This is a genomic window from Pontibacter sp. GD13 (assembly GCF_058216355.1).
In genome coordinates this window covers 230,686-346,028 of the sequence record NZ_JBYZMQ010000001.1, presented here as the reverse complement: position 1 = coordinate 346,028, position 115,343 = coordinate 230,686, and the positions used below count along the sequence as shown (strand labels likewise).

General features: G+C 47.6%; 90 protein-coding genes and 1 tRNA gene (2 of these 91 only partly in view). 52 read left to right on the top strand and 39 right to left on the bottom strand.

The window, feature by feature from the left end:
- On the top strand, window positions 1-358 hold the 3' end of the coding sequence (locus AC4BAN_RS01460; protein ID WP_490562584.1) for an ABC transporter permease. The gene continues 749 nt to the left of window position 1, outside the view; the window shows 358 of its 1,107 coding nt (coding positions 750-1,107); the start codon falls outside the window, past its left edge; the stop codon is at window positions 356-358.
- Window positions 355-1,473 (top strand): ABC transporter permease, encoded by a 1,119-nt coding sequence (locus AC4BAN_RS01455; RefSeq protein WP_490562583.1) that lies wholly within the window; start codon window positions 355-357, stop codon window positions 1,471-1,473. The genes AC4BAN_RS01460 and AC4BAN_RS01455 overlap by 4 nt, the downstream gene beginning before the upstream one ends.
- 353 nt (window positions 1,474-1,826) lie before the next feature.
- Here the strand turns inward: AC4BAN_RS01455 and AC4BAN_RS01450 are convergent, their stop codons facing one another.
- Entirely contained in the window at window positions 1,827-3,407 is a 1,581-nt protein-coding gene (locus AC4BAN_RS01450; RefSeq protein ID WP_490562582.1) for a serine hydrolase, read from the bottom strand.
- A gap of 638 nt (window positions 3,408-4,045) precedes the next feature.
- Between AC4BAN_RS01450 and AC4BAN_RS01445 the strand changes: the two genes are divergently transcribed.
- The 9 genes from AC4BAN_RS01445 to AC4BAN_RS01405 all read left to right on the top strand — a co-directional run bounded on the left by AC4BAN_RS01445 (window position 4,046) and on the right by AC4BAN_RS01405 (window position 19,193).
- Window positions 4,046-4,375 (top strand): hypothetical protein, encoded by a 330-nt coding sequence (locus AC4BAN_RS01445; protein ID WP_490562581.1) that lies wholly within the window; start codon window positions 4,046-4,048, stop codon window positions 4,373-4,375.
- 166 nt (window positions 4,376-4,541) lie between these two features.
- A complete protein-coding gene (locus AC4BAN_RS01440) occupies window positions 4,542-5,630 on the top strand; it encodes an efflux RND transporter periplasmic adaptor subunit (protein WP_490562580.1) in 1,089 nt (362 codons plus the stop codon).
- Window positions 5,631-5,655: 25 nt separating this feature from the next.
- Entirely contained in the window at window positions 5,656-8,856 is a 3,201-nt protein-coding gene (locus AC4BAN_RS01435) for an efflux RND transporter permease subunit (RefSeq protein WP_490562579.1), read from the top strand.
- Complete coding sequence (locus AC4BAN_RS01430; RefSeq protein ID WP_490562578.1) at window positions 8,849-10,282, top strand: TolC family protein; 1,434 nt, start codon at window positions 8,849-8,851, stop codon at window positions 10,280-10,282. The genes AC4BAN_RS01435 and AC4BAN_RS01430 overlap by 8 nt, the downstream gene beginning before the upstream one ends.
- A 1,683-nt stretch (window positions 10,283-11,965) precedes the next feature.
- Window positions 11,966-13,318 (top strand): sigma-54-dependent transcriptional regulator, encoded by a 1,353-nt coding sequence (locus AC4BAN_RS01425; RefSeq protein ID WP_490562577.1) that lies wholly within the window; start codon window positions 11,966-11,968, stop codon window positions 13,316-13,318.
- A gap of 230 nt (window positions 13,319-13,548) precedes the next feature.
- Window positions 13,549-13,968, top strand: a complete 420-nt coding sequence (locus tag AC4BAN_RS01420) for an NAD-binding protein (RefSeq protein ID WP_490562576.1) — start codon at window positions 13,549-13,551, stop codon at window positions 13,966-13,968.
- Between the two features lie 206 nt (window positions 13,969-14,174).
- Entirely contained in the window at window positions 14,175-15,254 is a 1,080-nt protein-coding gene (locus AC4BAN_RS01415; RefSeq protein WP_490562575.1) for a porin, read from the top strand.
- A 55-nt stretch (window positions 15,255-15,309) separates the two neighbouring features.
- The gene (locus tag AC4BAN_RS01410) at window positions 15,310-17,169 is read left to right on the top strand and encodes a sensor histidine kinase (protein ID WP_490562574.1); all 1,860 of its coding nucleotides are present in this window, start codon (window positions 15,310-15,312) and stop codon (window positions 17,167-17,169) included.
- Window positions 17,170-17,279: 110 nt separating this feature from the next.
- Window positions 17,280-19,193, top strand: coding sequence for a potassium transporter Kup (locus AC4BAN_RS01405; RefSeq protein WP_490562573.1), 1,914 nt, complete (start codon window positions 17,280-17,282; stop codon window positions 19,191-19,193).
- A gap of 244 nt (window positions 19,194-19,437) precedes the next feature.
- Here the strand turns inward: AC4BAN_RS01405 and AC4BAN_RS01400 are convergent.
- Window positions 19,438-19,509 (bottom strand) — tRNA-Glu (locus AC4BAN_RS01400).
- A 178-nt stretch (window positions 19,510-19,687) separates the two neighbouring features.
- Between AC4BAN_RS01400 and gap the strand changes: the two genes are divergently transcribed.
- The 4 genes from gap (at window position 19,688) to AC4BAN_RS01380 (ending at window position 23,078) form a co-directional block, all read left to right on the top strand.
- Window positions 19,688-20,680 (top strand): type I glyceraldehyde-3-phosphate dehydrogenase, encoded by a 993-nt coding sequence (gene gap, locus AC4BAN_RS01395; RefSeq protein WP_490562572.1) that lies wholly within the window; start codon window positions 19,688-19,690, stop codon window positions 20,678-20,680.
- A 177-nt stretch (window positions 20,681-20,857) separates the two neighbouring features.
- The gene (locus AC4BAN_RS01390) at window positions 20,858-21,727 is read left to right on the top strand and encodes a universal stress protein (RefSeq protein ID WP_490562571.1); all 870 of its coding nucleotides are present in this window, start codon (window positions 20,858-20,860) and stop codon (window positions 21,725-21,727) included.
- Window positions 21,728-21,830: 103 nt separating this feature from the next.
- A complete protein-coding gene (locus AC4BAN_RS01385; protein ID WP_490562570.1) occupies window positions 21,831-22,724 on the top strand; it encodes a diacylglycerol/lipid kinase family protein in 894 nt (297 codons plus the stop codon).
- A 6-nt stretch (window positions 22,725-22,730) separates the two neighbouring features.
- Complete coding sequence (locus AC4BAN_RS01380; protein WP_490562569.1) at window positions 22,731-23,078, top strand: translation initiation factor; 348 nt, start codon at window positions 22,731-22,733, stop codon at window positions 23,076-23,078.
- Window positions 23,079-23,083: 5 nt separating this feature from the next.
- Here the strand turns inward: AC4BAN_RS01380 and kdsB are convergent, their stop codons facing one another.
- From kdsB to AC4BAN_RS01360, 4 genes are all read right to left on the bottom strand, one after another.
- Window positions 23,084-23,809 (bottom strand): 3-deoxy-manno-octulosonate cytidylyltransferase, encoded by a 726-nt coding sequence (gene kdsB / locus AC4BAN_RS01375; RefSeq protein ID WP_490562568.1) that lies wholly within the window; start codon window positions 23,807-23,809, stop codon window positions 23,084-23,086.
- A 97-nt stretch (window positions 23,810-23,906) separates the two neighbouring features.
- Window positions 23,907-24,248 carry a hypothetical protein gene (locus tag AC4BAN_RS01370; protein WP_490562567.1) on the bottom strand — a complete coding sequence of 114 codons (342 nt, stop codon included), beginning with the start codon at window positions 24,246-24,248 and terminating at the stop codon, window positions 23,907-23,909.
- A gap of 68 nt (window positions 24,249-24,316) precedes the next feature.
- Window positions 24,317-24,658 (bottom strand): hypothetical protein, encoded by a 342-nt coding sequence (locus tag AC4BAN_RS01365; protein ID WP_490562566.1) that lies wholly within the window; start codon window positions 24,656-24,658, stop codon window positions 24,317-24,319.
- A 67-nt stretch (window positions 24,659-24,725) separates the two neighbouring features.
- On the bottom strand, window positions 24,726-25,973 hold the full coding sequence (locus tag AC4BAN_RS01360) for an NfeD family protein (protein WP_490562565.1): 1,248 nt from the start codon (window positions 25,971-25,973) through the stop codon (window positions 24,726-24,728).
- Between the two features lie 203 nt (window positions 25,974-26,176).
- On the opposite strand from AC4BAN_RS01360, the gene AC4BAN_RS01355 reads away from it, so the two are divergent.
- Together AC4BAN_RS01355 and AC4BAN_RS01350 are read left to right on the top strand one after the other, a co-directional pair.
- The gene (locus tag AC4BAN_RS01355) at window positions 26,177-26,950 is read left to right on the top strand and encodes a DUF4905 domain-containing protein (protein WP_490562564.1); all 774 of its coding nucleotides are present in this window, start codon (window positions 26,177-26,179) and stop codon (window positions 26,948-26,950) included.
- A 13-nt stretch (window positions 26,951-26,963) separates the two neighbouring features.
- Entirely contained in the window at window positions 26,964-27,914 is a 951-nt protein-coding gene (locus tag AC4BAN_RS01350) for a LysM peptidoglycan-binding domain-containing protein (protein ID WP_490562563.1), read from the top strand.
- Window positions 27,915-28,007: 93 nt separating this feature from the next.
- Here AC4BAN_RS01350 and AC4BAN_RS01345 read toward each other — a convergent pair whose 3' ends face one another.
- Window positions 28,008-29,054: an endonuclease/exonuclease/phosphatase family protein gene (locus tag AC4BAN_RS01345; RefSeq protein WP_490562562.1), complete on the bottom strand. Its 1,047-nt coding sequence runs from the start codon at window positions 29,052-29,054 to the stop codon at window positions 28,008-28,010.
- Window positions 29,055-29,130: 76 nt separating this feature from the next.
- On the opposite strand from AC4BAN_RS01345, the gene gldC reads away from it, so the two are divergent.
- Window positions 29,131-29,475, top strand: a complete 345-nt coding sequence (gldC, locus tag AC4BAN_RS01340; protein ID WP_490562561.1) for a gliding motility protein GldC — start codon at window positions 29,131-29,133, stop codon at window positions 29,473-29,475.
- Between the two features lie 92 nt (window positions 29,476-29,567).
- On the opposite strand, the gene AC4BAN_RS01335 is transcribed toward gldC, so the two are convergent.
- From AC4BAN_RS01335 to AC4BAN_RS01310, 6 genes are all read right to left on the bottom strand, one after another.
- Window positions 29,568-30,053, bottom strand: coding sequence for a DUF4890 domain-containing protein (locus tag AC4BAN_RS01335; protein ID WP_490562560.1), 486 nt, complete (start codon window positions 30,051-30,053; stop codon window positions 29,568-29,570).
- A 179-nt stretch (window positions 30,054-30,232) separates the two neighbouring features.
- Entirely contained in the window at window positions 30,233-30,769 is a 537-nt protein-coding gene (dcd, locus tag AC4BAN_RS01330; RefSeq protein ID WP_490562559.1) for a dCTP deaminase, read from the bottom strand.
- An 87-nt stretch (window positions 30,770-30,856) separates the two neighbouring features.
- Window positions 30,857-32,149 carry a glutamate-1-semialdehyde 2,1-aminomutase gene (gene hemL, locus AC4BAN_RS01325; RefSeq protein WP_490562558.1) on the bottom strand — a complete coding sequence of 431 codons (1,293 nt, stop codon included), beginning with the start codon at window positions 32,147-32,149 and terminating at the stop codon, window positions 30,857-30,859.
- Window positions 32,150-32,180: 31 nt separating this feature from the next.
- Window positions 32,181-33,884, bottom strand: a complete 1,704-nt coding sequence (locus AC4BAN_RS01320; protein WP_490562557.1) for an ABC transporter substrate-binding protein — start codon at window positions 33,882-33,884, stop codon at window positions 32,181-32,183.
- Window positions 33,885-34,060: 176 nt separating this feature from the next.
- The gene (guaA, locus tag AC4BAN_RS01315) at window positions 34,061-35,590 is read right to left on the bottom strand and encodes a glutamine-hydrolyzing GMP synthase (protein WP_490562556.1); all 1,530 of its coding nucleotides are present in this window, start codon (window positions 35,588-35,590) and stop codon (window positions 34,061-34,063) included.
- Between the two features lie 254 nt (window positions 35,591-35,844).
- Window positions 35,845-35,991 (bottom strand): hypothetical protein, encoded by a 147-nt coding sequence (locus AC4BAN_RS01310; protein ID WP_490562555.1) that lies wholly within the window; start codon window positions 35,989-35,991, stop codon window positions 35,845-35,847.
- 173 nt (window positions 35,992-36,164) lie between these two features.
- On the opposite strand from AC4BAN_RS01310, the gene AC4BAN_RS01305 reads away from it, so the two are divergent.
- Window positions 36,165-36,992, top strand: a complete 828-nt coding sequence (locus tag AC4BAN_RS01305) for a transposase (RefSeq protein WP_490562554.1) — start codon at window positions 36,165-36,167, stop codon at window positions 36,990-36,992.
- Between the two features lie 162 nt (window positions 36,993-37,154).
- Here AC4BAN_RS01305 and AC4BAN_RS01300 read toward each other — a convergent pair whose 3' ends face one another.
- The gene (locus AC4BAN_RS01300) at window positions 37,155-40,790 is read right to left on the bottom strand and encodes a T9SS-dependent M36 family metallopeptidase (RefSeq protein WP_490562553.1); all 3,636 of its coding nucleotides are present in this window, start codon (window positions 40,788-40,790) and stop codon (window positions 37,155-37,157) included.
- 828 nt (window positions 40,791-41,618) lie between these two features.
- Here AC4BAN_RS01300 and AC4BAN_RS01295 point away from each other — a divergent pair.
- The 10 genes from AC4BAN_RS01295 to AC4BAN_RS01250 all read left to right on the top strand — a co-directional run bounded on the left by AC4BAN_RS01295 (window position 41,619) and on the right by AC4BAN_RS01250 (window position 52,683).
- Entirely contained in the window at window positions 41,619-43,877 is a 2,259-nt protein-coding gene (locus AC4BAN_RS01295) for a Tex family protein (RefSeq protein WP_490562552.1), read from the top strand.
- A gap of 172 nt (window positions 43,878-44,049) precedes the next feature.
- On the top strand, window positions 44,050-45,480 hold the full coding sequence (locus AC4BAN_RS01290; protein WP_490562551.1) for a PQQ-dependent sugar dehydrogenase: 1,431 nt from the start codon (window positions 44,050-44,052) through the stop codon (window positions 45,478-45,480).
- Window positions 45,481-46,194: 714 nt separating this feature from the next.
- Window positions 46,195-47,106 (top strand): M48 family metalloprotease, encoded by a 912-nt coding sequence (locus AC4BAN_RS01285; RefSeq protein WP_490562550.1) that lies wholly within the window; start codon window positions 46,195-46,197, stop codon window positions 47,104-47,106.
- Between the two features lie 95 nt (window positions 47,107-47,201).
- Window positions 47,202-47,915, top strand: coding sequence for a head GIN domain-containing protein (locus tag AC4BAN_RS01280; RefSeq protein ID WP_490562549.1), 714 nt, complete (start codon window positions 47,202-47,204; stop codon window positions 47,913-47,915).
- A 1-nt stretch (window position 47,916) separates the two neighbouring features.
- Window positions 47,917-48,495 (top strand): hypothetical protein, encoded by a 579-nt coding sequence (locus AC4BAN_RS01275; protein ID WP_490562548.1) that lies wholly within the window; start codon window positions 47,917-47,919, stop codon window positions 48,493-48,495.
- 263 nt (window positions 48,496-48,758) lie between these two features.
- The gene (locus AC4BAN_RS01270; RefSeq protein WP_490562547.1) at window positions 48,759-48,968 is read left to right on the top strand and encodes a hypothetical protein; all 210 of its coding nucleotides are present in this window, start codon (window positions 48,759-48,761) and stop codon (window positions 48,966-48,968) included.
- 61 nt (window positions 48,969-49,029) lie between these two features.
- Window positions 49,030-49,932, top strand: a complete 903-nt coding sequence (locus AC4BAN_RS01265; RefSeq protein WP_490562546.1) for a M28 family peptidase — start codon at window positions 49,030-49,032, stop codon at window positions 49,930-49,932.
- Between the two features lie 316 nt (window positions 49,933-50,248).
- Window positions 50,249-51,001: a hypothetical protein gene (locus tag AC4BAN_RS01260; protein ID WP_490562545.1), complete on the top strand. Its 753-nt coding sequence runs from the start codon at window positions 50,249-50,251 to the stop codon at window positions 50,999-51,001.
- Between the two features lie 86 nt (window positions 51,002-51,087).
- Window positions 51,088-52,110, top strand: a complete 1,023-nt coding sequence (locus AC4BAN_RS01255) for an SDR family NAD(P)-dependent oxidoreductase (RefSeq protein WP_490562544.1) — start codon at window positions 51,088-51,090, stop codon at window positions 52,108-52,110.
- A 57-nt stretch (window positions 52,111-52,167) separates the two neighbouring features.
- A complete protein-coding gene (locus tag AC4BAN_RS01250) occupies window positions 52,168-52,683 on the top strand; it encodes an NUDIX domain-containing protein (RefSeq protein WP_490562543.1) in 516 nt (171 codons plus the stop codon).
- A gap of 69 nt (window positions 52,684-52,752) precedes the next feature.
- Here AC4BAN_RS01250 and AC4BAN_RS01245 read toward each other — a convergent pair whose 3' ends face one another.
- On the bottom strand, window positions 52,753-53,433 hold the full coding sequence (locus AC4BAN_RS01245; protein WP_490562542.1) for a hypothetical protein: 681 nt from the start codon (window positions 53,431-53,433) through the stop codon (window positions 52,753-52,755).
- Between the two features lie 103 nt (window positions 53,434-53,536).
- Window positions 53,537-55,345, bottom strand: coding sequence for a glycoside hydrolase family 3 protein (locus AC4BAN_RS01240; protein WP_490562541.1), 1,809 nt, complete (start codon window positions 55,343-55,345; stop codon window positions 53,537-53,539).
- A gap of 223 nt (window positions 55,346-55,568) precedes the next feature.
- Here AC4BAN_RS01240 and AC4BAN_RS01235 point away from each other — a divergent pair, with 223 nt between their 5' ends.
- The 5 genes from AC4BAN_RS01235 to AC4BAN_RS01215 all read left to right on the top strand — a co-directional run bounded on the left by AC4BAN_RS01235 (window position 55,569) and on the right by AC4BAN_RS01215 (window position 59,448).
- Window positions 55,569-56,369 (top strand): rhomboid family intramembrane serine protease, encoded by an 801-nt coding sequence (locus AC4BAN_RS01235; protein WP_490562540.1) that lies wholly within the window; start codon window positions 55,569-55,571, stop codon window positions 56,367-56,369.
- Window positions 56,370-56,389: 20 nt separating this feature from the next.
- Window positions 56,390-57,145 carry a TVP38/TMEM64 family protein gene (locus AC4BAN_RS01230; RefSeq protein ID WP_490562539.1) on the top strand — a complete coding sequence of 252 codons (756 nt, stop codon included), beginning with the start codon at window positions 56,390-56,392 and terminating at the stop codon, window positions 57,143-57,145.
- A gap of 272 nt (window positions 57,146-57,417) precedes the next feature.
- Window positions 57,418-57,894, top strand: coding sequence for a hypothetical protein (locus AC4BAN_RS01225; RefSeq protein ID WP_490562538.1), 477 nt, complete (start codon window positions 57,418-57,420; stop codon window positions 57,892-57,894).
- Window positions 57,895-57,990: 96 nt separating this feature from the next.
- Complete coding sequence (locus AC4BAN_RS01220; protein ID WP_490562537.1) at window positions 57,991-58,848, top strand: potassium channel family protein; 858 nt, start codon at window positions 57,991-57,993, stop codon at window positions 58,846-58,848.
- 39 nt (window positions 58,849-58,887) lie between these two features.
- The gene (locus AC4BAN_RS01215) at window positions 58,888-59,448 is read left to right on the top strand and encodes an HD domain-containing protein (protein ID WP_490562536.1); all 561 of its coding nucleotides are present in this window, start codon (window positions 58,888-58,890) and stop codon (window positions 59,446-59,448) included.
- Between the two features lie 31 nt (window positions 59,449-59,479).
- Here AC4BAN_RS01215 and AC4BAN_RS01210 read toward each other — a convergent pair whose 3' ends face one another.
- On the bottom strand, window positions 59,480-59,677 hold the full coding sequence (locus AC4BAN_RS01210; RefSeq protein WP_490562535.1) for a hypothetical protein: 198 nt from the start codon (window positions 59,675-59,677) through the stop codon (window positions 59,480-59,482).
- A 197-nt stretch (window positions 59,678-59,874) separates the two neighbouring features.
- Between AC4BAN_RS01210 and AC4BAN_RS01205 the strand changes: the two genes are divergently transcribed.
- Window positions 59,875-60,834 carry a sterol desaturase family protein gene (locus AC4BAN_RS01205; protein WP_490562534.1) on the top strand — a complete coding sequence of 320 codons (960 nt, stop codon included), beginning with the start codon at window positions 59,875-59,877 and terminating at the stop codon, window positions 60,832-60,834.
- A gap of 56 nt (window positions 60,835-60,890) precedes the next feature.
- Here the strand turns inward: AC4BAN_RS01205 and AC4BAN_RS01200 are convergent, their stop codons facing one another.
- Both AC4BAN_RS01200 and AC4BAN_RS01195 read right to left on the bottom strand, forming a co-directional pair.
- Window positions 60,891-61,337, bottom strand: coding sequence for a DUF4890 domain-containing protein (locus AC4BAN_RS01200; RefSeq protein ID WP_490562533.1), 447 nt, complete (start codon window positions 61,335-61,337; stop codon window positions 60,891-60,893).
- Between the two features lie 105 nt (window positions 61,338-61,442).
- Complete coding sequence (locus tag AC4BAN_RS01195; RefSeq protein ID WP_490562532.1) at window positions 61,443-62,492, bottom strand: nucleoid-associated protein; 1,050 nt, start codon at window positions 62,490-62,492, stop codon at window positions 61,443-61,445.
- Window positions 62,493-62,734: 242 nt separating this feature from the next.
- On the opposite strand from AC4BAN_RS01195, the gene AC4BAN_RS01190 reads away from it, so the two are divergent.
- Window positions 62,735-63,412 (top strand): porin family protein, encoded by a 678-nt coding sequence (locus AC4BAN_RS01190; RefSeq protein ID WP_490562531.1) that lies wholly within the window; start codon window positions 62,735-62,737, stop codon window positions 63,410-63,412.
- Between the two features lie 114 nt (window positions 63,413-63,526).
- On the opposite strand, the gene AC4BAN_RS01185 is transcribed toward AC4BAN_RS01190, so the two are convergent.
- Window positions 63,527-63,751 (bottom strand): hypothetical protein, encoded by a 225-nt coding sequence (locus AC4BAN_RS01185; RefSeq protein ID WP_490562530.1) that lies wholly within the window; start codon window positions 63,749-63,751, stop codon window positions 63,527-63,529.
- Window positions 63,752-63,883: 132 nt separating this feature from the next.
- Between AC4BAN_RS01185 and AC4BAN_RS01180 the strand changes: the two genes are divergently transcribed.
- Window positions 63,884-64,651 carry a DUF547 domain-containing protein gene (locus AC4BAN_RS01180; RefSeq protein WP_490562529.1) on the top strand — a complete coding sequence of 256 codons (768 nt, stop codon included), beginning with the start codon at window positions 63,884-63,886 and terminating at the stop codon, window positions 64,649-64,651.
- Window positions 64,652-64,747: 96 nt separating this feature from the next.
- The gene (locus tag AC4BAN_RS01175) at window positions 64,748-65,146 is read left to right on the top strand and encodes a hypothetical protein (RefSeq protein ID WP_490562528.1); all 399 of its coding nucleotides are present in this window, start codon (window positions 64,748-64,750) and stop codon (window positions 65,144-65,146) included.
- Between the two features lie 62 nt (window positions 65,147-65,208).
- Here the strand turns inward: AC4BAN_RS01175 and AC4BAN_RS01170 are convergent, their stop codons facing one another.
- Both AC4BAN_RS01170 and AC4BAN_RS01165 read right to left on the bottom strand, forming a co-directional pair.
- Entirely contained in the window at window positions 65,209-65,616 is a 408-nt protein-coding gene (locus tag AC4BAN_RS01170) for a response regulator (protein ID WP_490562527.1), read from the bottom strand.
- Between the two features lie 8 nt (window positions 65,617-65,624).
- Window positions 65,625-68,960, bottom strand: a complete 3,336-nt coding sequence (locus AC4BAN_RS01165; RefSeq protein ID WP_490562526.1) for a PAS domain S-box protein — start codon at window positions 68,958-68,960, stop codon at window positions 65,625-65,627.
- Between the two features lie 350 nt (window positions 68,961-69,310).
- Here AC4BAN_RS01165 and AC4BAN_RS01160 point away from each other — a divergent pair, with 350 nt between their 5' ends.
- Together AC4BAN_RS01160 and AC4BAN_RS01155 are read left to right on the top strand one after the other, a co-directional pair.
- Window positions 69,311-71,548, top strand: coding sequence for a heavy metal translocating P-type ATPase (locus tag AC4BAN_RS01160; RefSeq protein ID WP_490562525.1), 2,238 nt, complete (start codon window positions 69,311-69,313; stop codon window positions 71,546-71,548).
- A 16-nt stretch (window positions 71,549-71,564) separates the two neighbouring features.
- A complete protein-coding gene (locus tag AC4BAN_RS01155; RefSeq protein ID WP_490562524.1) occupies window positions 71,565-71,792 on the top strand; it encodes a heavy-metal-associated domain-containing protein in 228 nt (75 codons plus the stop codon).
- Between the two features lie 69 nt (window positions 71,793-71,861).
- On the opposite strand, the gene AC4BAN_RS01150 is transcribed toward AC4BAN_RS01155, so the two are convergent.
- Window positions 71,862-72,221: a transmembrane 220 family protein gene (locus tag AC4BAN_RS01150; RefSeq protein ID WP_490562523.1), complete on the bottom strand. Its 360-nt coding sequence runs from the start codon at window positions 72,219-72,221 to the stop codon at window positions 71,862-71,864.
- Window positions 72,222-73,216: 995 nt separating this feature from the next.
- Between AC4BAN_RS01150 and AC4BAN_RS01145 the strand changes: the two genes are divergently transcribed.
- The 8 genes from AC4BAN_RS01145 (at window position 73,217) to AC4BAN_RS01110 (ending at window position 81,694) form a co-directional block, all read left to right on the top strand.
- Window positions 73,217-74,611, top strand: a complete 1,395-nt coding sequence (locus AC4BAN_RS01145) for an undecaprenyl-phosphate glucose phosphotransferase (RefSeq protein ID WP_490562522.1) — start codon at window positions 73,217-73,219, stop codon at window positions 74,609-74,611.
- Entirely contained in the window at window positions 74,601-75,428 is an 828-nt protein-coding gene (locus AC4BAN_RS01140; RefSeq protein ID WP_490562521.1) for a WecB/TagA/CpsF family glycosyltransferase, read from the top strand. Before AC4BAN_RS01145 ends, AC4BAN_RS01140 begins: the two co-directional genes overlap by 11 nt.
- Window positions 75,429-75,696: 268 nt before the next feature.
- Entirely contained in the window at window positions 75,697-76,500 is an 804-nt protein-coding gene (gene rfbF / locus AC4BAN_RS01135; protein WP_490562520.1) for a glucose-1-phosphate cytidylyltransferase, read from the top strand.
- Window positions 76,501-76,544: 44 nt separating this feature from the next.
- On the top strand, window positions 76,545-77,630 hold the full coding sequence (locus tag AC4BAN_RS01130) for an NAD-dependent epimerase/dehydratase family protein (RefSeq protein WP_490562519.1): 1,086 nt from the start codon (window positions 76,545-76,547) through the stop codon (window positions 77,628-77,630).
- A 5-nt stretch (window positions 77,631-77,635) separates the two neighbouring features.
- On the top strand, window positions 77,636-78,181 hold the full coding sequence (rfbC, locus tag AC4BAN_RS01125) for a dTDP-4-dehydrorhamnose 3,5-epimerase (protein WP_490562518.1): 546 nt from the start codon (window positions 77,636-77,638) through the stop codon (window positions 78,179-78,181).
- A 66-nt stretch (window positions 78,182-78,247) separates the two neighbouring features.
- Window positions 78,248-79,600, top strand: a complete 1,353-nt coding sequence (locus AC4BAN_RS01120; RefSeq protein WP_490562517.1) for an NAD(P)H-dependent oxidoreductase — start codon at window positions 78,248-78,250, stop codon at window positions 79,598-79,600.
- A gap of 74 nt (window positions 79,601-79,674) precedes the next feature.
- Window positions 79,675-80,457, top strand: a complete 783-nt coding sequence (locus AC4BAN_RS01115; protein ID WP_490562516.1) for a nucleotidyltransferase family protein — start codon at window positions 79,675-79,677, stop codon at window positions 80,455-80,457.
- 25 nt (window positions 80,458-80,482) lie between these two features.
- Window positions 80,483-81,694 (top strand): glycosyltransferase family 4 protein, encoded by a 1,212-nt coding sequence (locus tag AC4BAN_RS01110; RefSeq protein WP_490562515.1) that lies wholly within the window; start codon window positions 80,483-80,485, stop codon window positions 81,692-81,694.
- Between the two features lie 17 nt (window positions 81,695-81,711).
- Here AC4BAN_RS01110 and AC4BAN_RS01105 read toward each other — a convergent pair whose 3' ends face one another.
- From AC4BAN_RS01105 to AC4BAN_RS01095, 3 genes are read right to left on the bottom strand one after another with little or no spacing between them, the layout of a single operon-like run.
- Complete coding sequence (locus AC4BAN_RS01105) at window positions 81,712-82,956, bottom strand: glycosyltransferase family 61 protein (RefSeq protein ID WP_490562514.1); 1,245 nt, start codon at window positions 82,954-82,956, stop codon at window positions 81,712-81,714.
- Between the two features lie 49 nt (window positions 82,957-83,005).
- Window positions 83,006-84,145 carry an alginate O-acetyltransferase AlgX-related protein gene (locus AC4BAN_RS01100; RefSeq protein ID WP_490562513.1) on the bottom strand — a complete coding sequence of 380 codons (1,140 nt, stop codon included), beginning with the start codon at window positions 84,143-84,145 and terminating at the stop codon, window positions 83,006-83,008.
- Between the two features lie 4 nt (window positions 84,146-84,149).
- Window positions 84,150-85,625: an MBOAT family O-acyltransferase gene (locus AC4BAN_RS01095; protein WP_490562512.1), complete on the bottom strand. Its 1,476-nt coding sequence runs from the start codon at window positions 85,623-85,625 to the stop codon at window positions 84,150-84,152.
- 346 nt (window positions 85,626-85,971) lie between these two features.
- Between AC4BAN_RS01095 and AC4BAN_RS01090 the strand changes: the two genes are divergently transcribed.
- The 4 genes from AC4BAN_RS01090 to AC4BAN_RS01075 all read left to right on the top strand — a co-directional run bounded on the left by AC4BAN_RS01090 (window position 85,972) and on the right by AC4BAN_RS01075 (window position 97,913).
- A complete protein-coding gene (locus tag AC4BAN_RS01090; RefSeq protein ID WP_490562511.1) occupies window positions 85,972-90,516 on the top strand; it encodes an Ig-like domain-containing protein in 4,545 nt (1,514 codons plus the stop codon).
- A gap of 3 nt (window positions 90,517-90,519) precedes the next feature.
- Complete coding sequence (locus tag AC4BAN_RS01085) at window positions 90,520-91,518, top strand: PorP/SprF family type IX secretion system membrane protein (RefSeq protein WP_490562510.1); 999 nt, start codon at window positions 90,520-90,522, stop codon at window positions 91,516-91,518.
- 262 nt (window positions 91,519-91,780) lie between these two features.
- Window positions 91,781-94,117 carry a LamG-like jellyroll fold domain-containing protein gene (locus AC4BAN_RS01080; RefSeq protein ID WP_490562509.1) on the top strand — a complete coding sequence of 779 codons (2,337 nt, stop codon included), beginning with the start codon at window positions 91,781-91,783 and terminating at the stop codon, window positions 94,115-94,117.
- 256 nt (window positions 94,118-94,373) lie between these two features.
- Window positions 94,374-97,913, top strand: coding sequence for a PQQ-dependent sugar dehydrogenase (locus AC4BAN_RS01075; RefSeq protein ID WP_490562508.1), 3,540 nt, complete (start codon window positions 94,374-94,376; stop codon window positions 97,911-97,913).
- A 79-nt stretch (window positions 97,914-97,992) separates the two neighbouring features.
- On the opposite strand, the gene AC4BAN_RS01070 is transcribed toward AC4BAN_RS01075, so the two are convergent.
- From AC4BAN_RS01070 to AC4BAN_RS01010, 13 genes are all read right to left on the bottom strand, one after another.
- Window positions 97,993-100,560: a PA14 domain-containing protein gene (locus AC4BAN_RS01070; protein WP_490562507.1), complete on the bottom strand. Its 2,568-nt coding sequence runs from the start codon at window positions 100,558-100,560 to the stop codon at window positions 97,993-97,995.
- A gap of 543 nt (window positions 100,561-101,103) precedes the next feature.
- Window positions 101,104-102,342, bottom strand: a complete 1,239-nt coding sequence (locus AC4BAN_RS01065) for a glycosyl hydrolase (protein ID WP_490562506.1) — start codon at window positions 102,340-102,342, stop codon at window positions 101,104-101,106.
- 1 nt (window position 102,343) lies between these two features.
- A complete protein-coding gene (locus AC4BAN_RS01060; RefSeq protein ID WP_490562505.1) occupies window positions 102,344-103,183 on the bottom strand; it encodes a glycosyltransferase family 2 protein in 840 nt (279 codons plus the stop codon).
- Window positions 103,184-103,194: 11 nt separating this feature from the next.
- Window positions 103,195-104,442 carry a glycosyltransferase family 4 protein gene (locus AC4BAN_RS01055; RefSeq protein ID WP_490562504.1) on the bottom strand — a complete coding sequence of 416 codons (1,248 nt, stop codon included), beginning with the start codon at window positions 104,440-104,442 and terminating at the stop codon, window positions 103,195-103,197.
- 10 nt (window positions 104,443-104,452) lie between these two features.
- The gene (locus AC4BAN_RS01050; protein ID WP_490562503.1) at window positions 104,453-105,388 is read right to left on the bottom strand and encodes a nucleotide-diphospho-sugar transferase; all 936 of its coding nucleotides are present in this window, start codon (window positions 105,386-105,388) and stop codon (window positions 104,453-104,455) included.
- 39 nt (window positions 105,389-105,427) lie between these two features.
- A complete protein-coding gene (locus AC4BAN_RS01045; RefSeq protein WP_490562502.1) occupies window positions 105,428-106,747 on the bottom strand; it encodes an O-antigen ligase family protein in 1,320 nt (439 codons plus the stop codon).
- A 17-nt stretch (window positions 106,748-106,764) separates the two neighbouring features.
- A complete protein-coding gene (locus tag AC4BAN_RS01040; RefSeq protein ID WP_490562501.1) occupies window positions 106,765-107,988 on the bottom strand; it encodes a glycosyltransferase family 4 protein in 1,224 nt (407 codons plus the stop codon).
- A gap of 3 nt (window positions 107,989-107,991) precedes the next feature.
- Window positions 107,992-109,530 carry a lipopolysaccharide biosynthesis protein gene (locus AC4BAN_RS01035; protein ID WP_490562500.1) on the bottom strand — a complete coding sequence of 513 codons (1,539 nt, stop codon included), beginning with the start codon at window positions 109,528-109,530 and terminating at the stop codon, window positions 107,992-107,994.
- A gap of 82 nt (window positions 109,531-109,612) precedes the next feature.
- The gene (locus AC4BAN_RS01030) at window positions 109,613-111,991 is read right to left on the bottom strand and encodes a GumC family protein (RefSeq protein WP_490562499.1); all 2,379 of its coding nucleotides are present in this window, start codon (window positions 111,989-111,991) and stop codon (window positions 109,613-109,615) included.
- A gap of 4 nt (window positions 111,992-111,995) precedes the next feature.
- On the bottom strand, window positions 111,996-112,685 hold the full coding sequence (locus AC4BAN_RS01025) for a polysaccharide biosynthesis/export family protein (RefSeq protein ID WP_490562498.1): 690 nt from the start codon (window positions 112,683-112,685) through the stop codon (window positions 111,996-111,998).
- 412 nt (window positions 112,686-113,097) lie between these two features.
- Window positions 113,098-113,304, bottom strand: a complete 207-nt coding sequence (locus AC4BAN_RS01020) for a hypothetical protein (protein ID WP_490562497.1) — start codon at window positions 113,302-113,304, stop codon at window positions 113,098-113,100.
- Between the two features lie 359 nt (window positions 113,305-113,663).
- Window positions 113,664-115,100 (bottom strand): glycosyltransferase family 2 protein, encoded by a 1,437-nt coding sequence (locus AC4BAN_RS01015; RefSeq protein ID WP_490562496.1) that lies wholly within the window; start codon window positions 115,098-115,100, stop codon window positions 113,664-113,666.
- Window positions 115,097-115,343, bottom strand: partial view of a HEAT repeat domain-containing protein gene (locus AC4BAN_RS01010; RefSeq protein ID WP_490562495.1) — the 3' end only. Its footprint extends 401 nt past the window's final position; 247 of the gene's 648 nt are visible here — the last part of the coding sequence; the start codon falls outside the window, past its right edge; its stop codon occupies window positions 115,097-115,099. Before AC4BAN_RS01010 ends, AC4BAN_RS01015 begins: the two co-directional genes overlap by 4 nt.

The following is a 115,343-nucleotide window of genomic DNA, read 5'->3' as shown; positions in this document are numbered from 1 at the left end:
GAGCCTGACCTTGCTGGTGCTGGAAAGCATTCTTTTCACGCTTACCTCGCTGGCGCTGGGCCTGCTCATCTCCGCTGCCACCGACTCCCAGCAAACCGCCATGTTCATCTCCCTGACCGGCATGTTCCTGCCCACCGTGATGCTCAGTGGCTTCATGTTCCCCATCGAGAACATGCCGCGCGTTTTGCAACTGGTCTCTAACCTGATCCCCGCCAAGTGGTTCTACATTATAGTGCGCTCCGTGATGATCAAGGGCGTGGGGCTGGATGCCGTGTGGAAGGAGACGCTGATTCTGGCGGGCATGCTGGTGGCGTTGCTTTTTCTGAGTATCAAAAAATTTAAGATCAGGCTGGGATGAGGACGCTTCGGTTTTTACTGCAAAAGGAGTTCCGGCAGATATTCCGGGATCCCGCCATTCTGCGCATCATTTTCGTGATGCCCATGATCCAGCTGCTCGTGCTGCCCTGGGCCGCCGATTACGAGATGAAGAACATCCGGCTCAGCGTGGTAGACCACGACCACTCCTCCTATTCGCGGCAGCTGGTGCACAAGATCACCTCCTCGGGCTATTTCCAGCTGGACGCCTACACGGCCTCGTACCCGGAGGCGATGCACGAGGTGGAGGAAGACCGCTCGGACCTGATTCTGGAGATTCCCACTGACTTTGAGAAAACGCTGGTGCGGGAAGACGAGGCCACGCTGTACATGGCCCTGAACGCGATCAACGGCGTAAAAGCCAACCTGGGCGGGGCCTACCTGCGCACCATCATTCAGGACTATAACCGCGAGGTGCGCATGCAGTGGATCCAGCTGCCGCGCTTCAGCCCGGAGACAAGTATAGAGGTTACCTCCGTGAACTGGTTCAACCCGCTGCTCAACTATAAATACTTCATGGTGCCCGGCATCCTGGTGATACTCGTTACCATGGTGGGCTCTTTTCTAGCCACGCTTAACATCGTAAAGGAGAAGGAGGTAGGCACCATCGAGCAGATCAACGTGACGCCCATCAAAAAGTATCACTTTATACTGGGCAAGCTCATTCCGTTCTGGGTGCTGGGGCTGCTGGTGCTAACGGTGGGCTTTTTCCTTTCGTGGGCCATTTACGGCATTGTGCCGCTGGGCAGCTTTTTTACGGTATACGTGTTTGCGGCGGTGTACCTGCTGGCGGTGCTGGGGCTGGGGCTGCTCATCTCCACCTATGCCTATACCCAGCAGCAGGCCATGCTCATTTCCTTTTTTATGATGATGGTGTTCATCCTGCTGAGTGGCCTGTATACCTCCATCGACAGCATGCCGGAGTGGGCCCAATGGATCACGCGCCTGAACCCGGTGGCCTACTTTATAGACGTCATCCGGCTGGTGGTGCTCAAAGGCGCGGGCCTGGCCGACATCAAAAGGCAACTGCTGATCATCCTTGGGTTCGCCGTGGTGCTGAACTCCTGGGCGGTGTTCAGCTACCGGAAGCGGGCGTAGAAAGGTTGTACACCAATATCAACTTGCAACATAGTACAGGATTTCTTTTAGAGTCGAAACCGCTAGCTCACTGCTACATGGCGTGGCTAAATTTTGGGTAAAAGTTTCTATCGATGCTGGGCAAATTTACAGCTATTTGCTTAACTGTAAAGGCATTAAATAAAAGAAGCAGGACCACCTTAGTCCTGCTTCTTTTATAACTAACACAAGTTGCGCTAAATAATATGTTTAAAAGGTGTAAATCCATCCCAGCCTCTTTCAGGAGGGGAAATACTAACTCTGTACGGAAATGTCCTCCCCGGAGGAGCAGGTTTGTCTAAATTTCGGTTACTTACCAAAGTATGTTCCGAGGCTTAATTCTCAACCTTCCGCCCTGGAATTTCCTGACCACCCTGGTATAAGACCAGGCCATTCACTTTTCCATCAGTGCCCTGTTTGAATTCAATCTGCGCGTCAACCACTTTCAGGAAGAAATTGTATTCACTTGTCGGGTAAATCTCAAAAGCCTGCTGCCCTGTGGCCTGTGCCTGTATCTTGCCATTTACTACATTTACCACGATTGCAAAGGTAGGGGCCAGTTCGTATTTGCCTTCCAGTTTTTTGAGCTGTGCATCTGTCAGCGTAATGACTTTGTTTGGGGCCGGAGCTTGTTCGTTAGATTTTGCAAAGTACGTTGCATCGGCTTTATTATCTCCGAAGTACATGCCCACAGCTTTGTCGCCTTCTACTTTAAACATGACCCTGGAGAAAGAGTCCTTGTAGATGAATTCATCCTTTGCCACGTTTATCAATTCAAACGCCGGGCTACCCGTTCTTTGTGAGAGCAGCTTTCCGTTATCTATAAAGATCATGCGGTTGTTTTTCTCATCAACCGGATATACACCAACATATTTTTCCAAATCTGCTGTCGGCACCATGATGGGTTTTTCTTCCATATAAGTACCTGTTGCGAGTAGCAAGGCTTTGGTGGTTACAAATTCTGGTTGTAGGGTTTCGTTATTCGTTAGCAGCACTACAAAAGTATTTTGTTCTGGCGCCATCAGTGCATAGGATTTGAACCCGTTAATGGCACCCCCATGCCCGATCGTTTTCACACCCATCGTGGAGCCCGGCGCTAAGCCATAACCATAGTTTATTAATTTACCTGAAGGCAGCTGATAGTTGTGGAAGGCTTTGTCCATTGATTTCTGGCTGATGATCTTGCCGCTAAACAAGGCTTTATTCCATTTATAAAGATCATCAACTGTAGAGATCAAAGAACCGGCGGCATAGGGTTGCGTCATACTGAGCGGTCTGGCCAGAGTATAGGCATCGCCATCTTTGGTGAACCCTTTTACAGCATTTTTAACAGGAGCGCCGTCCCTGCCATAAAAGCTGTTTTTTAGATTGGCTTTGGCAAATACCTTTTTCTCGATAAAGTCTTCATACTTCTGCCCGGAAACCTTTTCGATCACAGCACCCAGTAAAATATAACCCGAGTTTGAGTAACTATAGTTGGTTCCCGGTTCAAAATCGAGGGGTTCATTCTGAAATGTAGTGATCAGTTCTGCTACAGTTATCGGATTTTGCATCACCTGCTGCCAGGCAGGTATGGAGGTATAACTCTTTACCCCGGATGTATGATTAAGTAATTGCTCAAGCGTAATCTTATCGGCATTCGGAAAGTCTGGCAAGTAGGCGCTCAGTTTGTCAGTCACTTTCAGCTTGCCCTCTTCTTCCAGCATCAGGATAGCCGATGCGGTAAATTGCTTTGTGATCGATCCAATTTTATAGACATCGTCTGGCGAACTCGGCGTCTTTCTATCGACGTCGGCTAAACCATACCCTTTCCGCAAAATAGTTTTCCCATCCCTGACAACCAGCACCACACCTCCGGGCTGGTCGGCGTTAAAGAACGAGTTGAAAGCATTATCCAATTGCTTAACGATAGCCAAGTCATTGGAATTAACTTTCTGGGCATATGCACCCTGCCAGGAAAGCAACGAGCAAAAACAGGCTAGAACGAATAATACTTTTGTGGACACGGTGCGCATAGTTTTCTATTTTTAAAGTTAAAGAGGTTGAAGCTTTTTAAAATTTCCATAAATATAAATTATTTTATAATATATTGTATGAGGCTTTATGTTAATTTTTTAAAAACTTTTGGTGAGCACGATATGACAGTCTTTCATCGGCCTACTGCCGTTGCTGGTATTTGTCCGCATGGGCATGGGAGCAGCTTCCGGTCATATACTGGTAATGGATAGCAGGGGTGGAATGTGCTGAGGTCCAGCCTGGAAGAGATAAAAAGGGCAGTAGGCGATTAAGTTCGTTTTTTATGGGTCAAGTTTATTGAAAGTTGCGCAGCTAACAGGTTGTTATTAATTTGATTTACAGGAAGATAGTATTTTTTTAAGAAGGCAGAAAGTGAAATTTAACAGTTATTTAAGAAAGGCAGCTTGTCTGTAAATTTATCTTGACGTAGTTTTGTGCCCAAATGGCAAAGGCATTTATAAAATATCTACTCACACTGTGTATTCTCTTATTGAGTGGATATAGTCATATAGCTGCGCATACAAACGAAGCGGGTATTTTGCGCTCGCCGGAATACAGTGCTGAATTGATAGAAGTTTCCTCCTTTAGCACCCTGCAACCCAACCAGGCCTTAAGCAGCAATTCCGCCTCGCCCCGCGTTTCCGAAGAAATCCCCAGAAAGGTAGACATTGCGGAAAATGAGATTGAGGAAGACAAGTTACTTGCCTTCAAAAAGTTTTTAGAGCGCAACAGCTTCGTTGCGTACCTGCTGTGTGCCTTTATAGCCGGCTACCTGTTCCTAAACAGTACCCGCTCACCCTATTCTAGTTATTTTTCCCGTTTCTCCTCCTACAGGTGGCATATCGTCATCCAGGTTTTCAGGGTATAGTATTTTTCTAAGCAGGCAAATCGGGATTGCCTGTCCTTCCATTTCATTTTTTTACTGCTGATCTTGTTTTAGCGCTTGGCTAGAAAAGATGCGCATGTGTATTTTCTGATACACACCCATTCATAATTCATCAACATAATCTTACCGTTTTAATACTTAAATCATCATGAAGAGAATTCTCATGCTCGGGGGCGTGTGTGCCATGTTGTGCCATACTAGCTGTACCTCAACTAAAGGAGAAGAAAAAAAGGAGGCTGAAACTGAATTCCTGGTGACCAGCCCGATGAAAATGGATACGACTATCACGGAACAGTACGTGAGTCAGATCAACTCCATACAACATATTGAACTGAGAGCGCAGGAAAAAGGCTACCTGGAAAAGATCTTTGTAGATGAAGGACAGCATGTAAAGAAAGGGCAGTTGTTATTTCAGATCATGCCCAACCTGTACGAGGCCGAATTGCAAAAAGCACAGTCGGAGGCCAATTATGCGCAGATTGAGTTCCAGAACACCAAGTCGCTGGCAGATAGAAACATTGTTTCTCCAAATGAACTGGCACTCGCCAAGGCCACGCTTGACAAGGTTAAAGCAGAAGTAGCCCTGGCAAAGGTGCACCTGCAATTCACCCAGATCAGGGCACCGTTTGATGGCATCATCGACCGTTTCCATGTGCGACTGGGTAGCCTGGTGGATGAAGGTGAACTGCTCACAGAACTATCTGACAACAGCAAAATGTGGGTGTACTACAACGTGCCGGAGGCGGAATACCTGGATTTTAAAACCAAGGAAGCAAAGGAAGAAAAAACCAAGGTAAACCTGTTAATGGCCAATAACGAGCTGTTTAAGTATTCGGGAGTGGTAGAGACCATAGAAGCCAACTTTAACAACGAAACGGGCAATATTCCTTTCAGAGCCACTTTTCCGAACCCTGATGGGCTTTTAAGGCATGGCGAAACAGGTAACGTTCAGATGAGTGTTCCACTCAAGAATGCGTTGCTTATCCCGCAGAAGGCCACCTTCGAGGTGCTTGACAAAAAGTACGTGTATGTGGTGGATAAAGACAATGTGTTAAAGTCGAGAGAGATTACCATTGGTGCTGAACTGCCGCACATTTATGTCGTGCAGAAAGGGCTGACTGAAAAGGACAGGATACTTCTGGAAGGCCTGCGGTTAGTGCGAGAAAACGAAAAGATACACACCAAATTCGTGGCCCCCGGCAAAATGATCTCTCAGTTAGAGTTGTATGCGGAGTAGTCCCTTATCCCCAAAAGTATAAGACATGTTTAGTAAATTTATACACCGGCCCGTATTCGCTATTGTAATATCGGTCGTGATCCTTTTTATAGGTGGCCTGGCTATCAAGCAGCTGCCTATTTCCCAGTTCCCCGACATTGCACCCACCACGGTAAACATCTTTATTGCCTATCCGGGTGCCAGTGCCGATGTACTGGTGAACTCCACCCTCATTACCCTCGAACAGGCCATTAATGGCGTGGAGGGGATGCGCTATATCGCCTCGGATGCCACCAGTGCCGGTGAGGCCACGCTCCGGATTATCTTTGAACCAGGCACGGATCCCAACGATGCGGTCGTCCGGGTGAAAACGAGGGTAGACCAGGTTATGCCGCTCCTGCCAGAACTGGTGCAGCGGGAAGGCGTGGTGATTACCCCCATTCAGCCCAGCATGTTGATGTATGTCAACCTGTATTCGAAGGAAAAGAGCATGGATGAGAAGTTCCTGTTCAACTACGCCACCGTGAAGATGATCCCTGAGATACAACGAATCAAAGGGGTAGCGAGGGCGCAGATATTGGGTAGCCGCAGATATGCTATGCGTGTTTGGCTGAACCCGGACCGTATGCGGGCCTATAAAGTATCTGTAGAGGAAGTAATGGAGGCACTGGCGGAGCAAAGTATCATCGGCCGCCCCGGCAGGATAGGGCAAAGTTCCGGTATAGCCGCTCAGTCGCTTGAATATGTGCTTACCTACAAAGGCCGGTATAACAAACCTGTTGAGTATGAAGGCATTATAATCAGGGCCAATGCAGAAGGTGAAAGTATACGCCTGAAAGACATCGCCACCGTAGAACTGGGTAGTGAATTCTTTGACATTTACTCTAACCTGAACGGTCAGCCATCCGCAGCCATTGTGTTAAAGCAGAACTATGGCAGTAATGCCAGTGATGTGATTGCCGATGTAAAGAGCCAGTTGGAGGAAATGAAAGCTACTTTTCCTCCCGGTATGGACTATAAGATCAGCTACGACGTTTCGCAGTTCCTGGACGCATCCATCGAGCAGGTTTTGCATACTTTAAGGGACGCGTTTATACTGGTTGCCCTGGTGGTTTTCATCTTCCTGGGAGACTGGCGCTCAACCCTGATTCCGATCCTGGCGGTTCCGGTGTCGTTGATAGGAACCTTCTTTGTTATTCAGCTCTTTGGGCTCTCCATTAACCTTATCACCTTGTTCGCGCTTGTACTGGCCATTGGTATTGTGGTGGATAACGCCATTGTGGTGGTAGAGGCAGTGCACGCCAAAATGGAAGAGACAAATCTCTCCCCTTACCGGGCTACTGTAGAAGTGCTGCGTGAGATTGGTGGTGCCATCATTGCCATCACGCTGGTAATGACAGCGGTGTTTATTCCGTTACTGTTTATGACAGGTCCGGTGGGTATTTTCTACCGTCAGTTTTCCATTACCATGGCTAGCTCCATTGTAATTTCTGCCCTGATCGCGCTGACGCTTACCCCGGTGCTGTGTGCCATGCTGTTAAAGAATAACCATGGTAAAAAGCAGAAGAAAAATGTGTTAACCAAAGCACTCGACGGTTTCAACAGCGGCTTTGAAAAACTTACCGGAAGGTATGTAGGCTTGTTAAGATCCATTGCAAACAGAAGGTTGCTTACCTGGGGAATACTGGCAGCATTTTGCGTGGGTATCTTCTTCGAAAACAAAATTCTGCCGGCAGGCTTTATTCCAAACGAAGACCAGGGTACCATATATGCCATTGTCCAGACTCCTCCGGGCTCTACCCTGGAAACCACCAACAAGGTATCTCAAAAACTCCAGAAGATCTGCCAGAAAATTGAAGGGGTGGAATCGGTGTCTTCTTTGGCAGGTTACGAGATCATGACGGAAGGACGGGGTTCGAACGCTGGTACCTGTCTGATCAACCTGAAAAGCTGGTCTGATCGCGAGCATACCGTGAAGGAGATCATGGAAGAGCTGGAAGAGAAATCGAAAGGGCTGGGCGCGGTTGTCGAGTTCTTTGAACCGCCCGCAATTCCGGGTTTCGGTTCCTCCGGCGGTTTTTCGATGCGTTTGCTGGATAAAAACTCCGACACCGATTACCATGAGTTTGATGAGATCAACAAGGAGTTTATGGATAACCTGGGTAAGCGGAAAGAGCTCACGGGCTTGTTTACCTTTTTCGCAGCCAATTACCCGCAGTACGAACTGGAGATAGATAATAATCTGGCCATGCAAAAAGGGGTATCTATCGGCAAGGCCATGGAAAACCTGAACATCATGATCGGTAGTACTTATGAGCAAGGGTTTATTAAGTTCAACCAGTTCTTCAAGGTGTACGTGCAGTCCGACCCTAAATTCAGAAGGCTCCCATCAGATATAATGAACCTTTCTGTTAAAAACGAAGCGGGGGAAATGGTGCCTTACTCGGCCTTTATGAAGCTGAAGAAAACGCAGGGCCCTAACGAAGTTACCCGCTTTAATCTGTACAATTCAGCCGCTATTCAGGGGCTTCCGGCAAAAGGATACACCACAGCAGATGCCATTCAGGCCGTGCAGGAAGTTGCCGCCAGCAGTTTACCGAAAGGGTATGACATCGCCTGGGAAGGCTTGTCTTATGATGAGTCCATTAGGGGAAATGAGTCGCTTTATGTGTTCCTGGTAGTACTGCTGTTTGTGTACTTTGTGCTGGCGGCTCAGTACGAGAGTTTTATCATTCCGTTTGCGGTGGTACTCTCGTTGCCGGTCGGTATTTTTGGCTCTTTTTTGCTGCTGAAGCTGATGGGGCTGGAGAACAACATTTATGCCCAGGTGGGTATGATCATGCTGGTTGGTTTGCTGGGTAAAAATGCCGTGCTGATCGTGGAGTTCGCCGTGCAGAAACGTCTGCAGGGAGCCACCATCCTGGAAGCTGCCATTGAAGGTGCAAGGGTGCGTTTCCGCCCGATCCTGATGACCTCGTTCGCCTTTGTGGCCGGTTTGATTCCGCTTATCGTTGCCACTGGCGCAGGTGCTATTGGAAACCAGACAATCGGTGCTTCTGCCCTGGGCGGTATGCTGTTCGGAACAATTTTCGGGGTGGTGATCATCCCGGGCTTGTACTACATATTTGCTAAAATGGCAGACGGCCGTCACTTGATCCGGGACGAGCATGAATCCCCTTTAACAGAAGACTATGTGTATGCCAGTGACAGTTTTCACCTCATCGAAGAAACTGAAGACCATGTTTAAAAATAGAATCATAAAATGGGTGGGGGTAGCTTTTGTATCCTTCACCTTTACGGCCTGTAGTTTGCCAACCTTGGTGCAAAAATCAGCTAATCCGGCGGTACCTGCGAGTTTCAACAGCTCGCAGGATACTACCAATATAGCAAGACTCAGGTGGCAGGAATACTTTACCGATCCACATTTAAGTGCCCTGATCGACACGGCCCTGCAGAACAATCAGGAACTGAACATTACTTTACAGGAGATACAGATTGCCCAGAGTGAAGTAAGAGCCCGAAAAGGGGAATATTTGCCCTCTGTTGGATTGCGGGGTGCTGCTGGCGTTGACAAGGTAGCGCGGTACACCAACATTGGCGCCATGGAGGCTACAACCAACATTGAAGGCGAAAGAGAAATGCCTGAACCCCTGACTGATTTTATGGTAGGGGCTTACGCCAATTGGGAAGTGGATATCTGGCACAAGCTGCGCAATGCCAAAAAAGCGGCGGTGCTCCGTTACCTGTCTTCTGTGGAAGGGAAGAACTTTATGGTGACGAACCTGGTTGCCGAGATGGCAAACTCTTACTACGAGTTACTGGCCCTGGACAATGAGTTGACTATCGTGAGACAGAACATCGCGCTGCAGACCAATGCCCTGGAGATTGTTAAAGCACAGAAGGAAGCCACCCGGGTTACGGAACTGGCCGTTCGCAAATTTGAAGCGGAGTTGCTTCACACCAAAAGCCTGCAGTTCGACATTCTGCAAAAGGTAACAGAAACGGAGAACAGGATCAACTTTCTGGCGGGTCGATATCCGCAGCCAGTTGCCAGGGACGCACAGGCTTTTAGTAACTTAACGCCCGGTGAAATTGCTGCCGGTATCCCAACCCAGTTGCTGGAGAACCGCCCGGATGTGAAGCAGGCCGAACTGGAGCTGGCGGCAGCCAAGCTGGATGTGAAGGTAGCCAAGGCGAATTTTTACCCTTCATTAGGCATTACGGCAGGCATAGGTTTTCAGGCCTTTGATCCATCATTTCTGATCAAAACGCCTGAGTCGTTGCTCTACACGCTGGCCGGGGACATTGCTGCCCCCCTGATCAACAGAAACGCGATAAAAGCGACGTATTATAGTGCTAACGCGAAGCAGTTACAGGCTGTTTATAGTTATGAGCGCACGGTTTTAAACGCTTATGTGGAAGTAGCCAACCAGTTATCGAAGATCAATAACCTGGAAAAGAGTTATGATCTGAAAGAGAAGCAGGTGCAGGCACTTACCCAGTCTATTGATATTTCAAATGAGCTTTTCAAATCAGCAAGAGCCGATTACATGGAAGTATTGCTGACCCAACGTGATGCGCTGGAATCGAAATTTGAACTGATCGAAACCAAAATGCAGCAATTGAATGCCTGGGTAACGATGTACCAGGCGCTGGGTGGCGGATGGAAGTAGCAGCGTGATGCGAAGAGCCTGGGAAGGCATCCATTAAAAATTGCTAGATCAAGAAGGAGCCATCTTACACTTTGTAGGATGGTTCTTTTTTTGATTGGGTGTGAGTTGCTGGTATTTTCTGAGAGTTTACACAATTTAGTAATGAAGCGGAGCTAGTAAAAGTGATTATTGTGTGTCGCTTTGCTGGCGTGCTAAAAAGTGTTTGAGCTAATGTCGAGCTGTAATTTAAGTAAGTCTGTTACTTTTTGTTAGCAGTATTTGTTAAAAAAGGGAGTAATAAAGTAACACTGAAGGAGGTTTTTCTGTTACTCTGGAAACGAAAAAGCGGCTTAAACTGTAGTCTAATCCCCTTTTTACTGTTTGCTCTATAACTCATAGGATGGAATTATCGAACCTTATCCACGGTGATTTGGAGGCTATGGGAGAGTATTTGCTGTAAAAGGGGAAACCTTACTTGATGATCCATGCCAGGTTTCATCAAGAAAATGCACGGTTTCGGGCACACACTTTTAACAAATTAACGCTTTTCTGAAAAGGTGTATTACTTGCCTTCTCTGGAGCACATGGAGGAGCTGGCTCAGATCCTGCAGCTCATACAGGAGTATGATCCAAGGTAGCCTTTTAATGCCGGATCAGTGAAAAAGGCCCCCTCGCTTTTTGTGTGCAATGCATAGTAGGCGCTGGTGAGGGACATCAAAAGAATGACAGGGGGGACAGCGATTCCCCTCCTCAAGACCATCTTGAGTCTGAAGCTCATCAAAAGGTTCTAAGCTAGCTTATCACAGCATGGTTGAACACGGAAAGAATTCATCCGAAAGGGAGACACATCGAACCAATGAAGCCGCACAAGTTGCCCCAAATGTAGAGCAAGCTGGATCCTGTAGGTTATCAAGAACCTGAAGCCCCGCTGCCTTTTGCAGCTCTTGTACGCGGGCGACTTGTGTATAAGCAAGGAAATTAATCTCAGGCTAACAGAAGTGCAGTCGGAGTGGAACCTGCTGCTGATTCTCGGCGGCAAGTGCAAGTAGGACCATATTACGCTGCTTTACAAGAAGCTGATCCCCAGCTACAGGGGGTCTTACTTTATTTTATGCTAGGGATTAGCTAATATAAATTGGGAAGGGTTTAGGATTGAAAGTGATTTTGTGCAGCCTCACAGCATTAAAGCAGAAGAAATAGAAATGAATAATTGGATGGTAGTATCAGAAAATAAAGTTACATAGTGCTAACCACACACTTGACGTAGCAACTATATTGGGAGTCCTTGACGTGTTCCTTCGGAAGAAGAAGTCAGAATTTAAGGGCATGTCGATTACTAAACCGTTTTACAAGTCACGAGTACATGCAGGAAAGTCAAGAATGATAAGTGATGGGAACGGTACAGAGGCCTTTCATCAAGTTAGCCAGAGCCTAATTTTTACTACCCTTAAAATTATTGCTTTTCGCGCCTCCTGACTTTTTATCTTTGCTGTCTGTCCTGTTTTACCCTGATGCTGCGCTCGGCTGCACTACCCGCGTAGCGGATACTTCGTAAGTGTTTGAGAGGGGAGAGAAACAAGTATTATGATTTGTAGCACCTGGCTTTTGGTTTTAGTCAGTATATTTCCAGCAACGTAAGCTAGCTACTGGTATAAAAAGCTAACTGCACAAAGAGTACCTTGCCCCTTAGAACACGAATTTCCGATGCAAGAAAAACCAACGTTACTGCTCATCGACGATGAGAAAAACCTGCGGCAGGTGCTGGCCCGTGTCCTGGAGCTGGAAGGTTACCGGGTGTTGGCAGCCGCTAATGCGCACGAGGGCCAGGAGCTGCTTGAAGCACATGCTGAGGCGGTGGAGGTCGTACTCTGCGATGTCAAGCTGCCAGACAGTAGTGGACTGAATCTCCTGGATAAGATAAAAGCCAAATACCCTGATACCGAGGTGGTTCTTATGACTGCTTTCGGTACGATAAAAGATGGGGTGAATGCCATGAAGCAGGGGGCGTTCGACTACCTGACAAAAGGCGACAGTGATGACCAGCTTCTGATCGTGGTGGCGCGCGCCACAGAGAATGCCAGGCTGCGGAAACGTGTTGCGGAACTGGAAAAGCAGGTAGAGGCTAGGTGGACGCTGGAGGCTATCGTTGGTGATGCGCCAACGTTCAAGAAAGCAAAGGAGCTAGCCGGAAGGGTCGCCATTACTGATACAACCGTATTGCTGGAAGGCGAGACGGGCGTAGGCAAAGAGCTCTTTGCGCAGGCCATACACAGCGCCAGCACCAGGAACAAGAAGTCCTTCGTTGCCGTGAACTGCAGTGCTTTCCCAAAAGAGTTGCTTGAGTCAGAAATCTTCGGTTTTCGGAAAGGGGCCTTTACGGGTGCTGTTGCCGATAAGAAGGGGCTGTTTGAGGAGGCGAACGGCGGGACTATTTTCCTGGATGAGGTGGGGGAGTTGCCACTCGAGCTGCAGGCTAAGTTTCTGCGTGTGCTGGAGACGCAGACGTTCCTTAAGCTTGGGGATACGCAGCCCGTGCGCGTGAATGTGCGAGTTGTAGCAGCCACCAACAAAGACCTGCAGGCAGAGATAGCGGCGGGCCATTTTCGCGCAGACCTGTATTACCGGCTGTCAGTGTTCAGGATCAGCATCCCGCCGTTGCGTGAGAGGAAAAGTGATATCAGGCAGTTGGCTCTTTACTTTCTGCAGTACTACAACGCAAAGATGAAACGCCACTTTCAGGGCGCCAGCGAGGAGTTCCTGCAGTTGTTGGAGGCATACGCCTGGAGAGGGAATATCCGGGAGTTAAAGAATGTCATGGAGCGCGCCGTCATCCTGGCAGAAGGCCCTTCCTTAGGCCCCTCTCTGTTGCCTGTAGAGTTCCTGATCTCCAGTGACGCGGAGATTGGTCAGCTGGATGAGCAGGCCCTGAGTACTGTCGAGCGCCAGCACATCCTGAAGGTGCTGGAACAGGCTGGTGGCAACAAAACGGAGACAGCGCGGCTCCTGCACATTGGCCTGACAACTCTTTACCGAAAGATACAGGAGTATGGGCTTTAAAATAGGATGATTGTGAAAATGCCACAGCTCAGTATCGAGCGAGCGCCAGCAAAACCTTTTCATTTTAGAAATAGACCCTACCATTTTGGTAGGGTTTCGCATTTTATGTGAAACTAGTTTCTTTAGGATGCAAAATAAGATATTGATATACAGTGACTAATGAAATTGCTTGCTGTAAGCAGCAAAGGTGGCACTGACTTGGCAGAAGTCTTCCAGGAAAATGATGGCCTATGAAAAAATGTCTTTTGATAGGGTTCAACCCGGTTGGGGTTGACGTTGCAAAGCGGTTGCAGACAGCTGGTGTTGATGTAACCGTTGTGGACAAGGCAGGCAGCCACGCGCTGCCTGCTGAACCTGGCGTAAAAATCACGCTGCTGGCAGAGCAGGAGGTGCTTTTGTTTTGGCAGGGACTTTCCAACAAGCAGTTTGACGCAGTGATCCTGGTTATGACAAAGGACATGGAGTTTCCCCTCGCGTGTCTTGTCCAGTTGAGCAAACGCAAGTTGGAGAAGGTGCTCGTTTGTGTGGAAAACGAAAAGCAGGAGAAGTTAGTGGAGCTGTTCGGGCGTTATGCGGTCGTTCGGGCTGACAGGGAGATGGGTCGCCTGTTAAGTGAAAGGCTGCTTCAGGAGTCATTGGCTGGTCTGTAAACATACGCCAGTCTGGTCTCCAATTAGATTGGCTAACGTCTATTAAGAAGCCGCGGGAAATACCAACATGTGTCTCTTCAGGAGCAACGCAGAGCGCCGAGAATGCATCAGGTGCTATTCAGAGCCTGTGAGTTTGACATTGGTGGGAGGTACAGCGTAAGGCAGGAGACAGGAATCATGAATAACGAAAAAGCCATACAAATTAAATGAGTATAAGTGTATTAGCGGTAGTGTTGCCTTTGTTGACCTCTCCGACCTGTTTTGGAGCCGATACGTTGGGTACGGACAAGGAAACCCTGCCGATTAGGTTAAGCGCTGGGGTGGACACCTACTATGCATACGATTTTACAGAACCCCTTTCTAAGGATCGGCTATACACAACCCAAGCCTTCCGGCACAACGAGTTTAACCTGAACTGGGGCTTCCTGCGGGCTGACTACGCAAAAGACAATGTGCGGGCCACACTGGCACTGCAAAGCGGCACCTATGTGCAGGCCAATTACGCCTCTGAGCCAAACGACCTGACCCGGCTGATCGCACAGGCCAATGCCGGGGTGCGGCTGGCAAAGGGAGTGTGGCTGGATGCGGGCATCCTGCCCTCCCATATAGGCTATGAGAGCACCTTCTCCTTTGAAAACGAGGTATATACCCGCGCGTTGATGGCCGAGAACTCTCCCTATTTCGAGACGGGCGCACAGATTACTGCGGCCTTATCCGGCAAAGTGGAGTTGAAGATGCTGGTTTTGAACGGGTGGCAGATCATACAGGAAACCAATGATGCGAAGTCGCTGGGGCTTGGCCTAACCTACACCCCTACTGAGAGCATCGCCATTAGCTACAACAACTACTATGGCAATGAGGCGCCGCAGGGGGAGCCGGCTAAACGGCGCTACTTTCATAACCTATACACCAGCTATGCCCTAACTGATCAGTTTAGCCTGGCGACCAGCCTGGACTATGGGCGGCAGGAGCTGTGGGGAAGCTCTGAGAAGGGAGAATGGTATGCAGGCATGCTGCTGGCGCGCTGGCGCCTGCGGCAGAATTTCGCGGTGGCAGGACGCCTGGAGCGTTACAATGATGAGGATCAGCTCATCGTCGCCACCGGAACACCAAATGGCTTCCAGGCCTCCTCTTTGTCGCTGGACCTGGACTACATACCGGCACCGAACTTCCTGTGGCGGGCGGAGGTACGCGGTTACGATGCAACGGATAAGGTATTTGTGGGAGAGGACGGAGCATTTGATAAGAACCTGTTGCTCGTGACTTCCATCGCGGTCAAGTTTTAGGGCAACAGTAAGTATGGAATGTCGGGGCATGAGGAAATGAAGTAGGTGAGGATTAATGAAACTGAAGACTAAAATAACGTTAGGGTACCTGACCATTCTGCTGATGCTCTTTGTCATCGGGGTCTATGCCATTCAGAATCTGAAGAACCTGGACAGCGCTTCCAGGAACATTCTGAAGGACAACCTGTACACGCTGCAGTTGGGGGAACGCATGATCACGGCACTTGACAGGATGCATCTGGCCAAGCAACAGCTGGTACTGGCCGAGGCGCCGCCGCAGGTGTACAACCGGATCATTCGCGAGAATATCATCTCCTTTGAGCACTACCTCCAGAAAGAAAGGGACAACATCACGGAGACGGGTGAAAGGAAGCTGGTTGCGGACATGGCGGAGCTCTTTGAAAGCTACAAGGCTCTTTTGCTGAGCCAGGGGATACCCTCGTCGGAGTACCCCACAGAGCTGTTACCCCGCTACCAACTGCTGCGCCTACAACTGGACCAGATGCTTAACATTAACATGGACGCCATGGCCAGAAAGAGTGACACGGCGCAGGGTGTCGCGCTGCAAGCCCAGCGCTATACACTTTGGGCACTGGCTGTGACCATTCTGCTTGGCCTTGGGTTTCTTTTGACAGTGCCGGCCGCTATCTCTCACCCAATCAACAGGCTGATCAAGTCTATTCAGGCAGCATCTCAGAAGGACTTCACGCAGCGGCTCCCCGTCCGGGGACATGACGAGTTCAGCAGGGTGGCTAAAGTGTACAACAGCATGCTAAAGAAGCTGAAGGAGTTCGAGTACTCCAACCTCAACGAGCTGTTAACCGAAAAGAAACGGATAGAGCTGGTCCTGCTCAACCTGGACGAGGCCATCCTGCTGCTCGACCAGAACCTGAAGATCATCGAGGCTAACCCAATGGCCTGTAAGCTTCTTGGACTTGAGCGGGGGCAGCTGGTTGGGGAGCAGGCACAGACCATCGAGAACGAGAACGAGCTTTTCCGGAAGATGGTGAGCGACGTGATGGTAGGCAAGACCTCCGATGACCACGTGCTGACTGTACGTATCGCCGGGGAGGAGACATTCTACCACAGGAGCACGATGGAGGTAGTGTTTTACAATGACCTGAAGGATCAGCGGGAGCTGTTCGGGTACGTCATCTCCCTGCGAAACGTGAGTAGTTTTAAGAAAATGGACCAGGCCAAGTCCAGCTTCCTGGCAAACGTATCGCATGAGCTAAGAACACCCCTGGCCTCCATCGGGTACAGCCTGAAGCTACTGCGGGACGAACGGGTGGGGGAAGTAAACAATGAGCAGGCGGATATTCTCTCCAGCATCAAACAGGAAACAAGCAGGCTGCAGCGCATGGTGGCCGAACTGCTGGATGTCTCCCGTCTGGAGTCGGGCCACCTCCAACTTAACCTACAGCGCACCAACATCGGCAAGCTCATCGGCTTTGTGGAGGAGATGATACGGCTACAGCTGCTTAGCAAAGGCCTGCGCCTGGATGTGCGCATCGAGAATCAGCTGACGGATGTGCTGGTGGACGTGGAGCGGACGATCTGGGTGTTTGCCAACCTGTTGAGCAATGCCGTGCGCTATTCCCCTGAAAACGGGGTTATAAGCATAACAACGGAGGACAAAGTGCATGAGGTTTTGGTCAAAGTGCATGACCAGGGACCAGGCATTGCCCCTGCTGACCGCGAGCGGATTTTCCAAAAGTATGTGCAGGTGCCTGATAGCGAAGGAAGTAAAGGAAGCCTGGGCTTGGGGTTATCCATCTCGCAGGAGTTCATGCAGTCGCAGGGTGGGAGCGTGTGGGTGGAGAGCGGGGATGGAGGGGGAAGCACTTTTGTTGTTTCACTCCCTGTTTACACAACTGCTGGTTTAGGGGTGGGTAAATACGCGGGGCTTCTTTGAGTCAAGCTACCTCTATTTCAGGGTAGGCAGCGGTACAAATATCTGACGAAAGATACAAATCGGGGCACCCAGTATAATTTAAATATAATCTGAAAGAGAAATAAAAAAATATGAAAGATCATCAAGTGGCGGCAGCGCCAACAGTCCTCACCCCTCAGAAGCAGAGCAAAAAATACCTGCTGTACCTCTCCCTGAGCGCGTTGGGCGTGGTCTACGGCGACATCGGCACAAGCCCTCTTTATGCGATCCGGGAGTGCTTTTATGGGGAGTACGGTGTGGCACCCGTGCATGACAATATCCTCGGCGTGCTCTCCCTTGTGTTCTGGTCGCTGTTACTTGTCATCTCCTTTAAGTACCTGGTGGTGGTTATGCGTGCTGATAATGAGGGAGAGGGAGGCATACTGGCGCTGATGGAGTTGGTGCTGCCTTCAAAGCGGAAATGGTATCATGGAATGACGCTTGTCATGGGGCTGTTTGGCGCTGCCCTGCTTTATGGAGACGGCATGATCACGCCGGCCATTTCAGTACTGAGCGCAGTGGAGGGTCTGAACATTGCCACCCCATTTTTTGAGCCTTATGTCATACCGATCACCATTGTTATTCTCTTTTTGCTGTTCTTGCTGCAAAGCAGGGGAACCGGCGGGGTCGGGATCATATTCGGACCAATCGTTCTGGTGTGGTTCCTGGTCCTGGCTGTTTTAGGAGTTTCTGCCATCGTGAAAGACCCGATTGTGCTGCAGGCGCTAAACCCATACTTTGCCTTCCGCTTCTTTGCGAGCCACGGCATCCATGGAATCGTGGTGCTGGGGGCTGTGTTCCTGGTGGTGACGGGGGGAGAGGCCCTGTATGCGGACATGGGGCACTTTGGCCGCTTTCCTATCCGCCTGGCCTGGTTCACCATCGTGCTGCCCTCCCTGGTGCTCAACTACTTTGGCCAGGGGGCACTGCTCCTGGATAACCCGGAGCTGGCCGTAAACCCATTCTATCACTTAGCCCCGACCTGGGCCCTGTACCCGCTTGTTGTACTTTCAACCTTTGCCACTGTCATTGCGTCTCAGGCTGTTATCTCGGGCGCTTTCTCTTTAACCTACCAGGCTTTAAACCTGGGTTATTTCCCCCGTGTGTTGGTGAGGCACACCTCTGTCAAGGAAAGAGGGCAGATCTACATCCCTCAAATAAACTGGTTACTGTTCGTGACGACTGTTAGCCTGGTGGTTGGGTTTGGCAGCTCCAGCGCCCTGGCGGCAGCTTACGGGGTTGCTGTCACCACCACCATGGTTATAACAAGCATACTGGCCTTCGTCGCCATGCGGAAGCTGTGGGGCTGGAGCCCTGCTCTTGCGGTGGGGCTTACTGCCTTTTTCCTGGTTGTTGATCTCTCCTTTTTTGGCGCCAACATCATGAAGGTGGCAGAGGGAGGATGGTTCCCGCTGATGATAGGGGCTATTATCTACTTGCTGATGCAGACCTGGATGACAGGGCGCAGCGTGTTGAAAGGAATGCTGCGCACATTAACTCCTCCGCTCACGCACTTCCTAAAGGGGATAGAGCGCATTCCTCCGCTGACAGTGGACGGTACTGCCGTTTACATGACAGGGAACGACAAAATCACACCCCCTGCGCTTGCACTGAACGTGAGGCACAACAAAATAATCCATGAGCAGGTGATCATCTATTCTCTAAAAGTGCAGAAAGTGCCTTATGTGGCTGCCAAAAACAGGCTGAAGGTGGAACAGATCACTCCTCGCTTCTTCAGGGTTACAGAAAGCTACGGTTACATGGATGACATTAATGTGCAGGCGTCGTTGCAGACACTAAAGGAAAGCACACCGGCCCTTCAGTTGAACGATAATGTTACTTTCTTCATTGGCCGTGAAACACTCATTCCTTCCAGGGAGGTTGGGATGAACAAATGGCAGGCAAAGCTGTTTGCGAGTCTGGTGTTGATTTCCCAGCGTGCCACCAAGTACTTCCATATTCCGGAGAAACAAGTGTTTGAGGTTGGAACGCAAGTGAGAATATAAAGAATGAGTTGTCCAGTGGTAGGTTTTACCCCATTTTTCACTACTTTGACACTGTGGCAGTAGGGGTTGTTTACCAGGATAGTTAGCTCGCACATAACTTTCTGTAAACATCCTTGCTGTCATACTCATTCCAACATCATACATTGTAGATAACAGCTAAAATCCTTTTGTTACTTTTCTGTTATGCTAGAAACGAAAAAGCGGCTTAAACTGTAGTCTAAGCCGCTTTTTGCTGTTTACTATGTAGCCCGTAGGGGAATCGAACCCCTGTTACTAGAATGAAAATCTAGCGTCCTAACCCCTAGACGAACGGGCCGTTCTGCCTGATTGTGGTGCAAATATACGGCTCTTTGAGATATTGGCAAACATTAACGAAGATATTTTTTGCTATATAGTGTAAGCTATTCATCCTGAGGGTAGAAAAAAATATTGGATTTGCAATAGGGTAATCGTAACTTTGCACCATAAAATCAAAACTCTCAAACTTAGATAACATGTCTAAAATAAAAGTTGCAATTAACGGTTTTGGCCGAATAGGCAGACTTACATTTAAGGCCCTGCTCCTGAAGGACAATGTAGAGGTAGTTGCCATCAACGACCTGACAGATACCAAAACACTGGCGCACCTGCTTAAATATGATTCTGTACATGGCCGTTTTGATGGCACTGTAGAGGCCACCGAGAATGGGATAAAGGTAAATGGCCAGGAAATAAAAATTACAGCAGAACGCGAGCCAAAGAACTTGCCTTGGGGTAAGCTCGGTGTTGACGTAGTGCTGGAGTCCACTGGCCGATTTGTTGACGAGAAAGGCGCTGGTGGGCACCTGGAAGCCGGAGCACGCAAAGTAGTGATCTCAGCTCCTGCTAAAGGCGATATTACCACGATCGTACTAGGCGTGAATGAGGATGTGCTGACTGGTGACGAAAGAATAGTTTCTAACGCCTCTTGCACAACCAACTGCCTGGCGCCTATGGCAAAAGTGTTGGACGATACTTTCGGCATTGAAAAAGGATACATCACGACTGTTCACGCTTATACCGCCGACCAGAATTTACAGGATGCCCCGCACAGCGATCTGAGAAGAGCGCGTGCTGCAGCTTATTCTATCGTACCTACGTCTACGGGTGCTGCAAAGGCTGTTGGCCTGGTGTTGCCGCACCTAAAAGGCAAACTCGATGGTGTCGCCATGCGCGTGCCTATTCCGGATGGTTCACTTACTGACCTGACTGTGGTATTGAAGAAGCCTGCGACGAAAGAAGAAATTAATGCGGCGATGAAAAAAGCTTCAGAAGGAGCTATGAAAGGCATCCTGGAGTACACAGAAGACCCAATCGTTTCCATCGATATCATCGGAAACACACACTCGTGTATTTTTGATGCAGAAATGACTTCAGCTAACGAAACACTTGTAAAAGTGATAGGCTGGTACGACAATGAAGCCGGCTACTCAAACAGAGCTGCTGACCTGATCACCAGAATCGGCTAGGCATTCCGCTTACTTATAGCACACAGAGCCCATCCCTGACAGGATGGGCTTTTGTTTTGCACCTGTAACAACTGCATGGCTAAAGTATAAGTATAAAGTGATAAAAGATGCCGTTTAGAGTAAATTCTGATTTTCATTGCACTTATTAAATAGATCCATTTACTTATTCCATTTCTCATGATGAAGCGAATTTTAGTGCCGACCGATTTCTCTGAGCAAGCCACGTATGCCTATGAAATTGCCTTAAGCATTGCCCGTAAAACAGGAGCAGCCATTAAGCTGCTACATGTGGTGGAAATGCCTTATTTCAATAACTATGGTATGATGGGCAACTTTAGTGTTACGGGAGATACCAGCCTGCCAGGCAATGGAATGGAGCAGGTGTATGTGCTGCAAATGCTGGAAACAACCAAGCATAACATGGCCAGGCTGATTAATTCAATCAATCATAAAGGGGTGGATGTGGTACAGGAAGTGACTGTGGACAGGCCAATTAGCAAAATAAAGAGAACGATCAGGGAGGATCAGGTTGACCTGGTGGTGATGGGTTCTAAGGGAGTGAGTGGTTTGGATGAGTTTCTGATTGGCTCTAATACCGAGAAAGTGGTGCGTGCGGCCGAATGCCCGGTGTTAACGGTAAAAAAACGCGACACCGATTTTACCGTGAAAGAAATTGTGCTGGCCTCAGATTTTAAAAGGGAAGTGCGCCACGCGATGGATCATTTCAAAAAGTTTCAGGCCATGTTCGGGGCCAGGCTGCATCTGGTTTACATTAACACGCCGGGTGCTTTTGAATCAAGCGGCGACTTACGGCAAAAGCTGGAAAATACAGCTGCCAAGTATAACCTGCAGAATTATACCATCAACATTTACAACGATGTGATGGAGGAGGATGGCATTCTGCACTTCGCAAATGATATTCGGGCCGACCTGATCATGATGGCAACGCATGGCAGAACCGGCCTCTCGCATTTGCTGAGTGGCAGTATAGCCGAGGACCTGGTAAACCATAGCAGTATTCCGGTGCTCACGTTCCAGTTGAAGTAAGTCGGCAACAAAAAATATATAGCCTGATGCCGTATCGGCGTCGGGCTTTTTTATTGTCAGCCGGAAAAAGTAATTTTGTGATCTGCTTTCCAATTCATGCTTTATGAGCTTACGTCCGCACATACGCTTTGTCATCAATCCAACTTCAGGCCCAAAAAGCCGCGTAGATGTGGGCGCACGTATAAAAGCACAGTTCGATAAGCAGGAAACCACTTACGATATTGTTTACACAACGCATGCCGGACACGCGCCCGAGCTGGCCCGGCAGGCCGCTGACCAGGGATGCCAGGTAGTGGTGGCGGTTGGTGGCGACGGCACAGTGAACGAGGTGGCACGGGGATTACTTTACACAGAAACAGCCTTGGGTATTTTACCAAGAGGCTCCGGAAACGGCTTGGCCCGGCACCTTAAAATACCCATGGGCATTGATGGGGCGATGGGGGTGCTGCGGGAGGCGCAGATAATCAGTATCGATAGCGGCAGCATTAATGGCCATGCGTTCTTCACAACAGCCGGCATTGGGTTTGACGCTTACATCAGCTCGGTGTTTGCCGGAAATGAAAAGCGCGGACTGAAGACCTACGTAGAATTGGTCATAAAAGAGGTGCTCCAATACAAGCACCTGCCTGTCAGGGCTGATATAAACGGCAAAAGTATAGAAACCGATTGCTATGTAATGGCTTTTGCGAACGCGGCCCAATACGGCAACAATGCTTACATCGCGCCCTTAGCCGACATTCAGGATGGACTGCTGGATGTATGCCTGGTGCGCAAACTGAATCTGGTAAAAGCGCTGCACATGAGTTATTGCATGCTTACCAAGCAGTTGGCCAACCCGGAGAGTGCGGCTTACTTTAAAACAACGCAAGTGAAAGTAGCAGCTACCGAAGCCATGATGTTTCATGCCGATGGGGAATACGTAGGCAAAGCAAACGATTTTGAAGTACAGATGAAGCCACGCTCGTTGAAAGTAGTGGTACCAGGGGATAAAATTTAACACGCCATGAAAGACAATAATAAGAAAGGCCGACAGGGGGTAGTATACTCTACCAACACGGATTTCAACTACGATTACGAGCACGAAGGTGGGCAGGAGACCCTGCCCCCACAGCAGCAGAACCTAAAGATAATGCTCGACAAAAAGTCGCGGGGGGGTAAACAGGTTACGCTTGTTACCGGTTTTGTTGGCGCCGAAGATGACCTGAAGGAACTAGGGAAGCTGTTAAAGAACAAATGCGGCGTGGGTGGCGCCGTGAAAGAGGGAGAGATCATGATTCAGGGCGACTTCAGAGACAAGGCGCTCCAGGTATTGCAGGCCGCAGGGTACAAAGTGAAGAAAGCTGGCGGCTGACAGGGCTATACAATCCTGTTCAAGTCCTCCGGGGTGTCAATGCCAAATGTTTCAAAGTCGGTTATAGCCGTGGTGATTCGAAAACCATTCTCCAGCCAACGTAACTGCTCCAACGACTCAGCCATTTCCAGAGCCGATGGCGGCAGCTGCGTGATCTGCTCCAGTATATCGGCACGATATCCGTAAATGCCGATGTGCTTGTAATAGGTATGCTGCTTGTGCCAGATGTCGGTTGGGATATTGCGGCAATAGGGAATAGGCTGCCGACTGAAATATAACGCCTCCTGAGCCGTATTAAGCACCACTTTCGGGGTGTTCACATTAAAAAGCGCTTCCGCTGTGTCGATCTTCTTGACCAGTGTTGCCAGTTGGGTTGCGCTGTTCTTAAAACAGGCGGCCACCAGGTCTATTTGCTCAGGTTGTATAAAGGGCTCGTCCCCCTGTATGTTGATGACATACTCAAATGGTTTGTTAAAGCGCTGGAAGGCCTCAAAGCAACGATCTGTTCCGCTCTGGTGATGCCCGGCTGTTAGCACTGCTTCTCCCTCAAATGCCATTACGTGCTCCAGTATGCGTAGATCATCTGTGGCCACCACTACCTCCGTAAGACCGGATTTTCTGGCTTGCTCGTATACCCTTCGGATCATACTTTTACCCTGGATATCAACCAAAGGCTTACCAGGGAAACGGGTGCTGGCATAGCGAGCAGGAATTATTCCGAGTACTTGCATGGGGTTGTGATCGCTTTAAAAATGAAGTAAAGGTGCTGCGCAAAGGTACGGAAGCGGATCTGAATTACCTGCATGCCGGTGCTGTACCGTTTTACAACTACTTGCGGCGTATATCCAGGATCTTTATGCTGTGGAACTCGGCACCTGCCATGCATGCTGTTACCGTCATGTTATAATTGATGATTTTCACCTCCACCTCCGTCGCCGCACTGGTCTGGTAGGTGTCGTTAATAGCCGACTCATTGGATGGCTTATATTGCTTGTTTCCGGCTGAAAGGATATACCCACAGCCATCCAGGGCATAGTCGCCGGTCCAGGATAGGGTTGCATCCATCACTTCAAACGTAGAATTGTCATTCTCATCGTCCTTGCTGCAGGCTGTGCAAATAAGAAGACTACAAAATAAGATCAGGGCGGGTACAATAGGTTTTAAAGGCATGGCAAGTCTGGCTTTTTAAAACAGGACTCACTTTAGCCCGGAACGGTTGCAGGCAGCAGGAAAATAATTTACAGGCTTTTAACGCTAATTACCCGAACAGCATCCATTACCCGGGGCTGTGGCACCATGCCACACCTTCTGTCTATGGGCTCCGGAAGCGGTAAGTAGGTGAGCATCACCTGCGTGCTGTCACTTTCTTTATAAACTGCAGGGATGGCTTCCTCATTTTCCGGAAGGTAATTTTTTCCATCGATCATCACTTCAAAACCACAGCCATCGGCTGCAACTTCGCCGGTCCAGAACAAGGTGGCAGGAGCTGTTATGTTTTCATCTTGCTGAACCGGGCCATTCTGACAAGAGTTCAAAGAAACCATGATCGCTATGACGGGCAAAAAATGTTTTAAGATCATACGGGGTTGTTTTGGGCTGAAGGTTAAGAGGTGTAAAGTAAGCAATATTTTTAAGCTGCATTTAACATTAAACCTCCAAACGCTTAACTCTTAAAGCGAAAGTGCTGTGGTCTATCACCTGTACCCTTTCGCCTTTATCGATAAAACCGTCTCTGGCCTGCGCGTCATATAAAGTGTCATCAATCATTACCCGGCCACTAGGTGTCATGCGGGTATGGGCGATGCCCGTTTTACCCACCAAATGCGTGGCTGAGTTGGAGGAGCGGTAGCCTTCGTTGCTGTTAAAGGTGTTGTGGAGTATTAAGCGCTGCGCCGCCTTGCTGCTAACAATGCGCTGCCAGGTAAGCCCGATGAGCACAGCCGCCCCCACCATGCCCACCACCACTGCAACCAAACTGCGGGTAAGATTTTGAGAAGGAACGAAAGTAAAATCCAGGTTATGGTTGTTTACCATGATCAGGACAAGGGCGGCAAAGGTAAGTACGATGCCGCTAATGCCCGCCACGCCAAAGCCAGGAATCACAAACACTTCCAACCCGATAAGAACTAAACCTACCAGGAAAAGCAAGATTTCCCAGTTCTCAGCAAGCCCGTTCAGGTAATAAGGCACCAGGTAAAATACCCCGGCCACAACAGCAGCAAGCAAAGGGAAACCGATGCCCGGCGTTTGTAACTCGAAGTATAAACCGCCAATAATTATCAGCAACAGGATGCCGCTGATGAAAGGGTTGAGGAAAAAGGATACGATATTATCCGTTGTACTCGGCTGGTAGTAAATTACCTCGGCATTTTGCAGGTTGAGTTCCGCCAGCACCCCAGGTACGTCTACGGCCACCCCATCGCAGAACCCGAGCTTTATGGCCTCGGTGGTGGTTAAGGTAAGCACCTGACCGGCCGAAAGTGTACTGTCCACGCTGGCCTCCACCATGGCCTCGGCTAAATGCGGGTTTCTGTTATTGGCCTCTGCCGTAGACCGCATGATGGAGCGCATGTAACTCTGGTATTTGCCAGGTGCCGCCTCGCCATTTGCGCCGACAACTGTAGCGGCCCCAATGTTTGCCCCGGGGGCCATGTAGATACTATCGCAGGCCAGGGAGATAAGCGCCCCAGCCGAGGCAGCATTTTTATCGATAAAGACATACACAGGTTTGGGATACTCCAGAATGCGCTTCCGTATCTCATCCGCGTCATTTAACGCACCGCCAAAGGTGTCCAGCACCAGCAATACATGGTCTGCCCCAACTTCTGTCGCCTTATTTAATGCCAACTCGGTGTACCTGTTCGTGCGCGGATCGATCTCTGATCCTACTTCCATCACAAAAACTTTGGTCTTTGCGGTTTGGGCAAATGAAAGCAGCGGCAGCAACAGGAAGCAGAGTAAGTAAATATTACACAAATACCAATGCTTTGGATAGGATTTCATAATTTAGGGCAGGTTTTAGGGCTTATGAAGCAATAAGGTAATTAAAAAAGCAAGCTATTCCTATACTACTCTTTAAATACGAATTTCAGGCCCCGGTGTGGCGTATCCGCATCGATACTTCTTCACGTTTCCTGGCAGTAGAGATACGCGACGCTGATTTGCTGCTGGCGAATTTTTATACCCTGCAAACTGCCGGTTTTATACTGGCGCCTTTGGCCATATCCCCGTCCAAAGCCTGGTGGCTGGGGCTGGACGATGCGCAGGGCGGCCTGGTGTTCCTGCATGGGTACGGCGACCGCAGAACAGGGCAACATAAAAGTATAATGGTTTATAATGCTGAAACAGGGAACGAACGCTGGTGCCAGCCTGAGTTTGCTTTTTATGGGGTGGCGGCGGATGGTATCCTCGCTTACCCTGCCGATTCTCCGGAAGCGCCCTTCTGCTTGCTGTATGCCAAAACAGGAAAACTTTTCCGCGACGGACTTAGCCAGCAGCTTGCTTCGGAGGAGCTGGCCGCTAATAATCAGGAAAGATACCAGGGGTGCATTTTTCCAACTGTTTATTTGGAAGGGGAGGATTACTTTGAGCAGGTGAGCGCTTTTCTGAAGCAGCATGCCGATCCTGTGCGTGCCATAGAGTATGCAGAAACAGATCAGGCGGTGATCGTAAGTTATTATGAACGCTCCTCGGATGAGCAAAGCCTGATAAATTTTGTGGCTGTATTTGACCTGGAAGGGAATTTACGCCTAAAAGAAATACTTGGCAGCAATTTGAGTGGCATTGGATCAGATACTTTTTTTATCTTTAACCTAAATTTATACTTCCTCCAGGAAAAGCAGGTCCTGAAAGTATACCAACTTTTAGCTTAGTACAATCTTAACCATGGTTCGATCTTTAATTGTTACGCTGATCGTAACGCCCTTGCTCTCTTTTACAGTAAAAGCATCCGATTTTTCCGCTGTTCGTGACTCTGTAGGTGTGGAACGCAAAAACGGGAAGTTGTTTCTACAGCACAAAGTAGAGCCCAAAGAAACGCTTTACGCCCTTTCCCGCAAATACAGTATCCCGGTTTCTCAGATCGTGGATGCCAACCCACGGGTAGAGGCGACCATCCGCATTGGCGAGATCGTCCTGATCCCCCGTAAAAGCATGGATGCCAATGCCGTCGCTTCGGTGGCAAAAACCAGTGCTAATAGCGCTTCGGCAAGCAACAGGACCTTTACGGTTAACGAGACAGGCAATAAGTTGCACACGGTTGCACCAAGTCAAACTTTATACGCTATCTCACGCCTGCATAATGTGAGTGTGGAGGAGATCAAGCAATGGAACAACCTGAAAGATAATAGCATCAGCCTGGGCTCACAGCTGATCGTGGGCAAGGGCATGGCTTCTGCTACTAAAAAACCGGTTTACATGCCTGAACCGGACGATGAGATGGCCGCACCGAAAGCAACGGAAGCAACGCCATCAGGACCTGCTGCGGCAGCCTCAAAAACGGAACCTGCTGCAGCGCCGACCAGCACCCGAATAGAAGAAAAAGAAGACGCCGAAAACAGCGTGATGAAACGGGTACTTGAAAGCGGCATGGCAGAGATGATTGACCCAAAAGGGGATACCAGCAAATACCTGGCGCTGCATAAAACTGCTCCGGTGGGCACAATCATGCAAGTGAAAAACGCCATGAACGACCAGGTGGTCTATGTTCGCGTAATCGGCAAACTTCCCGACACTGGCGCAAACGAAAAAGTAATCGTCCGGATCTCAAAGAAGGCTTATCAGAAACTGGGTGCCGTTGACCAGAAATTCAGAGTAGACCTGTCGTACATGCCTTAACAGGAAAGTCTGCAAATAGGTACAAAGGGAGCCTGCACCATACGTGCAGGCTCCCTTTTTTTATCAGCCCCCCACTGAAGGAGAGTAGCTAAACTAGCGTTTTGCTTTCCTAACTTTAATGTAGATCGGAAAGTGATCGCTGTAACCGCCAAAGTATGTTTTACCTGAAAAGGTGCTAAAAGGGGTATTTTTATACTTACCATACAAAAACTTCAGGCTTTCGGGGGCGTGGATCTGCGCAGAGCCTCTTACATACTCGAGCCCCTGGCCGTCTACCAAAGATTTGGAGATCAGGATCTGATCGAGCATCTTAAAGTCGCCACGGCTGTAGTAGCTGCCTAGCCCGTTCACATAGGGCAGAAAGAAGGTGTTAAACAATTCATCCGGGTAGGCTGGGTTTGGGCGTCCTGTAGCTTTTAGCACCTGTTGCATGACAGCTGTGCGTGGTTCGCTATCAAAATCACCCATCACAACAATGCGAGCCCCCGCATCGGCTGCCTGCAAGGCGTTTATTCGTTTCCGGAGTGTGGCAGCCGCAGCGCGCAACCTGCTGTCATCCTGCAGGCCGCGGCGCGTGCGTGTACGGGGTGGCCAGTGGTTCAGGAAAATCGTGAGCTCCTGGCCCTGTAACTCGCCCCTTATCTGCATAATATCCCGTGAGGCATACTTCGATTTGCCGTAATCAATTTTTATGCGCTGAGAATCAGTTACTTTAAACAACCTGGGTTTGTAAAGTAGCGCTATATCCAGGCCTTGTTCGTCCTGCATATCGTAGTGTACCACGCTATACTTCTCTTTTCTGAGGGCGGGGGAGGAGATAAGGTCCTGTATCACTTTTCTGTTCTCCACTTCGCTTAACCCTATGATAGCGGGGCCGTTGGTATTGCCTATATGGGCTATTGCGCTGGCAATGTGCTGTATTTTTCTATCATACTTCTCCTCCGTCCATTGCATATCGCCGGTTGGTGTAAAAGCATCATCGTTTGTGGCAGGGTCATTGGCGGTGTCGAACAGCTTCTCAACGTTGTAAAACGCGATGGTGTGCAGTTTTGCCTGCCTGCCACCGCCGGGCAGCCTGGAGCAGCCAACAAGGGTAGATAGGGTAAAAATAAGTAAGAGAGTTTTTATTCCGTAGCGCATCCTTTAACTTTGTACCTATATATTTATTCACTGATATTACGAGTAACATACCCTATAAAGTTTAATTACTTAGAAAATGAAAAAGTCCGAAATATACTTTAGCATAGCCTTAGACGATAACAGTGTGCCGGAAGCGATCAGCTGGCGGGCCACCGATGCTGGTGAGAAGATCCATTTTGCCAAGGCGATAAACATTTCACTTTGGGATCGGGATGAGGCGGGCACCATGAAAATTGATCTTTGGACCAAGGACATGCCCGTGGATGAGATGAAATATTTCTACATAGACACCATCGGGGCTATGGCCCAAAGCGTGGCAACCGCTACCAGCGACAATGTTATGGCCAAAAAAATGCGTGATTTATGCGAGGAGTTGATGCAGCATTTGGAAGAAGAGAAAAAGAAAGACACCAACGGATAAAACCATACAGCAATAAAAAAGGGAACCGCCTCCGAGAGGCGGTTCCCTTTTTTATTGCTGTATGGTTAACACTAAAAGTGCTGTATTCAATATTACTTGCTGCTTGCAGTACTTTCAGATGGAGCAGCGTTAGAGGCAGCAGCCTGATCACCGCTATTCGGGGTTTCTAAGCTTGCCATAAATTCTTCTTCGGTCTGGTTGTAAATTTTACGGTCACCGAAATAATCGTTATACTGCTTTGTGCTTAACACCTTTTCTAGCTGTTGATCTCTCACATCACAAATTTCTTTGCATTTTTGATTGATCATTGCCTGATCTCCGGCGAACTCTGTCTCGATAGCCATTTTTTTAGCTACTACGTCCTTGTTGATCTCTCTCATTTTACGTGACTGGTAATTATTTAAACCGAGGTCACGGATCATTCTATTGGACACATAATCGGCTCTTTTATCTGCCACCATGGCAAGCTTCTTATCCAGTTTTACATTTCTGTTATCGCCTGTGTTGTTTTCACTCTTTGCGTGAGATACTCCAGCGAATCCCACTATCATACACATTGTTGCCAGTCGCTTTTTCATTTTATATCCTTTCTATAGTTTTATAGTTCATGTTTGCTTATGTACCTTTCAACGTATCTAAAAATCAAATGATTCCGAAATATGAAGTAAGTTACTAATGTCTAATATAGTGCAGATATTATGCCAAAAAAGCCGATTTATGCGTATAAATCGGCTTTTTAAATATATGAAAGGTTTAATTACCAATCGTTCATCCACATCATGGATTCTACGGGCGTAATAGTGCGATTATTATACTTCGCGTTGGCTTTTGTGTTATAGTAATTCTCAATGCCGCCCTTTACCTCAAAGTAAATGAGTTGTCCGATCGGCATGGCGTGGTAAACCCGAACGGGTTGCGACACGGAGATCTCGAGGGTCCAGGTATTGCAAAAGCCGACATCGCCTTTGCCAGCTGTGGCATGAATATCAATGCCCAAACGTCCAACGCTTGACTTTCCCTCCAAAAAAGGTACATGTGCATGAGTCTCCGTGTATTCCTTCGTCACACCCAGGTAAAGTTTGCCAGGCTGCAATACAAAACCCTCCTCCGGTATATCAAACACATCAATCTCGTTGTGCTTGCGGGCATCCAGCACCTCATCTTTGTAATTGGCCAGGTAGCGACCCAAATGCACATCGTAGGAGTTGGTACCCAGGCAGGCACGGTCAAAAGGTTCTACCAGAATAGTGCCTTTTTCTATTTCCGCTAAAATCTGCTTATCAGTTAATATCATGTTGATGAGAATATCCGGTTATAAAGGTATGGAAAAGGGGCTATAATTCTTTAACCGATTTAATTTTTTCGTTGCTCGTAACACGAATTAAAGTGCTGCTTTCAGCGATTCCAGGTTTGCCTGCAGGTATTTTTCTGTTTGTTCTTCGCTGATAGCGGTTGACACAAACAAGGCCTCATACTGTGAGGGTGCCAAATAAATGCCTCTTTCGAGCATGGCATTAAAGTATCGCCCAAACAAGCCTGTATCAGAAGTTTTAGCGCTGTCGAAATCAGTTACGGCCTGCTCTGTGAAGAAAATACTAAACATGGAGCCCACCCGGTTAATGGTGTATCGCAACCCTAATTGCTGCATGTTGTTTTGCATTCCCTCTATAAGTCGGGCAGTGGTTTGTTCCAGTTGCTGGTATACTTCGGGGTGTTCGTTTAAGTAAGTAAGCATGGCTATGCCCGCCGACATGGCAATCGGGTTACCGGATAATGTTCCTGCCTGGTACACCGGCCCGGCTGGGGCTACATAGTCCATCAGCTCTTTTCGTCCGCCGTAGGCGCCTACAGGCATGCCACCGCCGATGATCTTGCCCAGGGTACTTATGTCAGGCGTAACTCCGTAAAGCTGCTGTGCTCCGCCGGGGGCTAACCGAAAACCGGTCATTACCTCATCAAAGATCAAAACGATTCCCTCCCTGTCGCACAGGTCGCGTAGCCCTTGCAGAAACCCGGCGGCAGGGGTTACCAAGCCCATGTTACCCGCAACTGGCTCCAGAATGATGGCCGCAATCTGACCCTTGTTGGCCTCTGTCAGCAGTTTAACTGCATCCAGGTTATTATAAGGAGCCGTAAGGGTGTCGTTGGCAGTGCCTTTGGTAACGCCCGGGCTATCGGGCACCCCCAGCGTAATGGCCCCACTGCCGGCAGATATCAGAAAGGAGTCGCCATGCCCATGGTAACAGCCTTCGAACTTAATTATTTTGTCGCGGCCAGTAAACCCGCGCGCCACGCGTATAGCCGACATCGTGGCCTCGGTGCCGGAGTTTACCATGCGCACTTTCTCGATGCTTGGTACCATGCTCACGATAAGCTCGGCAATCTCTATTTCTTTGCGGGTAGGCGCCCCAAACGAAAGCGAATCCGGAATAGCCTTTATAACAGCCTCCTGCACTACTTCAGCAGCATGCCCCAGTATCATAGGGCCCCAGGAATTGATGAAGTCTATGTAACGGTTTCCGTCCTCGTCGTACATGTAGGGCCCTTTTGCCGACTTCATAAAGCGGGGATTACCGCCCACTGCTCTAAAGGCCCGGACAGGAGAGTTGACTCCCCCAGGAATACTGTGTTGTGCGCGTTGGAAAAGCTCGTTGCTAACAGGTGCTTTTATCATGGGTAAAAAAGGTCAAGGAGGTGAAGGAGTGTTAAAAAACCGGATTTACGATGCTCAGTTGCAGGTTATCGAGTTTCGTGATGGGTACATACTGGTTGTCTTGGCGTAGCTGATTACGGCTGTTTGGGTCCGAGTAACCTAAACCAGGGTAAATAATGCCGGGCCTGATACCCGTAGCCGTTAATTGCTGGCTAAACTGCGGACCGTAGCTCTGTAGCAGGTTACCGAAATAAAAGAGCATTTCAAACCCGGCACGGGCATACACCGAAGGAGGCAGGTGATACTGCTGGATATATTTGCCCCTGAAGGCAGCATAGGCCGGGTTCAGGGTATTGAAATATTTGGGACTGATAAAGTATACTTCCAGGTCGTCGAGCTGGCGAAGTGTTATCTGGTTTATATCCAGCCACTTTTCGTACGTGATCAGGGGTGTTTTCGAAGACCTGCCTTGCAGCAGGCTGGTGGCGTTCACGGCAGCCGTCATCTTATCTGAAAAAACAGCTAAGTGGCCTACATCCTGTAAATTAAGGCCGTTGAAGACAGCAGCCGTAGCCGTGGTCTGGGTAGAGTTCAGCTTTCTGTAAGTCTTAACCTTGCCGCCTAGTTGCTGAAATTGCTGCCGGTATACCGAGGCAAACAGCGTATCCTCTTTCGTGTTTTCAAAAAGGATGATGGCGGTTTTAGGCGAAAAGTTCTGATAGGCATAGGTTGCAGCCTGCCGGGCCTGCGTAGCGGCTGAGGATTCAAAAAGGAAAGCATTCTGATTGCCGCGCACCATGTCCAAATCCTGTGAAAGTGGGTTTATTACGTTTACATTTTGCTGTGCCGCAAAGCGGGCCGCCACCTTGGCCGTGGATTTGTAGATTGGCCCCACCACCAGGTCCATCTGCTTCAACTCAGGCATATCCAGCACGCGCTTCACGCTCATGGTGTCGGCACTGGTATCGTACGTATACAGGTTGATCCTGATGCCCTGTTTTTGAAGTGAGTCCTGCGCCAGTTTCATGCCAGCATACAGGTCGGTTACAAACTGGCTTTTACGAGCCGTTTGTTGCGGATCCTGGTTTAGCTGGAAAGGCAGGAGCAAAGCCACGTTAAAACCCTGGCTTTGCAAGGCGTTCTTGTTAAGGTAGCGGTTGCGGTCCAGCTTAAAACGCGAGACAATGCTTTCCAGCGTTTGCCTGTCCTGGGTGCGGTACCAGCCACTCAGGAGCTTATCTGCAAATCCCTGCGCCACTGTTTTGTCATCGGGGAAGCGCTGAAGCAGTTGCTCGTACAGCGCTTTATCGTTTAGTTTAGCCAGGTAATAGCGTTTCAGTCCCGCAGCATCTGAGCTAAGCGTACTCCCTTCCAGCTCCTGCAACTTACTGATGGCGCGTTGATAGGCACCCTGTTCAAACAATACATTGGCCAGCAGGTAATCTGCATCCTGCATGCCCGCCCAACCGGGATGCTGGTTCTGCAACAAAAGCAGCATGTCGTAGGCTTGCTTCAGTTTATTACTTTTTAAAGCTGCCAGGGCATACAGGTAAGCTGCTTCCGGGGCATACTGGTTTTGAGAAGATGCAGTCAGCGGAAGCAGTTCTGCCATGGCCAGGTCGTAACGCTGCTGTTGCAACAACAGCTTCCCGTTATTATAAGCAACGGCTGGGTCCTGCGTTTGTGCCTGTAGGGGCAGGGTTATCAGAATAGCCACCAGAAGGCCTGTTATGTTTTTCCAGATGCTTTTTTTCATGGTCTTTGGTAAGATGAAAAACGAAGTATAAACGGAGACTTAACTCCCTGAAACCACATGGTTCGCCCAACCAGGATGGAAACGGACCAAACCTGTGCCGCGTCTACGATTTTATTCCGTATGGAAGCCGGCATATGATCAACAACTTCGTGTACGGGGAGCCTGTGTGTCAAAAGCTATTCCCACTCAATTGTAGCGGGAGGCTTTGAGCTAATGTCGTACACCACGCGGTTTACACCTTTTACCTTGTTGATGATCTCATTAGACACATTGGCCAGGAATTCATACGGCAGGCGGCTCCAGTCAGCTGTCATGCCATCGATGCTGGTCACGGCACGCAGAGCCACCACGTTCTCGTAGGTACGCTCATCGCCCATTACGCCCACCGACTGCACCGGGGTTAATATAGCGCCTGCCTGCCAAACCTCGTCATAAAGCCCGTCTTTCTTTAGGTTGCTGATAAAAATATGGTCTACCTGCTGCAAGATCTGTACCTTTTGCGCTGTTACGTCGCCCAGGATACGGATAGCCAGACCAGGGCCCGGAAACGGGTGCCTGCCCAGAATTGCATCATCTATTTTAAGTGCCTTGCCAACCAGCCGAACCTCATCTTTAAAGAGGGCCTTGAGCGGTTCCACCACTTTCAGCTTCATGTAATCCGGTAATCCGCCTACGTTGTGATGCGATTTGATGGTAGCAGAAGGCCCTTTCACACTCATAGACTCTATCACGTCTGGGTAAATGGTGCCCTGAGCAAGCCACTTCACATCCTCGATCAGGTGAGACTCTTCATCGAATACCTCTATAAAAACGCGCCCGATGGCTTTGCGCTTTTCTTCCGGGTCGGTTAATCCGCTAAGGGCAGCATAAAACTTGTCTTTGGCATCAACGCCCTTCACATTCAGGCCCATGTGTTTGTAGGAGTCCAGCACCTGGGCAAACTCATCTTTGCGCAGCAGGCCGTTGTCGACAAAGATGCAGTAAAGGTTTTTGCCGATCGCCTCATGTATCAGCATGGCAGCCACGCTGGAGTCTACACCGCCGGATAAGCCCAGTACCACCTTGTCGTTGCCCAATTGCTGTTGCAGGCCGTATACGGTGGCCTCGATGAACTGCTCAGAGGTCCAGTCCTGCTGGCAGCCGCAGATGTGCACTACAAAGTTACGGAGCAGGGTTTTGCCCTCATCGGAGTGGGTTACCTCCGGGTGAAACTGTATGCCGTAGGTCTCCTGATCACGCAGTTTAAAGGCAGCCACACGTACGCTTTCCGTGCTGGCGATGATCTCAAAATTATCGGGTGCTTCTCTGATGGTATCTCCATGCGACATCCAGACAACTGAACCAAGGGTAAGTTCCTTCAGTAGCCGGTCGTGGTTATGCAGTTCGTTTAAGCGGGCACGGCCATACTCCCGGGTTGTGGAAGGGGTTACTTCGCCGCCAGCCTCGTGGGCAAGCAGCTGCGCGCCATAGCACACACCCAACAAAGGGATTTTGCCGAGGTACAGGCTCAGGTCGATAGTGGGGTGTTCCGGATCGCGAACAGAGCAGGGGCTGCCTGAAAGGATCACTCCTTTAACATCATCTGCCAGGGCAGGCACATTGTTATAAGGATAAATTTCGCAGTATACGTTAAGCTCGCGTACCCTTCTGGCAATTAGCTGGGTGTATTGGGAGCCGAAATCGAGTATGAGAATTTTTTCTGGCATGTGCAAAGGTAAGGCAGATTTACAGCATTTACCAACAGAATCGGGGATAAGATTGCGTTTCGGACTTCCTGAACCAGGAACACAACTTGTCAGAGTCATAGTGTGTCTGCTATAAGACGCAGGCTATGGGGCGATCCGGTTTTCTAATATAAGCATAAAGCCAGCAGACACTCGTTGGGGAAACGATAAGCGGGCTAACAAAAAAGCGGCTTCTCAGTTTATAAGGCAGCCGCTTTTGTTAAAGTATGATCAACTTATTTTTTAACAGGTATAGGTTGCGGTTGCAACTTAGGCCTTGATAATAACCAGGCCAGGATATCGGAAACAATCCCTGATTGCAAGGCTCGGCTCAAAGCGTTTGTTTGCAGCAGGCTGATAATATTAATAGTGAAAGAATTCATGTTAATCGAATTAAATTGCACAAGAGTAATCTACCCGGTAGGTTACCAACCTATTAAACTCCCACATCGAGACTTATGTTTAGAATTATTTATAGAAGCTGTTTAGGGTTTTAGAACTTCCAAAGAATTAGGCGGGTAAAAATGTTTGCGAGAACATTCCCAACACTAATTCAATGGAAGTCTTAAGTGAAGATAGCATAAATAAGTGGATCGTGCCACAGCTGAGCATTGGCAAACGCGGTCCCCAGGTACATGTTCCAGTCAGCAAGATAGTAGGCGCCATCCTCTATAAGCTTAAAACGGGCTGCCAGTGGCGCTTGTTGCCTGTCAACGAGCTGTTGGGTGCAGGTGGCCTTGGCTGGCAAGGGGTGTATTACCATTTTCACCGGTGGGCAGCAGACGGCAGCCTCAGGCGGGTATGGGTGAATTTACTGCGGCAAAAGCGCCGGCTGCTCAGTCTCTGCTCGGTGCAACTGGATGGCAGCCAGACCCTGTGCAAGAACGGCGGGGAGTGCATCGGCTTTCAGAGCCGGAAAGCAGCCAGGACCTGCAACAGCCTGTTTCTCTCCGACGACACGGGCACCTTGCTGGCCTGTTCCAGCCCGGTGGCCGGCAATCACCACGACCTGTTTGAGATCGAGCGGGTTTTCGGGGAACTGGCAGATTTGCTCCAGGAAGCAGGTCTGCAAGTGGAAGGCTTATTTCTGAATGCAGATGCTGGTTTTGACTCAGAAGAGTTCAGAAGGCTCTGCTCCTCGCTCAGGATAGAGGCCAACATTGCCTTTAACTTCAGGAATGGGGCACATGCAGAGGAATACGTGTACTTTGATGAGCAGCTCTACAAGAGAAGAAACGTGGTAGAGCAGGCCCAGGCTTGGCTCGACAGTTTTAAGGCACTGCTGATCAGGTTTGAAACTAAAGCCAGCAATTGGATCGCACTCCACTTCCTGGCTTTCACAGTACTTTTTATCAGAAAAATTAAGAAATTAGAAAAACCCTAAACAGGTTCATAGAAAGATAAAGTATTAAAAGGTATTATGCAAGAGTTAAATTGTATTTTAATATTTAAGCCTAATTTTTTTATGAACCATAACTATTTTGATTCGGCAAAAAAAAGGCCGCTGCACAATTGCAGCGGCCTTTTTGTAATAGCAAGTATACAGTTACTTTCTAATTACTAATTTATGCGTTTCTGCTTTACCAGCTATACTTACTGTAAAGTAGTAAATGCCATTGGCAAGCTTATCTAAATTAAGCACGGTTCCGGCTCTCGCGTCGATCTGCTGGTGCATTACCTGCTGACCAAGCATGTTCACTACGCTCACGTCCACCATGCCTTTTGTACCCTTAGCGAAGCGTATACTCACTTGCTTCTGGGCCGGGTTCGGGTAAAGTATGGTTTTTTGATCGGGCGCTATGGCATTCGAGGTTTGCGCTGCAACCAAGGTGTTTGATTTTAGCACCAGGGTTTCAACAGTGGCCGTGGCATTGCCCCCAAATCTGGAGGTAACGTGTGCAGCACCTTCTACCGTCACGGGGTTAGTGACAACGTCCACATCATCCACGTACCAGCCCGTTGCGCCAGTAAGTACATCGGAGCCCATGCGGAATCTGATCAACACCTTCTGCCCGGCAAAGCTGCTCAAATCCGCAATTGTCTGAATGTAGCCGTTGCTACCTCCTGAAAAGGCCGGACCGTTAATGGTGGAGGCGTTCTCTAATGGAATCGTACTGTTGTAGCCATTCTGAATCATTTTGCTTCCCAGATCGATCCAGGTCAGACCATTGTTGGTGCTTATCTCAACTTTACCACCGTCGAATCCGTCCTCGGTTGCATAGCTGTGCCAGAACCTGAGCAGCGCATTCTCTCCAATAGTCACCGGAGTGGCAGTGGTCAGGAATTGGTCGCTTAAATTGTCTGGGTCCTGGGCGAACCATGATTTACTGCCACTGTGGGCGTTTTTAGAACTTAATGACCAGTTATTCAGGCCAACTCCCGGGGTGGCTTTCCATTTTGTGATGCCATTTTCCATATCATCCTGGAAGTACACTGTTGTGCCCTGGCCCTTGTTAACCTTTACTTTATATGAGTAGGTGGTAGTTTCTCCCGTTCCCATTCTATTTGTTTTGAAAATGACGTTGTTCCCATCGAGTTTAGGCGCGTCTTTACCAGTTGCCTCCTTTACAAACGATGTGCTTGACGGGATTGGACTGGTTACTACCACGCCGCTAACCGAGCCGAGGGTGTTGTTGGTAACGCTGATATTATAGGTCAGTGTACCGCCATCAACGACAGGTGATGGGTTTGCGCTAAGTTTGATAGCGAAGTTAGGATCGCAGGAAGGCGGCATGTCAAAGGCTTCCACTCCGTCGGTCAGGTCGTTGTTGCTGCCCTGGGATGCACTGTACCCCAATCCTCGCTTGGCAAAGGCACGCCAGATAGCGCATTGGTTCGCACCGCCGTTGTTTATTCTGTCTGCTGCCAAAATGGCATCGCGGGCATCCACAAAACCCGGGCTGCAGGGCTGTAGCTTCAAGCCATCGATCACCAGCTGAAGCGCCAGGTTGTTGCCTCCCTTACCGTTGTATACGTCTGCGTCATAGCCGTAATCGTCAATCAGGTTCCAGGTCATGTCCCAAAGCATCGTAGCCCAAATAAAACCTACACCGTGTGGTACTGAAATCTCGGGGTTGCCTACATCGCCGTAGGTATAGCTATTAACAGCCATGTCGGTGCTGTAAGGAGAAGGGCGAATGCCATTGCCGTCTGTGCCTTCAGAGCGTACATAAGTGCCAATACCGCGACGTTGCGGCCCAGTATCACCGGTTCGCATGGTCATATACAGGGCAAAATAGTCGCTCCAGCCTTCACCGCCTTGCTCGGCGCCGCTCAGGCACTGGGTACTTGGCCCGCCGGTTAGCCGTGTAGAGATGCCGTGCCCGTATTCATGCGCGATAATGCCGTTATCCAGGTCACCATCACGCAGTGGGGGGCTTCCGGCATCGCGTTTCAGGGTGCCGCTAAGGCCGGCTGCCAATGCTGTCTTCAGTTTATCGCCGTCGGCCTTGCTGATCATAATGGCCGGAATCTTAATGAGTCCACCAGTCTCATCGCCTCCCATGGAGATAGGGTCACCTTCCACATTGTTGACTACAATGACGGCGGTGGCACCGGATAGCTGGGCATTCTGGCATTTCTCGATAAAGCCGCAGGAGCCTCTGTCTATCAGGGCGATGTTACCCTGTATGGCCGCCTGGTTGTTAAAAGCTACAGGCACGGCTCCTTTTGGCAAGGCAGGGGTGCCCCCGCAACCGTTGTTAGGATCGGCCATAACAATTTTGCCATTTACCCCTGTCTCATCAAGCGATGTTCCGAAAGCAGCTTCTATGCCGATGTAACTGCCGGCTACCCCTGCAGGTGTGCTGATGAAAAGTAAGGGAGCAGGCAGGGCCGAGGTCCATAAATACATTTGCATCCTTCCCGGCACGCCATCCTGCAGTGTCAGGAAGTTGGCATTATTGGTTCCGCCGCCATCCTGCGCCTCTGCCAGCACGCCGTCAAGGCCCTGGCCGGCGCCGGAAAAGTTTTGCTGCTGAAAATTACCGCTCACCTCATCAAATCCAAACTGGTAGAATACATCGTGCATTATGTTGTTCCAGTAAAATAAGTTGGTGGTGGCTGCCTGTACGTAGGTGGTAGGCTCTTTGGTAAAGTCCAGCGGGAAGTCGAACACCAGATTGGCGCCGCCGTCTGGGCTTAAGCCTGCACCTGCACCAGCCCGGTCTTCGTAGGCGTACACATTGTTTCCTTTGGTGATCGTGTACGACAAGAGGCCATCGTTGTGCCAACCAAGAGGGGAGGCTATTGCATTCTCTTTTCCGGTTACCAACGTTCTCTCGCCATGTGATGGCGTTTCGAAGGGTACATCCAAAATCCGGTAGCTTCCGCTGGTGGCCAGGGTGGCGGCGGTTGCAGTGGCAACGCTACGGGGTGCAATTGCCAGTGTCATCATATCTTGCTGAATCTGCTGCTTAGAGCGAATACCGGGTGTTGCCTTACGCATAGGTGCTGACTTTCTGGAAGGCGCTACGGCATTAGTGGCTACATCCGTTACAGCTGGCAAACCCCAGTTGTCATGCACTACCAGGTCTTCTTTCTTCAGGATCTTACCATCGGCCGCATCCACCCGCACGTTCCAGTAACTCTGAGCATTGGTTTGGTAGATGGCAACCTCCCAGGCAAGTCGAACAGAACCGTCGGCTAATTGTTGGTACACCAACTTTGCTGGTATCGGTTGTAAAGAGATCCCTCCATCGCTTAGCACAACAGCCTTAGCCTGCGCGGGCAATTTATCGGTAGGCGATTTTTTCTCCTTAACAATGATGGGATTCTTTACCTGTAGTTTCAGGTTACCTGCTGCTGCCTGTACAGCCTGGGCTGGCGTAAGGCCCGCAGCATTGCTTTTTATGGCGGCCCGCAGGTTAGGCACAAAACGGCTGCCCATGTTGATCACCTGTCCGTCCTTCGCAATGTTGATGTTGATGTTTGCGTCCGCTACCTCTATGCCCTGGAACCTTTGGCGAAGGTAAATGTGCGTCGTGCCACTTTTTTTACTAACGTATTGATCCGTGACGACATAGTCGGCCAAATCAGCTGTGGTTAAATTATAGTTGGATTTGTTTTGTTCAATGTGGTTTAAGGCAACGTTAAGGGCGGATTGACCCCGAGCCACATTTGAGCAGAAAAGCAGGAGTGCGCAAGTCAGGAATAACAAACTTTGCTGAGTAATTCTTTTCATAAGCTTTGATATAAATTAATAAAAGTGTTACATAGAATGCTTGGATACTATTTAGTTTAATGATGTTTACTTATTGTAAATATTTTGGATTATATGAATATTGTATTGCCGATTTTTTCTTCAGGTTTGTTGCTAATGTAAACTTAAATGCAGCCCTCATCATGTATGTTTTTAAAAAAGGTAATGTCTTGCGTACGCTTACACGCAAAGATTGGATTTATAGCTTTTCTGTTTTATAAGCGTGTTTGGACTGTTTAATGTGTCTTCTGGAGCAGGTTAAGATTCTTGGCGCACGATATGCGGACGTACATTAGCCCTATAAAACGATGTTTAAACCACAAATTTGAAATGGGCCTAAACAGGAAAGAATGAAGAATAATGCAAATGTAATGAAGGGTATAAGGCGGATATCAAAACAAAAAAATATAATTAAAACAATATGTGTTTTTATTTTGCTTTTGGCTTATAAATGGTTCTTAAGAACCGGTCGTATTGAAAAAATTGCACTGAAAAAAATTAATTTTTATTCATAATTTTTTTCAAAAGGGTGGGATACAAAGGGCGGCTGCCGGGATTCCAGCTGCGTAGGGTACATAATTTAACTTCGAAAAACTCCAGTGTCGCCTTTATGCCGGCTGACGATAAACGGTAAAACTTGTTTCGGTTTTAATCATAAACCATTAAATTTGGGCTTACAAGGCTTAAACCTCAATCAGTTGCCCCTGAATGCTAAACGTATCCAAAAAAACTCCATCGATTTTTTTCCAGGTCAGCTTATATTAAGCCATTTTATAAACATCTCTTCTGACCCTTGTCTTACCTCAAAATATGGAACCTAATTTAGAACACCTTTTAAAAATTGCTAAAGAACTAGCTGTTACCATCAAGCAGGTAGAAGCTACCGCTAAGTTGCTGGACGAGGGAGCGACAGTTCCTTTTATTTCCCGTTACCGAAAAGAGGCAACAGGCTCACTCGACGAAGTGCAGATCGCGTCTATCCGTGACAGGGTGGAGCAACTCCGGGAACTTGACAAGCGTCGCACAAGCATCCTGAAATCGATCCGTGAACAGGAAAAGCTGACCCCGGAACTGGAGGCACAGATCATGGCTGCTGAAACAATGGCCGTGTTAGAGGATATTTACCTGCCCTATAAACCTAAACGCCGGACAAAGGCCACCATTGCCCGTGAGAAAGGATTGGAGCCTTTGGCTACGCGTATTTTCGCACAGGAGGCACTGGATGTGGAGGCAGAGGCCGCCAGGTATATATCTGAAGAGAAAGATGTAAAAGATATTGCCGAGGCGCTTGCCGGTGCCCGCGATATTATGGCCGAGTGGATGAACGAGAATGCCGAAGCACGTGCTACCATGCGCCAGGTTTTTGAGAAGCAGGGCGTGTTTAAAAGCCGTGTAATGCTGGGCAAGGAAGAGGAAGGCCAGAAGTTCAAGGATTATTTTGAATGGGAAGAACCCATCAGTAAAGCCCCCTCGCACCGGATTCTGGCTATGAGGCGCGGTGAAACCGAAATGGTGCTGATGCTCACAGCCCAACCAGAAGAGGAACTGGCACTGGCCAAACTGGAGAATATGTTCGTGCAGGGAAGCAATGCCGCCTCGGAGCAGGTGAAGCTGGCTGCCAAAGACTGCTACAAGCGTATGCTCAAGCTGAGCATGGAAACAGAAGTGCGCCTAAACGCAAAGAAACGCGCTGATGAAGAAGCGATCCGTGTGTTTGCCGATAATTTGCGGCAGTTGCTACTTTCCTCTCCGCTGGGCCAGAAAACAGTATTGGCCCTGGACCCCGGTTTTAGAACAGGCTGTAAGCTGGTTGTGCTCGATAAGCAGGGCAAGCTCCTGCATAACGAAACCGTGTACCCTCATACCGGGCAAGGCAAAGCCATGGATGCAGAGCAGAGTGTGAAGCACCTGGTCAGCCGCTTTGAGGTAGAAGCAATTGCGATCGGCAATGGAACCGCCAGCCGCGAAACCGAAACGTTTGTGAAAAGCCTGAAACTGCCCGAATCGGTGCAGGTGGTGATGGTGAACGAGAGCGGAGCCTCCATCTATTCTGCTTCGGAAGTAGCCCGCGAGGAGTTCCCGGACCAGGATGTGACCGTACGCGGGGCCGTTTCAATTGGCCGCCGGCTCATGGACCCGCTGGCGGAGTTAGTGAAGCTTGACCCTAAAAGCATCGGCGTCGGGCAGTACCAGCACGATGTGGACCAGTCGGCACTGAAGCATTCGTTGGATGATGTGGTGATGAGCTGCGTAAATGCCGTGGGGGTAGAGGTGAATACGGCCAGCAAACAGCTCCTGACCTATGTGTCGGGACTAGGGCCGGCGTTGGCGCAAAACATTGTAGAATACCGCAACCAGAACGGACCATTCAAAACCCGTGCGGAACTCAGGAAAGTAATCCGACTGGGAGACAAGGCTTTTGAGCAGGCAGCGGGCTTCCTGCGTATCCGAAATGCAAGAAACCCACTCGATGCCTCGGCAGTGCACCCAGAGAGCTATCCGATCGTGGAAAAGATGGCGAAAGACCTGGGGGTGACGGTTCAGGAACTGATACAAAAAGAGGAGCTGCGCAAGCAGATCAATCTAAAGCACTATGTAACAGAAACCGTTGGCCTGCCTACGCTGCAAGATATCGTGAGCGAACTGGCCAAGCCCGGCAGAGACCCCCGGCAAACGTTTGAGGTATTTAGTTTTACAGAGGGCGTAAATGAAATGAGAGACCTTCGGGCAGGCATGAAATTGCCGGGCATCGTCACCAACATCACCGCCTTTGGTGCCTTCGTCGATTTAGGAGTCCACCAGGACGGGCTGGTGCATGTCAGCCATCTTTCTGATCGCTTTGTGAGTAACCCGCATGATGTGGTGAAGGTAGGGCAACAGGTAGAGGTAACGGTTCTGGAGGTGGACGAAAGCCGAAAACGCATTTCGCTAAGTATGAAAGGTGATCCGAATGCTGTAAAACTGGCTGGAGGTGGAAACCGTCCTTCCAAAGTGGGCAACAAAAAAGAAGAAGAACCTCTGGATGATTTTCAGGCGAAATTGGCTAAGCTCAAAGGAATGTTTAAATAAACGCGCCCTTCCTTAAAAGAGCAAAAAGTGCCCTGATTTCTTACAAGTAAGGGCACTTTTTGCTTTTATGAATCCGTGAAATATGGGGTGAAATGCTGTAATGCCTGAAAATTCCGCAGGTGCATTTTATGCGTATATAGTAGGTGTTACGCTAACTACTAATCCTACTGCTATGAAACCTCAGCTATACTTCCTGCTGGTTCTCTTATTATCCGCCTGCTCAGCGCCTGACGCACAAGCGCAATATGTGTTGCGCGAGGCCTATCCCAACGTGCAATTCAACAATCAACTGGAAGCGGTAAGCAGCCCGAACGGGAGCCGTTTGTATGTTGTGGAGCAGCGTGGGAAGATCTTCTGGCTCCCAACTGATAATCCCATGGTTGCACAGGCTACGCAGTTTCTGGATATTTCAAGTAAGGTAGTAGACGGTGGAGAGCGTGGGCTCTTGGGGTTAGCTTTTGATCCGGGTTTTGAAAGTAATGGGTTTTTTTACGTGAACTACACAACCGGTAACCCACTCAAGACAAATATTTCCAGGTTCACCGCCACCGCTTCTGGCGCTGCAGACCCTGCTTCCGAACTGGTTTTGCTTTCCTATAGCCAACCGTTTGATAACCATAACGGAGGCAAGGTAGCCTTTGGTCCTGATGGGTTTTTGTACATCTCGGCTGGTGATGGGGGGAGTGGGGGAGACCCGCAGAACAATGCCCAGAACCGCGCCAGCTTGTTGGGTAAAATATTACGGATAGATGTAAGCAATACCACGGAGGGGAACAAGTATAGCATTCCGGCCTCCAATCCATTTGCTGGAAATACAACTGGTTTTCGGGAGGAGATCTTTGCTTATGGGCTCCGAAACGTGTGGAAGTTCAGCTTTGACATTGCTACGGATAGAATGTTTGCGGGCGATGTGGGGCAAAACAGCCGTGAGGAAATTGACTTGATCGTGAATGGCGGCAACTATGGATGGCGGACCATGGAAGGTACGGCTTGCTATAATCCTTCGTCCGGATGCAACACCGAAGGACTTTTATTGCCGATCTTTGATTATACACATGCCAGTGGGGCAGGCAGGTCCGTTACCGGCGGATTTGTATACCGGGGCGCTAAACTGCCGGATTTACAAGGCAAGTATATATATGGCGATTATGTGAGTGGCAATATATGGGCACTTACCTTAAACCCGGACGGGACAGCTAAAGAAAATACATTGTTGCTTAATGCCGGCTTTCTTGTTTCAGCCTTCGCCGAAGATAAGGACCATGAGGTGCTGGTTTTAAATTATGGCAACAGTCGCAAAATATACCAGTTAGCCAGCAGTGAGGTAACCGGGGCAAATGAAGAATTGGGGGCGGGCGTTTCCATTTATCCCAACCCAGCCAATGACCAGGTCCGGGTTGTGGTAGAGCCAGGCCGTTTCAAGAATGGTTCGGTGTATGAGCTGGAGCTGTTTACGGCTTCAGGGCAACATGTATTTTCTAAAAAGTTTGCAGCTTCTGCCAGGGAGGTAGAACTTGCAACCGGGGCATTGGCCAAAGGAATCTATCATATTCGGATTAAAGCAGGGGATGAAATTATGTGGAAGCGCCTGGTCCTGCAGTAGTTGCTCTTTTTGTGGTCAAACTAAGTATAGAAGCATATTTATAACTCAAGTTGCTACCCACCCACCCCCAGACCCTCCAAGGAGGGGAATTGTTACTGGTTTTTGAAATCATACTATAGCAAGGCGGCATTAAATTAGGATGCTATCCTGTGAATTAGTCTGCACATGGATCCAGAATTTTTATTTACTTTTTATCAAAGTATAATGGCAGCGTGATTCCCCTCCTTGGAGGGGCTAGGTGTGGGTTAATCGTAACTTAATTATATAATAGGAATATTACTTTTAAAATTTACACACAGCTTGCTCTTTTTGTAAATTTAATATTATATTTGCCATATGTTTAAGCTGACTATGAAATTAAGGTTGCTCATAATAGCACTGTTCGCTATAGGTATGGTATTTACCCCTTTTATGCAGGATGCTGAAAGTAAACCTGTTAGGAAAGCTGTAAAACCAGAGAAGAGCCCCTCCCATCAAGCCAGGCTAAGATTAGAAAATATTTAAGAAAAATCTGAAGTAAAGCCTACCGGCTCATGCATGTAGTGTGTAGAGTTTAATTAAGTGAACCTCCAAAAAAGGAATTTTGCTGTTACGCATGGGGTCCTTTTTTTATTGGCGGGCAACAGCATTTCTGGCAAAGAAGTTGCTATCCATACGAAGCGGCAAAGCTTTCACGTTTTAAGTTTATCGCTATGTATCTAATGGACTTCTGCTATGCTATATTTTAAAAAAACCACCTTGGCTTTGGGCCTGTTACTGGCACTGGGGGCCAGGACAGAAGGAAGCGCATCCCCAGCCCCAACCCATAGTGCCACACGAAGTGCTGCTGTAACGGGCACCAGAGATATTGTGCAGGAAATCATCAATGTGATCGGACTTAAACCCCGTTTCGAATTGAGGGCGGCCAACATCGACAACGCAGCTGCAGTTGTGTACAACGGCAAACGCTACATCCTTTACAACGAACGTTTTCTGGCCGCTATCAACAGCAAAGTACATACCGATTGGGGAGGGGTTAGCATTATTGCGCACGAGATAGGGCATCACCTGAACGGCCATACCTTGTCCAGGAACGGGAGCAACCCTTACGATGAATTAGAAGCCGATGAGTTTTCTGGCTTTGTGCTGCGCAAAATGGGGGCGAGCCTGGCGGATGCGCAGGCAGCGATTAATCTTTTATCGGAAGAGCGCACCACCTCAACGCATCCAGGCAAGAACTATCGCCTGGATGCGATCAGCAAAGGGTGGCGAAGTGCGAACGAGCAATTGGTCGCCAGTGCAAGTGCCCCTCTCCCAGATCAGCGTGCCATTGCCCGTGCGCAACCCGCTAAACGACAGTCGCATAGCCAGTACCAGGATAAAACAGAGCAAGCCCCCGCTGATGGCCGGTTTGTGCTCACACGCGTGCATTTCTCTAATGCGCCTGACGAGGAGTTTTACCTGACCAATAAGCTGCACCTGGTGCATGTGACGGATGGCGTTGTGAAAGTGATCGGTAAACTGGTGAAAACCAACGACCCGACATTTCCATATTATTTTCAAAGTGATTACCTGCAGCCCATTTTTGTTTCGGAGCGCGGCGAGCTTGTCAATAAGAAAGGTCAGCGGGTAGGGTATCTGGTTTAATTTAAATTCACATAATTTTTGCATCGTTGTATAGTAGGCCTCTACTACGCTTTTTATATATTGCCTAAGTTAAATAGTGACAACTTAGCAATTAGATGGTAAGACATATAAAATGGCCGCTGTTTGTGCTTTTCCTACTATTTCTGAGCGCCTGCGATGAGGGTGGATTATGTTTAAAAGGAGAAGGAGAAGTAGAAGCGCGAACCCTGGATCTGCATGCGTTCGATGGCATTCGGGTGAGGGGGAATACACGTGTTTTTATAGAGAAAGGTGCCCGTCAGCACATTGAGGTGAAAGGCCAGCCCAATGTTCTGGATGCATTGGACACCCGTGTTTCAGGTGGTGTTTGGGAAATTGGTTTCGACCGCTGTTTACGCGATCATAAGACCGTTGAAATTTACCTGACGCTCCCTGCGCTCCGCCTGGCCGAAGTTAATGGTTCAGGTTACATCGAACTGGAAGACACCTTTAATACCAATACATTCACCGCAGGCATTTCCGGGTCTGGCGATATAAAAGGAACGATAGAAGCCGACAAGGTTACCTCCAGCATTAGTGGTTCAGGTTCTGTTGAATTGGCGGGGAATGCCACCGAGCAGGATGTTCGCATTTCTGGTTCCGGGAATCACCATGCCTTTGACTTGCGCACCAATGTGACCAAAGTTAAAGTGTCCGGATCGGGCAGGGCACAGGTAAGGGCCTCTGATAACTTAGCAGTGAACATCAGTGGCAGCGGACGCGTGCATTACAAAGGAACCCCAAGCACGGAGGTAGATGTTTCAGGTTCTGGTAAATTAATTAAAGAATAGCATGACCAAAAAATCGCATAATTTTATACTCATCCTCCTCATGGCGCTTGCGGGCTTTGCCTGTAAAACGAAGGATGACTTTGAGGCTTTTAAAAACGCAGAGTACCGCTTGGCAAGCGTAGATCAGGTGAAGGTGAACGGGGTAGACCTGTTGCACAAGAAAAGGGTTGAAGATTTTTCATTTAGCGATGCGGCTGTTCTTTTTTCAGCGTTTTCGGCAAATGATCTGAACGCTACTTCCAGCTTAGGCCTGCAGGTAGCCTTGGGTGACGGAAATGAGGACAGGAGCATGACCGTGACCCAAATGAAATGGCAGTTGCTGCTGGACGATGAGAAAACGCTCAGCGGCATCATTAACGAAACTGTGGAGTTAAAGGACGGCCTAAACCTGATCACGGTGAGTTCTCCGCTGGCTTTTGAAGGAGAGAAGGGGAATAGAAACCTGAACAACCTGCTAAAGCTCGTTGCTGTGATGCAGCAAAAAGATAGAAAGCAGCAAATTACCCTTCAGATAAAACCAACCATCCTTACCTCCCTCGGGCCTTTAGAGTTACCCGCTTTTATCAATATCAAAAAGTAGAATGACGGTCTCTTTTATTTTAAGCGTACTATCTGACTGAGATGATGCAGGGCGCCAGTTACGATGCGTTTTATAAAATGCATGCAATTTTTTTATCCGGCATCAAAAGTATAATTGAAATATCTAAATTTCCATATCAGCAAAGAGGTCAGGATAAATGAAGAAAAATTAATAACTTTTTACCATCTTGGCCGTAGTGGCATGCTCCTTGTATAATTGTATACAAATAAACAGATGTACAATTAGTAACAAGGACAAAGCATATGGAATTTGACATGATATACAGCCCGGAACTGCTTGTTTTAGCAAACACTGTTCAGACATATATGCGCAATGGCTGGGTACCCGTTGGAGATGTATTTGAGTACAAAAACAGTTTTGCGCAACAAATGGAGCGCCACCCTGTAAAAAGTCTAAAAACCGCCCCGAAAAAGGAACGCGTACGGCAGAAAAGCTGGATCACAAAGCCTTAGGGGTAAGGGTTGGATTCGCTCTGTGGTGTTTGCCTGAACTGCCTTTATTTATAAACTGAGTATGAAGAAATTGCTTTCCATTGCCTGCCTGCTGGTCTTGCCTCTAGGTGGCTTTGCCCAAACACCAACACCTGAAAATACCCAACTCCTGGAAGACATAAGGACATTGTCCGCTGACTCGATGGGAGGCAGGCTAAGCGGTAGCAAAGGCAACAAAATGGCGCAGGAGTATATTCTTAAGCGTTTTAAGGCAATTGGCTTACAGGCTTACAAGGGAGAATTTGAACAGCACTTCAGGCTTGAAAATAAAAATCTCCTGGTAGAGCAGGCAACCAATATGGTTGCATACATTCCCGGAAAATCGGCCAGGGCCATTGTAATCACCGCGCATTACGACCATGTTGGGCAACGCAACGGGGAAGTATACAACGGGGCCGATGACAATGCCTCGGGCGTAGGCGCTTTACTGGCCGCTGCAAGTTATTTCAAAGCCAATCCTCCTGCGCATACTTTAATTTTTGTGGCACTCGATGGCGAGGAGCAAGGTTTACAGGGTGCTGATGCATTCTTGAAGAACCCACCCGTTCCCATGGGGCAGCTAGCCCTCAACATAAACATGGATATGCTGAGTATCAATGCTAAAGGAGAGCTTTACGCCAGTGGCGCGCATCATTACCCTAAATTAAAACCCCTTTTGGAACAGGTAGCCGCCCGGCCTGCTGCCAAACTGGTTTTGGGCCACGACAGGCCGGAGCAAGGTCATGACGACTGGACCTCGCAATCAGATCATTACCAGTTCCATAAAAGGCATATCCCTTATGTGTATTTCGGAGTGGAAGACCACCCGCATTACCATAAACCTACCGACGAGTTCGCAAACATCAATCCTGCTTTTTTTGCCAATGCAACAGAACTGGCTATTGATTTTATTAAACTGGCAGATGCTAATCTATCGCAGCTATAGTAAAATTAACACTTCAAAGGCACTAGTCACTGTTTTGCAGACTGCCATATGTTTCAAATCAGGTATGGAGTAGAAACAATACTTATGTGCAGATAAGGAAGCAACGCCTCTTCTACCCATAATAATATCTTAACTTAAATATAGGTTATTACCAATCCTTTTGAAGGCGCAGTCGTAAATACGCATACGTTGCATCAGTGCAATTTACAGGTGATTAGCCTTGTGCGTTCTTTCTGCAATATTTAGCTTAAAGTATAGTTAAGTAGAAAGGGTATCACTTGCATCCGTTATTTCAACTAAAACCTTTTTTTACTGTATGAACAGGGCTTTTTACTGTTTCATTATACTATTATCAGTTATCCTGCTTGTTCCTGCAGAGGGGCAGGCGCAATCCGGTTTCCTGGAAAAAGTGGGCAGGAGCAAAACAGCTGAACGGGGTATCGTGATCGTGGCAGGAGCAGGCATGGCAGCTGTGCGGAGTGACATTTGTGGCCTGCCAGAGTGCAATAATTTCGGCCCCGCAGTAAGTGTAGGCGCACTCTATAAGTTATCACCCTACCTGGCTTTTGGTGCCAATCTGGGTTATTTACGCCTGGGTGCTACAGAGAAAGACCCTAACCGGCCCCTGAACATTACCTTTCAGTCTGAGGTGATCGAAGTAACCGGCACCGTGGTCTATAATTTACTGGACAGTTATGCAGGTTCAGGTAATTACCGCTCATCCCGGAAAAGATTTATTGTTCCCTATGTGCGGGGAGGTGCCGGCTTTATCTATTATACCCCGACCTCCTTCCCGGGCGATGGCAACCTGAATGACTCGCAGGTAACCTATGACCCGGCGCGAAAATACCCGGGCATTGCCGCCGTGCTGCCTATTGGGGGAGGCATTCGTTTCCGTTTCTCAGATGAGGTAAGCTTGGCGCCAGAACTGATGTACAGCATCACATTTTCTGACTACCTCGATAATTTAAAAGTGGAAGGAACGGGCACAGACCATTATGCTGTGGCCTTGGTGAAGGTTATCTACACCCCTGTCCTTAAGAATAAGATTTTCTCCCGTAAATATTAACTATCCTGTTCCCTCTTTTTATTAACTACCTCTGTTGGCTGCCGTAGAGTTAAACCGACAAGAACTTACTCTATACGCTAACAGACATGGAAAGGAACGATAAAAATAAACTGTGGTGGCTTGCCGCTGGAGCAGGCGCCCTGCTAACGGTCAGAATGATTGTCCGCAAACTAAATACCTATAATTTTTCAGGTAAAGTAGTGCTGATCACGGGCGGCTCCAGGGGGCTTGGCCTTGTTATGGCCCGGCAGTTGGCGGCCGAAGGGGCCAGGTTGGTGCTTTGCTCGCGCGATGAGACCGAACTTGAAAATGCGCGCATCGAACTGGCAGGGAAAGGGGCGAGCGTATTGGTGCTCAAGTGCGATGTAACGGACCGGCAACAGGTAGATGACATGATCACCAATGTGCAAAATGAATACGGGCCAATTGATGTACTGATAAACAACGCAGGCATTATCCATGCTGGCCCCGTAACGGAGATGAACATACGCGAGTATGAAGAGGCGATCAACACTCATTTCTGGGCGCCCTTGTATACAATACTGGCCGTGTTGCCCGCCATGAAGGCGAAAGAAGAAGGCCGGATACTGAACATTGCCTCCATTGGAGGGAAAATAAGCGTTCCGCACCTGGTGCCTTACAGTGCCAGTAAATTCGCGTTGGTTGGTTTATCGGAAGGGTTGCGGGCTGAATTGGCCAAGTATCATATCACGGTAACAACGGCAACCCCAGGTCTGATAAGGACCGGAAGCCCACGGCACGCTATTGTAAAAGGGCATAACAAAGCAGAATACGCACTTTTCAAAATCATCGACTCCAACCCGTTTACGTCGATGAGTGCGGAAGACACGGCCGCTAAAATTATAGATGCCCTGCGCCATGGAGATGCAGAAGTAACGACTACTATTCCCGCAAGGCTAGGGGCCATTCTACATGACCTGTCTCCCGGGCTGATGACAGGGATCTTCGGGATGGTTAATAAACTTCTACCCGGCGAGGGAGGAATAGGGAAAGAACGAGCAATGGGCTACGAGAGTGAGTCGCGCTTGTCGGAGTCCAGCCTGACGGAGCGGACGCAGCGCGCAGCCATCCGAAATAATGAAATGTAATTTTCCAGTACTTTATACTTTAGTTGCGGCAAAGTAAAACACCGCGTAGAAACCCCCATGAAAATTAAAAAAAGAGAAAAAGCCTACGATGGCTACTTCAAAATATTTAAGTTAACTGTAGAGCAGGAAGGCAAGACTTTTACCCGTGAACAGTTCGACAGAGGAGATGCTGTGGCTGCGCTGGTATATGATACGGTTCAGCAACAGTATATTCTGGCGAAACAGTTTAGGATTGGCTCCGAATCACAGTTAGTGGAAGTTGTTGCCGGTATGGTGGACCATGGAGAACAGCCGGACCAAAGTATAAAGCGTGAGATCGAGGAGGAAACAGGGTACCTGGTTGACACGCTACAACATCTGCACACTTTTTATTCGTCACCGGGAGGCACTACCGAGCGTGTCATGCTGTATTACGCAGAGGTGTCTCATCAGCATCAGGATGGGGGAGGGAACGCCCATGAGCACGAGCACATTGAAATTATCCGGCTTTCAGCAGCGGCGTTTGTGGAGTTACAGACGCAGGATGCAAAAACGATCATTGCGCAACAGTGGGTTAAACTGCAACGGAGATAACATCTTCAATGCATGCTGTTACAGCACTCCAAGGCCTGCTGGATAAGCAGGACTCGGAGCGTTTATAGGTCAATTTACGTTTCGCATGTCACGTACGGCACTTTGCGTGTCGGCACTCCCTTCCAGGGCCAGGTACTCGGCTTGCAATGCCCTGATTTTAAGGTTGTCGCCTGTGGTGAGCCTGTTTTCCAGTTGACGGCGCCGCTGGTTAAGTTCCCCGTACACATAGTCTACATAGTCCCAGTCATCCTGGGTCCAGTTGCGGCGTTTGGCTCGCACCACACCCATAAAGGTGAGGTAGGCTTCCCGAATGGTATTCGCCTCGATCAGGCTGACATCACTGTACTCGCGTAACAGTTGGGTCTGCCACTTGCTTAGCTTGCTCTGATCAAGTGGTTGCTGCTGCCGTCTTTCCTGCCGGTTCTCCCAACGGGCGTAGCGTTCCTGCAGGCGGCGGTATTCCTGCTTAGACTTTTCGGAGAGGCTATCAAAGTTCTGTTCCAGCTCAGCGTTGCGGCGGCGCAACTTTTCCTGTACCTGCGGCCATTCCTTCTTGATAGCTGTGTCGCCTTTGGCTGTTTGTTCATTAAGCCAGCCCCTGAATTCTTCTAGTTGCGCTTCCGCTGTTTTACCTGTTTCTACCACCAAGGCAGTATCTCTGTCTGGTCGTGCGTCTGCTGTTATTTCCTTGCTGTCTACAACGTCACGGCGGTTCTCACAACTTACTAAGCTGCCCACTAAAACGAGCATTATGGCGTATCTTTTGAGTAAATCTGGGTTCTTCATAATTATGATTCCTGGCAGCATACTTATGCTCCTGCTCTTATTACGGAAACAAATGTATCTGGATACTTTATGGGCCTGCCAGGAGCGATTTGTCCTTACTGATACCATCACCATAGGCAAATTGCCTGTTAACCGTAACAGGTAACTTGCCCCGCGCGGGAATCTGACCAAACAGCAATTTCGCTGCGGCCTCTTGTGCATGGAAATGCGGCTGATATGCCAGCATCAACGCGCGGCTTTTCTCAATGCCCGGAAACTGATTTAGGGTGTAGGCATTGTCGAAGAGGGTGATCAGCGCTTTATCAGACCCGGCCAGCTTGGTTACTAGTTTTTGGGCATCCTCAGAATAACCAAGGTTGTTACTGGGCCTGATGCTGGGGCCATATAAGGCAACCAACACTATGTCGTATTTATTAAGTTTTTTCCAGAGCTTGCGAGTTTCTTTCTCATTAGCTTTTCTAGAAATCACAAAATCAGTTGTTTTTACCTGCTCATGAATCAAGCGTTGGTATACAGTTGGACTTTTGGCCCCAAACGATACGGTTGCGATGGAGGAATGGCGCCGCTTGCGCAATGGAACGGCTCCTTTTTTATTAACCAGTAAGGTAATGGCCGCTTCAGCCAACGCACGGTTTGTGCTGTCTGCCGCAGGGCTGTTAAGGTCCTGGTACAGGTTATGCAGTAAAATAGGCTTATAGTTATCCAGCCCTAACCACTGTTTCGCTATCAATACCCTTTTGCATCGCTTATCGATCTCTGCCTGTGTAATCTCGCCGCGGGCAATAGCCAGTTTAACTCCTGCTATTGCTTTGGGTACGCTTTTCACCCGTTCCAACACATCGTTTCCGGCCATTAGCGCTTTGGCTTCCGCATCGCCGGGCTTAAAGTATTTCACAACGCCCTTCATCACCATGGCATCCGTAAAAATCAGCCCTTTGAACCCAAGCTCCTCCTTTAACAGTCCGGAAACGATGGGTTTTGAAAGGGTGGAGGGTAGGTTTCGGGTAGAGTCAAGCTGGGGGATTTGCATGTGCGCCACCATTACCCCGCCTACCCCATGCTTGATAAGTTCCCGAAAGGGGTACAGCTCAACAGAGTCTAGCCGTGCGCGACTGAACGGAATAAGCGGCAGATCCAGGTGAGAGTCTACGTTGGTGTCGCCGTGGCCGGGGAAATGCTTGGCAACGGCCAGTATCCCGTTCTCCTGCATGCCGCGCATATAAGCCAGGCTCTTGCCGGTAACATCCCTCCGGTCTTCCCCAAAAGACCGGTAACTGATGATAGGGTTATCGGGGTTATTGTTAATATCGGCTACAGGCGCAAAATTTACGTGCATGCCCATCCGCTTAAACTCCGTGGCCACCTCGTTCCCCATCGTATAGATCAGGCCGTTATCAGCCACTGCGCCGAGCATCTGTTGAAACGGATATTGCACAGTGCTGTCGAGGCGCATGCCGATCCCGGTCTCTGCATCCATCGCGATGAGCAACGGCACCTTAGAGGCCGCCTGATAGGAGTTGGTTAGCCTGGCCTGCCTGATCGGGCCACCCTGAAAGAAAATGATCCCTCCTACTTTATAGTGCTTAACCAGCCGCATCACATCCGCCTCGTAAGCGGTGCCCTGATCCGAAAAGGCTTCTATCATGATTAACTGAGCGATGCGCTCTTCCGGTGTCAAACGGTTGAACACCGAGTCTACCCAAAAGCTTGGGCTCTCCTCAAGGGCGGTAAGCAGGGAGGCCGGTTTCACATAGGGCACACGCTCCACCGGGTAAAAGGTGCGTTTATTATCCGCATACGCCTGGTGTTTTGTATCGGCACCTTCACAGGAAAGGAGCATAAACAAAACCAACCAGAGGCCTGCTATTCTGCTCAATTGCAAGAGCTGATGAAGTGTGGAGGAATACATGGTATTTGTAATACGTAGCAGTAAATATATCGGTAAGCACTTCCAGACCCGGAAGTTTGAATTCTAGTATAGCCTTTCGCAGCGCAATGCCTATCGTACGGCATTTGCCGGAAGAGGATATTTTTTTTAGCTGCTTATGTGCATTTTGTATACTTTTAAGAGAATGCAGCACACTTAGGTTCCGCTTTTTATGCCAGATCTGTCCTCAGGAAACACTACACAGCCAAGGCTGGAAGAGAATGACCATTTTGCTTATAGTTTTTTGCCCGGATTGCTGTTTGTGGCTTTGTTATGGCTGATCAGCCTGCTGAGTTACCTGACCGATGCCAACCTGGTATGGCTGGGAGTGCAACCGCGCCGCTTTTATGGTTTGATCGGGGTGATCACAGGACCCTTAGTGCATGGCGACCTGCTGCATTTATTATCCAATTCTTTTCCCCTGGTGCTGCTTTCAGGGTTCATATTGTTTCTGCACCGGAAAGTTGCTTTAAGGGTAATAATATTGGTGTATGTATTAAGCGGCGTGCTTACCTGGTTTATAGGCAGGCCTGCTTATCATATTGGGGCAAGTGGTTTGGTGTATGGCTTGGCCGGGTTCCTGCTATTTAATGGTTTTTTACGCCGCAACCGAGCCTCCATGGCGGTTTCGTTTGCCATACTTTTCCTGTACAGCGGTTTATTTTATGGCTTGCTGCCCACCGAAGAGCGAATTTCTTGGGAGGGCCACGTGGCAGGTTTTGTGGCTGGCCTGGTGGCCGTGCTGGTTTATGGAGGCAGCCAAAAGAAACCTAAAGAGCCGACTTATCTTGCCCCTTCGGTGGTGCAATTGCACATGAGTAATACCTGGGGGCAGCACTATCATCATTTTCATGTCGGTTACCAGTTACAGCAGCCTGCAAACAAGCCAAATAGCTACACTTACCCCTATGCTGCACCACAACTTGCTTCTGATCCACTAACTAAGCAGGCGCCTGTTTCGTCTACTAAATAATACACCTAATCGCTTTGATGATGCAAAACTGGAATAAGCCCGATAAGGAGCAGGAAAGAAAACACAGCTACGACGACACCTTAGAGGAGGAAAAGGATGTAAAGCAAAGCAAATGGCCGCTGGTTATTACAGCCATTCTCATTGTGGCGTTGGTAGCCTCTTATTTTGTCTTACCGTCCTTTCAGAAAGAAATAGACAACAGTTGGAATGTGCTGACCAGCGGCGATAAGCAGCGCATTTCAGTGTGGGTTAGCCAGTTTGGTATATGGGGGCCCTTCTTCATAGTTTTGGCCATGATCGCACAAATGTTCCTGCTTGTGATCAATGTGGTAGCACTTATGCTGGTAGCAATTATCGCGTACGGCCCTTTCTGGGGCTCTTTGATCGCCATTGGGGCGGTGGTAGTTGCATCTACGGTTGGTTACCTGCTTGGCCGTGGCATAGGTCAGGCCGGTGTCACGAAACTGATCGGTAATAAATCAGAGCGCAAGATTTCAGCGTTTGTAGAAAAATACGGCCTGTGGGCCATCATAATAGCCAGAATCTCTCCCTTTCTATCTAATGATGCGATCAGTTTTGTAGCGGGCCTGGCTAAAATGAGCTATGTACGTTTCTTAGCCGCCACACTGGCGGGCATAGTGCCCCTTACCATTTTGCTGGCCTGGCTTGGCGAGGACAGTGAAAGGCTAAAGACGGGCTTGATCTGGGTTTCAGCAGTCAGCCTTGCCGCTTTCATTGGGTACATCATTTATGAGAAGTATGTCAAAAGTAAGTAAGGTAAGCCCTTACTTTTAACATATTTAATCAACGTTGACAAAGTGTTTTTTTTGCACAATTTTACGATTAACCTAATAATATACACTATAAATTTAATTAAATATTGTTAAATTTATAGTGTAGCCGATTTCTAGTTTAATCCCTCTTATTTAAAGCCATTTCCTATATTTCTAAACCTATCCTGAAGACTGCCGTTTAAGCGTGTTATTGTTACAAAATCGATGTTTCACGAAATGGACCGCTTATGTTTAGGATAAAGTTACTCACTGCTATGCTCTCAATTGTCGTGGCTATGGCCGAGGAATTTTCCTTATTAAAGGCTGATTCCCCCGCCCCGAAGATCGAAGAAAAAAAGCTTGAATGGCCCCCGGAAGAGAATGATACAACATACCTTACGTTACCCCCATCAACAAAAACGCTGACCGTGTCGGCCTCTATATACCACCCAGAGCCGAACCAGACTGATTCAACCCCCTACATCACGGCAGACGGATCCCGCATTAGCAAAAGAAACCCTGGCAAACACCGTTGGATCGCTGTATCCCGTGACTTGCATAGCCGTTGGGGAGGCGAAGTTAATTTTGGCGACTCCCTGTGGGTAACCGGCATTTCCGATGACCTGGATGGCCTCTACATTGTGCGTGATGTGATGAACAGACGCATACACAACCGAATTGACCTACTGGTCGGCAAGCAGGACCACATCATGGGATTCTGGAAAAACGTTCAGATCGCCAAATTAGACTAGCACTCACGTACCCTTTATTTTAAACGAACTGTTGCCACTGCCGTAACCTAACCTCAAAAGGAAACAGGGAAAACGCCCTGTGGACAGGGAGTAAGTATGGGTAACAAAAATTTACGGAAGAAGGCAGCAAAGCGGCAACTGGACAGAGCGCGTTACGAACTGCTCGGCCGGTTACAGAACACACTGGAGATTCCTTTGATCATCTTAGGCTTTATCTGGCTTGTGCTGCTGGTGGTAGAGCTCATTTGGGGGCTTGGGCCTGTGCTGGAGGGGTTTAGCACCATCATCTGGATCATTTTTATACTTGATTTTATTCTAAAGTTTGTATTAGCTCCCCAAAAGTGGCCGTTTCTTAAAAAAAATGTGCTTACCTCTATTTCCCTGGCTGTGCCCGCGTTGCGCCTTTTCCGGATCACGCGTGTTTTCAGACTGGTAGGCACCGTAAGGGCGGCCAGAGGACTCCGGCTTCTGAAAGTAGTGGGGTCCATTAACCGCGGCATGCGCAGTCTGGGCAAAGCCATGCAGCGCCGGGCCTTCGGGTATGTGTTAGCCCTTACCCTGGTGGTGTCTGTGGCGGGGGCAGCAGGCATGTATGCTTTTGAAGGAGCGTATGGCATTACAAGCTACGGAGATGCACTGTGGTGGACACTGATGCTACTCACTTCTATCGGGAGCGACTATTTTCCGGTTACGCCCGAGGGTAGGGTTTTGTGTTTGCTGCTGGCTTTGTATGGATTTGCGGTTTTTGGCTATTTCACAGCCACGCTGGCCACCTTTTTTATTGATAGAGACGCCAGCTCAGATGATGCGGAAGTAGTGGGTGCTAAGCAGATTAAAGCCCTGCACCTGGAGATACTGGAACTGAAGACGGAACTGAGGGCTGTGCTGCACCAGCGTGCCAATTCCAGAGTTAGTCCAGCTAACGGAGAAGCTGGTCAGAATGCGAAGCCTTAACGGCTTTTAGAAATCAAAACAAATAAACAACTGCGACTTATGACACGTGAAGAGGCAACGGAAATTCTACGAAGCATGACAATTGGTGAGAGCCTGTTGCGGCACGCCCGTACAGTGGAGCTAGTGATGGAAGCCTATGCCGCTAAACTGGGAGAAGATGCTGAAAAATGGGGGGTAGCAGGACTCCTGCACGATGCCGATTATGAAGCCCACCCCACGCAGCACCCCCAAGTGATTGTACAGCTGCTAAGGGAGAAAGGTCAAAATGAGATTGCCCACGCCATATCTGCCCATTATACCAAATGGGGCGTCAGTTACGACACGCTACTGGACAAGGCACTGCTTGCCTGCGATGAGCTGACCGGTTTTATTGTAGCCTGCGCGCAGGTAAGGCCCCAACGACTGGAGGGCCTGGAGCCAAAATCGGTACTGAAGAAACTAGGCCAGAAAAGCTTTGCCGCTTCCGTTGACCGGGAGGAAGTACACAAAGGGGCAGCGCTTTTTAATGTAGATCTCACAGAGCACGTCGCCTTTATCATAGAAGTGTTGCAAAAGCATGCCCGTGAACTGAATCTAGAACCGATGGCCAGTTCAAGCTAAGCCTAAAGTAATGGAGTGCTCCAGTTACAGCCTAGGATGCCGTGCTGTAATCCTTTAAGATGTCAAAAGCCTCCTGGTCGTTTTCAGCTTCCACTACCTCATCAATCACAAATTGAATTTCCTGTTCCGTCCAGTCCGCTTCTTCTGCGGCCTTCACAAAAAGCCCCAGCACCTTAAACCTTTGCCCCCTGGCGGGCAAGGTAACTTTCACTTTTTTCTTGATGCGCATACCTTTCTGTTTTGTCTCAAAGATATAAAACTTACGGCTCAGAAATAGAGGCTGACGTTAAAATTACAGGGTTTTGTATGCTGGATACGTGTTTATACTTAGACTGAAATCTGTCGCATCCGTGATGCCGGAATAATTGCTAACTCTTTACCGAAACACCCGTTGAAATGGCTATACCGAAGCGAACTAAATAGCATATGGGCAAAGAGCAAATCACGCTGGAGCAGTTGAAGGGACTCAATGACCTGACCATTATTCAATATGCCATTCCGGTTATCATTGTTTTAGTGGTAGTGGAGTGGTTGGTGGGCCTGTATCATAAACGTGCTTATTATCATAAAAAAGACTTTATGGCAGCCCTTTTTATCGGGGGAGTCAATACGGTGCTAAGCGGGCTTATTAAAGTATGGCTTTTTGCGGTGGCAATGGTTATTTACAATGTTGTGCCCTGGTCAGTGCCCCGGGTATGGTGGGGTTTTGTCCTTTGCTTTATCGCCGTGGATTTCTGCCGTTACTGGGCGCACCGGGTTTCTCATGAGCAGCGTTTCTGGTGGGCAACGCATGTTACCCATCACTCTTCCTTAAAGATGAATTTCTCCGTGTCGTTCAGAACCAGCTGGACGCAGCACATCAAATTCGTTTTCTTCCTGCCTGTGCCCTTTATCGGCTTAGATCCTTTTACTTTCTTCATTTGCCACCAGGTGGCGGTACTCTATCAATTTTTCGTACACACGGAGCTGGTCAAAAAACTGCCCGGTCCCATCGAGTATATCCTGGTCACGCCTTCGCACCACAGAGTGCATCACGGCTCTAATCCACAGTATATCGACAAAAATTACGGCTCAACCTTTATCGTATGGGACAGGTTGTTCGGCACCTTTCAAAAAGAGGAAGAACGGCCGGTGTATGGCCTTACCAAACCCCTGCATTCATTTAACCCCGTGTATCTTGTTTTTCATGAGTGGGTTGCTATATGGAAAGACCTGAAGCATACTAAGTCAGCTAAAGAGTTTTTTCAGATTCTGTTTAAACCGCCGGGCACTTTGGTGACGGCGTACCAGCGGCGGCAGGAACTACAGCCAGTGCCTAAGCCTGTAAGCGCCGGGCAAGAGGACGCACGGCTTGCCCAATCTGCGAATGTAGTAGGCGTAACCTGAGGTTTAAGCAGAGTTATTAACTGAAAAAGCACGGTCATGTGGCCGTGCTTTTTCAGTTAATAACTCTGCTCCTGCTGATATCGGGTAGGTTGCTGGGTGGAGGAGGGGTGGCTTTGGGCTTCCTTGGGCACTCCCATTTTCTCTTCACGGCGCTGTTGGTATTGCTGAAACTGGGCGGGCGTCAGGATATCCTTGATCTGTGACAAACGCGTCTGGCTTATAACGTCCATTTGCCTGACGATCTCCCGCGGATCTGTTTTATACTTTGCTTTGGCTTCTTCGGCATTTAGAATGCTTCGCAGGTTAACGGCTTTAAGTTTTTGCGCCTGCTCGGGCGTAAGCCGAAGGTGGTTAGCCATGCTGGCGGTAATCTCGTTTGCTTTTTCTTCCAGTGCCTTATTTTCAGGAGCCTGGGTGGCAGGTAGCTTCTTGGCTGGAGTAACCTGGGCGCTTGCACCAGCACCCGTAAAGGCAAAAAGGGCGGCTATGAGTAGTTTCTTCATCTTAATGAACTTAAATTTAAGCATGCAAGGCAAGAATCGTTCCTGAAAGCATGCCGGGGTGGGTGTTTTTAACAAAAGTGAAAAAAGTATAGTTTCTGGGTAAGGCTAGCTTTCGTTGTAAAAAAATACTTTGTAAAAGTGCATGCCACGCTCCTGATCGTAGCCCCGCTCAACGTATTGCTCACTTTGCTCGGGTTTATAGCCACTGAACTTTATCTCGATCTGGGTATCAAGCTTTATAAAATTCCGGAATTTACGCTTCATATTTTTAACCGTGGTTTTATTAATGGCGAAATCTGCGAATCCTTCAATATCCCGTTCTTCTGCAAACGTACGGCTGTAATGTTTGAATTGCTCTTTGGTTTCCGGTTCATCAAGCACGCTGCTGGTAAACTCTTCCAGGTCGAAGGTGTCGCTTTTTGAGAAATAGTCCACTGAGCGACTCATAAACTCCACCTGGGCTTTCCTGCTGTCCGTTTTCGCAAACACCTCCTCCGAGAAATCCTTACATAAATTTAAGGCGGTCTTGGTGTTGTAGTTGGTATCCTTAAGCTCAGTTACGTGCAGAAAATCCTCTTTCCAGAAAACGGCATCGGTACTGTTGGCGTCCACCAGTTTAACCCGGAAACCATCTTCGGCCTCTGTGTTAAAGATCATGCAGCCTTTGTCGACACCTTTCAGGTTTACCCCGGAATGATAATCTACACTCAGGTCATCATTATCTTCCTGAAAAGTCAGAAAGGTATCCTTGTTCTCAGATTTGAAGATCCCGATGGCATCCACAGTCTCATTTTCCAGCAGGCAGCCGGCAAAATGTACCACGTACAGCTCCCCGCTTTTTACTTTCGGGTGGTCTGACTGCTCATATAAGTGATGGAGGATGTGAACTGAGTACTCAAAGAATTTGGCAGGTTCGGTAAAGATTAAAGCCGAATAAGCAAAAAGCTCATTAAGGGCAATATCTGAAGTATGGGTAAACCTGAAAAACTCCTCCTGTTTGAACGGGGATAAAAAGTAGTTCAGCAAATGGTCGGATAACTGCTCATCGTGCAGGTCTACGGTTCTTTTCGAGACAACCACTCCTTCTTCTTTTGCTTTGTTTCCCACCCTGTGTATGGCCAATTGCCTGAGGCGTACTTGTGTTCTCTCGTTCATGTTCATCATCTGGTGCTAAGGCTACAAAGGTAAGTAATTTGATGTGGCCAAGGAGAGATGCTATAAAACTTAAATCAAGTGAGTTTAACTACCTTAAATTTTAAAATGCTATCAATCAATTAGATGTGTTTTTTGCAAAGAAATTAAAAGGAAGGAACTTTTCTTTTGGCACGGTTTTTCGAATTAGGCTTCAGGAGCTGCGCGGCTTTTAAATATAGAAAGAACCATAAAAGAATACGATCATGAAAAGGATATTTTTACTTATCGCTCTGGTGGTGGGTTTGGTTGCCACCAAGGTAAACGCGCAACAACAACCGATACGATTTGGTGTTAGAGCCGGTGCAAACCTGGCTGAGTGGCAAGGAGAAACGGTAAACAGTGCACAGGACCTGATTGAGTTCACGAATGGATCGGTTACCAGGAAAATGCGGGAGGGTTTTCATGTGGGGGGCTACCTTTCTATCCCGGTTGCACCAGGGTTTGAGATTGAGCCTGGCCTGCAATATTCGCAGAAGGGCATGAGGCTAACAGGTAAAATACCCATGGAGCGTGCTGAGTTTCTGAACGCAGGCGTTACGGTAACGAACAAAGCCGACTATATTGATATGCCCATTCTCGCTAAAGTATACATAGGAGAGGGGTTCCACATCTTCGGAGGGCCGCAGGTATCTTACCTCGTTTCAAATAAAATACAGGTTGAGGCAGGTGCTTTCGGTTTTAATGCCTTAAACCGCGAATGGGATATGAAAGGCGGATTCCGTGAAGTGGATGTTGCCGTCTCTGGAGGCATAGGCTATCGCTTTGTAAACGGCTTTAACCTAAGCGCCGGTTATGACTACGGCCTGAACTCAGTGGATGCTAAAAACAATTTTGAAACGTTTAACCGTGTTTTCAAAGCATCTGTTGGGTATACCTTTTAAATTTGCATCGGGGTTGTCCCTCATACGCCATGATCCCGGATGCCCATGAAAAAGGCTGCAAACATGTTTGCAGCCTTTTTCATGGGCATCGTCTCGCCCTAGTTATTAACTAGCTTAATGATGGTGATGCTGGTCTTTTTCAGGCTTGCTGCTGAAATTCACGACAGTGCCGATAAGGAAGAAAGCAACCCAGCAAATATACAAAGCCCCATAATTATCCATGGTCTTGTTCAGTAGGATGAGGATGAGGTGCGCCACCAGGGTCATGATCAGGCCGGTTGTGGCGACAAACTGGTAAGAGTTCATCTCGCGGGGGTCGTAAATCTTTGAAAATTTCATGGGCAATAATTTAATGTTCCAGCTAAACATTTCTGCTGCAACAGTAGTGCCAGTTTGATGGCCAAAAAACAAATATAACAGAACGGCGCAGTTCTTGTTTGATTAATTCACAAACGATACCTAAGAAAGACCATGAGAATATTCCTGATATCTACGCTTGCCATACTTGTAAGCTTCAGTGTTAATGCTTACAGCTCTACCGCTATACCCGCACACCCCACTGTCGTGGCTACTAAACAAGATAACAGTTTTTACGAAGGGGTTTCGCAGCTGCTACAAAAGTATGTGGTGCGCGGTGAAGTAGATTATAAAACCCTTCAGAAAGATAAGCAAGCTTTACAAGGTGTGGCCAACCAGATAGCTTCCTATGATGTTACAAAAGCCTCTGCAGCTGAAAAGAAGGCATTTTATATAAATGCGTATAACCTGCTTGTTTTGCAACAGGTGATACAACATTACCCGATCAAATCGGTGATGGAGGTGCCGGGCTTTTTTGATAAACAAAAGTTTGCAGTAGCAGGAGAACAACTTACCCTGAATCAATTGGAGCAGCAAAAGCTCATTTTACCGTATAAGGATCCACGCATTCATTTTGCATTGGTTTGTGCCGCAAAATCCTGTCCTCCTCTTTTAAATGAGGCTTACATACCACAAAAAGTTGAAGAGCAACTACAGGCGCAAGTAATTGGTGCCTTGAGCAATGGTAAGTTTCTGCGCGTGAATAATTCTGCTAAAGTGGTGGAGGTCTCCGAAATATTTAAATGGTATGAGAAGGATTTCCTGTCTGTTTCTCCCTCACTGCTCGCTTACATCAATCAATATCGGAGAACCCCTTTCCCCAAAGCTTTTCAAACAAGGTTCTATACTTATAATTGGGAACTGAACCAGCAAAGTAAATAGTATTTTAGTTGTTCAATTATGTTAATCAGCAACTGTGTGCTTTGAACATGTGATCAGCCAGGGCGTATATGTATAGGAAACTAAACTTACTGAACCATGCGCAATAACAAAGAAGAAGAGAACGAACATACTGATAACGAATATAAGCAGACCACGCCTGATAAGCCGGATAATGTAAACAGTGATTTCAACGAGCGCGTTACAATGGGCAACCATCCTGATCCATCTGCAAAACGAAATATTGGGCCGGATGGCGACACAGCAAGGAAAGGACAGAAGGACAAATTGAAAAACCTTAAGATTGAAGGCAACGAGGTGACCGGTTACGGTGGTAACGACGAAGAAAGTGTAGAGGCATTTGCACAGGGCCCTGGCTTTGAGTTTGAAGGAAGTGACACCGGGATGGATGGCGACGTAGCCGGCATCCGCCGCGGTGATCAGCCATTGGGGAAAGATAAAGAAGAACCTGACGATGCGGATTATAGCCGCAGGTAAAATCCCTTTCATAAAAAGCAGCAGGAGTTACTGCTGCTTTTTATGAAAGGGTATAGCGCGAGCTAATCAGAATCTAGAAACTCCTCTCTAATAATAGCCAACGTTTCCGGTGACAAGGGCTTGGAGAAAAAATCCTTTACCTCAGCGTGGCTCTTAGCGCAAATAATGTCGGTGCGGTCTACGGCGGACGATAGCATAAATAAGTTACAGTTGCCAGTGGCTTCCTTGGGCAGTTTCTGATACTCGTCCAGAAAAGACCAACCGTCCATGCCGGGCATGTTGATGTCCAAAAAAATCAACTCTGGAAAACCAGCTGTTCCGGTATGTGCTTTCAGGTATGCCAGGGCTTCTTCTGCCCATTCAAAACTGATTACCTGCTGTGCAAAATTTTCGGTGGTGATGATGTTTTCACAGACAAAATTATTAATCTGATCATCATCAATCAATAACACAGTTTTTAATGCGCTCATGTATATGGTTAGTTTTTCAGATAAATTTTAAAAGTCGTGCCTCTATCCACCATACTCTCAACTTCAATTTTACCACCCAATAGCTCTACCTGCTGTTTAACCAGGTGCAAACCTATGCCTTTTCCGGGTATGTGTAAATGAAATCGCTTGTAGAGTCCAAAAACGTTGGCTTGATGCTTGTTCATGTCTATGCCCAGACCATTGTCTGCCACGGTGATACAGGTGTACTCATCCTGTTTAAAAGAACGTAGGGTTAGAACTGCCTCCCGGTTCGGAGAGCTATATTTTATAGCATTTATAACCAGGTTTTGCAACATGCTACGTACATAGCTCTTAACAGAACTTATACTTGGCACCTGGCTAAAATCAAAGTCAATTGTTATATTTTGCGTCTTAAATGTATGCGAAACACTTGCCAGAATCTCGTTCAGGAGGTACTCTAAGCGTATCTGCTCACAGGTGTATTCGAGATGGTTGCGTAGCGCAAGAATCTCATTCATGTCGCGTATGGTGGAATCGAGCAGCTTTGCCGACGCAGTTAGTTTCTCAATTACGCCTGCATTAAAGTCCGGTATGGTTTCCTGCTGTTGAAAGATGGAGGTTAAACCCAGGATATTCGCTATTGGAGCGCGCAGGTTATGCGAAACGATATAGGCGAATTGTTGCAAGTGCTGGTTTCGCAGCTGCAACTGCTGCGTCAGTTCCGTTTGTTTTTCTTCAGCTGCCTTTCTTTCAGAAATGTCTGCTGCTGAGCTGTAAATTTTAACCAGTTTACCTTCTTCGTTAAAAAGAGGCGCTTGCCGTACCATGCACCATTTTGTTTCCCCTGATTTAGTAAGGATGCGTAATTCGAACTGTGCTTTGTTACCAGCCAACATGTTTGGAATAATATGAGAAAGTAAGTGCTCCATGTCATGTGGGTGTACTAATTCTTTCCATCTATCCGCACTTCCTACAAGTTCTGCCGCATGGTATCCCGTTATTTCAAATGACTGCGGACTCATGTAACTGATATTCAGCGCTGCATCTGATGTAAAGATCATTTCCGGAATATTCTCAAGCGTAGCCTGAAACTTTTCTTTTGCCACAGTAAGCTCATATTCTTTTAGCTTTAGTTCTGTTATGTCCTGTGTGGCGCCAGAAACGCGGATAGGTATGCCATCAGCGCCACGAATTACTTCACCTGTCGTGTGTAAGAACTTTACGCTGCCGTCCGGAAGTATGATCCGGTGGTTAAATGTTAGGGGGGCGTTTTTTAAGATTGCTTCCTGAATTGTCTGCGTAACTTTTTCTTTGTCCTGCGGGTGAAAAAAAGCTAGCAAGGAATGATAGGAGGTATGGCTAGAATCATTTGTTAAACCGTATATATCATGAAGAGATTTTGAAGCTGTCAGCTCCTGTTGGAACAAATCAAACTCCCAACTACCTATATGCGCTAACTCCTGTGCTTTTGTCAGCTGAGCCTCGTTCTTCCTGATTTTTTCGATAATGTTCTTATGCTCCGAAATGTCATGTATACTTAAAGCTACTGCCAGTACACGATTATCTTTGGCAGTAACCGGCCTGTAAGCCACTTCATACCAACGCTTTCCCAACCCTGTCTGGAATACAATCTCATTCCCGCGCATGGCGGAGGCATGGTCCTCGGCCACTTCCTGTTGCTTTTCCGCAGTAACAAACTGTAGCAGGTTTTGCCCTTCCTTAAGTTCTTTTAAGATGCATCGTGCTACATCTTCAGCTGCCACCTTGTTAAATGCTATCACGGACATATTCCCATCCACTAAGAAAATAGCTTGGGGGGCGCTGTTAAGCAAAGCGTGCAAATTCGCATCGTTGCGTAGTAACTCCTCCTGCGCTTCTTTTTGGAGGGTAATATCTATTAGCGTACCATTAGATAAGATGGTGCCATCCTCTTTTAATGTTCTTAAGCCATGCCCTCTTAACCATTTCCACTTTTTCTCCTCTGGGTGCCAACACCGGTACTCTACCAGCCAAGGGCCAACATCCAGATCGTTAATGATATTAGACTGTTGCACATGGTGCAGATCTTCGGGATGTATGTTTGAATTGATTTTGGAAGGCTGCTCATATATCTCTTTCGGAGTAACACCGCAAAGTTGCGTAATGCCTTCGCTAATAAATGTAAAACTGTACTGCTGATCAGCATCAATCAGGCACTGGTAAACGGCGCCGGGAATACTGGAGCTTACCTCGCGTAACTGTTTCTCACTTTTAAGTAGCTTCTCCGTAGCTTCTACCTGTTCCTGAATGTTAGCGGCAACCAATAAACGCGGATGCATCCCTTTATGTACAGGCAAGGAATGCGATTTAGCATCTACGGCGAAGATGCTTCCATCCTGCCGCATATGCCTGGTGCCATTTGTGGAGGCTTTGGTGTAGGGGTCTAACCCATTTAAAAAACGAAGCAGTTCCTCGCGCTCCTCTTCGGGTTTAATATCAGTCAAGAGCAGTTGTTTGAAAGCGCCCGGGGCATAGCCGTACTCCAGTACTGCTGCCTCATTCACTTCCAGAATCTGGAGCGAGTTCTGATCATACACCAGCATGGGCACCGGGTTGTTATTGAATAAAGACTTATAAAGCCGTTGTTTATCTAATAAGTTTTGCTGCAGCGCCACACGTTTCTGCACTTCCTGGTGGAGTAGGTCATTTTCCTGACGCAAACGCGAAAGGAGCTCACTGATACTGAAAGCTGCCCCGACCGCTGCCAGTAAGCAGAAAAGGATAGACAGTGCACAGGCTTTTACAATAACAGAGAGAGTCTTAAAAACATTTTCCGTGGCACCTCTTGATGAGGCCGTTATACCATCACTTAGAGCAGTGATCTGTGCCTGATGCCGTTCGTAATAAGGCACAAGTGCTTTCTGAGCATATGCAGCGGCCGCCACTAGTTGTTTCTTGTCAATTAAACTTAGCAGGGTATCTGTTTGCGCATTAAATTGAGAGAGATCGTTTTTTAAGCTATCCAGCAGTTGAACTCTTTGTCTTGAAATCAGAAGGCTTCTAAGATTTTGGGTGGTCGCGTTAGTGGACTTATGTATGTCAGCCAAGGCTGTTTTCAAGCTATCTTTTACAGAGGCATCTGGGGTGGAGAGGTAGGCCCTTAATAGGTTTTGGTTGATAACATGTTTGTTATGAAGCTCGTTTACAAGCTCCAGGCGCCTGTAGGACCCTACTACTGATCGACTATAATTCTGTTGGAGCTTCTGCGCCTCTAGAAAAGAAAACACACAAACGAAAAGGAGCAAAGCTGCCAGTAGGGCGAAGGCAAAGCTGGTTTTTTTAACAGATCTGTGATAAGATCGTGTCTCATGGTTTGTTTTCATTTACAATGCTGGGTTTCTAAGCAGCCGAATTGAAAAGAGGAAGCAGTAGTCAGGTTATCCCTCCAGCATGAAATTGAGCATAAGAGGGATTACCTATAAGATGATCCTAAATTACAAAAATTATCTAAATGGAAAAGTAAAGGCAGTTATTTATATGAGTAGTTCATTTGCTGCTACCTTTTTCTTTTTTACCAGGGGTAAAGCAAGCGGATAAGTTAGTCGGACGAAGCATAAGAATATAGCAAAGGGATAACGTTTAAGCAGGAAAATGTGTAACGCATATTGCTAATTATGTAACGGAAGCCAGTTATAAGGCAGTTATCTTTGTAAAGACTAGATTCAGCCACCGAATGGAAACGTTAAAGAAAGAAGATATTAAAAAAGATACTTTCCCGGTAGATGGGATGACTTGCGCTTCCTGTGCCAACAGTATTGAGAGCATGCTCCGGGCCAGCAAAGGGGTAGTGGATGCGCGGGTAAACTTTGCCGGTAAAACCTTACAGGTAAGTTACCTGCCCACTGAAACATCACCGGATCATTTGCGGAGCACTGTTCAGGAAATAGGCTTTGACATATTAACCGAAGGCAAAACCCAGGAAGAGCTGGAGGAGAGGCAGGTAATGGTTTTGGCTAAGCTGAGGCGTAAGACTATAGTGGCGGATGCTTTGGCGCTGCCTGTATTCGTGATGGGCATGTTTTTCCATGATACGTTCGTTTGGGGAAACTGGCTGATGCTTTTGCTCACCCTACCCATACTTTTCTGGGCGGGGCAACGCTTCTTTGTCGGTGCCTGGGGGCAGGCCAGGCACTTCCGTGCCAACATGGATACCCTCGTAGCCCTCAGTACGGGAATAGCCTTTCTGTTCAGCGTTTTTAATACCGTATACCCGGAGTTCCTGCTAAGCAGGGGCTTAATGCCCCATGTCTACTACGAAGCCGTGGCTGTGATCATCGCCTTTATTTTACTTGGTAAATACCTGGAGGAAGGGGCCAAGGACAGAAGCTCATCCGCCATTAAAAAACTGATGGGCTTACAACCTAAAACGGTGCGGGTACAACGGGAGGGCGTTGAACTGGAGATAAGTATTGAAGAGGTAGCGATCGGCGACAGGGTGGTGCTACTGCCCGGAGACAGGGTACCAGTGGATGGTGAGGTCGCTGCAGGGGGGTCGTATATTGATGAAAGCATGCTCAGCGGCGAGTCTGTGCCGGTACGCAAGCAGGCGGGAGACCAGGTTTTTGCCGGTACCATTAACCAAAAGGGGAACCTGCAACTTATTGCTCAAAGAACAGGAGGGGAAACCACGCTGGCGCACGTTATTAAACTGGTGCAGGAGGCGCAGGGAACCAAGGCGCCGGTTCAAAAACTGGTAGATAAGATTGCGGGAATATTTGTACCGGCAGTGCTTTTAATCGCCATCCTTACCCTTGTTGCCTGGCTGGTGCTGGGGGGGCAGTCCTTTTTGTCCGAAGCACTGTTATCCACTATATCTGTGTTGGTTATTGCGTGCCCTTGTGCCTTGGGTTTGGCCACGCCTACGGCTATCATGGTAGGGGTAGGGCGTGGGGCTGAGCAGGGAATTCTAATAAAAGATGCTGAGAGCCTGGAGCATGCACATCGGACCAACGCTATCATACTTGATAAAACAGGCACCATAACAGTTGGTAAACCAACTGTAACAGAAGTATTATGGGGCGATGCATCCGGTAAAGATGAGAACGAACTTCAGCAACGGTTTTTTTCTATGGAAGCGCAGTCCGAACATCCGATTGGGCAGGCTATTTATACTTTTTACAGAGAACAAGGGTATAAAGTAAATCAGCCTAATCATTTTAACAGCCTGACAGGTATGGGCATCGAAGCTGAATTTGGTGGGGTACTATATTTCGCCGGAAATGAAAAGCTTATCAAGCAGCACCGGATAGTGTTGCCAGACAACTTGTCGGAAGCCGCCATGCGCCTGCAACAGGATGCCAAAACAGTGGTATATTTTGCAGATAAAAAGCAGGTGCTGGCCGTATTTGCTGTAAGTGACCCGATTAAACCTACCGCCGCGGCCGGCGTAAGAGCGATGCAGGACGCAGGGTTGGAGGTGTATATGCTAACCGGTGACAATAAGCAGACTGCGGCTGCCGTGGCACGCGAGGTGGGCATCGAAAATTACCAGGCAGAGCTGATGCCTGCCGATAAAGCAAGCTTTGTAAAGGCTTTGCAGGCTACAGGCAAGAAAGTAGCCATGGTAGGTGATGGTATTAATGATGCCTTGGCCCTGGCAACTGCCGATATAAGTATAGCCATGGGGCAGGGAACAGATATTGCCATGGATGTAGCAGGCATTACCTTAATGCGCTCAGACCTGGCACAGGTGGCCAGAGCCATTAAGTTATCCAGGGCAACCGTAATTACCATTAGGCAAAATCTGTTCTGGGCCTTCTTTTACAACCTGGTGTGCATTCCTGTGGCTGCGGGTATACTTTATCCCTTTACAGGTTTTCTGTTAAGCCCCATGATTGCAGGGGCAGCCATGGCGCTAAGCTCTGTTTCGGTAATAGCCAATAGCCTAAGGCTGCGGGTGAAGAATATTTAAATTAAGTTGTACTATTATGTTAAATAAGAAAAATATGGAAACGTATAAGTTTAAAACATCGATCAATTGTGGGAGTTGTGTCAGAGCCGTAACTCCACACCTGAATGCCTTGCAGGGTGTAGAAGAATGGAATGTGGATACGAGTAATCCCGACAAGGTTCTGGAGGTTAAGGCAGAATCAGTAGAGGCCGGCACAATTAAAGCTGCAGTAGAAAAAGCCGGATTCAGGGCAGAACAGGTCTGACTTTAGCTTCGCTGTAAAATTAAAAGGGCTGCCCAGTCGTATTGGGGCAGCCCTTTTATATTGTTTGCCTTAGCGTGCTTTCGGCGATCGATGGGTTAGTTTGTCAAGTAAGATGAAGCTAATGAAAGCAAAGGAACACAAGAAAAGCCCCAGTGACTCTCGTCCCTCTTCAATGTTCTTTATATTACCTCCCCCGATGCTTACTCCCTCAAAACTTTCTGGCCAAGCATATACACCTGCTGCTATGTAAGCGGTGGCTGCTATCCACAATATGACCTGGTTTACCTTATTAAAAGCTGAACCGAATGAAAGAAGTGCAGCCAGGCCATAAATTGTCATCCAGATAAGTGGATCAGGATCGTTGTACTGAACTGCAACAAAAGCTATGAAAGTTAAGCCAAACAATAGGGCAACGATTTTCTTAAGCATCTTGATATTTTCGTTAACTAATGGGCAATATTATTTTTTATTGAAATGTTCTTTTTAAGTGTACGAACCACATGGTTCTGATTAAACCCGTGCACTTGCCAAGCGCTCTGCATCTCATTTTCATCGGCCATTGGTTGACGCACAACTCAAGTGAAAATAAAAAATATTTTATAATGCAATTGTAAGATATAGAAAGATATTTTTTAAAGCGAATAATTTAGCTTTTCAGCCGCAAAAGCAGCCGTTTAAAGATACATGAAGTTTATGCTGTGCGTAGTTTTCAAGTCACTGATGAATAGTTGTTTAAGATATCCTTTCACACTTAAACTGGGTGGTGCTACAACTTGAAATTGGATATTTTTTCTGATCCATTTTCTAACATCAATTTTTCTTCGCCTGCTTTTTAATGCCTTCCTAATCTGCAGCATCTAATAAATTCTTCCGCAATCTAAAAAACTATTTTAACATATACTGTAATTGTATAAAATCATGTGTGGCTTGATACCTGTATCAATAGTATAAAACTCTGCGCCTTCTCCATATTTTACGCCTTAATAATAACTTGTTTGAGTTTTATATTTAGCTGAAAAGCAATAGTACAATATGTGTTTTTAGGGATATTTGAGGTTATTATTAGTTTTAATTGTACTAATCATTGTGTTATATAGCAATAAATAGGCATAACAATATATTAGTATGCAGATTCTTTAATATTATAAGATTAAGTTTTTTTAATGAATATTGGTAAAATCATAAACATTGTAAATAGCTCTCCCGTAAATAAACCTGTTGGTGGGAGCTTAGTAATACTTTTGAAGCTGAGATTCGCTGTACTAGTTTGAAACAGAGTATTTAACTATTTTATGTTTACTGTTCATTGATCTAAAAGGAGCTTTTAAATAAAGGTCTTGGTCGCATAGAGGAAGTTGAGGGAAGGTAGCAAGCTGTTAGTTAAAATTCTTTTAGTATATGAGAAAATATCTACGAAATTAACCATGAATAAATATAGACACTACTATAGTTTTAACAGAGTATTTCTGTTAATTCTGGATATTGCCCTTATTACTTTCGCTTTTAAATTGTCCAATCTTTTCCGCTACGGAAACCTGGAGTTCGATTATCAATATAGCGTATTCTTTGTGCTGTTCGCTTTGGTTTGGTGGATCGTATCAGGCTTTTCAAATTTTATTTTCAGGATCGATGGCATTTTCTCGTGTAACAAGAAGGTAGCCAACCTGCTAAATTCTTTTGTAATGCATGCTTTTATACTTGCCAGCTGTATCGTTATTTTTAATCTCGAGGAGCTGTCCAGGTTGTTACTATTATACACTTACCTTTCTACGGTGATGCTGATAGGCGTAAGCCGGTTGGTGATGGAGCAGATTTTTGGGTATTTCACGAAATCAGACATGGCCCATACCCGCTACGTTATTGTAGGGGCCGGAGCAGCCGCAACCGCTTTACATCAAACATTGGATGCCAACAATAACATGGGCACCAAGTTCATGGGTTTCTTTGATGACAACGCAGACCAGGCAAGTCCTTTTTACAGCCAGGTAAAAGGCAAACTTTCTGATCTGAAAGAGTACTGCCTCCAAAACAGTATCGATGAAATTTACTATACGCTTCCATTAACCGATAAAGCGCAACTGGATGAGCTGTCGGAGTTTGCTGATGACAATTTCGTTTATTTCCGCATTGTGCCAGACTTCAGCGCCATTGTGGAGCGCGATACAAACATGTATTTCTATCACAATGTGCCTATGTTGAGTATCCGTAAGGAGCCGCTCGAGGTAGCCTCAAACAGAATTGTGAAACGCGTATTCGACATCGCTTTCTCTTTAACCGTTACCTTATTGATCTTCCCGTGGTTGTTGCCGCTTATCGCCTTAGCGATCCGAATTGAATCTAAAGGGCCGATTTTCTTTAAGCAACTCAGACCAGGTAAAAAGAACAGGTTGTTCTTATGCTATAAGTTTAGAACCATGTCTGTGAATAACCAGACAGAGGTGCAGGCAACAAAGGATGATCCGAGGATTACGAGAGTAGGCCGTTTCCTGCGCAAAACAAATTTAGATGAGCTGCCACAGTTTTTTAATGTGTTGTTTGGCGATATGTCTGTGGTGGGTCCAAGACCGAACCTGGTGTCGCAACTGGATCATTACTCAAAAGTGATCACCAAGTATAAAATGCGCCACTTTGTAACTCCCGGTATAACTGGCTATGCGCAAGTAAGCGGATATCGCGGAGAAACGAAAGAGCTCAGATTAATGGAAAAGCGTGTAGAGTATGATGTACAATACATGGAAAACTGGAGTTTTATGATGGATATGAGAATAATATTCCTGACAGTATGGAATATGGTGAAAGGTGAAAAAAATGCTTACTAATACTGTTACTTACAAACCCGTATCAGCCGCGCCACCCTTAAAAGAAAAACGGCAACTATTAAAGTCGTATATATCGGCTGGTTCCTTTAACGATTTCATCAATCATATTTTCTGGTTGACGGATCACAAAGACTCTTCGTATGTGTGTTTTGCAAACGCGCATATGCTCGTAGAAGCCTCCAAAGACAAAACCTTTAATGATTTGCTGAACAAAGCAGACATTGCCACGCCTGACGGAGGACCGCTCTCCAAACTCATGAAGCTTTTATATGGGGAGGAGCAGGACCGGGTAGCCGGAATGGATGTGTTGCCAAAGCTATTGGAAGAGGCCGCCCTAAGAGGCAAATCAGTATACTTTTATGGATCTACCGACCAGGTGCTGGAAGCAGTAGTGGCAAAAGCTAACAAGGAGTTGCCTGATCTTAAAGTGGCGGGTGCTTATTCGCCTCCCTTCCGAAAGTTATCTGAGGCGGAGGACGAGACAATCGTACAGATGATTAACGGCACCAACCCCGACCTGGTATTTGTGGCGCTTGGCTGCCCAAAGCAGGAACGTTGGATGGCAGACCACAAAGGGCGTGTCAATGCTTGCATGCTGGGTGTTGGCCAGGCTTACATGACGTATGCTAACCTGGAAAAAAGGCTTCCAAAATGGGCCAGAAATCTTTCCCTTGAATGGACCTATAGGTTATGGCAAGAGCCCAAAAGGCTCTGGAAACGCTATTTGATCACAAACACTACATTTATTTACCTTTCTGTTAAATCCATATTACAGCAACGTACCCAAAGGCTCCAATTGTCCGATAAACAGTTGTAAGCCTTTGGGCCATATCAAAGTAAAGTTGTAAGCCCTGCATCACCATTCCTCTTGAAGTGATAGAATCAATATACCTTACTATAAATAAGCACTGGTTGCTGACTTTGAAGTATAAATTACCCTTCTGAAAACGACACTTTAATCTTTTTTGTAAAAAAGAACATTGAAGAACATCAAAATATAGTGATTACCGTATTAAACAAAAACACAACAAACAGTGCAATTACAATTGCGTTAATGTTTAAACATCAAAACAACCCTTATACCGATGAAAGCAGTTATACTAGCAGGTGGTTTCGGAACTAGAATCAGTGAAGAAAGCGGCGTGCGCCCTAAACCCATGGTGGAGATAGGTGGGAAACCAATCCTGTGGCACATCATGAAGATATATTCCCATCACAACATTAATGAGTTTATCATTTGCTGTGGCTACAAAGGGCATATGATCAAAGAGTATTTTGCCAACTACTGCCTCTACAATTCAGATGTAACTTTTGACATGCGAACGAACAGCATGGAAGTACACCAGAATAAAACAGAGTCGTGGAAAGTAACGCTGGTGGATACCGGGGAGGGAACCATGACCGGCGGGCGCCTGAAGCGGGTTAAAGACTATATCGGGGACGAGACATTCTGCCTGACCTATGGCGACGGCGTAAGTGATGTGGATATTTCCGAATCAATCAAGTTTCACCAGGAGCAAGGCACGCTGGCCACACTAACTGCGGTGCAGCAGCCAGGCCGTTTTGGAGCTTTTAACCTGTCATCGGGTGTAGATAAGATCAACCAGTTTAAAGAAAAGCCTACAGGGGGCGATATGCCCTGGATAAACGGGGGATTTTTTGTGCTAGAGCCTGGCGTGCTCGATTACCTGGATGGTGATAGCACGGTGCTGGAACGTGAGCCACTGGAGAAATTAGCAGAAGAAGGAGAGCTTTCGGCTTACAAACATACCGGATTCTGGCAACCCATGGATACTTTGCGGGACAAACACGTTTTGGAAGATCTCTGGGAAAATGGGGAGGCTCCCTGGAATGTATGGCGTAAAATGTTATCCAAAGCTGTCAATTAAAACCCTATCTCAACCTTTTACTCTTACCCTTAATCATTTCTGATATGCGAATATTAATAACCGGAAATATGGGTTATGTAGGCCCTGGCGTAGTGAGCCAGTTGCGCAAGACATACCCTAAAGCAACTCTTATCGGCTACGACATGGCCTATTTTGCCTCTTGTTTAACCAACGCCCTGGTTTTGCCTGAGAGCAAACTAGACCAGCAACTCTTCGGTGATGTGCGAAACATGCCTGCGGGAATAATGGAGGGTGTGGATGCTGTGGTGCATCTGGCTGCTATCTCCAACGACCCCATGGGAACGCGATACGAGGATATAACACTGGATGTAAACTATAGATCGAGTGTGCAGGTGGCCAAATTGGCAAAAGAGGCCGGTGTGAAGAACTTCGTTTTTGCATCGAGCTGCAGCATGTATGGCGCAGCCGAGGATAGCGCCAAGACAGAGGACTCCTCGTTGAACCCATTAACCGCGTATGCGCGCTCTAAGGTGGCAACCGAAAAAGAGCTGGCACCTTTGGCCGGCGATGGTTTCACGGTAACTTGTCTGCGCTTCGCTACGGCCTGTGGCATGAGTGAGCGCCTGCGTCTCGACCTTGTGCTGAATGACTTCGTGGCGGGAGCAGTAGCCACCGGTAAGATCAACATCCTAAGCGATGGAACACCCTGGAGGCCATTGATCCATGTGAAGGACATGGCACGGGCCATTGATTGGGCAGTAACCAGGCAACCATCAAATGGTGGGGAGTTTCTTGCAGTAAACACCGGGGCAAACGATTGGAACTACCAGGTAAATGAGCTTGCAGAGGCTGTAGCCGCTGTAATTCCGGGTACAGTGGTGTCGGTGAACAAAAACGCCGCACCCGATAAACGTTCTTATCGGGTAAACTTTGACCTTTACAAAAAACTAGCGCCAGATCATTTGCCGCAGTATTCTTTGAAGCAAGCGATACAGGAGCTGCGCGATGGCTTGGTTCAAATGGAGTTTAAGGATGGTGATTTCCGTAACTCATTGCTGATGCGCCTTATGGTATTAACCAGCCTGCAGGAAGCCGGGAAAATGAACGAGCAACTGGAGTGGACACTTTCGTCTGCTAAAAAAGAAAAATCAGAACTTCAAACGGCTTAAAGCAGATGACATTTACCGAAACTAAATTGAAGGGGGCTTTCATCATCGATGTAAAGCGACTGGAAGATGAGCGTGGTTTTTTTGGCCGCTCTTTTTGCCAGGAAGAGTTTGAGAAGCATGGCCTGAGTAACGACGTGAAACAGGCAAACGTTTCTTACAACAGAAAGAAAGGAACGCTGCGCGGCATGCACATGCAAATAAGCCCTTACGAAGAAAGTAAACTGGTGCGTTGCACCCGCGGTGCCATTTATGATGTGATCATAGACATGCGCGAAGACTCTGAAACCTACAAGCAGTGGATAGGGGTGGAGTTAACTGCCGATAACTACCGGATGTTGTTTGTGCCGGAGGGGTTTGCCCATGGCTTTATTACCTTAGCCGATAACAGCGACGTGACCTACCAGGTAACGCAGTTTTATACTCCTGGCTCAGAGCGAGGCATCCGATGGAACGACCCTGCCTTTAACATTGAATGGCCCATAGAACCCGTGGTAATATCTGAGAAAGATCAGCAGCACCCGGATTTTGAACATGTTTTGACCAAAGCATAACGAAAAGCTGCCTGTTAAGTAACAGGCAGCTTTTGTCTTCTTTCACCTTAAATTTTTACCCGTCATATGATATTAGTAGATAATGCACTTGCCAAACGCCATGCTGAAAATAACCCTGTTCGGGTAGCCATGGTAGGAGCAGGTTTTATGGGGCGTGGCATCGCGCTGCAGATATGCAAGTTTGTGCAAGGCATAGAATTAGTTGCCATCTCCAACCGCAAAACTGAAAAAGCTTTCCAAGCCTATACTGAAGCCGATGTGAATAGCGCTCAGGAAGTTAACAGCGTTGCTGAGTTGGAGGAGAATATCCGTTCCGGGAAGTATAGCGTTACAGATAATGCCCTGCTTTTATGTGAGGCAGAGGGCATTGATGCCATTATAGAGGTTACCGGAGCGGTAGAGTTTGGAACCAATGTCGCGTTGCGCGCCATCCAGAACGGCAAGCACATCATTATGATGAATGCTGAAGTGGATGGCACCGTAGGGCCGATCTTAAAAGTTTACGCCGACAAGGCAGGGGTTATCTTTACAAACGCCGATGGAGACCAACCCGGTGTGATCATGAACCTGTATCGTTTTGTAAAAGGATTGGGTGTGAAGCCAGTGCTTTGCGGTAACATTAAAGGTCTGCACGACCCATACCGGAACCCAACCACACAGGAAGGCTTTGCCAAAAAATGGGGACAGAATCCTTCGATGGTTACCTCTTTTGCGGATGGTAGCAAGATCTCGTTTGAGCAGGCAATTGTTGCCAACGGAACAGGAATGCGCGTGGCTAAACGCGGCATGCACGGGCCAACCGTTCCCAGCGGAACACCTTTAAAAGAGTGCTTGGATCAGTATCCGCTGGAGGACCTGGTAAACGGGCCAGGCATTGTAGACTACATTGTAGGGGCAGAGCCAGGGCCCGGAGTATTCGTGCTCGGCACGCACGATCACCCTATTCAGCAGCATTACCTGAACTTATATAAGTTAGGTGAAGGTCCGCTGTACCTGTTCTATACGCCTTATCACCTTTGCCATTTCGAGGTGCCAAACACAGTAGCGCGTGCCGTTCTGTTTGACGATGCGGCACTCACCCCCATTGGTAAACCCTATGTAGAGGTGGTGGCTACCGCAAAAACAGCCCTTAAGGCTGGTCAGGTGCTGGATGGGATTGGCCATTACATGACCTATGGCCTATGTGAAAATGCCGATACCGCAGATTCTGAGAACCTGTTGCCGATAGGAGTGGCAGAAGGCTGTGTGCTGAAGCACGATATTCCGCAGGACCAGGTGCTGACGTATGATGATGTTATTTTGCCTGAAGGGCGCCTGGTAGACCAGCTCCGCAGAGAACAGAAAGCTTATTTTTCTGCTGCAGAGGATGAAAGCCGGGAGAAGATTCTGTCACAACTGAGTACCGCTGCGTCCAATTAAGTTTTATTAAAATAAAGTATGAGGCCGCGCAGTGTACTACCATACAGTACGATGCGCGGCCTCTTTTCTATAGGATGCAACAGCTCTCGATAGTAGGGGTTATACCAGCTGCAGGTCTAGCAAATAGGCTGCAGCCTTTGCCGTGCAGCAAAGAGCTGATTCAGATCGGTTTCGAGGAAAATGCATCACGCCAAGGACCTTACCCCAAGGTTGTTTCGGCTTATTTGCTGGAGCACATGCAAAGAGCTGGCGCGGCGCAAGTGTACATGGTGCTCCGAAAAGGGAAATGGGATATACCAGCTTATTTTGGAGATGGAAGCCAGCTGGGTGTAAACCTGGCGTACTTGATCATGCGCCATCCGGGTGGTGTGCCTTTTTCGGTGGACCAGGCGTATGCACATGTACGAGAGAAGCGGGTACTGTTTGGATTCCCCGATATACTTTTCGACCCAGACAATGCCTTTGAGCTTATGCTGGAGAAACAAAGCCAATCTGGTGCAGACCTTGTGCTAGGTGCTTTTCAGGTAACCGATGCCAGCAAATGGGATATGGTTGAACTTGAACAGGATGGCCGTGTTATGGGTGTATTCCCAAAACCTGCGGGTGCAGGTTTAACCTATGCCTGGGCCATGGCCTGCTGGTCTCCCCGGTTCACTGAGTTTATGCATGCTTATCTGCAAACATGGCAACAAAAGGGTATCTCACCACAAACTGAACCCGAAATAAGTATGGGCCATGTGATCCAGGCGGCCATAGAAAACGGTTTGGTTAGCCAAAGCGTATGCTTTCCCGGAGCGGACTGCCTCGATATCGGAACCCCGGAGGACCTCCGGGAGGCCATACTTAAATTTACTTAAACCACCTTACCTGATAAACCCTTGCATGCGCATACTTTCTGTTCATAACCATTATAAAGAAGTTGGAGGAGAAGACACGGTTTTCTTTGCTGAGGCGGCCCTGTTAGAGCAGTATGGCCATACGGTGGAGCGCCTGACAATATCCAACACGGAGGTAAACAGCTTCACTGAAAAGCTTCAGGCTGCGATTGGGGTAGTGTATAACTATAAAAGTGCAGGGTTGGTGGAGGAAAAGATAAAAGCGTTTCGTCCGGATGTAGTGCACGTGCATAATTTTTTCCCGATGATATCGCCGGCGGTTTTTTACGTTTGCCATAACTATGGGGTGCCCGTTGTGATGACCCTGCATAATTACCGCCTGATTTGCCCGAGCGCCTTGCTGCATTATAAGGGAGAGGTACAACTCGAAAATGTCAGAAAGTTATTTCCTGTCCAGGCGATCCTGAAAAAGGTGTACCGCGATTCGGCCTTTCAGACAGCATCCGTGGTTTTAACTACCGGGCTGCATAAGCTCTTCGGCACATGGCGGAATAAAGTAACTAAATTCATCTTTCTGACACCCGGGGCCCAAGAACTGTTCGTAAACTCTTCTTTACACCCTAAACCCAGCCAGCTGGCCATAAAACCTAATTTTACAGAGGATATTGGAATAGGTGAGGCGGCAAGAGAAGACTATTTTCTGTACATAGGGCGCCTGACACCTGAAAAAGGTATTGAAACCTTGTTGAATGCGCATGGCCTTGGTAATTTCAAGCTTAAAATAATTGGTGTTGGCCCTCTGAAAGGAAAAGTACAACAATACGCAGCTACCAATAAGAAAGTCGAATACCTGGGCTTCAGGAACAGGGAGGAAGCGATGCAGGTCCTTAAAAAAGCAAGGGCACTTATCTTTCCGTCAGAATGGATGGAGACATTTGGCATGACCATAATAGAGGCCTTTGCTACGGGCACGCCTGTTATAGCTGCTAAAATTGGGGGGGCAGCCCATTTGGTTAAACACCAGGCGAATGGTTTACTCTATGCTCCTAATGAGGCACCTGATCTTGTGGAGCAGATTAAAGCGTTGCAACAGAACCTGGCTATGGCACAAAAGCTTGGCGTTAATGCCCGGAGTACTTATGAACAACTTTATACGCCTGCAGCTAACCACACCTTGCTCCTTCAAATTTATGAAGACGCCATCGGGCAAAAGAAAAATCCGGCTACTGCTGAGTTAACAGCGAAAGCCGGACTTTAAAAAATGACTGAAAAATACTAAGCTACCGCTGATTTTTTTGTTTGTTGCACTTTATGCGTAGCTACTTGCTGTAACTTCGCTAATACTTTGTCAACTTCAACGGTTAAATGTTCTAACTGCCCCTGCGAGACATTTCTAACTCTTCTGTTATTCTTACAGATCAGGTACTCGTAATCAAGGCCTATTTTAGTGGCTATGTCATAGAAAGGCTCGATCACGAATCCTTCATTAAAGATCTCTATCATCTTAGTGCCTGGTCTGCAGAAAAACATACTGATAAGACCTGCACCGGTAGCACCCATCACCACTTTTGCCCTCGAAAACAGGGCAATCTTTTCTTTGATAGTCAATTGACTGGATACGATAGTTTTAAAACCATAGGGTTGGAGCGCACTAAGAAGCTCGTCCTCGTTGAGAACATTTCGGATGTTAGAGTCGCTACGGCTCACATACAGGTAGGGGAACTCAGGCTCAGTAGCGGCATCGGTCTCACTTACAACCGGTAAAAAAGATTGCTGAATATACTCGCAAAGCCAGTTAGGCACCAACGTATGATTGCCGCGCGGTGCCGTAGATGCAATGATGCAATCTGCCGTGATATGCGCGTTCTGATCACCTCTAATGATCTTATGGGCCGGTATTCCTAACAGTTCCAGGGTCTCTACCTGAAAGTCGTACCGGAGGCTAGGCACCATGAACCAGTCTATTTTGTTATATAGGCCACTTTTTTGAAGCAGGTGTAAGCGGGGAAGCACATCAATGAACCAGTGTCCAATGTTGTTGATGCCGGCTCCACCGGTAAGAAGCGAGAAAACGGTACCCTCATACTTTTTAGGGGCCGTAAAAAACCGTTGCTCAAAAATATTATTTAGGTTTGGCTGCGTTACTTTGCCGCTTACCAGACTTAATGATATGTTCTCTATCACACGGTTATAGCAGGAAATAACCGCAACGCTGCTCTCATTGTCTGTGTAAATACGGCCATTCGGAACTTCCACCACCATGTAATCGGTGCAAACCTGGCGCTTTGGTTTCCAGTAATCTGAGCAGGCTCGGTACAGATCCTCTGAAATATTCAGTTTGGTTTCATAATGCGGATAAACCTGATGTACGGTAACTTCGCGTGGATTATAATTTTGCGGTTCTTGCGGGTTTATACTACAGACGCCCCCTGGTTTGAAACGCGTGTTGAAAGGGATAATACGACCCAGAATTTTTTTAGAGCGTTTGATTCCCTTGCGGTAAAAAGATCTTATATGCATGAGCGAAATGCTATTTCCTTTGTATCAGATAAAATAGTAATCCCAAAAGCTACTGTAATAGTTGCTTTTGTTCTAAATAATTTACGAAAAAGTTCTCATCTTTCTCAGAAGCTGGTGTTTTGCCTTGCACGCGCTGCGTAACCAGGGCAGCTGCAACTTCTACAGCTACATTGTTCCAGTGGGCATCATCGACAGGGTATAGTGACACGTGTTGTTTGTGATGCAACTGTTCAAAATTTGTTTGCATATCCACTACGTCTATGTCCCGTCTACGTAATTCTGCAATTAGTTTGGTTAAAAAATCCGGTTTCTTTTTAGAGGGTAACATCCGGTAATAAATGTTTTCCTTATTCGGGATCGGAAGAAACAGAAATTTTATGCCCCGCTCCTGCAATTCATGCTTATAACCCTCCAGTACATCAGCCACTTGCATAATTTCCTGCGCACTGAAGTCCCGGTTGGCTGTATCCCCTTCAATAAAAAACTCATTATTGTAATTAATATAAGATCGGTTACCCAGGGTGCGGTCTAAAGTGGCCAGTGTTTTATGGTATAGGCCGAGCTTTGAAATACGATCCGCAGACACGGCCAGCCAGGTCAGGATGCTGGATGAGTGTATGAGGTTGCCTGTGGCATTACGGATACGGGAGTTTAGGCCATTCTCACCAACAGCTGGTAATTCCGGTATTCTGCGCTCAATGCTCGAAACGATCACCAACTCAGGCGGATTTTCCTGGAAGCGATCTGTTGCCAGAAAGCGATTCATAGTAGCAGGTGCAAAAGAGTATACTTCCTTGTGCATCTGACGCTCCAGCACCTCGGCCAGGGTCTCTTCCTGCGATAGCTTTGCACCGGTAATGTTAGAGTCCCCGATCAGCAACACATCGCATTTGGTGTCGCGGTTGCGGTAGCCGTATTCATCTGTATACCATTCCACGGTTCTTTTCTCAGCGAAGGCTGTATGTGGGGCAAGCTCCCCTTCCTCCACCATTTTCATGTGCATGTTCGGATAAAACGGGCCCGGCATCACCCGCATCGAATTAACAGAGATTGTTTCCCAGATGCGAAAGGTGAAGAAGTCCATCGGCAGCACAAATACCTCGATCAGGGGCCATATCAAAAAAGGAAGTGCCAGCAGGGTGATTTTCCCTAAAAGTCTTTTAACACCTCTATCTATTTTTAACTTCATATGCTTAGAACTGGAAATAAATGAACTCCTGGTTACCAAACTGCCCGAACAAAAGCACAGCGATAATGGCAAGGTAGTAAATACTCCATCGCACAACGGCAGGCCGCTGCATGATCAACTGAGACACACTGCCATTTCGCTGTACCAAGTGCACAGTTTCCATCAGGATGATGGCGCATACCGACACCACAAACACTTTCGCCCCCTGGTCCATGAATAAGGCATGAGTAATGTTAAGGCCAAAGACCTGGCTAAGGTTCCCGAAGCGGCTAAAAGTATGGCCAATGATGTAAAGCGCATCCGGCAGGCTGTTTGCCCTGAAAAAGACCCATGAAAAGCAGACCAGGGAAAATACGGTGAGCACCTGCGCCCACTTATATAAAAGAGGATACCTGGTTAAACCCATCATGCGGGCAGCTGCGTTGCGTTGCTTTGCGGTAACGATAGCAAACACCAGGTAAAACCCATGCAGGGCACCCCAGATAACAAAGGTCCAGTTAGCGCCATGCCATAAGCCACTCACCAGAAAGGTAAGGAACAGGTTATAATACCAGCGCCACTTCACTACTCTGTTTCCGCCCAGCGGTATGTAAAGGTAGTCGCGGAACCAGGTGGAAAGGGAAATGTGCCAGCGGCCCCAAAACTCGGATATGGACTTGGAGAAGTAAGGACTCCTGAAGTTTTCCATTAACCGGAAGCCCATCACCTGCGAAGCGCCTATGGCAATGTCGGAATAGCCTGAAAAATCGCAGTAAATCTGGAAAGCGAAGAATACAGTGGCAATGACATAAGAAATGCCATCAAAATCCGTGGGGTTGTTGTAGACCTGGTTCACCATCAGGGCCAGGTTGTCTGCAATCACCAGTTTCTTGAAAAAGCCCCAGGCCATGCGGCGCAAACCAGCCACAACGCGGTAATAATTAAAGTCATGTGCCTGGTGTAACTGCCCCAGCAGGTTGCCGGCGCGTTCTATGGGTCCAGCCACCAGCTGCGGGAAAAAAGAAATAAACAAGGCGAAGATGCCTAAATGTCTTTCTGGCTTTATGCGCCCCTGGTAAACATCTATACTATAACTCATGGTCTGAAAAGTATAGAAGGAAATGCCCATGGGCAGCAGCAGCTGAAAGGCCGGCATGGCGTACGTTACATCCAGCGCAACAGCCAGTTCGTGAGCGCTTTCATTAAAAAAATTATAATACTTGAATAACAACAGGATGGACAGGTTGGCCAGTAAGCTGATATAAAGGAAGGGCTTTCTTTTTTGTTTCTCATCGTCGCTGTACCTGCCCATGGCCCGGCCGCACAGGTAATCTACTGCCGTGGAAGCAATCAGGATAATGGAGTAGGCCGGCTTCCAGGACATGTAGAAGTAATAACTAGCCAGCAAAAGAATGATCCATCTCCTGTTGTGGGGTGTTAAGAAGTAGAGCGTAACTACTACCGGGAAGAATATGAAGAATTCAGTAGAGTTAAATAACATAAAAGCGTGAATTAGGGTGTTTTAAAGTAGGGGCAATGTGGGGTCGGAAAAGGTTGAGGTGCTGATTAGCTGCCAATTATATTTGAGATGGTGTTGAATAAAAGTGTGTTTTTAAAGTGTTATATTAAAATTGGGCGAAAAGTTCGGGGTTTGCACATATATATATTCATAAATATAGAAACAGACATATAACTCGTTTATACGATAGAATTCAAGAAGAGATAGTTGAAATTAAAAGATTTTAATTGAATTATAGCCTGATTTCAAAAATATATTTGTTAGAACTTTAAATTTCCTATATCGTTAAATAGGGGGTTTACAATACTTAGATCCCTAACCCTTACACATGGCCGACTTTTATAAGCGCTGGCTACTTCGCCCTTTTGCTATCTTTTTTTTGCTTGCTTTACCGCTCGGTGCCAAGGCAGCACCTGATCTTGGCACGCGCTCTGATGTTTATTTGGCACTTTCAGCGCCCGTATTACAGGCTAAGCCCTCCTTAGTAGGTGCAATTACACTACAATGGAATGCAGTGTCTGCTGCCACTGGCTACGTGCTGGAAATGTCCAACTCAGGGGGGGCTAACTCGTTTGTACCTCTGAAAAATTTTGGAGCCTCTGAGCACAACTTCCGGCATACCGGCTTATACTACAACCAGAAAGTATACTATCGGATCAAAGCCATCAGTGCGGGTGCCGAGTCTGCTTATAGCCCAACGGTTAATGCAACAACACACGCGCAAAGTAAAGTATTTGGCATCATGCCCCTGGGCGACTCCAACACCGAAGGGGGAAGCAACGACCTGCCGCAAAATATAAAAGCCTCTTACCGGGCTAAGTTAGAGCAGCTTTTGAACGGCTCTGCCTCAAAAGGACATTACGATTTTATAGGCGGCGAGCAGTCTGGTAGCTCCTATGTGACAGACACAGACCACGCAGGGTTTGGGGCGGCGCGTAATGAAGATATTATCACCCTCCTTAAAAATGGCTCTTATGAGCGCTGGTACGATCAAAAGCACATGGGACTTAATTACACTGCTAATTACTTAGAGGTGTTTTCTCCAGACATCATTCTACTGCATATAGGGACAAATGATATAAGCAACGAAGGGTTTGATAATTCTCAGATCACGGCTGATGAACTGGATGGAATATTGGATGTGATCGATCAGTACGAAAGCAAGTCTGGTAGGGAAGTGACCGTGATTGTGGCAAAGATCCTTCAAACAGTTTGTACTCCTGAGTTTTGCTACAGAGGGGCTCAAAACAGCAAGAATGATATCATTGAGCGCTACAATGCGAAAATAGAAACCATTGCCAACCGACGCATCAGCAATGGGGATCGGTTATACCTGGTGGATATGGCAGATGCAGGGGTTGTTTACCAGTTTGAGGACCATGGCGGCGATATGGCGGACCCCATGCACCCGACTCTGGCAGGTTTTAATAAAGTAGCGCCGGTTTGGTTTGCTGTACTGGATAGATTGCTGAATGTAGAGCCACAGGTAGCGGACACGCAGGCTCCGGAAACAACGATAGGGACTAAGCCAAACGCGCAGTCAAACGAAAATTCAGCATCCTTTAGCTTTTCGAGTAACGAAGACCCGGTAACCTTTCAGGTCAGCCTGGATGGCGCAGCATTCGTATTCGCTTCCTCGCCCTATACCCTCACCGGTTTGGCAGAAGGGGAGCATACGTTTCAGGTTCGGGCCTTGGATAAAGCGGGCAACATTGACCCGACCCCGGCCTCTTATACCTGGGTGGTCGACACAAGGGCACCTGCAGTTCCGGTAGTGGTAGCCCCAGCGGAAAAAGCCTTGTTAAACACGGGAAAACCTGCCATAAGCGGTACAGCAGAGGCAAACAGTACGGTTACTGTCAGGGAAGGTAATACGCAACTAGGAGTTGCCACAGCTACCCCCAGTGGCAGCTGGAGCTTAATACCGGCAACGGCTTTGGCAGATGGAACGCATCAGATCACCGCGCTGTCCTCTGATGCTGCCGGGAATTCCAGCAGCCTAAGCGCAACCAGAAACTTCACTATTGACACCACAACCCCGGAAACCTCTATTACGTCCGGTCCTCCTGCCCTAACCAACAAAACAGATGCCTCTTTTAATCTGAGCAGTTCGGAACAAGAGGTTATCTTTCAGGCAAGTCTTGATGGTTCTGCCTATAAGAATATAGCAAACCCTTACTCTGTGAGCGGTTTGGCCGAAGGCAGCCATAAAATTGCAGTGCGTGCTGTTGATGCAGCCGGTAACACTGATCCTACGCCAGCTGTTTTTAGTTGGCTTATTGACACCAGCGCACCTGCCACCCCCGTAATTGAAGCTGTTTCAGAAGACAGGGGCCCCGTAGATAATGACGGCGTGACAGCAGATAATACGATCACGCTTTCGGGTAAAACGGAGCCGGGTGCAACTGTATCTGTTTTCAACGGCAGCGCCGAAATAGGGCAGGTTAAGGCAAACGCTGCCGGTGACTGGAGCCTGAACCACGGGAACATCGCATTAACGGAAGGTACTTACCAGTTTACTGCCCAGGCAACCGATGCTGCTGGCAACGTGAGTACAAAAAGCGCTGCGTTTAAGGTTTTGATAGATACCACAAAACCATTGGCCACAATTACAACCACTCTAAACAGCCCCGTAAGCAAGGCATTCACGATCAGCATTAGTTTTACGGAAGTAATTTATGGGTTGGTTCCTTCCGATTTTAACATCACAAATGGCAGTATCAGCGATTTCAAATCTACCGCACCCAAAGAATACACCGCCCTCGTGACACCAGTTACTGATGGCGAGGTAAAAATAGTACTGCCTGCCGGTAAAACAACTGACCTGGCTGGTAATCCAAATGAAACATCGAATGCTCTGGCGTTACGTTACGATGGCACAGGCCCGAACGTGGTATTGACATCAAGCGCGCCGGCCTATGTCAATGCATCATTCTCGGTTACATTTACTTTTAGCGAAGAGGTAACGGGTTTCACTCAGGCGGATATTTTTACAGACAACGGTTCGTTACGTGATTTTGCAAAACTAAATGCCACTACTTACACTGCCACTGTCAACCCGACTTCGGACGGAGAGGTAAGCCTACAGGTGAAAGCAGATGCGGCGACCGATGAAGCGAACAATGGCAACTTAGCCTCTGAAATCCTCAGGCGCACATATGATGCAAGCCCGCCCGAGGTTATACTGAATACTACAGCAGCAAACCCTACGAATTCATCGTTTCGGGTTTCAATAGAGTTTAGCGAGCCCATTACTGGGCTTGAGAGTTCCGATATCACTGTGGTGAACGGTGCAGCCTCTCAGCTTACAAAAGCAACAACAAGAACTTATACCATTCTGGTTACGCCTACAGCCTCGGGTGAGGTAGAAGTAAGCATTGCCGCTGATGTAGTGAATGATCAGGCTGCAAACGGCAACAAGGCCTCGAACACAATCAGCCTGCTGTATGATGCAGGGCGCCCGGCGGTTACGCTGAGCTCGGAGGTTGGCTCATCTACAAATCTCTCATTTAAAGTTACGGTGCAATTAAGCGAGGAGGTAACCGATCTGGATTTGTCTGATTTCCTGTTGGTGAACGCAACTGCTAAAGCGCTTGAGAGAATTGCCCCAACGGAGTATACTTTATTGATCAAACCTATGAAGGATGGTCTTGTGCGGGTAAGCATGCCAGCTGATAAAATACACGATGCCGCCAACAATGGGAACACAGCATCTAATGCCCTGGAAACAAACTATGACGTGACCGCTCCGACCGGGTACACAGTTAAATTCAAAGCCGCAGAGATCAATTATGAAAATCAGGAGAAAGCATCCGTCCAGGTTAGCGGGGCAGAAGCAGGGGCAACCTATACTTACACAATTTCCAGTGACAAGGGCGGAGACCAGGTGACAGGTACGGGCGTGGTGACGGCTTCCTTGTTTAACCTGACTGACCTGAACTTATCCGGCCTAACCGACGGCACGCTTACCGTTACACTTTATTTGGAAGACAAGGCGGGTAACAAAGGCCAGACAGTAAGCGACCAGGTAAAGAAGCAAACCCGCAATGTGATAGCAGTGGAAGCATTGTCGCCTTTAAAAGTTGCATTTAAAACAACTTTTGAAAAGCTAGATCTTCCTGAAAAAGTGCAAGTTGAATATTCAAATGGAGAGCAGGAAGAATTGCGGGTAGCATGGCAGGCAGGGAAGTATGACGGCAGCAGACCCGGCATGTATACCCTTTCAGGCACTTTGATACTACCTGCAAACGCAACCAACTCAAGCAGCAAGCTGGCCACCATTTCCGTGGAAGTCGCACCAAACCAGGTGCCAACTGCCCTTCGGTTAAGCTCTGCCACCTTTAAGCCTGATAACAAACCAGATGAAGTTATAGGTAATTTTAGTACGGAAGACCCGGACGATACCGAATTTACTTACCAGTTGGTAGATGGAGAAGGCAGTACCGATAACAACTTGTTTGAAGTGATGCAAAACGCTCTTTATCTCAGGACAAACCAGGGGCTTTCGGGTCAGGCTAACTTTAAGATTCGCGTGCGCAGCACAGATCCGTATCAAAATTCCATTGAGGCCGTGTTCACGCTACAGAAATCGCTGTACCAGGGGTTTCAGAAAATAGAATTGGTAAATGCCTTCTCTCCGGATGGGGATGGGATAAACGATACCTGGATGATCCCTGAGTTGAGGTATTTTAATGATGTGGAGATCGAGGTATTCGACAGATCGGGTGTCCGCCTTTACCACTCCACTGATCCGGAAGAAGGATGGAACGGAAAGGGCAAAAATGGAAGGATTACACAAGGCTCCTACTTTTATATCATTCAGGTGAAAGAGATAAACCTGGTGCAAAAAGGGGTAGTTACTGTGCTTAAGTAGTTGATGATGAAAAAATTTATATTTGCTTTTATTATGATATTACCTGCTGTCGTCGCCCAGGCGCAGGGTTTAAAGCACGTGGCTGGTTTTACACAGTACACCCAATATTATAATCCGGCTTTTACGGGTCTAGAGGGCTCGATGCTCAAAACGTATTACCGCAACCAATGGACAGGGTTTGAGGATGCTCCCAAAACGATTTTTGTATCCGCTGAGCTTGACATGCAGCTACTTGGCCAGAAAAAAAGAGGTTTCCGGGTTGGGAACAAGGACGGGAAAGAATACGCGCAGACCATCAATGCGAAGCACGCCTTTGGCCTTTCGGTTTTGCATGACAAGTTTGGCCCGGCACGCGAGAACCAGGCACAGTTAAGCTATGGGTCTGGAATTCAGTTATCTGCAACCACTCAGTTACGCTGGGGAACGGCTATTACGTACAACTCCTTTAGCATTGACGGGAACAGTTTAACCGTAGATCAGGAAAACGATCCGAAGTTTAACCAGGCGCTTGGGCAAATGAATGCTATCCGAAAGGTCGACCTGAACCTGGGTTTAGGTATAGCCTCAAATAACTTTTACCTTGGTTACGCGATGCATGACATTACAGAAGGCAGGTTGATCAATGCCGGCGATGATTTTCTGAAAGATATTTTCGCCAGACGCCACATGCTGCAGGCCGCGTACCGTGCAGGTATAACAGACCAGCTTGGTTTTACACTTGGCAGCATTTACAAATACGATAAACAGAATAAAGGTACTTTGGAAGGACAGGTAAAAGCCGTTTATGCCAATTTCCTTTGGGTAGGGTATGGGTATCGCAACGACTTGGCCTACACCCTTAATGCGGGCATTAAACTGAACCAGCTTTCCATCGCGTATACGTATGAAACACCTGTAAAAGAAGCTCGCTATATCCAGAAAGCTACAAATGAACTATCGGTTTCCTATAATTTAACCCCTCTCAAAGGCGCCAGGAAAATGAAGCAGGTAGCGCTTTGGTAACCAATTAGTTCGTTCCTGAATCATCCTGAACTGCATATCTCAATTTGGACGATTGTGCGGAACCATTAAGTTCAAACGTCGTAATATAAAGAGAATCTAATAAATAGAAATCAGAATATTATTCCAGCTTTTAACCAAAGAAACGTAGCACGCTCACGCTGCTGGTTTACTGGTATGGGTATTCTAAGCAGCAATAGTGAAGAATGCAATTGCCTTTAATTGTATTTTCTTGGTCTGGTGCTTCTGTTTTGACTTTCCTCCTATGATCATATATAGTACTTCCGGCGCAGGTTCTTCCTACAGTAAGTCGATACAGCAGCTTGGCAAATCCAAGCTACAGTTCTGCGCATCCTTTTCCCTACTTTTAATTCTAGCGTTTCTATCAGCTGCGGCTTCGGTAAGTGCGCAAACCAATGGTAACTGCCCCGCTGGTCTGGTGCATTATTTTGGTATGGATGAAACGAACACGGCTAACTCCCTCAAAGATTATGTTTCGGCAACCATTGCCTCTTGTGAAAGCTGCCCGACATCCACCGCAGGATTGTTTGCTGGTGCGCAGCAATTTAATGGCAGCAGCAATGGCGTTACGATCTCGGATATAAAGAACTTTGAGTGGGGCCCCAACAGCAGTTTCACGATTGAGTTATGGATGCAGGTGTCTGGCAACGCCTCCTTAAATAGGGTGATGATGGGCAGGGTAGGTTCAGAATCACGCATGTTGTGGTGGTTAGGAGTAGACAAGAACGGTTATGCTGTTTTTGAACTGTATGACCGCCAGCGGAATGGCATTATTACGGGTGGTGATGGAGTGGGCAATAATCCTGTTTCTGTAAACGACGGTAAATGGCATCATGTGGCTGTAGTGCGCGATGGTATATTGAGAACTAACAAACTGTATGTAGATGGATTTACCGTAGGGAGTTTTCAGGCCGACTATGCGGATAACTTCGAGAGCGTTGCCCCGGTGAGCGTCGGTTACCTGAACCTGGATAGTAAGTATCGCTACAACGGCAAGTTAGATGAGGTGATGGTTTATAACCGGGCCTTGGGTGAAGCTGAGATGCGCGCCCGATACAACCAGGGAGCAGGATCTTACTGCGGTCCGGAGCAGGTAAAGCCATTGATCGTGTCAGCGCCGGTTACGTTTGGGGTAACAGATCAGCAATACATCTACGATGTAAACGCTACCGGAATGCCAACCCCCACCTACACGTTGGCGCAGGCTCCTCCAAGCATGGCGATAAATGCGAAATCTGGCGTCATAAGCTGGATGCCTGCCGCAACCGGTAAATTTAAAGTCGGCGTGAAAGCTGCCAACAGTGTGGGGGAATCCTTACAGGAGTTCAGCATTGAAGTAAAAGCAGGTATCGGCGAAGCCCCTGGGCTGGTGCATCACTGGAACTTACAGGAAACAAGCGGGTTAAACTTCAACGACTACTACACCCCTTATACTGCCACTGCAAATACCCCTACCAGGCCCCAACCGGTGCGGGGCGCTGTGTTGGGCGGCCAGCATTTCGATGGGAAAGATGATGGGCTGAACGTGGAAAAGAGCTATAATTTTGATTGGGAGGCTGATGCCAGTTTCAGCATCGAGTTATGGATGCGCACAGAAGCAAGCACGTCGGGCAACCGCGTGCTGATTGGCCGCGACGGGAAAGACTCTGAAGTTCACTGGTGGGTAGGTGTGGATGGTGCCGGAAATGCCGTGTTCCAGCTAAAGGATTTTATTTGGGATGGAGAACTGATAAAAGCAAATGGACCAATACTAAACGATGGCAAATGGCACCAGGTAGTAGCCGTACGCGACGGCGCCTCGGGTCAGAATATTCTGTATGTAGACGGCGTGTCGAGAGCATCTCGGACCCAGACTTTTAAAAATAGCTTTGCTAGCCGAAGTCCTGTTAACATTGGCTTTCTGAACGATGGCGGTGGCTATCATTATGAAGGCGACCTGGACGAGGTGAAGCTGTTCGGACGTGTGCTGACTGCCGATGAGATTAAAGACCGGTATAAGTTGGTGTACGATGCACTTACCGAACTCACAGACTTTAAAGGAAAGTACATCGAGGAGCAGGTGCAGCTTGATTGGGCCACTGCCCTGGAAGTTGATACCAGGAGCTTTGACATAGAGCGTTCTGCTGCTGGCGAGACCTTTGAAAAAATAGGGGAGGTGGCAGCCGCCGGCAACAGCAACGTGCAGCTGGATTACACCTTTTTAGATACGGCCCCGATTCCTGAACGGGCTTTTTACCGTTTAAAGGTTAACAACAGCAACGACTCTTTTTTCTACTCTGACATTATTGAGGTTCTGGATCGAAAGCTTAATGCTTCCACTTTTATTGTCTATCCTAATCCGGCTACCATTCAGGATGAGGTGGCGGTGGAAATTGACCACATGCAACCCAATGAGGAGGTACTTGTTTTTATCTCTGATTTATCAGGCAGAACGCTGACCAAGCAGCAGTTAGTTATCGATGGCTTTGGTAAATTAAAATTCACCATTCCTGTTACCGCCAATTTCCGAACCGGTATCTACAATATTTCTGTGTCAAGCAGTCTCAAAACCTTCAGCCGTAAGTTGGTTATAGTAAAATGACCTTCGGCCAAAACACTTTGCACAGCCAGTAGGATTTTAAACCGGACGGTAGGTGATTACTAATGTGTAAATATTCATATTTTTTGAATATTAATTTATAGAACTATAGGCATATGGTTCCGTAAAAGTACAATAGTCAAAGTCGCAATTATATTAAAACAAGAGCATTTGTTGCCTTTTTCTTTAAACACTCATTTCGAAACTATTTGTCTTCAGCCTTAACTATAGGCTATATGTATTATTTAAAATCTAAAATATGAATGATCTTTACAGAAGTAGGGCTGTCCGTGCTCCACTTTTTAGACAAGTACATTACTTTCAATTCATAGATTCTCTTTCACAGGGAGGCACTTTCCTTTGTAAAGCACTTCTCATACTTGCATTTTTTTTAAGTAGCCAGGCTATACTTGCTCAACCCAGCGGCTTTGTAGAAGAACAGGTAGGGGATGAATGGAATGCTGCTGTTGGGCTCACTTTCTCAAAAGACGGCAATACTATGTTTGTGTGGGAGAAAGCCGGTAAAGTGTGGCTGGTGCAGAATGGTGAGAAGTTACCAACTCCACTGCTGGATATAAGCGAAGAAGTGGGTAATTGGGGCGACCACGGCTTACTGGGTTTTGCCCTCGATCCGAACTTTGATAGCAATGGGTATGTGTACGCTTTATATGTGGTAGATCGCCACCACTTGCTTAACTTCGGGAAAGGGAGTTACAGTGCCACAGCAAATGCCTACTATGATGCTACCATCGGTCGTGTAACGCGCTTTACAGCCAGCAATAAGAAAACAGTGGATGCCGGTAGCCGCAAGGTTTTACTCGGGAACACACCGCAAACCGGAATCCCGATCTTGTATGAATCGCATGGTATTGGCTCTCTTGTTTTTGGCGAAGATGGCTCCCTGTTGATCTCGGCTGGTGATGGCGCCACAGCAGGCTACCTGGATACTGGGTACAAACCGAGCCAACCCAACGACACGTATGTGACCCAGGCACTACAAGATGGTATTATCACGGCCAAATATGACGTAGGTGCTTTTAAAGCCCAACAGATACAGTCCCTTAATGGTAAGATCCTACGCATAGATCCGGAAACGGGCCGAGGACTTCCCTCTAATCCGTTTTATCTCTCATCTGATCCCAACGCTCCCCAATCTAAAGTATGGGCATTAGGCTTGCGGAATCCTTTCCGTTTCACTCTGCGTCCTGGCACAGGTAGCGCCTCGACACCAGGGGTGCTGTATGTAGGCGATTCCGGGTGGCAGGATTGGGAAGAAGTAAACGTAGTAACACAGGGCGGTATGAATTTTGGATGGCCCATATACGAAGGGCTGGAGGCGCAGCGGTATTACGCGAACACCGGTGTTGACAATCCCTTCGCCCCTAATCCACTGTATGGGCAAAACGGCTGTGCAACCCAATTTCTAACGTTTCATAACCTGATCAATCCACCTAAGCGTACACAGCAGCCTTATTTTGGTAATCCTTGCGATTACAACACCGAGATACCGGACTCCTACAACAAATTTGTGCACATCCGTCCTGCCCTGGATTGGGTAAATGCTGTTGCGGTGAACGGAGTGGAGCCACAACCGGACGCCAGAACCGGTACTTTCAACGGTGAGAACCCGGTGGTTGTTAAAATTGGAGCAGCAGGCTCTCCTGTTAGCGGTCCGCAATTTTATGGTAGTTCGGCTACGGGTGGCATTTGGTACACCGGAGATGATTTACCAGCAGAATACAAAAACACGTATTTTTTTGGGGATTACGGTGCAGGTTGGATCAGAAACGCCAGCTTTGATAATGCTGAAACCCCGAAGGTGGTTAGAAACTTTATTAACGACGGTGCCAACGTGGTTGCCTTAGCCACTAACCCGGTCACCGGTGGTCTATATTATATTAACTATGCCACGCAAATTAAGAAAGTTAGTTATTACGGTAGCAACACACCTCCGAAGGCTGTGGCGGAAGCCAATAAACTTTATGGCACCAGCCCGCTTACCGTTGCATTCAGTAGTGACAAGTCTACAGATGCTGAGGGGCAGGCTCTTTCTTTTGAATGGGACTTCGGGGATGGCTCGGCAAAGGTTACTACGGCTAACCCGACGCATACTTTTACAGCCACAGAAATTGGAAAGAAATTTACTGTACAGTTAAAAGTAACTGACGCTGCAGGGTTAAGCGCTGTTGCCCAGCTAACCATATCGGTCAATAACACTCCTCCGGCTGTAAGCATCACCAGTCCGGCCAAGAACATGAAGTATACCATGTCCGGTAAAACGGTGTATGATCTGCGTGCTAACGTAACCGATAATGAGCACAGTGCAGGTCAGCTAACGTATGAGTGGCAAACAGCGCTCCATCATAATACACATGTGCATCCGGAACCTATTGACACTAAGCCCGAAACCACTGCTACCATCACACCAATCGGCTGCGACAGTGAAACCTACTTTTACCGAATTAGTCTGAAAGTAACGGATGCAGGCGGATTGTCAGCGTCTGACTATGTGGATGTGTACCCTGACTGTAGTGGCGGAAGCGTAGCTCCTATCAGCATCATTTCTCCCGGCAACAACAGCAATTTTGCAGCTGGCGCGCCTATTACCTTTAAGGTAAGCTTCATGGATGCCAGTAAAGTATGGAAAGAAGTGAGTTATTATCAGGGAGCAAAGCTTATCGGAACTACCAAAGCTACTCCTTTCGACTTTACCTGGAGTGGAGCCGCTGAAGGGAGTTACAGCATCACAGCCAAAGCGATTGGCGAAAATGGTCAGGGAGTAATCTCAGATCCGATTACTGTTACGGTTGGTACACCGGCCCAGGTTAACCTGTCCAGTTGCCTACCTGGCCTGGTGCATTATTTTGGTCTGGACGAGGCGACAGGTGATACACCGAGGGATTTTGCCTCTGCCACTGTGGCTACCTGTGAAACCTGTCCGACCCAGGTAGCGGGTAAATTTAACCAGGCGCAGCAGTTTAACGCAACCACTGGGGTTAACATCGAGAACGTATCCAATTTTAATTGGAATAAGGATGTGAACTTCACCATCAGTTTTTGGATGCGCAGCAGTGCCCAGAATGCCAACAACACTGTGATTGTTGGAAGGAATGCGGTAAACAGTCGTATGCACTGGTGGGTTGGTTTAAACCCAGCGGGGCAGGCGATGTTCATGTTGAAAGATGTGGAACATGTTGGCCTTTTGATTGGTGATAAGGGTCCTGCCTTAAATGATGGGAACTGGCACCATGTAGTTGCGGTGCGCGATGGGGCCAATTCTATGAGCAAGCTCTATGTGGACGATGCACTGATCGAGCAGGCCGAATACTATTACGTGCGCGGTTTTGAAGGTCAGGTACCAGTAAACGTTGGCTACATGCAATTAGATAACGGCTACCATTATACAGGCGACCTGGATGAACTGAAAGTATATAACAGAGCACTTCTGAATGACGAAGTTGCAGCCAGCTACAACAGTGGGAACGGGAGCTACTGTGGAAGCAATGCGCTGGGTATAACTGAGAATGAACGCTTCACAGGGGCTTTTGAAGTATTCCCGAATCCAACGAACGGCGAAATGGGTATTTATTTGTCCGAGTTGCTGCCAGGAGAATCCATAAGGCTAACTCTGACTGATATAACAGGCAAGGCCGTTGCTAAAAAAGAAGTCATGGCTACGGCAGCAGGCACCTTGCAAGTTAAATTCGGATCGGATCTGACGCTGCGTTCAGGGTTGTATAACCTGGTCTTGTCTTCACCAGAGCGAAACCTAAGCAGAAAAGTAGTGATCATACACTAAATCAAAATTGAACACTTCTTTAAAAGGAAAAAGCGCCTGTATCATACAGGCGCTTTTTGATTTTAGAAGGTATCTGCTTTTATTCTTTGATAACCTTGATGCTCTTGCTGGTTCCTGTGCTGTCGGTATACTTTAAGAAGTATAAACCCCCTTTAAGATCTACGGATGATAAGCTGATCTCCAGTTTACCGTTGGCAAGTTCCAGGCTTCCTTTTTCTTCATAAACAACTCTTCCGGTTTGGTCAAGCAGCATAACTTTCTGCAGCTTTACCTCCTGTGTTCCAAAGTCAAGTGTGATCATGTCTTTGAAAGGATTAGGGTAGGCAGTGGTGTTTTCAAAGTATAGTGCTGTGTCGGTACCCTGAGCAGCACTCATGGCAGACATACCAGTCAGATCAGCTGAAATAGGAGAGAGGTGTTTGCCAGCGATTGGCTTCTCCTGCGCGCCGGTTGGCAGCTGCCAGCTAACGGCCAGGTTATCGCCGCCTGCACCCTCTACATGTAGTGCCTCGATGTAGTAGCGCTTTCCGGCTGCCAGGGTTACCTTCACCGACTGCTGGGAGCTGTACTTGGTGAACTCGCGCGGGTTGGTCCAGCCGTTCACGTAAGCCAGCTTCACTTTGCGGCTTGGGTCCTCGGAAGTGCTCAGCCACAGCTCTGCGTTGTTGTCGCCCGCGATCCAGAAGGTGTACTGGCCGCTCTCCGGGGCCGTCACGTAGCCGCGGATGCGCTGGCCGTAGTTGTCGCCGATGTTGCTCGGTGCCTCAAAAGAAGACAGCTGTGTAACGCTGGTAGGTTTCTGAGAAAGCGGCAACTGGCTGATGTTTTCTGTGTTTACATTTGACCAGTACTCACGTGTGATCTTACCGGAGCTGGTGATGGATGTTGTAGGCAAAGGGGTAATGGTGGTAGAAACGCTTCCTACCTGCGATAACCTGTTGCCAGCGATTGGCTTCTCCTGCGCGCCGCTTGGCAGCTGCCAGCCTACGGCCAGGTTATCACCACCGGCCTCTTCTTTCATCAGCGCCTCGATGTAGTAGCGCTGCCCTGCTGCCAGGGTTACCTTCACCGACTGCTGGGAGCTGTACTTGGTGAACTCGCGCGGGTTGGTCCAGCCGTTCACGTAAGCCAGCTTCACTTTGCGGCTTGGGTCCTCGGAGGTGCTCAGCCACAGCTCTGCGTTGTTGTCGCCCGCGATCCAGAAGGTGTACTGGCCGCTCTCCGGGGCCGTCACGTAGCCGCGGATGCGCTGGCCGTAGTTGTCGCCGATGTTGCTCGGTGCCTCAAAAGAAGACAGCTGTGTAACGCTGGTAGGTGTGCTGGATAAGGGGATATGAGATATATCAGAGCCGGCAACACCCGCCCAGTACTCTCTCGTAATACTACCCGATTCTGTAACGTTTGTAGTTGGCGCAGGAGCGGGTGTAGGAGTAGGCGCTGGGGCAACTATAGTGCTAACAGATCCGTTCGGGCCTATCGTAATGCCGTTTTGCAGCAACTTCTGGTTCCACAAGGTAAGCTCAGCTGTCTCGGATGCTGTAGAAATAACACCCGGCAGGAATGTGTTATTCGTAAAAGATGCATTCTCGGCTACAGAAATATCGTTTCTATTATTCACATATCCCCAGGTTGTTACACCAACTGTGTTGTTATCAACTGAGTTAGAGAAAGTGGTGTTCTTGTTATAATAGTCCTTGCTCCACAGGCCGGAGGTATACATGTTGAATTTGGAGCCGTCCTTAATGAAAACAGCTGAATTAACGGCCCTGTTGTGGTGGTATCTGATATTGTTGCCACCTGCAATGCCCATGCTGTAGTTGCCCAGATTTAACAACTGATTGTTAGATGCTTCGATATAGGCAGTGCACGTGTTTACGTCTCCGTCTCCGTCAGTGATAATTCCGCCTCCGGAGTAGTTGGTGCCGGCATGTGGAATAGGGTAGGCGCCATAAATGTAGTTGTTGTGGATTCGAATAGGAGAGTTAGAAGTACCGCGAGAGTTGTGGATGTTGATGTTGTCTTCCACAGCGGAGTTGCCTGCTTCGTTCACAACCTGGTTCCAGGCTATTTCTACATGAGGGGCGCCGTTCCTGTAATTAAACTGTACGAACTGCACCATTTCTTTGCCTCCGTAAACACGACCGTCAATGTTTTTCGCGCTGTTGTAGCGTATTTTGATTGTGTTGGCTGTCGTGCCATTTCCCTCGTAACGCTGGCCTACGTAAATACCGGCGGTGTTTTCCATGTAGCAGTTCTCCACAACAACGTTACGGAACACGTCTACGGCCAGAAAACGACGCGGCTTCTTATAGTTTTTCCAAGGGGTAGGAGTCAGGCCATAACCGCGCGAGTGACGGATGGTAATGTCAGCTGAGTTGCCGAGCGAGCGAACAAGCGGACCTGCTCCGCGAATGTTTGCATTTAAAATGATGACTGGTTCGTTTGTTTTGATTTCTACGGCAGCAATTTCAGAATCTCTGGATTCCCAGTTACCGGTGTATGTACCACCTTTGGTGATTACAATAGGACCGCTGTAAGTTTGAGCGGAGGCTTTTAGGGTAGTTAAAACACAAACAATGAAGGTGAGCATGAAGGCAAAATAAGCCCATCCAGCTCTCTTATTGGCATAAGAGGGTAGTAAAATCATCTTCTTTGGCTAAAAGTTGAAAAGTTAAATTTTTTAGTGTTTGAGCTGATTAAGAAAGTAGTTTCGATTCCTTTGGCGTCTCCTCGAAACAATGTAAGCTCTGTTTTAAATGTCTCCTTTAGTGTGTGTCGTTAAACTATTAATATATAAGTTGTTACAAATATAGGTAGATAGATTTTACAAATACTAGCTTTTAATTTAAATTTATAGAAAAAATTATAAATAATTAGTATAATCCTAATTTGTTTTTGATGCAAAATGCTAAATTAGGCTGTGTAAGGGTATTTTTTGGGCAACGTTGATGTTTAAAAAAGGTTATATGTATTTAATAAATACTATTTATAAAATATAATAGTAATAATATTTTATTGAAAATTATATATATTTACGCTTTAAATATAAGTTTATTTATACATATCGATTTTTATATGTTATAAAATAAATCCTATTAATATCTAATCATTCAAATATTTGAATGATTAGATATTAATAGGATTTATAAGTGTTGAAATGATCTTTGTTTGAAGGGGGTTTAGAGGCTACTTATTGTAAAATCCCTATGAGTATATTCTCTCTTCTTAATTTCTTTAACCAGAGATCGAGTTCTAAGTCCTCCATCTCTCGGGTCACTTCTCCCTTGATGATTTCATTTTCGTACGTGTCCGCTGCAACAAATGTGCTGTCCATGATTTCATTGCGCCAAGTGCCTGTCCTGCCCACGGTTGCCAGTGTGTTGTGGTGCATGGCGTTATTAAAAGTGGCCTCGAGCTTATAGTAGTCTTTGGCCCATATACCGCTGGTCCAACAGTTGTATAGGGAGTTATCTGCAAACCTGGCTGCTACGATGGCTCTGTTGCGATAGATCTCAATGTGGTTGCCGCCTGCAATGCCGAGGCAATAGTTGCCTAGGCCCACTAGCTGGTTTTCATAAATCTTTACATGTGCAGTAGCCAAGGTAGCGTCAGTACCTGGAGAGTCAGTGATGATGCCGCCCCCTGTGTATTCACTGGCGGTAGAAGGAATGGGATAGGCACCCCGGATATAATTGTTATGGATCAGAATAGGGGAAGCAGGCGTTCCTCTTGTGTTATAAATGTTGATGTTGTCCTCCACAAGCGATTTATCCGGTTCATTAATTACCTGGTTCCAAGCGATTTCGGCATGGGCTATCGCATTTTTAAAATTGAACTGCACAAACTGCGCAATGGACTGGCCTCCGTAAATACGGCCATCAATGTTCTTCACCTCATTATAGCGGATCTTTACAGTTTGCTCCGGAGAGCCATTGCCTTCGTAGCGCTGACCCAGGTAAATGCCTGCCGTATTTTCAAGGTAACAGTGCTCCACAACAATATTCTTAAAACCATCCACCCCTAAAAAGCGCCTGGGTTTTTTATAGTCATTGTAGGGGGTTGGGGCAAGGCCGTAACCTGCTGTGTTACGCACGGTAATGTTGGCGGAATGACCGAGGGCACGAATAAGCGGGCCGGCTCCCTTGATAATGGAATGCGAGATAGTAACCGGCTCGTCGGTTATGATCTCGACAGCCGGAACTTCTGAGTTCTTGGATTCCCATTTACCCGTATAAGTGCCTCCTTTTGTAATGACGATGGGGCCACTGAACCCGTATCCGGACGTATGCGGTGAGTTGGGCAGTGTATGTAACAACGAGTAGGTAGCCAGAAACAAAAGCAGCAGGCTGACGGCTGCCCACAATACCCATTTTCTGCGGCTGCTTACCTGGTTTACATACCAGAAAGGAAAGTGCGCTGGCTGCTGCAAATTATTTAAGCATATAGCCGAAAATGCGCCTGGCATAGCCGTTTGCCAGGTAAAAAGGTATATAAGGGGGAGGGCAGTTCTTTAACGTAAAGCGTGTAAAGTCGCGGAGGTTGCCACCGCCTTTAATGTCAAATAGGTGATTGTAGAATTTCTTGAGTGATTTGCTCTGCCTGTTCAGGCGCTCGCCGCTCTCCTCGGGGTAGGTGTACAGCTTGGCGTCGTAGTTGCAGTAAAGCTCAAACCCGTTGCGCAAAGCCGTATGCGTAAAATCGTAGTCTGCCACATAATGCGGGAATTTATCCTGATCCAACAGCCCTATCTGCTCAAAAACGGCACGCGGCACCAACAGTCCACGGCCCGGAAGCTGCGATACTTGATGAATGCCCTTTTGCTGTTCGGCGGGGAGCTCTTGCAAGAGGTACCGGACTTTATTTAACTTGAAGTCGATTATCTCCCCTCCAAACGCCGGTAACCGGGTGGCAGCATCCATTTCAAGCGCCCCCAGTATAGCGTTCGGTTTCTCCGACATCCATTTGTAGGTATTCTGGATAAAAGTAGGGTCCGCCTCCAGGTCGTTGTTGAGCGTCATCACGTATTCGGCGCCTTGCTGTAAAGCATGCTTAATGCCCAGGTTAACGCTGGCTGTCCAGAAAAGACCGCCGTCTCCAAACAGGATATCCACTTCAGGAAACTCATCCCGCAACATGTCCGCCGTGCCATCGGTAGAGCCGTCGTCTACCACTATTACGCTGAAATTGGTGTTGGTTTGCTTGCGAAGCGAGATCAGGCATTCGCGGGTAAAGTTTTTACGGTTAAAAACGGGGATTACGATATGTATCATGAAAATAAGGGCTAATGTATAACAGTGAGTTCCTGCGGTTGAGCCAGGGTGTATTTGGCATAAAACTCATTGATGTGTTTTGTTTTAAGGGGCCAGGTTTGTGATTTTGCAAAGGCATAACCCGCTTTTCCCATCTCCTGACGTAGCGCCGGAGCATCATACAGTTGCGTTACGGAGGTGGCCAACGCCTTTACAGTTTGTTCAGGAGTTGTTACGGCTACTTTAATGCCTGCGTTGTCCGGAACAAGATTTTTACCGCCATGCAGATCAAGCGTTAAGATGGGCAAGCCATACGCCATCGACTCCAGAAACTGGGCAGCTGACGAGTCGCGGAGACTGCAGAACATAAACAGGTCGCTTTCGGTGTACGCTTTTTTGACATCCTCCCAGGGCACTTGCCCTTTCCAGTTTACTTTTTCCTGCAGGTTATAGGCTTTTATCCAAAGGGGTACAAACGCGTGCATCGGCCCGTCACCAAGTACGGTAAGCTCAAACTTAACTCTTTCAGGCACCCGACTCAGCGCCTCCAGCACCAGCGGCAAGCCTTTGCGTGCAAACAGGCGGCCAACCCAAAGAATTTTCATCACCTCTGAGGGTGGCCGAACGGGGTATGCATCCGGGTAAAAGTCTTCAGGCAGACTGGTGTCCAGAAACATCTTCGCGTTTCGCGCCCCGATGTTTCGGGCCATAAGCAGTGTGTCTTCGTTGGTCGTGAGCACCAAGGAGGCGTGGCGCATCGCCTGGCGCACATTCGGGTTTAGGGCCAGGAGCAGCTTGCTGGTGACTGTCCGGAATACCTCCATTTTCCACCAGCGGTCGAAATACTTTTTAAAAGCCCTGGGCGCTTCCTGTCCTCCTCCGGCCGGTCCGAAAATAAACGGTTTGTTTAAGCGCCATAAGGCCGATCCCATTTGCAGGCTGCCGAGGGTTACGTGGTGCACCAGATCAAAATTAATCTCCTTATCCAGTTCTTGGGCCTTTTTGTAGGCTCTTTGTTGCCAAACCATGTAATGCAGGTAAACACCCGGCTGGTATTGGTATACTTTATTGATCCAGTTGGGGACGTCCACAAATATGACATGCAGGTTAGGCATGTTCAGTTCGAGGAGTTCCTGCTCTATAGCCTCTTTACCTTCCAGGGTTGTCAGGCACCATACGTTATGGCCTAAGCGTGCAGTGCTTATAGCCCAGTTCCAGCCGTTTCCGGGTTCGGAGCCTCGGTTAGGTTCACAGGCGTAGGCAGATAAGAGTAAGTTCATAGAATATGTTTTAAAGGCTAAAGCTAAAAAGGGCTTTCAGTTTAGCGCTTGCTTTGTCACGCATCATTTTGTTGAAGTTCCGCCGATCCGATTCCACATCGCGAATCACAAACTTGGGGTGCCGTAGCGGAAATTCAATTTCCTGCTCTTGCACCAGCGCTTTTTTATCGTGCAGGTTAAATGTGTGGGTTGCATCTTCTCCAAAACCTATGTTCCGCACCAGGTTCACTTCCGGCACAATGCAAAGGCCAGAGTTGCTGTATACCGTAAACTCCCACTGGTAATCCCATACATCGCCTTTGGTGATGTTTTCGTAGGTTTCGTTCAGCTTGCTCAGGCGATAGGTTTCTTCCAGTTTGTTTAAAAACAAGCCGTTCAGGTAGCCTTTTTGCTTTAGTTCAGGGTAATTTGTGATGTTGAAATCGTAAAGGCTCCAGGCCCTGCGCCAGGTTGCCCAGCCCCAGCTGTTCACCTTATCCGAGAAGTAATAGGAATAGTCGTTGTCGCGGCGCCAGCCATCCAGGTAGTTATTGCCACTCACGTGCATGATGCGCGTGTCTTGTTTATACCTTTGAAGCATCTCCTGGCAAAACCAGAAAAAACTTTTTGAGGGAACACAGTCGTCCTCCAAAATTATACCTGTTTCCTCGTGCTCAAACAGCCAGCTGATCGACCTGGCCGGGGCAACGCCACAGCCCAGGTTTTCGGGATGGAAAAGCGTCTGAACCTCACATTCCCAGTCTACCTGCTCTATGATCCGTTTCGTTTCGGCGCAACGTTCTGTGTCGGAGGCAACGTGCGGACGAGGGCCATCTGCTGCAACATACAGTTTACGGGGCCTTACCTGCTTTATGCGGTCAAATACTTTCTGGGTGGTGTCGGGTCTGTTAAATATTAAAAGCAACACCGGGGTGTGCAGTGTTTCATCGGGGGTAGAAGTGCGCATACTATATAAGGGTTTTGCAGTATTATAGTACTGCTATTTTCAAGAAGATGTTACCAATTGCGGGCTACTTTTTAGCAGTGCCCGCTTATTGGCTATCCGTTCGTGCCGGCGAGATGCAAAGTCCTTTAAAAAGGTTACCTGGTCCTCTTCAGGCGTATCCAAATAGGCAATTGTGAGGCCCAGTACGGCATAGAAGAAATAAGGCAGTATATAGGAGAGCCCGAAAACGAAGCCGCTGCTGATAAAGGCGAACAAAAGTATCTGCTCCTTGTTGAGCGCTTTCTTTTTGAGCCCCTTGCCAATAGCATAAAACTTGACCAAAAGGAAAAGGATCATGCCGACAGCCCCGATATAAAAGAACACATCGAGGTAGAAGCTATGGAAGAAATGCCCGTTGCCATCCTCAAACACAGGCTGATCAATGTCGTCGCGGTAAAACTGTATCGGCAACTCAAATCCCTCAAACCGCATCCCCCACACCAGGTTATCCTGTACAAAAGGCAGGTAAGAGGTGAGCTGTTGGTACCGCCATCCGCCTGTTCCCTGCTTGTCGTAATTCTCAATATCTGAAAAACTCTCCTGGAACTTCTCAATGATCTCGGGGTGGATAGAGAAGACGAAAGCACTGCATATAATGCCGACAATGCCCACCACCACAGCAATGGGGATCAGTTTTTTGAAGTTGACGACTGTTTTAGACTTAAAATTAAGAAGCAAGAAGTAAACAGCTAAGATAAAGGCCGTTGTGATCCAGACAGTACGGTGCTGAAAAAATATGATCAGGAAGAGCACGAAAAATGCCATGATCATATTGAAGATGCCACCCTTAAACAAGTAGTTGTTCAGAAAATACATGAAAGGGATCACCAGCATGTATATGGAAGTGGCATACACGCCCCGCTCATGGTTCGTGAAGGCTGAAAGGCTCACACTATCAGGGTTGATGATCAGCACATTCAGGATAAAACCGATCAGGATAAACCAAACAACATGCTTCAGATCCAGGAACTGGTTTTTTTTGTAAAAAGTATAAATGAAAAATATGTAGAAGAATAGAAACAGTTTTAAAAACACATGCGGGTAAATGAGCGGTGTGTTATACTTTAGCAAGCTCTCGAACACCATCCCGACCACATACAGAAAAGTAAACGCAAACATGGTGCGCATGTACGGTGACATGTACTTGATGTAATACAGGCTGTAGCCCATCGAGATCATGGCCGAGATCTTCACCAGGAACGGCAGAATGCTGCCTTGTAACGCCTCATTATCCGGAGCCATTAACTGAATAAACATTGTGTCCATCAGCATGATCAGGAATAAAGGCATTGCAAACAAGACACTGTAATTGAGCTTCATGCGTAAATCGTGTATCGTTAGTTGGGCGTGGGGAGATATGCTACCTCTTTGACTTTAAATTCTGGCACATCAGCGTCCGAATCATGCCGGACTGCTACCTGATTTACGTAATTGATGAATTGGTCAACCACAACATCTTCTGAGAAGTTCGCTTTGGCAAACGCAAACGCCCTTTTTGTTATACTGTTCCGGAGGGCAGTGTCGCTCAGGAGCTTTACCGTGGTGGCTGCAATTGCATCAGCTGAACTGATATCGCACAGTAAACCCGCTTTGCCTTTGTCGAGCAGCTCCGGGATAAAACCGCTTTTATTCCCCCCAATAACCGGCGTTCCCACCACCATGGCTTCCAGCACTGCCATGCCAAACGATTCTTCTACGGAGGCATGCACCATTGCCTTCGCCTTGGCTACCTGCGCCAGTACTTTATCAAATGGCAAGGCGCCAAGGAAAATTACCCCTTCGGCCAGCCCATGCTGTTCTGCAAAGCGCTGTGCCTCGCCGCCGGGCTCCATTCCTACCCCGATCAGGTGATAGGTTAAAGCGGGAAATTTTTTTCTGATCTGGGCAAAGGCCCTGAGCGAAGCCGGTACTCCTTTGCGCTCCGTAAAGCCCATGCTCACCGAAACTATAAAGTTCTCTTTAATAGGGCTTTCCGGTATACTTTTAAGCAACGCATCCGAATAAAAGTTGTTGATGATCAACGCTTTTTTCTGATCGGGCGTTGAAAGCTGACGGAAAGTATAGCTGGAGTTAGCCGCCAGGTACTTAGCTTTGTTTATGACCACATAATTCATGAACCAACGCACCAGTCGGAACACATCGGGCTGGGTTCTCAGGATCTTTCTGGCGATGTCGTGAACACTTACAATGGTAGGTAGCTTACTTTCAAGTGCGGCCCAGGCATATTCATAGCTCCAGAAAGCATAAATAACGTCGGCAGGTTGGGCTAACATCAGCGCTTTCAGTTCATCGCGCTCAAATTTAAACATGCGTCTGCCTGGTTGGGCTTTGGTCCTGCCAATGCAAATGGTCAGGTTACCGTCCTGTAACACCAGTGGCTCCTCAATACTTTCGGAGTTGGTGTAGCCGATCACTGTATAACCTCTGCGCAAAAGCGCATTGATCAGGTGCGACGTTAGCGGAAAGCCATTCGTTTCAGGTAGTTGGCTATCCTTTCGTTTCCAATCTAATAATTTCAGGTTTATTGGACCGGATATTCCAATTGTAAAATTTTTCTTCATGGTTTATTGAATTCCTTCCGGTTCTTCTACTAAATTACTGCTATACCTCGATATGATCCTGCCGTAATAGCTGGATGTATTGCCCTTTATACCTACTTTGTTCAGTATCATCCCAATTTCAGCCTTCAGTACCTTGTGCGGGAAAAGGAGGGTAAGTAACAGGAACAGAATGCCGCAGGCCACTATCTGGCAAACGAGTATGACTGCTAGTGGTAACGCTGTTTCTCGTAAGAAAATGCTGATCAGGTAAACCACTACAGCGATTACGATACCGTTTAAGACACCCGGCACATAGCAACGCAGCTGGCTGCTGAAATCAAGCCCCAGAATGCGTTTCATAGCGTACTGGTACAAACCCATGCGCACCACCTCGCCAATAAGCACCGCGGTTGCAAACCCTACAATGCCATAACCCCGCAGCAACAGGAAAAGGCCGATCAGGATGACGATATAGATCACTGTGATGACCATTTTCAGGTTTAGCTCAGCCTTCGCATCGCAAACGATCCCGGAAAACATCGTGATAAAGCCAATGGGGACAGCCAAACTTAACACCTGCAAAACCGGGATTGATTCCCCCCACTGTTTACCCAGCAGGATATACACCAGTTCGGGCGCGGCTACCAGAATGCCCAGGCAGGTAGGTATCAGTACAGCGGCCAGTAAGGTGATGCTGGAGAGGTACATCTGGCCGAGCTTCTTCAGGTCGTTTTGCAGCTTACTGAAAGAAGGGAAAATAACCTTTGAAAGCGTACGGGTAATGTTATACATGGGTAAATTCACCAGCATGTGCGCGCGGGTGTAAATACCCAATTTATGCATGCCCAGCAACTTGCCCACCAGTATAATGTGCAGTTGTGAATAAATGTATTCGAGTATCCCCAGGAACGACATCTTACTGCCATAGCTGAAGAGGGCTTTGTAGGCAGACCAGGAAAAAACCGGAAATACAGAGTGCCTGACCATCAGGTAAGAACCCAGGGCTGTAAGGGCCACCTGCGTGAGGGTGGCATACACCAAACTCCAAAAGCCGAAACCGAGGTAGGCACAAACCACCCCAACCCCTAAATAAGACACCACATACGAAATAGTCTCTACCACACCCAATGCCTTAAAACGCATTTCGCGCTGTAAAAGACTTACTGCTGTAGACGACAGGCCATTGAGCATAAAAGACAACGCCATTACGCGCACAATAGGAACCACTTCCTGATTCTCGAAGAATATGGCCGCAGTGGGGGCCGCAAACCAGGTGATCACCGTAAAGAGTATGCCTAAAAGCACAGAGCTGGTAAAAGCGGCCCTGATGTTTGCCTTACTGAGCTCCTCCTTTTGTATGATGGCCTGGTTAAGCCCCATGTTGGCAAAGTAATTGCCAAACCCAAGTATAACCGTTGACAGACTGACTAAACCAAAAGCCTCCGGATCCAGCAGCCGTGCCATAATGGAAGTGTAGCCAATCTGCATGACTGCATTTGCAATGGTGGAGGCGGAAGTCCATTTTAACCCACTAAAAGCCCTTGAAGCTAAGCCTTTACTCATTCCTGCTGCTCATAAACTGATGTGATAAATACGCCTGCCGCTATAAGAAGGGCAGGCGATTTAGATGCTGCTGCGTGTTTTGTTATACGTAATAATAGCTCGCTTTGCGCTTATACCCATACTCATAGGTATTGTTATAATTCAGATCGTTTATCACCATGTAGATGTTTTTGATCTTTTTGGCGGCATGCAATTCATTTACCTGGTTCAGCAAATCCTTGTTCGTATACTTGTGCTTAACCACATATAAGTTAGTGTCGATGTGCTTCATCAGTATAAAATATTCAGACACATACCCGATGGGTGGCGTGTCAATCACCACGTAGTCGTAGGTCTTGCGCAGCTCTTGTATCAGTTGCTCCATACGAGGGGTTTCCAGCAGTTGAATGGCGCTTTCCGGGATGGGCCCGCAAGGCAGGATATCCAGGTTTGGAACATCCGTTTTCTGAATTGCATGCGCAAGTGGCATCTGGCTGTTCTCCAGATAAGAAGAAAGGCCCACCTCATCGCTTACATTGAAATACTTGCTGAATGTTGGCTTGCGCATATCAGACTCAATCAGAATGGTACGCTTACCCGACATGGCGAACTCGTTGCTTAAATTAACCGAGCAGAATGTTTTACCCTCACCTGAGATGGAGGACGTCACCCCGATCACCTTAAAGTTAGTGTCTGACAACAAGTACTGCAGGTTAATCCTGATTGACCTGAATGACTCCGCTATCGCTGATTTTGGGTTGTTCTTTACAGCCAGTTTATCTGCCTTAGTGCCATGTGCGATAACGCCCAAAAAGGGAATATTGGTAATTGAGCTCAGGTCGCCTTTGCCTTGAATGGTGTTGTCCACGTTGGCCAGCAGCACGATAAATGCCGCCGGAACGATCAGACCAATCACCAGGGCAAGCATGTATATGATCTTTGGCTGCGCGTTTACCGGGCCGTTGCCCCAAAAGGAGGCCTTGTCCACAATTTTCTTGTCGGTAGTGTTAGTGGCCAGCGAGATAGCCGCTTCTGCGCGCTTTTCGAGCAGGAAGTCATACTTCTTATCTATAAAGTCGGCCTGGCCTTTCAGATCAGTCAGGCGGCGTTCGTTCTCTGGTTGTTTGGCCAGCGTTGCCTCCAATGTGGCGATGCGCCGATCCACGTCGCGCATGGAGATATCAGCGGAAGAGATAAGGTTCTTAAGGTTCGCCACAATCGCGTTTCTGATACTGGCTATCTTTCCGTCAATCTCCTTTAACATTGGGTTGATCTGGGTGGCGCTGGCCTTGTAACCTGCTTTCTGCTTGTTGAGCTCCGAAAGCTCCAAAAACAGATTGGCTAGTATAGGGTTCTGCACCCCGGCCACGGCAGGCGACACGGCCTCGGTAAATCCCTGGTTGTCCTGTATCTCCTTCAAGATAGCGGCATAATACTGTTTGTCCGTATTCAGTTTAGCCTTGTCGATCTCCATCTGCGACAAACGCTCAAAGGTGCTGTTGGCCTGCATGTCTATGTTCGAGATCCTGTTAGCCGACCTGAAATTGGATAAAGCCTGCTTGCTGTTCTTTAAGGAATCGGTTAGGGTAGCAATCTGGCTGTCAATAAAGTCCAATGTCTTGCGTCCGTTCTGGTTTTTCTCCTCCAGGTCGCGCGCCACGTACGTTTCCATCAGTGTGTTTAGAAAAAGCATTTCCTTTTCCGGTATACTGCCCTTTGTGCTTAGGCGCAACACCCTGGACTCGCGCTCAATCGGCGCGATGCTTAAAGTGGCCAGGCGCTGGTCAACCTGGCTTTTTAAGCTGTTCAGAATAAAGTAATATTTTTTCGCAGGTTTTTCGGTTGCCTGCGCCTTGCTGCGGTACAGCGTAAAATTCATGAGTTTATCATGGAAGGGCTCTCCGAATTTCAGAACTTTTTTAAAATGCAGCTCCGGCTCATAACCCAAAACCTCATGTGAGGCGAAATTATAGCGGGGAAGATGCTCCCCTTCTACTGATATCTCATATTCCTGATCGTTGAGTATCTTTACCACAAAAGGAACATCCACTAACTGCGCTCCGGCGCTATCCATTTTTACGATGTAAGGAGAGTTCTCATACTGCTCCTCCACAATAATGTCAACGCCCGTATTCAGCCAATGGTCCGGTACTTTATAATAGGAGGTGGAAAAGTCGAGTTTATGCAGGGCATCCTTTACCATGTCAGCAGACATGATAAGTCCGATTTCATCCTCTACTTTAATTCCTTTGTTTTGCACGTGCAATATCTCCAAAAGTTCCTGTGCTTTTTTAGAGCCTGTTTCCTGGTCGCCGAGCAGCAGCGTGGACTGGAAAGTATAAATGCGCTCTGAACTCTTCACATAAACATATCCTGCGGCGAGGGCGATGAAAATACAGCCTGCAAACAAATACCATTTTGCTTTAAACTTGAACAACCAGCTTTTCAGGTCGATCTCGTGCTCTTTATTTGGCTTCTTCATTAGGTTAATAGACAAAGTTTAATAATAAAGCCGCAGTCGAAATTACACCGAGCACAGCACTGACAACCACCAGGTTATCGCGTTTGATCTGTGTCTTGCGGGGCTCCACATAAATCACGTCGTTTGGCTTTAAGTAATAGTACGGGGATTGTACGAGGTTAGGGTCTTTAAGGTCAAGCAGCACGATCTCTGTGCCGCCAGGCGTCTGGCGGAAAAGCTTAATATTTTCACGGCTGGCTGCCTGGGTCAAGTCACCGGCCATGCCAAAACCCTCTAATATATTAGCCTGTTCGTTGAAAACATAATAATAGCCGGGGTTGCGTACTTCGCCCAACACGCTTATTTTAAAGCTGATAAGCTTCATCACCACTGTGGCGTCATTGATATACCTGTCCAGGTTCTTCTGCACCAGCTCCTGCGCTTCCAAAGTGGTAAGCCCGGCCACTTTTACGTCTCCCAGTATAGGTAACTTCACGTTGCCTTGTTTATCAATCGAATACCCACTTAGGTAAAGGCTGCTCGGGCCCGAGATACCGAAGGCATTGTTTGGATTGATAATGTTGAACTGTTCCGTGAGTTCAGGCTGCACACTCAACACCTTTATAGACAAAACATCGTTTGGTTGAAGTTGGTATTCTTGGTAGGAAGTTTTAAAAAGGGTGGGCGTGTTTTCCTTAAGGCGTTCATTTTGCATATAAACCAACTCATTCTTCGATATGCATGATGTAATTGCAATACAAAGAAGGAGAGAGCATAAAATCTTTCTCATATGTGTTTTTTAAGGATGATAATGTTAATTGGCTATACTAAGCCTGCTAAATGGAAACTTTGTAGGTTGATGATCCATTTAGGTGCGTAAAAATTGATTTAGCCATATATACTTATCAGGGCGAAAAAAGATGCTGATTCAGGGTAATATTATGTGAAATTAATATGTTGGCGTCGGGAAAAGTGTTAAAAGTCAACTTTAGAATAGCAGACTCCTAAAAGGGGGGGAGAGGGGGTTGTCATGGCGGGCTGGGAGAAAAAAGAAGAACCATTTCGTGGGCCCCAAACTAGGAGCGCAATCGAAATGGTTCACCTCGTGCAAGGGCAGGTTTGCACAGCTACTCTATCCATTTTGTTCTTTTCTGTTTTTCAGGCGCCTTCGGTTGCGCCCGCTTAATTGCACCCGGATGGCGTATTAACTGCTGAGCAAAACCATTCAGGTGCTCTACAATGCCTCCTTTTAACTTCCAACCCATCGGTATAAAACCGGCTACTTCTAGTGCCAGACCTTCCAGGTCTGGAGCAACTATAATATTGTATTCCATATCGTGTATCAACTAACTAGAAATCCAATTTATAAAAAATATTTAAAGTAGATGCCGCACAGCTACGGAAAAATGGTGAAAGAGGTTACATTCTTTTTAATATTTAGTGGTTTGTTCAAATAGTCTTATATTTTGACAGAAAACATGCTTCTTATGTTAAATAAATTATACTTGAGACCAAGGCATGGGATGCAAGTATGTGTCTTTGTATAAAGGTTTGTACAGGAAAAGAGTCTTTGGCAAACTCAGCTTTGCAACCGCCACAGTTGCTTTGCTGGCTACATGTAACAGGTAGTCGTAACTGTGGGTGGTTTTCAGATTAGTGCAGTGTTTCCCGTTCTGGAAGGCAACGCTGCGTGTTAACTTTTCTTCTGCCCAAAACCTGCCCGGGTCATTTCTCCCCAGCTTTTTTTACCTGTAAGCAAGTCGTAGTTGCCTTTAACAGCAGACCAAACCGTTACCGGGTGATAAAGGAAGGGCTCGAGGAGTGCCGTAAATACGAGGCGGAGCATGTATTTGGGATGCTTGTATTGCTGGTATGACCTTTCTTCAAAAAGTATAGCAAACACAGAGATCATGATGGCAAAAGTATAAACCAGTCCAAGGAAGGAGAAAAAATAAACCCAATTTGCATAGCCAAGCAAGGCAAGGGCAAGAAAAAAAAGCAAACCGAAGAACTCAATTAAGGGAGCAAGCCATTCATATAAAACCCATACCGGCAGGCTTATCATGCCTAACACACCATAGCGCCGGTTTAAAATCATCTTACGATGCAGCATTAAGGTCTCGGCAGTGCCGCGGGTCCAGCGGTTTCGCTGTTTATTTAAAATGCTCCAGGTCTGTGGTGCTTCCGTCCAGCAAAGCGGGTCGGGTATAAAAGCTACTTTGCAGGGTTTTTTTTCCTCGTACATGATGCGTCGCATGCGCACCAGCAGTTCCATGTCTTCGCCAACAGTATTATGATTGTAACCGCCGGCTTTGATAACGGTGGCTTTATGGAACATGCCAAACGCACCTGATATCAGAAGCAGCCCGTTGATGTGCGCCCAGGCCATGCGCCCCATCAAAAAAGCGCGGAAGTACTCCAACACCTGCACCCTGGCAATAAACTTGTCGGGCACCTTTACTTTCACCAGGCGCCCGTCTTCCACCACACAGGAATTAGCGATCCGGATTACGCCACCCGTTGCGATTACCTGGCTATTTTCTTCCATAAAGGGCTTCACCAGCTTTAGCAGGGAGTCGGATTCCAGTACGCAGTCAACGTCAATACAGGCGATGTACTTGTTGGCCGATACGTTGATACCCACATTCAGCGCGTCTGCTTTTCCTCCGTTCTCTTTGTCTATGACAACCAGCTTGTTATAAGCAGGGTTTTTGGCCTTATAAATACCCCTCACAGGTTTAGTGGCCACATGTTCGTGCAGCAACCAGCCGACTTTCTCCAATTCGTAAGCCTCCACCAGCAAATCGAGGGTATTGTCTTTGCTGCCGTCATTCACAATTATAACCTCATAATTATTATAATGCAGGGCAAGTAAAGAGCGCACATTATCCACAATGGTCATCGCTTCATTATAGGCTGGTGCAATTAACGAGACAGAGGGAGCAAACTGTGAGGATAAAAGCGATCTGTAATCCACGAAACCGTTGCGACGTTTATAACCCCGCATGGCAATGAAAGAAACCGATGCCAGGGCTAAATAAAGTAAACTAATGCTAATGGCATACAGAAAGACCAGGTGATTAAAAAACACCGCTGTCTGGCTTATATAGGAATGCGCCAGCTCTTTCATAAAGTATAGCCTAAAGCACTCGCCGCCACCGCGTGCATCACATGGTCCGGGTCGTTTTGAATAGCCAATATCTTTTCTTTCCCTTCCTGGCTGCTCATGAAAAGGGCTTTTGCGGCGGCCGCCTGAAGTCGTTTGTCACTATCCAGCAGAAGCTTCTCATAAAAGGGAATGGTCTCCTGGCCTCCGATCACAGGCAGTGTTTTGAGTATTTCCAGGCGGATAACCGTAGTCGCACACGCATAC

What these genes read in the sequence shown, in the direction of transcription:
- rfbF (WP_490562520.1), top strand. Translation starts at nt 75,697, where the DNA reads ATGAAAGCAGTTATACTAGCAGGTGGTTTCGGAACTAGAATCAGTGAA.
- AC4BAN_RS01045 (WP_490562502.1), bottom strand. Translation starts at nt 106,747, where the DNA reads ATGAAGCTCAATTACAGTGTCTTGTTTGCAATGCCTTTATTCCTGATC.
- AC4BAN_RS01060 (WP_490562505.1), bottom strand. Translation starts at nt 103,183, where the DNA reads ATGATACATATCGTAATCCCCGTTTTTAACCGTAAAAACTTTACCCGC.
- AC4BAN_RS01200 (WP_490562533.1), bottom strand. Translation starts at nt 61,337, where the DNA reads ATGAAGAAACTACTCATAGCCGCCCTTTTTGCCTTTACGGGTGCTGGT.
- AC4BAN_RS01295 (WP_490562552.1), top strand. Translation starts at nt 41,619, where the DNA reads ATGGAACCTAATTTAGAACACCTTTTAAAAATTGCTAAAGAACTAGCT.
- AC4BAN_RS01275 (WP_490562548.1), top strand. Translation starts at nt 47,917, where the DNA reads ATGACCAAAAAATCGCATAATTTTATACTCATCCTCCTCATGGCGCTT.
- AC4BAN_RS01150 (WP_490562523.1), bottom strand. Translation starts at nt 72,221, where the DNA reads ATGCTTAAGAAAATCGTTGCCCTATTGTTTGGCTTAACTTTCATAGCT.
- AC4BAN_RS01080 (WP_490562509.1), top strand. Translation starts at nt 91,781, where the DNA reads ATGATCATATATAGTACTTCCGGCGCAGGTTCTTCCTACAGTAAGTCG.
- AC4BAN_RS01285 (WP_490562550.1), top strand. Translation starts at nt 46,195, where the DNA reads ATGCTATATTTTAAAAAAACCACCTTGGCTTTGGGCCTGTTACTGGCA.
- AC4BAN_RS01415 (WP_490562575.1), top strand. Translation starts at nt 14,175, where the DNA reads ATGAGTATAAGTGTATTAGCGGTAGTGTTGCCTTTGTTGACCTCTCCG.
- AC4BAN_RS01160 (WP_490562525.1), top strand. Translation starts at nt 69,311, where the DNA reads ATGGAAACGTTAAAGAAAGAAGATATTAAAAAAGATACTTTCCCGGTA.
- AC4BAN_RS01015 (WP_490562496.1), bottom strand. Translation starts at nt 115,100, where the DNA reads ATGAAAGAGCTGGCGCATTCCTATATAAGCCAGACAGCGGTGTTTTTT.
- AC4BAN_RS01350 (WP_490562563.1), top strand. Translation starts at nt 26,964, where the DNA reads ATGGTTCGATCTTTAATTGTTACGCTGATCGTAACGCCCTTGCTCTCT.
- AC4BAN_RS01455 (WP_490562583.1), top strand. Translation starts at nt 355, where the DNA reads ATGAGGACGCTTCGGTTTTTACTGCAAAAGGAGTTCCGGCAGATATTC.
- AC4BAN_RS01180 (WP_490562529.1), top strand. Translation starts at nt 63,884, where the DNA reads ATGAGAATATTCCTGATATCTACGCTTGCCATACTTGTAAGCTTCAGT.
- AC4BAN_RS01370 (WP_490562567.1), bottom strand. Translation starts at nt 24,248, where the DNA reads ATGCCTTTAAAACCTATTGTACCCGCCCTGATCTTATTTTGTAGTCTT.
- AC4BAN_RS01440 (WP_490562580.1), top strand. Translation starts at nt 4,542, where the DNA reads ATGAAGAGAATTCTCATGCTCGGGGGCGTGTGTGCCATGTTGTGCCAT.
- AC4BAN_RS01100 (WP_490562513.1), bottom strand. Translation starts at nt 84,145, where the DNA reads ATGAAGTTAAAAATAGATAGAGGTGTTAAAAGACTTTTAGGGAAAATC.
- AC4BAN_RS01090 (WP_490562511.1), top strand. Translation starts at nt 85,972, where the DNA reads ATGGCCGACTTTTATAAGCGCTGGCTACTTCGCCCTTTTGCTATCTTT.
- AC4BAN_RS01190 (WP_490562531.1), top strand. Translation starts at nt 62,735, where the DNA reads ATGAAAAGGATATTTTTACTTATCGCTCTGGTGGTGGGTTTGGTTGCC.
- AC4BAN_RS01070 (WP_490562507.1), bottom strand. Translation starts at nt 100,560, where the DNA reads ATGATTTTACTACCCTCTTATGCCAATAAGAGAGCTGGATGGGCTTAT.
- AC4BAN_RS01385 (WP_490562570.1), top strand. Translation starts at nt 21,831, where the DNA reads ATGAGCTTACGTCCGCACATACGCTTTGTCATCAATCCAACTTCAGGC.
- AC4BAN_RS01205 (WP_490562534.1), top strand. Translation starts at nt 59,875, where the DNA reads ATGGGCAAAGAGCAAATCACGCTGGAGCAGTTGAAGGGACTCAATGAC.
- AC4BAN_RS01405 (WP_490562573.1), top strand. Translation starts at nt 17,280, where the DNA reads ATGAAAGATCATCAAGTGGCGGCAGCGCCAACAGTCCTCACCCCTCAG.
- AC4BAN_RS01365 (WP_490562566.1), bottom strand. Translation starts at nt 24,658, where the DNA reads ATGATCTTAAAACATTTTTTGCCCGTCATAGCGATCATGGTTTCTTTG.
- AC4BAN_RS01030 (WP_490562499.1), bottom strand. Translation starts at nt 111,991, where the DNA reads ATGAAGAAGCCAAATAAAGAGCACGAGATCGACCTGAAAAGCTGGTTG.
- AC4BAN_RS01115 (WP_490562516.1), top strand. Translation starts at nt 79,675, where the DNA reads ATGCAACAGCTCTCGATAGTAGGGGTTATACCAGCTGCAGGTCTAGCA.
- AC4BAN_RS01025 (WP_490562498.1), bottom strand. Translation starts at nt 112,685, where the DNA reads ATGCAAAATGAACGCCTTAAGGAAAACACGCCCACCCTTTTTAAAACT.
- AC4BAN_RS01245 (WP_490562542.1), bottom strand. Translation starts at nt 53,433, where the DNA reads ATGCTCGTTTTAGTGGGCAGCTTAGTAAGTTGTGAGAACCGCCGTGAC.
- AC4BAN_RS01280 (WP_490562549.1), top strand. Translation starts at nt 47,202, where the DNA reads ATGGTAAGACATATAAAATGGCCGCTGTTTGTGCTTTTCCTACTATTT.
- AC4BAN_RS01435 (WP_490562579.1), top strand. Translation starts at nt 5,656, where the DNA reads ATGTTTAGTAAATTTATACACCGGCCCGTATTCGCTATTGTAATATCG.
- AC4BAN_RS01270 (WP_490562547.1), top strand. Translation starts at nt 48,759, where the DNA reads ATGGAATTTGACATGATATACAGCCCGGAACTGCTTGTTTTAGCAAAC.
- kdsB (WP_490562568.1), bottom strand. Translation starts at nt 23,809, where the DNA reads ATGCAAGTACTCGGAATAATTCCTGCTCGCTATGCCAGCACCCGTTTC.
- AC4BAN_RS01390 (WP_490562571.1), top strand. Translation starts at nt 20,858, where the DNA reads ATGATGAAGCGAATTTTAGTGCCGACCGATTTCTCTGAGCAAGCCACG.
- guaA (WP_490562556.1), bottom strand. Translation starts at nt 35,590, where the DNA reads ATGCCAGAAAAAATTCTCATACTCGATTTCGGCTCCCAATACACCCAG.
- AC4BAN_RS01430 (WP_490562578.1), top strand. Translation starts at nt 8,849, where the DNA reads ATGTTTAAAAATAGAATCATAAAATGGGTGGGGGTAGCTTTTGTATCC.
- AC4BAN_RS01230 (WP_490562539.1), top strand. Translation starts at nt 56,390, where the DNA reads ATGCAAAACTGGAATAAGCCCGATAAGGAGCAGGAAAGAAAACACAGC.
- AC4BAN_RS01050 (WP_490562503.1), bottom strand. Translation starts at nt 105,388, where the DNA reads ATGCGCACTTCTACCCCCGATGAAACACTGCACACCCCGGTGTTGCTT.
- gap (WP_490562572.1), top strand. Translation starts at nt 19,688, where the DNA reads ATGTCTAAAATAAAAGTTGCAATTAACGGTTTTGGCCGAATAGGCAGA.
- AC4BAN_RS01140 (WP_490562521.1), top strand. Translation starts at nt 74,601, where the DNA reads ATGCTTACTAATACTGTTACTTACAAACCCGTATCAGCCGCGCCACCC.
- AC4BAN_RS01305 (WP_490562554.1), top strand. Translation starts at nt 36,165, where the DNA reads ATGGAAGTCTTAAGTGAAGATAGCATAAATAAGTGGATCGTGCCACAG.
- AC4BAN_RS01265 (WP_490562546.1), top strand. Translation starts at nt 49,030, where the DNA reads ATGAAGAAATTGCTTTCCATTGCCTGCCTGCTGGTCTTGCCTCTAGGT.
- AC4BAN_RS01310 (WP_490562555.1), bottom strand. Translation starts at nt 35,991, where the DNA reads ATGAATTCTTTCACTATTAATATTATCAGCCTGCTGCAAACAAACGCT.
- AC4BAN_RS01210 (WP_490562535.1), bottom strand. Translation starts at nt 59,677, where the DNA reads ATGCGCATCAAGAAAAAAGTGAAAGTTACCTTGCCCGCCAGGGGGCAA.
- AC4BAN_RS01290 (WP_490562551.1), top strand. Translation starts at nt 44,050, where the DNA reads ATGAAACCTCAGCTATACTTCCTGCTGGTTCTCTTATTATCCGCCTGC.
- AC4BAN_RS01165 (WP_490562526.1), bottom strand. Translation starts at nt 68,960, where the DNA reads ATGAAAACAAACCATGAGACACGATCTTATCACAGATCTGTTAAAAAA.
- AC4BAN_RS01195 (WP_490562532.1), bottom strand. Translation starts at nt 62,492, where the DNA reads ATGAACGAGAGAACACAAGTACGCCTCAGGCAATTGGCCATACACAGG.
- AC4BAN_RS01360 (WP_490562565.1), bottom strand. Translation starts at nt 25,973, where the DNA reads ATGGAAGTAGGATCAGAGATCGATCCGCGCACGAACAGGTACACCGAG.
- AC4BAN_RS01185 (WP_490562530.1), bottom strand. Translation starts at nt 63,751, where the DNA reads ATGAAATTTTCAAAGATTTACGACCCCCGCGAGATGAACTCTTACCAG.
- AC4BAN_RS01095 (WP_490562512.1), bottom strand. Translation starts at nt 85,625, where the DNA reads ATGTTATTTAACTCTACTGAATTCTTCATATTCTTCCCGGTAGTAGTT.
- AC4BAN_RS01300 (WP_490562553.1), bottom strand. Translation starts at nt 40,790, where the DNA reads ATGAAAAGAATTACTCAGCAAAGTTTGTTATTCCTGACTTGCGCACTC.
- gldC (WP_490562561.1), top strand. Translation starts at nt 29,131, where the DNA reads ATGAAAAAGTCCGAAATATACTTTAGCATAGCCTTAGACGATAACAGT.
- AC4BAN_RS01055 (WP_490562504.1), bottom strand. Translation starts at nt 104,442, where the DNA reads ATGAACTTACTCTTATCTGCCTACGCCTGTGAACCTAACCGAGGCTCC.
- AC4BAN_RS01130 (WP_490562519.1), top strand. Translation starts at nt 76,545, where the DNA reads ATGCGAATATTAATAACCGGAAATATGGGTTATGTAGGCCCTGGCGTA.
- AC4BAN_RS01035 (WP_490562500.1), bottom strand. Translation starts at nt 109,530, where the DNA reads ATGAGTAAAGGCTTAGCTTCAAGGGCTTTTAGTGGGTTAAAATGGACT.
- AC4BAN_RS01335 (WP_490562560.1), bottom strand. Translation starts at nt 30,053, where the DNA reads ATGAAAAAGCGACTGGCAACAATGTGTATGATAGTGGGATTCGCTGGA.
- AC4BAN_RS01345 (WP_490562562.1), bottom strand. Translation starts at nt 29,054, where the DNA reads ATGCGCTACGGAATAAAAACTCTCTTACTTATTTTTACCCTATCTACC.
- AC4BAN_RS01040 (WP_490562501.1), bottom strand. Translation starts at nt 107,988, where the DNA reads ATGAAGAAAAATTTTACAATTGGAATATCCGGTCCAATAAACCTGAAA.
- AC4BAN_RS01145 (WP_490562522.1), top strand. Translation starts at nt 73,217, where the DNA reads ATGAATAAATATAGACACTACTATAGTTTTAACAGAGTATTTCTGTTA.
- AC4BAN_RS01170 (WP_490562527.1), bottom strand. Translation starts at nt 65,616, where the DNA reads ATGAGCGCATTAAAAACTGTGTTATTGATTGATGATGATCAGATTAAT.
- AC4BAN_RS01235 (WP_490562540.1), top strand. Translation starts at nt 55,569, where the DNA reads ATGCCAGATCTGTCCTCAGGAAACACTACACAGCCAAGGCTGGAAGAG.
- AC4BAN_RS01255 (WP_490562544.1), top strand. Translation starts at nt 51,088, where the DNA reads ATGGAAAGGAACGATAAAAATAAACTGTGGTGGCTTGCCGCTGGAGCA.
- AC4BAN_RS01120 (WP_490562517.1), top strand. Translation starts at nt 78,248, where the DNA reads ATGATATTAGTAGATAATGCACTTGCCAAACGCCATGCTGAAAATAAC.
- AC4BAN_RS01215 (WP_490562536.1), top strand. Translation starts at nt 58,888, where the DNA reads ATGACACGTGAAGAGGCAACGGAAATTCTACGAAGCATGACAATTGGT.
- rfbC (WP_490562518.1), top strand. Translation starts at nt 77,636, where the DNA reads ATGACATTTACCGAAACTAAATTGAAGGGGGCTTTCATCATCGATGTA.
- AC4BAN_RS01320 (WP_490562557.1), bottom strand. Translation starts at nt 33,884, where the DNA reads ATGAAAAAAAGCATCTGGAAAAACATAACAGGCCTTCTGGTGGCTATT.
- AC4BAN_RS01380 (WP_490562569.1), top strand. Translation starts at nt 22,731, where the DNA reads ATGAAAGACAATAATAAGAAAGGCCGACAGGGGGTAGTATACTCTACC.
- AC4BAN_RS01260 (WP_490562545.1), top strand. Translation starts at nt 50,249, where the DNA reads ATGAACAGGGCTTTTTACTGTTTCATTATACTATTATCAGTTATCCTG.
- AC4BAN_RS01410 (WP_490562574.1), top strand. Translation starts at nt 15,310, where the DNA reads ATGAAACTGAAGACTAAAATAACGTTAGGGTACCTGACCATTCTGCTG.
- AC4BAN_RS01020 (WP_490562497.1), bottom strand. Translation starts at nt 113,304, where the DNA reads ATGGAATACAATATTATAGTTGCTCCAGACCTGGAAGGTCTGGCACTA.
- AC4BAN_RS01075 (WP_490562508.1), top strand. Translation starts at nt 94,374, where the DNA reads ATGAATGATCTTTACAGAAGTAGGGCTGTCCGTGCTCCACTTTTTAGA.
- AC4BAN_RS01250 (WP_490562543.1), top strand. Translation starts at nt 52,168, where the DNA reads ATGAAAATTAAAAAAAGAGAAAAAGCCTACGATGGCTACTTCAAAATA.
- AC4BAN_RS01225 (WP_490562538.1), top strand. Translation starts at nt 57,418, where the DNA reads ATGCTCTCAATTGTCGTGGCTATGGCCGAGGAATTTTCCTTATTAAAG.
- dcd (WP_490562559.1), bottom strand. Translation starts at nt 30,769, where the DNA reads ATGATATTAACTGATAAGCAGATTTTAGCGGAAATAGAAAAAGGCACT.
- AC4BAN_RS01155 (WP_490562524.1), top strand. Translation starts at nt 71,565, where the DNA reads ATGTTAAATAAGAAAAATATGGAAACGTATAAGTTTAAAACATCGATC.
- AC4BAN_RS01220 (WP_490562537.1), top strand. Translation starts at nt 57,991, where the DNA reads ATGGGTAACAAAAATTTACGGAAGAAGGCAGCAAAGCGGCAACTGGAC.
- AC4BAN_RS01425 (WP_490562577.1), top strand. Translation starts at nt 11,966, where the DNA reads ATGCAAGAAAAACCAACGTTACTGCTCATCGACGATGAGAAAAACCTG.
- AC4BAN_RS01110 (WP_490562515.1), top strand. Translation starts at nt 80,483, where the DNA reads ATGCGCATACTTTCTGTTCATAACCATTATAAAGAAGTTGGAGGAGAA.
- AC4BAN_RS01420 (WP_490562576.1), top strand. Translation starts at nt 13,549, where the DNA reads ATGAAAAAATGTCTTTTGATAGGGTTCAACCCGGTTGGGGTTGACGTT.
- AC4BAN_RS01105 (WP_490562514.1), bottom strand. Translation starts at nt 82,956, where the DNA reads ATGCATATAAGATCTTTTTACCGCAAGGGAATCAAACGCTCTAAAAAA.
- hemL (WP_490562558.1), bottom strand. Translation starts at nt 32,149, where the DNA reads ATGATAAAAGCACCTGTTAGCAACGAGCTTTTCCAACGCGCACAACAC.
- AC4BAN_RS01085 (WP_490562510.1), top strand. Translation starts at nt 90,520, where the DNA reads ATGATGAAAAAATTTATATTTGCTTTTATTATGATATTACCTGCTGTC.
- AC4BAN_RS01175 (WP_490562528.1), top strand. Translation starts at nt 64,748, where the DNA reads ATGCGCAATAACAAAGAAGAAGAGAACGAACATACTGATAACGAATAT.